We start from the raw sequence: 115,343 nt of genomic DNA, 5'->3' as shown, positions 1-115,343 counted from the left end.
GGCATCCTAACGGCGGTTTTACTCTTACCGTTAACTCTGGCGTTACTGCACAACCTGGTTGCGGCTCTATTATTCGGAAGCCTCATAACTGCCAATTTGCTGGTCGCTCATTCTCAAACAGTGCCATTAGTTGAACGAACTGAATTAACGGGCATCCCAGAAACCCACACTGTAGGTATGACTAAGGAGATTCAAGATGGCAACATCATCACACATAACTCCTGATCCTCAGGTATCGAAACAAAAAACACCACTAACCCAGGTTTTTATTAACTCTGAATTAGCGTCACAATATCTCGAATTATGTAAACCGAAAGTGGTCTTCGTGATGTTGATTACCGCCTGGGTCGGCATGTTACTGGCGTTGACCGGGTTACCGAGTTTGCTTCAGCTAAGCCACATGCTTCTCGCATCCATAGGTATTACCTTGTGTGCATCTTCATCGGCGGTGGTCAATCATGTGGTCGATCAATGGCGTGATCAAAAGATGCAACGAACTCAGCATCGACCTATTGCTAAAGGAAAGATTTCTCGACAACAAGCCATGATCTTTGCCGCATTGTTGCTGATTGTCGGATGTACATGCTTAGCTTACGTTAATTTGGTCTGCCTGATTCTGACACTTTGTGCGACGATAGGTTATGCCATTCTCTACACCTTGGTATTAAAGCCCATCACGCCACAAAACATTACCATTGGTGGCATAGCTGGAGCCCTCCCACCGCTGCTGGGTTGGACCGCAGTGTCCCCTGAGATTACGGCACACGCCTTGCTGTTGGTGTTAATCATCTTTACTTGGACGCCACCCCACTTCTGGGCATTGGCGCTGTATCGAGTGAAGGATTACCAAAAGGCAGAAGTACCTATGCTCCCCGTCACTCATGGACAAGAATTCACTCGTCTGCATATTCTGCTTTATTCGGTATTGTTAGTACTGGTGACGGCGTTACCCTGGCTCAGTCAATTTTCCTCGTGGTTGTATCTGGTGGCGATAAGTTATTTAAATTTGCGCTTTCTATCACTGGCCTGGCGTCTCTATAGCAACAAGTCGATGAGCACGGCACAACAGCTGTTTAGATACTCTATCGTATATTTATTGGGTCTTTTTCTAGCGATTTTGGCTGATCGTATGGTATTTTTTTGGGTTTAATAAGCTGACCCCCGCCAAGGTGTCAGCTAGACTTTAATAACTCATAATGCCCGTAAGTTAACGTCAGGATGACTCCTATGTATAAATCCTTGCTTGGACTGTCTGTACTTTGCTCTGCCTTAATTGGCCTGTCTCTACCAGCCAGTGCGTCTTCGTCCACACCCAATTCCTCCGACATCAGTAACGCTGATAAAGCCTTTATGGAAATGTCTGAGTCAGCTCCGGCACCTGCGACTGAGCTCATCAACAACCCCCAGGAAACGAATCAAGGCACGTCTCAACAAAGCCTGGAAAAAGCCTCATCAGAGACTGCTGCGCCTATGCCGCATTTGGTTGTTGCAGAAAATCTAATGGTCGGTTCCATTCGTGAGTTAACCGGCAAGGCAGTCTTACACAAGCAAGGAGAAGTGCGTGGCGAAAGCGCGTCTTCCGGAGACATCCTGAAAGCTCAGGATATTTTAAGAACCAAACGCAATTCGCAAGCCGTCGTTCAACTTATTGATGGTTCAACCATTGTCCTGCAAGAACAAACGTCGCTTCATCTTAAAGGCCTTCAATCCTTGAGTTTGGAAGAAGGTACGGTGTTATTTGATATTCGCAAACGCGGTAAATCGAAAGGCCTGCAAGTGGCCACCAAGACTGCAGTTATTGGTGTAAAAGGCACGCAATTCCTGGTTAAAGACGAAGACAATCAAGTGGACGTGTACTTGAACGAGGGGAATGTTGAGATTAATCCCATCGAAGGCTCCTTTAAACACTACAAAGCCGTTTCCACCGAAAGCTTTAATGATTACAGCCAACAAATGATGGAAGAATTCCAGAAAGAAAAAGAGAAGATGCACCAAGGCATCGAAGACATGAAACGTGAGTTTGTGGAATACCTTAACTCTTTCGATATGAAAGCAGGTACTGCGGTATCAATTTCAGGTGACGAATTAACCTCCTACCCAATGCCGGATCATTACAATGATTTGTTCAAGGAATTGGAGCAGCAAGCTGAAATTACACGACAAAAATTAAACCAGCAGCAATAAGTTAATTCCCTCCTTTTTAGCGAATCAACAGTGAGGAAGGAAACACATACACTTCCTCACTGAACATATGTTTTAACACCTAGTATTCGTGCCTTAAATCATCATCCTTTCTTAAAGCTGGTCACGCCATCCCAATCATCTCCTGGCGGCTCATCAATACACTGCTGACACCGTTGTGCAAAGTAATTCGAAGCTCCGTCATCGAACTCGTCCACCAGCGCTTTGAATTGATTCACACCGGATTGAAAGGACTGGGCGAAATAATCATTCAGAGCCATTTCAAAACGATCGGACAAACGCTGATTTTGTTCTGTGTCCGTCATAACTTCATAAATGGTGACCGGTTCCGTTTTGCCCGCCACGCGGATACGGTCAATCCGACGCAACAAATACCCCTGATAAGGCTCTTGAAGCGTGTTTTTGGTGTTTTCACTGATCAGAATCCGTGTGCCATAAGGTTTATTCATTCCCTCCAGACGAGAAGCTAAATTCACTGCATCACCAATGGCGGTATAACTAAAGCGTAACTGAGAGCCCATGTTACCAACAACCGCTGGACCAGTATTCACGCCAATACCGATTTCAATGGTTGGTAACCCTTGCTCAATCAAAGACAGATTCTTTTGTTCTTTCACATCCACCATGGCCAAAGCCGCTTGAATCGCTCGTTCACCATGAGCATCCAGAGAAATCGGTGCATTGAAAATGGCCATGATCGCATCACCAATGTACTTATCAAGCATGCCCTTTTCTTTTAGAATCGCTTCCGTCATCGGATCAAAAATTTGATTAAGCAAAGAAACCAGTTCGATTGGTGACAGCTTTTCGGACATAGAAGTGAAGTTTCTGAGATCTGAAAACAACACCGAAATTTCTTTTTCATCACCACCTAATTTAAGGTTCTCCGGATCTTTTAAGATTTCTCCAACCAATTCCGAAGACACATACGAGGAAAACGCGTCTTTAATCTGACGATTTTGTTGATCGGCTTTAATCGCAGAAAACAATTCAATGACTACCGCCAGACCAATCATAGGAGACGCGACATAGAACTCTCGCAGCCAGACATTTGCTTGAAAGTACGAAAACCAAGAAATACCAACCACAGTCACAATACTCAGAACATACAAAGGAATGCGTACATTAGGATTCCCTATGTAACTGAGCAGGAGTATGGTCAGCAGGCCAATAATAATTCCCGACCAATCGAGCGTCGGCGATTCTTTCATTAGATTTCCATTCAATAAATTGCTGGTGGCCATGGCATGCAGAAAGACCCCTGGTGTCACTGCATCAATCGGCGTCGGACGCATATCAAACACGCCTACTTCCGTCACACCAATAATCACAATCTTGTCTTTGATGTTCTCTTCAGGAATGACGCCGGAGATGACATCTTTTGCTGACCATTGATTCACATCTTCATTAAAGTTGATTCTAATGAAGTTCTGCCCTTTCAATTGAGCGTGATCCAGCTCGAAATAATCCACACCGTCATCATCCAAAACCAGTTTGGCTTCCCGATTGAGGTGTTGACGAACCGCCTGAATACCAATCGGCGGCAACAGAAAACCTTCATGAATGTAAGCAATGGGATAATGGCGATATAAACCATCGGCATCTGGCTCGGTGGTGAACACACCACACGTCATCGCGGCATCCGCCACCGGAGAGATATTCAGTTCGGAAAAAGGAAATTCGCGGACTCTGACCGTATCCGCTTTTAATTCATAATCAAAATAAGCACATTCTTCGAGGTAATCCAAGGCTTCATCATCGCTGTGCTCTGTGGCTTCGTTACGTAGAAAATACCCCAGAATGACATTATTATTATCCGAGATTTGATCGATCATAATCTGATCTGATTCGGCATTCGAAGGCTCCGAAAACACAATATCAAGCACCACGACTGAAGCGGGGGATAATTTCTCGAACAAATCTGCCATGAGGCGTCGATCCCATGGCCAACGTCCATATTCATTAATACTCGGCTCATCAATGGTGACCACAACCACGTCTTCATGAGGCAGAGGTGCCATCCCCATACGATGGCGAACTACCGTTTTTATGTCATCAAATCCCGCAGCAACACGTTCCAGCAAAGGAGGCTGGAACTGATAAAGCATCATTGACAATGAAGCTATTATGAGAAAACACACCAAGCGATAGGGAAAAAGCGACGTAAACTGGTTAAGCTTCACAAAAAATCCTATTAAAACATGTACATCCGTGTTTTTAGACTACCCTGAGCAAGAGTAATGCGTTACCCTCAGTCTAGCACTGCTAGTGAAATAAATAGCGAATAATTTTATAACAACAAATTAGATCTCATGCGTTCATCTCATCCTTTCAGTGACGTTCTACTTTCTCAACAGGACGCCACCAATTTACCTGAGCACCTAACAAGCCGTTACACTCGTTTGGCTTGGTTTGCTTTCGCTGTCATGCTGTGCTGTGCATCTTTATTTGTTAGCCAGCAAGTTCATGCTGATACCGCCGATAGTTATTCAATTAAGATTTCGTCCGACAATGAAAGCTTGGGCTCGTACATCAGTTATTATGTGTCACCGGCAGAACACACCGCATCAGAGATTCTTAACCTTCCGACCAGCGAATGGCAGAAAAGTCAGAAAGATGTTCCTAGCTTTTCGATTGTATCGGGAGATATCTGGTTACGTCTAAGTCTAAAAAACGACGAATTTCAGAGCGTCAAAAAAATCCTTCATCTGGATTACGCCCTGCTCGATTACGTTGAAGCCTTTTACCAATTTGAAGGTTCAGACAGTTTTTCAAGACACTTCCGAACAGGTAGCATATATCCATTCGAAACCCGACCAATTCGTGATTCCGCGTTTGCCTTCCCCATTCAATTGGAGCCACAAGAATCCTTAACTCTATATTTAAGATTACAGAATGACGGCTTCATCCAAGCCCCAATCACGCTATGGAATGAGACCTCATTCTATGAAAACCGGCTAATCAGCCAATCACTGCTTTTTGCTGTTATCGGCATTCTTGCGGCGCTGGGTATCTACAATATTTTTCTCTATATCTCAGTCAGTGAAAAAACCTATCTACTGTTTGCAATCTTTGCGATCAGCATTTCGGCTCTAGTCAGTATTTCTTCAGGCTTGTCGGTTCAATACCTTGGACTCGACCTACAAGTGTGGAACGAAAAATGGATGACCATATTCATCGGTATCATGACGATATCTGGAGCCCTATTACCTGTCGTAACGATGCAGCTCAAGATTCTTTCGAAAACCTATTACTACATTTGTACCACGATGGCGGCATTGGGCGGCTGGATCATACTCTCGACGTTTCTACTGGATCACTCAACCCGTATTAGCATCGCCTTTTGTATCGTCTTATTCACCATTCTGGTGATTACCGTTTTAAGCTTTCACTTTTGGATTACTAAAGTACCGGGTGTCCGCCTATTTGCTATGTCATGGAGCTTTTTTCTGTTCGGTGGCAGCATGATTATTTTCAACCGACTCAACATCCTTCCGCGCAATGATTCCACTGAGTACTTATTGCTCTATACCTCATTAATCGGCCTCTTTTTACTCTCGTTTTCTCTGGCTAATCGAATCAATCGAGCTAAAAGAAGCCAAGAAGAAGCGCAATCAACGTCTTTAAAGTTAATGGAGAAGTTTTACGACCTCTTCCAAAACTCTTTGGAAGGTATTTTTACTATTACCGCCAAAGGTGAGCTGGTGGAAGCCAATCCGGCCTTTTGCCAAATGTTGGGCTACGACAACATCGACCTGCTGAAAAAATCCATCGATACAAAACAGGTTTTTGCCGCATCAGATTTAGTTAATATTCTGAAAAAGGTACGGGAAACCGGCTCAGTGCAAGGCTATGAACTCAAAGGACGGCGAGCCGATGGCGACAACTTCTGGGCAGCCATCTATGTAAGAAAAGAGAAAAGTAAGAACGTCAACATGGAAGTCCTAACCGGTGCCATGCTTGATATTACTGAGTCTAAAGAGAGCCAATTAAAGCTGGAATACCTCGCACAACATGATCCTCTTACCGGGCTGTTCAACCGCCGTAAATTTATGACTGCGCTGGAAGATGCTATTCAAGGATTCCGCAAAAAACAATTAACCTCCTCAGTGGTTTATATCGATCTGGATCAATTCAAAGTAGTGAATGATACCTGCGGCCATACCGCCGGTGATGTGCTACTAAAAGACCTCACCACCGCGATGAGTGAGATGATTCCGTTAGGCTCTTGTTTGGCTCGTCTAGGTGGTGATGAGTTCGCGATTGTGCTATCCGGTTACGACGAAGAACACAGTTATCAGTTTGCTGAAAACATGCGTCAAATGATCAGCGACTATCAGTTTGCCTGGGATGAGCAAGTCTTTACCTTAGGCGCCAGTATCGGCATTGTTTCTATTAACGATGATTGTGGCTCTGTCGAATACGTGTTGAGTTTGGCGGATACGGCCTGCTTTGCCGCAAAAGACCAAGGCCGAAACAGCATACACATTTACGACCATGAAAAAGGCGAAGCTCAAGCACTAAAATCTGAGATGCATCGCGTTTCAGAAATTAATCACGCGCTTGAACACGGCAACTTCGTCATTTATCAACAAGCGATTGTTCCAACTAACAAACCGAAATTTTGTCAGTACTATGAAATTCTGGTTCGCATGACCAATCAAGCCCATGAGATCCTCCCCCCCGGTCTGTTTCTACCGGCAGCGGAGCGCTATAACCTCATGCCTGCTATTGATCTTTGGGTTGTGACTAATTACTGCGATTGGCTGGTCAAAAACCCAGAACAGCTAGACATTCTCAAATGCGTGTCCATAAACCTCAGCCCAGCCACCATTAACGACGTCGCTACAGTTAATGCCATTACCCGCTGTTTTACCGATAAGAACATTCCGACGCACAAAATTTGTTTCGAAGTCACAGAAAGCAGCGCCATTGTGAATATGGATAAAACTCTGCCGTTACTTCGTTCATTAAGAGATCAAGGTTTCAATTTGGCGCTCGATGATTTTGGCGCCGGCTTCGCTTCTTACAGCTACTTAAAAACCTTGCCCTTCAATGTCCTCAAGATCGATGGCAGCTTTATTCGTGACATAGCAAATAACCACATCGACAAGACCATTGTGAAGTCGATTAATGAAGTGGCGAGAGCCTTAGGTATGACCACCATTGCCGAATTCGTTGAAAACGATACGGTACTTGAAATTATTCACGACATCGGTGTGGAATACAGCCAAGGTTACGGCATCGCAAAACCTGGCCCATTAAGTGACCTTATTAGTGAAACCATTGATCTGTAACAAATAACCTTTGTGCATTGATTGATACGCTCCTGATTGTGATTTGGGTATTGGATACTTTCTTTGATCAGGAGAAGATAATGAAAAAACTAATTAGCGTGTTAGCACTGGCAGCTTTAGCCGGATCAGTTCAAGCAGCAGATGTTGCCGCGGGTAAAGCAAAGTCAGCAACCTGCGCAGGTTGTCACGGCTCTAACGGCATCGGCATCATGGATACTTATCCTAATTTGGCAGGACAAAAAGCCGGATACCTTGCGAAGCAGCTAAAAGCCTTTAAAGACGGAACGCGTGCCGATCCTATTATGGGATCAATGGCAAAACCACTGAGTGATGCAGATATTGCGAACATCGCTGCTTACTACGCCTCGCTAAAGTAATGGCTTAATAGCCACCGTTATTTATGTTCATAAAAAACCGGGTCTGAATACAACCCGGTTTTAGCATTTCAGGAACGCCTGAAAAGTGGAATTACACCCCGATAGAATTTAACGCGTTAACGATGCTTCTTAAGGCACCAGAGATCATTGGGTGTTGATCTTCAAAAGCGATGACCTGCTGCTCCAGCTCTGAAACCAAGTCTTCATCCCAATCTGACACATCTTTGTATTCCAATTGATGCTCAATACGATCCGCTAAACTCTCAACTTTTTCAGTATCCTCTACTGAGCTGTTATCCAGGCTTTCTTTGAGTTCGGATAACGCCTGTTTTAACGTCTGTTTAGGCATGCCTACTTACTCCTCTATTCACCATCCTTTAACTCTTAATCCTTTATCCATTAATCCCTTAATACATAGAGCATAGCTCTTTCTGATAACTCTGCCCCTGATCAATATCAGGTTAAAAGCGCTTGATGATCCATCATGAATTTCCTCAGCTTAGGCTGTATTACCAACTGACAGTAGCGCTCAGTAGGATTTTGAGCATAGTAGTCCTGGTGGTATGCCTCAGCCTCAAAAAACTCATCGAACTGGCTTAGTTCAGTCACGATTGGATCAGGCCAAATCGCTTCATCACTTAATGTTTGAATCACCTGTTCGGCAATGTGTTTTTGCGTCTCATCACGATAAAAAATGACCGAACGATATTGAGTGCCAATGTCTGCACCCTGTCGGTTTAACGTGGTTGGATCATGTAGAGCAAAAAACGCTTTCAGAACCGTTTCAAGGTCAACAATTCTATTATCGAACTCCACCTGTACTACCTCGGCGTGGCCGGTACTGCCCGAACAGACATCACGATAAGTCGGTGTCTTTGTTTCACCGCCTGAATAACCGGACTTAGCAGAAAGTACACCTTTTATCATGCGCAATGCACTTTCAATACACCAAAAGCAGCCACCACCTAATGTGATTACCTCAATCGCCATACACTCACCCTCTTGTTTTTCACTCGAACGTCTACCAAATTAGAAAACACGGCTGATGCTAAGGGAACCCCTTGCATACAATCCTCAACCGTTAGTATTAACTGTCAACCATCTACCTTTTCTCGCTCAAACCATGCTTTAACAGACGGAAAACAGCAACAAATCAACAAATGAAAGGCTTACCCATAAGTTTAGAAGCCCATCCGAAACCATCAATGTCGCACCTTGCATTTGTGCAATCACCACTTGCATCGCTTAGACCTCTCATTGATTTTTTCTGCCATCCTAGACTGCTAGTGTTGCAATCACTACTAACTAACGGAATAGGTATAATAATGAAACGTTTAAAAAAAGTGATTAGTGTCTCTTGTGTGCTGAGTTTGGCTATGACCAGTGTTGCAATGGCAGATAAGAAAGATACCCTGCAACAGTCTATTTCAGGGTATAACACCAATGCAGCCCTCAACTTTTCGGATCAATACGCTTGGCAGTTATTCACAGACTTGAACCACCCTGCCGATTTATCAAATTGTGGCCCAGCCCGTCACAAAGCGCTTGGGGACGACGGGTTAACTGTTTGGGAAGTCTGGCAATCGCGGGAAGAAACCTTTCTAGATGGTGCAGTTCGCCCACCTCGCTGGCGTGAAGGTTGCAACGACGGCGGCTTTTATTCTTATCCAGAAGGCAATTACAGTAACTTTGACGATGAAGCCGTACGCATCAATAAAAAAGCGTACCGCTTCATTCGCTCAAAACAACTCTACAGCTTGGACGAACAAGAACGCTTAGCACAAGACGGCGTGACCGACATTGATTTCCCTCTGGGATCAAAAACCGTCAAAGCAGGCTGGGTAAAAATTGAAGAAGCGGATAAGCCGTTTTATCACTGGGTTGAGGTGGAACGTGATGACGAAGTTATCATTTTCGGATTATCTGCCATTCATATTGCCTCAAAGGATTTTCCAACCTGGTTTTGGGCGACCTTTGAACATGTGGATAACAACACACGTTGGAACCTCACTTATCCTGAAGCATTTCCTGGTTGGGTAGTTCCATCCAAGGACAGCGCCGCTTGTCCTCCTTCCAACTTAGCATGTAACCAAATACCCGAAGGTTATGGCCTGGAAGGAACCAAATGGGAAAACTACCGACTTCGTGGAACTCAGACAGAAATTGTGGATAACCGAGGAAATCCTACGATCTTAGTAAACTCTCATCTTGAAGGCGTTTTGGATCAGGAATCCATGTCGTGCATCAGCTGTCACGCACTGGCCGTCAAAGGCGAATCGGGCGATTCTATGCCAATTCCAATTACCGAAGGCACCAATGAAAACGGTTTACCTATGGGACACATTGGCGCTTTAAACCCAACTCTTTTCCTGGATAACAATGGCAGCCCGATTCCCTACGTTGGCTTGGATTATGTTTGGACGCTTCGCAATGCCAAACGCGAAAACTTTTAATTTGAACTAACAAGCGTTAAACCATAAATTTAGGGCGTACCTATTAAGACTGAGGTATGCCTTAAGTTTTCCACTCAAATAGGTTGTTCAATACCGTACCGTCAAGATTCTTCCCGAGAATTAAACGCTTGCAACCTTGGTTCATTGCGTAACTTTTCCACCAAAAACTCTTTGAAGACTTTTAATCGTTGGCAACTTCTCATATCTGGGTGATAGAGCAGCCAAATATTACTCGGATGAATGAAGTCGATGGTGAAGAGTCTCACGAGCGTCGATTTGGCCTGATCATCAGGTAAAATGGCAACGCCCACCCCCGCTTCAGCTAACGCAGACATAGACACCAAATCATTACTTCGAGCGGTAATGTTTCCAGCCGGGACATTCTCACGTATCCATTTGAATGCCGGTAAAGTCAGTAAATCGATATGACTACTGATTAGTTTATGGCTTATTAATTCTGACACATCCTTCGGTGTTCCATGGTATTGCAAATATTCCTCAGACGCATAGGCCGACCAGCGAAGAGTAAGCAAATGCTTGCCCACCAGATAGTCTGGCGGAGCCGGACACGCTCGAATGGCCAGATCGGCCTCCCGTTTGGATAAATTACAATCGTCATTTGTAACATGAAGATTAACGATGATCTCGGGATGCAGCCCCTGAAATTCCCGAATATACCCCGGCAAAAAGCAGTAACCGAAGTTATGAGGAACAGTCAGATTAATCTGACCGTATAAGCCATTATTTTGGTTGTCCAACACCAACTGAATGTCCGCCACACGATCAACAATATTCTCTGCGTGGCTCAAGATATCCATACCTAATTCGGACAAACGATAACCATCTGAACCACGGATAAAGACCTTTGCACCGAGCGCTTCCTCAAGATTATTAATCCGTCGAAAGACCGTTGAGTGATTTACCTTTAATACTTCAGCCGCTTTGGCTAATGATTCATTACGAGAAACCGCCACCAGATACTTCAAATCATCCCAGTTTAAGTGATCGAGTTTTATCATTCCTTGTTCCAACCTTTTTGCCCTTGATGTCACCATCAATGCGTTTTTTATTAATAATCTATTCAAATACGCTTGCACCATTGAGTGAAATGCGACTTATTTCTGTCAACACACAAAACTGCAAATGCCATCCTCATTATTGCAATCATGACCTATATAAGTTTCCGATAAAATTGTTAATAAATAGAAAGGCTTATAAAAGCAAACTGGGTCTCTTATTGGATGCCAAGAACATCACTGACGACCAATTTCCCCTCGCCGTTTTAAGTCCGTCTATTGATCCCATGAATCAATAACACGCCAAGCGCTGTTATTGAGCAAAGCCAGTTAATCGGAGTTACCGGCCATGACACACCAGCACATTGAACTCGTAAGCCATCATCTATGCCCTTATGTTCAACGTTCCGTTATCGTACTGACAGAAAAGAACATTCCCCATAAACGAACCTACATCGACCTAGGGAACAAGCCAAACTGGTTCAAAGCCATCTCGCCAACCGGAAAAGTGCCACTACTCAAAGTAAATGGCCAGATTCTGTTTGAGTCTATGGTGATCTGTGAATATTTAAATGAGACTACACCAGGTTCATTGCATCCTGAGGACAGCTTGCAAAAAGCAAAACATAGATCCTGGAATGAGTTTGCCTCACAAATACTCAACAACATCGGACAACTCTATAATGCCAAAGATCACCAAGCCTTCTTGAGCGCCATAGAACAACTGAGGCTCAAGTTCGAACGCTTAGAACACGAAATTGTTTTACCTTATTTTTCCGGTTCTGAGTTTTGCATGACAGATGCCGCATTCGGCCCAGTTTTTCGTTACTTTGATGTCATGGACTCTTACCTTGAACAAGATCTCTTTAACAATCTTGATCAGGTCAAACAGTGGCGATCAAACTTGTCTCAACGACGTTCGATTCAAGAAGCCGTTTCGTCCGATTATCCTCAACGTCTAACAACCTTCTTACTGAATCGTCACAGTTACATCTCCGAACGGATTGAAGCTCAACAGCCAGAACTCAGCCACGCCTAGATGTACAGTTTCTTACCCCTTCGGGGGGTAAGAACATTCGCCCTGAGTTTGGCATTTCTGCAATTCCCGTTTGCACAAAAAACGTCCGTAGAATCAATTAATTAAAAAGGTTTATTGCTAGTATCAGGAACACATTGAAGAGCAGGTTTTCTTACTAAAAAAAGAAAAATACGCAGTTGTCTCAATTTGCTTATCACCTTTTACCAGATGGCTAAGTCATCGTGACAAAGTCATCTCCTTTAATTGATTAACGTGGCAGGAGGCCATTATGGATAATGCAGTATTAGAGAAACAACCAACGCAACAAGACGTTGCTGATTCAGGTATCAAAAAGCCTTCAACCCACACACTGCTGGACATCACTCAGCATGAAATTGAAGCATTGAAAACGGAATACAATCTTGCCGATGCTCATACCCACCAAAGCCAAAGTGCGTCTCAAAAGCAGATAGTTAGCGACCTGCCTAACTTGTGGTATTCCGCAGAAGAGAAGACCCAGTATGAGTGTGAACAAGAATTTATTGAAAAGTTCTATACCATGCACGGTCAGACCACGGCGTTGAAGCGTAAAGACGAAATCTATCTGGTCTACGCCGCTTCCATCTCAATGCACATTACCGCAACCTATCTAATGCAACGAGAGCTAAGTGTGGGTCTTATCGAGCCTTGTTTCGATAACCTGCACGACTTAATGAAACATATGCGAGTGCCACTGTCTCCGTTAGATGAATCTCTGTTTTCGGACCCAGCCACTATTTACGACAACATGGTCAAACATGCGCTGTGCCTGGATGCGATCTTTATTGTTGATCCAAATAATCCAACAGGTTTCAGCATTTTTTCTGAAAGCAGCGAAGCCTTCTCAGAACTGGTCCGGTTCTGCTGTGATTACAACAAACTGTTAATCATGGACTTTTGTTTCAGCGCCTTTATTAAAGTATCCGGTGGCACGCGTTATGACGTTTATGAAATTTTAGAAGGCAGCGGCGTGAGCTTTATTGCCATGGAAGACACGGGTAAAACCTGGCCCATTCAAGACGCTAAGTGCTCTACGTTACAAACCAGCAAAGACATTAATGATGATGTCTACAACATTCTAACCAGTGTTCTACTGAATGTTTCCCCGTTTATTTTACGAATGGTCACCCAGTACGTGGAAGACAGCATGAAGGATGACTTCGCATCTGTTCGCGAGGTATTGGACGAAAACCGTGAGCTTGCCATTCAATATCTGGACAGCGGCCTGCTTAAGTACTGCCCGCCACAAATTAAATCCAGCGTCGCTTGGTTCGAAATCACCGATCCTGAAATTAATGCCGATCAACTGCAAGAAACCCTGCGAGCTCACAATGTGTATGTCCTTCCGGGCAAATATTTCTACTGGGCGCATCCAGAACGAGGACAACGTTATATCCGCATCGCGTTAGCCAGAAATTCAGACATGTTCTTAGGTGCTATGAAAGTTGCTGCCGAGGTAATCAATGACTTCAACAAATAAAAAAATATTCATTGATGCATCTCTGTTCATGGGCATGCACTCAGAAGATGAACTAACACGACAATCATCGTTGCGTTTCTTCACTGAGTACTTTAGCCACCGAATCTTTATGAACCTTGAACAAGTGGGCATGTGCGATGAATTGGTATGGCAATACGAACGTCACATTCAGGACGACTATTACCCCTTCATGGACGTGCTACACAGTGAAATGGATATTCAGAGAATTGGCTATACCACGACCGATTTAGAAGAGCTATTGCGTAATCCATTACTGAACAGTCCTTCACTGGGCGTTCAACAGAAGCTGCTATTAGCTCAAGTGATTAATCGTAATGGCATTTTATACACCCACGATACAGTCATTCATGCAATAGACGCATTCCAACCGTATTTAGGGGAATTTCACACCGACAGTGAAGACCTTCATCAGCAAAGCGAATTTTGCTCTCCCCTCAATGCGCTGTACGAAACGTCGAAAGTCTTAGTTTTCCCTTACAACGCCATCTCTCAAGGAAGCGAGAACTATGTTAAGTAAGAACGTGCTTATCCCACTTATTACCCCAATCAATGAAGATAACCAAGTATGCGAATACAGTGTTAAAGCCTTGATTGATCGCTCTAAAGAATTTGTCGAAGGCTATATTCCGTGTCTGACTTCCGGCGAAGGTTGGAAGCTGAGTGAGGAACAATGGTGCGATATGGTTCGATACACCATTAAACATGCACCTCACCATAACGTTATTACCGGCATTGAAAAGCCAACGACTCTGGAAGTCATGCATTTCGCTAAACTGGCCAACACACTGGGTGCTGACGGCATTATCATCACCAGTCCATTCGGAGAATCGGTAAGCCAAGAAGAGATCTTTCTTCACTACCAATCTCTGCATGACCTCTTTCCCCGAGACCTCTATATCTATAACGAGTCCGAGCTATCCAACAACAAGACAACGCCAGAAACCCTGATCAAAATATCTGAGTTGTCGAATGTCGTTGGAATCAAAGAATCCAGTAACTCCGATGAGTTCAATGCCATCCGAGCATTGCTTCAAGCCAATGGCTTGAAAGTCTATCAAGGTTGGGAAAACCGAATCGTCGATGACGAACTGGCCGATGGCAATATCTGTTCGCTCAGTAACCTGTATCCAAAACTGTGCCTGCAAGCGACACAGAATGAGTCGCCCAAAGTTAAGTCCGAGTTAAAGTCTGAAATCAACACGTTGTGTGAAAGGCACCAGTTGTTCGCAGAAGACTGGTATGCATACATCAAACAATTCCTTAACAAGGCTGGTGTGATCTCCAGCAGTTCTTGTATCGAACCAGCTTAAGGGGAATTGTAATGATGCTAACCCAACAGCACCTCTATCATTACAACCGAGAGCAGGTTGTTCATGCCAAGGCACATCAGTCGAGCTATCTAGAGTTTGAAGCTCAATGGATTAATTCCGCACTTGCTAGCCTTGCGCCAACGCCCGAGATTGAAAACTACTCCGACTTGGTGGATGAAGTTAATCAATTTATTGCGCAAGAATCCTCTGAAGAACCCGAAAGCGCCCTGTTTGTTTCAGAACACATGTCGCTTGAACAGTTCCGCATTTTAGTTCAGGAATTTGCACTCGATGGTCTCACCGAAGCACAGATATTCTATGCCATCATGCCTCGCTTAACCCTGGCAGCACAGATGCCAATGCTTCGAATCTTAATCGATGAGTTCGGCTCGGCTAACCCCGCCAAGACACATACCATGCTCTATCAAAAGTTGTTGCAAGAATTAGGCATGCCCGACGATGCCGCATTCTATTTCGATAAAATTGAAAGCAGCAGCTATGCCTTTGTAAACATGTTCTATTGGTTAACCTTAAGAGCCGATGATGCATCTTACTTCGTGGGAGCACTCACTTACCTGGAAAGTATTATTCCATCGGTCTTTCCCTGCTACACCCAAGCGTGTACGCGCTTAGGTATCGAGAATCATCATTACTACAGCGAACACTGTCACATCGATGATTTTCACGCCAAAGAATGTTTTCGCCTACTTAAAGCAATGAACCAAAGTAACAGTCTGAACTTCAGCAAAGCCTGGGATGGCGTACGACTGGCCAGTTTGGTAACCAATCAGGCATTCGAACAAGCAGTTTTAAAAGCCCAAGGCTTGCACTCCAACGGTCATGAATCCGCGTCCTCTGCTGTCCAGTCAAAGGTGGCGCTATGACAGACATTCTTGATTACAAAGAAGAAGGCACCTTCATCATCGAACATGAGGGGGTACGCTACCAGCTTCCCCGTCATTGTCCACATCGCTCGGGAAGGCTTGATCATGGAAAAATCAACCTTCACGCCAAAACCGTTTCCTGTCCGTTGCACCAGTCTGTGTTCAGATTTGACAGCGGAGAGCAAGTGGCAGGTCCAAGCTGTGGAAAACTAAAGGTAGCAATCACAACATCAACCAAGTGTGACTAATCACTTACATGGAAACCTCATAAATACGGAGATACAACAATGAACTCAAATCTTAGTCCTTACGGTGCATTACTAATGCGCGTGTCACTGGGATGTGTACTGGTAGCACACAGCCTTTACCTGAAACTCATGGTATTTACCCTAGCCGGCACGGCCGGATATTTTGAATCAATCGGCTTACCAAGCTGGTTTGCTTATGCCGTCTTCTTTATTGAAGCCCTTACGGGCATTACATTAATTGTGGGCTACAAGACACGATTGTCAGCCGCATTAGTGACACCTATTTTACTCGGCGCAACGTGGGCCCACGCGGGGAACGGTTGGCTATTTACTGCAGAGAACGGTGGCTGGGAATATCCTCTGTTTCTCGCTCTCATCGCAGCCGCCGTAGCACTCATTGGGCCGGGAGCATACGCTTTAGAATCCAACAAAGATAATTTGATGGACGAGTTGAACGGCCTGAAATTGCAATCCACTAACTGAGGGGGATCCTTGTGTCTAATCACTCTCCCTACTCAGACTACCAAGTGAATCAGCCATGGCTTCCCTTTTCTGAAGTGCTATTGGATTGGGATGAATCTTTTCATCAGCTGATGCTCAATGACCGCCTGCGAATGCAGGCGTATGAACAGGCCATCAAAGAGACGGTAAAACCAGGGGATGTCGTTGTCGACTTAGGAGCCGGTACCGGCATCCTAAGTCAGTGGGCTCTTGAAGCTGGGGCCAGTAAGGTCTACGCCATTGAATTAGATGCAAGCATTCTGAATATTGCAGAACAATCACTGGCTAAAACCCAATTTGCCGACCGCTTTATCGCCATCAACAAACTCTCTTACGATGTAACGCTGCCGGAGCGGGTTGATGTCTTGATTTCAGAAATCTTAGGCAATATCGCAGATAATGAAGACTTCCAGCCGATCATTAGCGATGCAATAGCCCGTTTCCTGAAACCAGAGGGCAAGTGCCTGCCCAAAGACGCCTGTTCTTATATTGCACCTGTTACGTCTGAAAGTGCCCACGAAGCCATTCGACAAGGAGCAATTAAAACCCTTAATCCAAGCTACAAACTCGAAAAACTGATGGCACAAAAAGCCATCAATAATCGCTTCAATCTCTACTATGATACAGTACTTTTGGCCTCTTCCCGCCTCAGTAAACCGCAGGCTTTGCAGCGGTATGACGGTGATTGGAGCCAATCATCCAGTTATCACAAGTCACGATCTTTTGTGGTTGAAAAAGACGCCGTTCTGACAGGCTTTCAATGCTACTTTGTAGCGACGTTGAGTGACAATGTCAGCCTTGATATTTCTGGTGACTGTTTAACGGAAAGAAGCTGTTCAGACAGCTGGAAACACGCTTACCTTCCGATTGAACACCGCATAGAAGTACAAAAAGGCGACATTATTTCTCTGAGTTTTAGTCGTTACTATCCAAAAGATAAGTGCACCTTAGCCTTCCGCCAGTTTTATCGTTGGAAAGGAACGGTCATGCGTGAGGGTAACGCGGTTGCCAGCTTTGACCAATGCATGGACGAAGGGGTGTTTAATCCTGCCAGATAAAACCTTAACTACAAAAACACTCACCCTAATCACTTTGGCGCTGTGTCCTGCAGCGCCAAAGCTTATCTACGGCGATCACCTCAAGAATTTCTAACACCTTGTTATTCATCGGATATACTTAACATTAGAACAAGCAAATTCCCAGCTGATTTCTGACATACATCAATACCTAAGAACCCGACACTTGCGATGATCAAAACATGACACTAGCTGTCTGTTACCACATCAATCTTTAGGAGGTGGCTTATGGATTTGGATCATGTAAAAACGAAGTTACTCGAACAAAAAGAGCAAATAGAACGGCGAGTAAATGCCATCAGTAGTGACTTGAACCGCTCTGAGCCTATGAGCCAGGACTTTAGCGAGCAGGCCACAGAGCAGGAAAATCTAGACGTCCTGCACGCCTTAGAACATGAAGGCAAAGAAGAGCTCATTCTTATTAACCAAGCCCTAGCCCGTCTCCAAAGTGGAGAATATGGATTATGTCGTGAATGCGGCGAAGAAATTAATCCCGCTCGACTGGATGCCCTTCCTTTTGTTACCACCTGTATTAGCTGTGCAGAATAATACAAACTTTGTGTGAACCCTAAGGCTGTTCTAGAGTTAGATAATTAACTCCGACAGTGCAGAATCAAACTCGGTCCTATGCCCTTCAGGTGAGCAGCCTTATGACTTCGGTTCCCTACAAACCAGATCATGTTCCACAACTCACGCCCTGTCTAACGGTTGAAGCGCCGGAAGAAGCCATCAGCTTTTACGAGTTGGCGTTTGGCTTTGAGAGAATCGGCGAACCCATCGTACGAAATGGCTTAGCAGTATTTGCTGAAATGTACTGTCTTGAAGCTCGCATCATGCTTCAACGCCAAGGCAGTTTCAGTAGCCCATCGCAAACGCCTAATTCCTCTGAGATTCAACAAGGCATTGGTTTGTATATTTATGTACCCAACATTGAAATGCACTATTCCCGTGCAACCTCCTGTGGCGCAACCATACTCTCCGAAGTTTTGGATACTTTCTGGGGGGATCGAATTTACACAGTTAAGGATCTGGACGGTTATCTCTGGACATTTGCTCAACATGTGACAGAACCTCAAATTACCGAAGAAGAGATTTCCAATTCTGGACTGATTCTTGAGGAAGATGAGCTGGATAGTCTGGATGAATAACGCTGAAAAGCCTCTTAACAGATATGAAACGACCGAAATCGATCAAACAATTGAATATTCAACAATTGTTTTACAGACATAAAAAAGCCCACCTATAGTGGGCCAAAAGCGTGATAACGCAAAAGCGGAATATCTGCCCCAATAATCGAGGTTAAAGCAGATTCGAGAGCAACAACACGCCTAAAATATCGCGTGTTGGCAAAGAACGACGGTGACAGTAATAAATCTTAAACTCATCACCGCGGAAACGACTCTTGGTAAAATGAAGCCCTTTAAAGTTGTATAAGAAATTACACTTCTCATAAACAAACTTCATGATGCCTTTCAATACATTAGACTCATGAGATGCAGGCTCTTCCAACCCAGCTAAAGGAATCAAACCTAAATCAATACGCTCGATTCCTTCTTCCTTAAACACGTCCATGGCATGAAGCATCAAGGTATACCAAATGCCTTGTTTAAACGAAGCACAAGCGCGTGAAATGTTCGGAACGTAACTTACAATCTTGTTATTTTCATAAATCGGATCAAAGAAAATAAAGCCTACAGGTTCACCATCCTGATACGCATAGAAACTACGAGAACCTTCTTTGTAATCCATCGTCATAGGACGAATCAGGAAATTAATTTCTTTCTTGCTTACCTTACGCGTCTGCAACCAAGCCTTGGAGATTTCTTTGGTTCTCAGTTCCGCGTAACTTTCTTTGACTTCAATACCGCGCTTTTCCGCTTGGTTAAGTGCAGTTCGAAGTACTTGTTTTTTCTTACCCTTAAGAGACCACTTGGTAAGATCAATGTACGACTCAATACCAAACTGAGTAGAGTGATAGCCAAAACGGTTATGCATCATCACAGCAACGTCTTCAGACGCCTGAACAAATGACGTATTAGGGTGTTTACTAAGGAACTGAGAAACTAAATGTTCTCTGTGTTCAGGTGCACAAATAGGGTCACCCAAAACGAACGAAACACCGAACTTTTGCTTGTAGCCAATGAAACCAACACCAGGCAAATCAAAGTATTTCATTCCTGGCTGCATCGCAGAGTAGGACTGGCTATGAGTGCCATAATGCTTTAAATATTCAACTCGCTCAGAAAGGGAAAAACCGTTAAAACCTGTGAGCGCTTTACCCGAGACAAGAACTGATTGATCTTCCATTATTCCGCCCTCAATTATTATTCTTATTATTTTTAAATTAGAGCGAGATCTTGCTCGCTCTGTGGAATTCCATTCACACCGTCAAAGTGTGTTCGTTATGCCGCTTTTCTACCCAGTACTGACCAGTAAGCATCAAATTTAAGCAAGCTGAAGCGTTTCTTGTCTTCAATATCAAGACCTGCTTTCTTCATATATTCTGGGTAGTTATAGACTTCGTGCAAAGCATTCTTAGTGAACGCAACGAATATAAGAACAGCTCCGTACCAATAAGCTTTCTTAAGCATACGAGAAAAGATATTGCCGGTAGGATAGATAAAGTCACCTACAACAACATGACCACCCGGCTTACATAAGCTAATCAAATGCTTTAAGACATCCTGCATCATTGGCTTGTGGAAAACATTCAGGAAGAAGTTTGCAACCACCATGTCGTACTGTTCAAGTTCATCAACTTTAAAGATATCACTATGAACTTTGCGTACCGTTACCTGGATATTTTCTTTATCCAGCAACTTCTGAAAGTTATCGAGCATGGTTTTGGAGAGATCAACAACCGTTACATCAGCACCTAGCTTTGCCGCGTGAATTGCATCACGACCGTGGCCTACGCCAGCGAAAAGTACTTTTTGTCCAGATTGAAGACGATCTAGATTGGCAATTTTACAGTTTTCAATTTGTTGACCGCTGTAGACTTTACCAAGAAAGTCATAGACAGGTCCGATCCACTTATAATTATCACGCATTGTTATGCTTCCATATTGTTATTATTTTTGGAACATATTGTTGTTGTATTCTGTTCAACAGTAAGACTAATGCTTGTACTTGAGTCCTTCAAGTTAAAAAATCGGATAATTGTGAATTAATGCTCATTTTGATGAAAGGAGCCATTTCTTGAGGATAAACGGCACAAACAGCATTTTCTTAAAATAGAATTTTATATATCGAAAGGCTATAAATCGAAAAAAATCGATGTAGATTTCAAAGCATTAATGCCACTTATGACTTCTTGAACAAAACCACATCCGATCCAATAAAATCCACGATCAGGCCATACTGCTGTGCTATCCAATCAAACGTAGGTTCACAGTAGAAACAAATGTGGGTCTGGTCATTCTTATAATGCCAGCTTGCAAATGCTTCCCGATCTCTTACCCGTTTAGTCATTATTAACAGTACGCCATTAACAGAAAGCCGATTGATTAATAGTGGAAACACCTGATCAGGTTGACTGACATGCTCAATCACTTCGGTACAGGTAATAAAGTCATAGCTTTGTTCAAGCACGCTAATATCAGGAGCGTAATAGGGATCATACGTCTGCATCTCATAACCAAACTCAGAAAACATGCTGGCTAATACCGGCCCCGGCCCACACCCAAAGTCCAAACCAGTTGCAGGCACAGGGATTCGTTGCGCGATGGGATCAAAGGCTCGACTAAGAAAGCGTCTATACCCCTCATCCTCAAAAGAATTCTGGTGAAGATCGTATTCCGCTTTTTCCAACTCAGCAGAGATATGAAAGGAGTCAGGAACAAACACCAAACCACACTCATTACATTGAAAATAAGGACGACGCCGATCCTGATAGTATTCCTGAGTTTGTTGATGTTTGCACAAAGGGCAACACGGAGACGAGGTTTGCATGGTAGAAAAATGATTAACTACCGATTTCTTTCTTGCCATTAATGCGCCTTTACTTTTACTTCACCACAACGACTGCAACGATAGACAGTCACAAGTTTTCCTGACTTCACGTCGAACTGCGTTTTCTTATCCACTTCCCACTTATGAAAGCCACTTTTACATAGTGTTTTACCTTTAGCTTTTTCTTTCGCCGCTTTCTTAGGGTCAGGCCGTTTAAATTCAATGACATTACTCATACGCTGCACTGCTTACTGCTGGTTTTGTTTAAAACAAAAATCTCGATAAAACCACACCAGAAGAATTTTCAGCCTTCATCTCTGGTTAATCCGAATATCAAACGTTATCATGCGCGCATCTATCGACAAGTGTGTGCTATCTAACACCATAATAATGGCATAGAGAGAACACCGAACATCAATTGCGACCAATAACGCGTACTCCGCTTTTCGCAATTATACAAACAAATCACCAAGACACTCAGCATCATGATCAATTCAGACGCATTAGCCCAGTTAAAACAACTGAAGCAAGAAATTAAAGCAAGCAAACCTATTTTTCAGGGAACCATTAAAGCCACCTCAACCAAATTTGGGTTTGTCATTCTGGATGATGATCGCGAAATTTTCTTACCACCTGACGAGTATCAAAAAGTTCTGCCAGGAGATCGCGTCGAAGTTGCGTTACTAAACGCAGACGAAGACAAGCCCAGTGCCGAAGTTGAGAGGTTGATCAAGTCGGATGTATCAACCTTAATTGGTCGATATATAGTGAAAGGCAAAGGGCACTTTGTCGATGCTGAAATGGGCCGAGCCAATCGTTGGATTTTCATTCCACCGAACAAACGTAACGGCGCCAAAGAAGGCGATTTTCTGGAATGTAAGCTACTTCGCCACCCATTTAAAAACGATGGGAAGGCACAAGCTGAAGTCATTTCAGTTCTAGGAAACGATCAAACACCAGGCATTGAAGAAGCCTTAACCATTCGTCGCTATAAATTAGCCAATGAATGGCCAGAGGATGTCTTGACGCAAGTTGCAGACATTCAATCACAAGGCATTGAACACCTAGTAACAGCTGCCGCAGACGCTACAGCGATTCCTTTTGTCACCATCGACTCAGCTAATACCTTGGATATGGACGATGCGTTATACGCTGAAGCCGATGGCAAGGGTTATACCTTAAAAGTGGCTATTGCTGATCCGGCAAGTGTTATTGCTGAAGGCTCTGCCATTGATTTAGAAGCGAAGCGTCGAGCGACTTCCACCTATCTGGTGGATCAGTCCATTCCTATGATGCCGAAAGAACTGTCAGGGGATTTGTGTTCTTTAGTACCAAACGCGCCGCGACTGGCTTTAATTGCCACCATAACGCTGGACGCTGAAGGCAAAGTGACAGACTGCAATATCGAAAAAGCAGCAATTCAATCGCATGCTAAATTAAGTTACAACGACGTTGCTGAGTTCTTGGAGCAAGGTTCAAATGACACCTGTGATGCACTAAGTGATGACATCAAAGCGTCACTTAAAACACTGGAGCACGTAACGAAGCTCTTGAAACAACAGCGTCCAGAATCGGTGCTTCCTGATCGCCCTGATTACCGTATTCGCCTGAATGAACAAAAGAAGGTAGATCATATTGAGCGAATCAACAAGACGGCTGCTCATAAACTAGTAGAAGAATGCATGGTGGTAACCAACCATCAAATCGCAAAATACCTGCAAGCCAAGCAATTAACCGGGTTGTACATCAACCACGCAGGTGTCCGTGAAGACCGCATTGAACTGATCCAGAAAGTCACAAAAGAATATGGTTTAGAAGTTACAGCTGAACAACTTAGAGCACCGGGCAAATATCAACAGGTACTTAAACAAGCGGATGAGCTCGAGCTAGATATTCCACTTCCTGTGCTGATTAATCGCAATATGGAGCGCAGCGAAATGACTTTGGAAGCCAAGGCTCATGTGGGTATGGCGTTGGACTGCTACACCACGGGGACGTCTCCGATTCGTAAATATAACGATTTGGTGATCCACCGCATTCTGACGGCTCATTTGGAAAACAAAGTACAGCCGAACGTATCTCTGGAACTGGCACAAGCCATCTTTGATCAGCAACTGCAATCACGCTCAGCGGCTAACGATTTAGAGCAATGGATGAAGTGTCAATTTGCCGAAACGCTATCAACCGAGAACAAAGGTCAAACCTTTGATGCTCATATTTGTGGTATTAATAGCGCAGGCTTCCATGCGCGTATTGAAGACAGTGGTATAGAAGGCTTTATTAACACCAAAGAACTCAAAACCACCTTCAACCAAGACATCATGGAACACGCCTCTAAAGACAAGCGTTTCCAACTCCAGATGCCAGTTCAAGTAAAAATCAAAGGCGTCAACTGGGATCGCAAGCAAGTTAATTTCGAATTGGCATAATTCGCATTAACTCTGGAAGTCAGTGTGCTCAATCACACTGACTTCTTACGCTTAAAGCTAGACTCGTATATATCACCTAACAACATCGTTCTTGATGAATCCAATATTGGAAGTATGAAGCCCTTTCCCGATACGTCTTGGCAAACGCGTTCAGGCCTTGAAGAAACCTTTGCTCGCCTGGATAATCTTCTGCATTCGTTCCAACCCGTTTGGAAACCCGAGCCTTTTCAATACCTTCAACTGCCTTGGCAAGACGATTATCCCAAAGTGGTTGAATCATTATTGGCACTCTCAGACGAAGAACTTCAGCACCTTCAAAACACTCCAGAGCATTTAATTCAGTTCATTGATGACGCATTTCAGCTGACGGGACAGCTTGTTGAACTCAGCCATTCAGAGAGGTTATCACCGAATAGTATCCAAGAAAGCAACTGTACTCATGCCCCCAAAAAGCCTATCCCAGACGCCCTAACCGCTGGTATTCCCGGTAGGAAATGGCAGCAAATAGAGGCCTTCTGTAACCACTTACCTTCAGCCTCACACTACACCGACTGGTGCTGTGGTAAAGGTCACTTGGCACGCTTGATTCACTTTCATAAGAAAGCTCCAGTCACAGGTTTAGAGTACAACCCGACTCTTTGCGATAAAGGCAACCAACTTTCAGAAAAACTAAAGGTTCCCGTCGATATACGGGAACAAGACGTATTAGCGCCGATTAAAGACCTTTCTGTTCTGAACAGACATGTGACCGCCTTACATGCTTGTGGTGATCTCCACACTCGACTTCTAACACAAGCAGTAGCACATGGCTCAACAGCACTGAGCCTCTCCCCGTGCTGCTACCACCTGACCGCTAATGAGAGCTACCAACGTCTTTCCAACACCTTGAGTTCTGGTGCACCAATGAAGTTGATCTTATCTAAAGAGGATCTGAAGTTGGCAGTACAGGAAACGGTAACCGCCCCCAAGCGAGATCAACACCATCGCAGAACCTTGAAGCAATGGCGTTTAGCGTTCGATTTAATCCAAAGGAAGGTGTCAGGCGTGGATCAATATCGACATTGTCCATCACTGCCCTACTCCAGCATACATCAGGGCTTCGAAAGCCTGGTCGAACGGTTTTCGGAGCATCTTGGCCTTACCATTTCTGAAACGTTAGATTACCAATACTTTCTAACCAAGGCGGAATCCAGACTAGCAGACGTTGAGCGATTGGAATTGGCAAGACAAGGGTTTCGACGCGCATTAGAACTGTGGTTAATTCATGACAGAGCTTTATTTCTGGCTCAGTCCGGTTATCGCGTCAGATTTGGTACCTTTTGTGACCGATCATTGACACCACGCAATCTCCTGATCCACGCAGAACGTATATAATCCCGAGTAACAGGTTTGAGGAACAACCGGTTCCCCAAGCACTGAAAGCCTTTCTACGCCGATACCTGAGTTATTCCTATGCTGAAAACCAATCCGATATTCCAAGCCATCGACAAACAACATCAACAATTGGGTGAGTTATTCTTGATGCATCAGGAAGCCTTGCTGATTCAAGAAATTGAGCTCGCCATGGAAGTCTTCTACAGCTACAAAGCCTTGCAGATTGCCCACTTAACCTTTGAGAACGAACATCTTTTGCCGGAACTGGCCAAACTAAAAGACACCCGATGGCCCCATACTCTGTATCTTCATGAACACAACAAAGTTCGTGATTTACTGAATAAAAATGATCTGAACCTGAACCGCTCGCAGGAAATTCTTAATACCGGCTCGGCTCAACAATATCGTCGCTGGCTGATCGAATTGTTCGAACAACAAAAATCCTTGAAGAACGTACTCGAACACCATGAACAGCGTGAAGAACAAGGCATGTTATTGGAATTGTTCAATCAGCTAGACAGTGATCACGTCACCCGCCTAGCCAATGAACTTGAGGCGTTCACACAGCCAGAACTGGAAATTGTTTACAGCAAAAGTAAAGACTGGATCAACCAACTCGAACGTTAGGAAGTCGTTTTATTCAGGTCTAGGGATACTGATAATGTCGCCCAGAGTCGCATATTCACTGGCTCCGAGTCTAGCAATGGGATCAAGTGACTTCGCATCCACTTGCAATCTGGGTTCCTGAGTCGCGACCTTTTCAGACAAATATACACTCTGGATTTCACCAAAGACCAAGCCTTGCTTGTTGTTCCCCATTTCCTGAATTTCATACAACGAACAATGCATGGCAACGTCGCATTGAGTGACTCTAGGGAGAGGTTGCCCCCAATCCTTATCCAGAGACAAGGCCAACCGATCCATTTCTGAATCACCATAATCCAGCGTACGAGACGTTTCCGTCATCGGCCCAGCCAAGTCGGAACCAGCAATATGAAGAACGAAAGACTGGGTGCGTTCGATATTCCTACGCGTATCTTTCACCTCTCCAGACGGTTTTTTCCCAACTGAAAACATAATGATCGGTGGATTACTGCACACGGCAGTGAAAAAAGAAAACGGCGCTAAGTTGTAATTACCGCCTTCATTTTCCGTCAGAATCCAGGCCACCGGACGAGGAATAATCGTCTGAGTCATCAGATGATAAGTTTGAGTGCCGTTTAACGAATCCATGTTGATCAGCATAAAAATCCCCTTTGCTGGTGTTGTGTTATTCGGTGTGAGAACGCTGATTTTTCTTCTTAATGTGTTTACTCATCAGCTCCAATGCTTTCGAAGCCGCAATAAATCCAAAAGAAGCCGTCACCATAGTAACGGCTCCGAAACCACTATTGCAGTCTAACTTGGTTGAACCATCTTCCAAGGATTTTTGCTGGCAAACACTACCATCGGCTTGAGGGTATACCAACTGTTCAGTGGAATACACCACAGGAATGCTATACACCCGTTTTGGATTGCGCGAGTACCCGTAGTTGCGTCTTAACCAGGAACGAACTCGACGAATCAACGGGTCATTAAAGGTCTTATTAAGATCTGCAATTTCGATTTTTGTGGGATCAGTCTGTCCACCCGCTGCGCCCGTACAAATCACAGGGATCTTGCTACGTTTGCAGTGATTAACCAAGGCGGCTTTTGATTTGAGGCTATCAATGGCATCAACAACACAATCCATGTCTTTGGTAATCAGCTCCGCAACATTTTTCTGATCAACAAAATTCATGACCGTCACTACGTCGCATTCAGAATTGATACCACGGATACGCTCGGCCATTACATCGACTTTTAACTGGCCTACCGTACTGCTTAAGGTGTGCACCTGACGATTCACGTTGGTAACGCAAATATCGTCCATATCAATCAGAGTAATCTTGCCGACACCCGATCTGGCTAAGGCCTCTGCCGCCCAACTGCCAACACCACCGATGCCAACCACGCAGGCATGAGCAGATTGAAAAATATTTGCCTCATCAACCCCATATAAACGGGCAACACCACCAAATCGATCTTGGTAACTCACTACCTTTTAACACCTCAAATACTGTCTACACTTAAACAAACTGATCTATTGATAGAGACAGCTTGTTCACGAAAAACGCTAAAGATCGCGATTATACTCAGGTTAAGGTGATTTCTTAAGATAAAAACGCTGTTAGCTACACCCTAGGGAACCTCTGAACAAGTCCGCTCTAGCTCAGCGGGCGCTAGAAAAACGTTAGAACAAGGCGAGCTTCGTAGAGAATGTCTAGACCTTCAGTCCGAGACCTTTTCAAGAAGTTCAACGATGTTATGGCGTTTTCGGGCTGAAGGACTTAAAGCCCCGCCCTTCGGGGCCTTAAGAGAAATGTCTCTTTTTTGTTGCGGCTTTTTGACGTAACCCGTTATGCCTGCAAAGCCGCGCCTCAAATAGACATTTCTCTTATAGGCCTGAGCAGAGAGAGACTTATTCAGAGGTTCCCTAGGCATTCACCTAATAAATAGACATAACCGCGAGAATATTAATGAAGACAGTGCAAAAGGTGGGGTCCAATGACTCTGGTCGCTAAAATCGCAACGGTCATCTCAACAGCATTTATCACCTTTTTAGCAATCCAGCTTTTCAACCATAAATTTTTGGTTGCGCAGCGCATGGACGATTTAGAAAAGTCCTTAATTCAACGAGAGCTCACTCACAGCCAGTTTTTTATCGAAAGCCAAATTCAAGATGTGGAAACCTTAGCCATTGACTGGGGAATCTGGGATGAAAACTACCACTTTGTGAAGAAATTCAATCAAGGCTTCATTGAACGCAACCTCGATTATGATTCTCTCAAAATCATCAACATTAACGCCATGATTTGGATAACGCAGGATCGGCGGGTTCACCATGGTTTTTTCAGAACCAAAGACTTCATATTATCTGAAAGCCTACTGCATGATTTCTTAACACAGCACGGCACTCTGATTGACTTAATTAAGCCGGAGCTTCCGTTAAAAGAGGGTACGTCAGTCCGTAGCCTCAGCGGTTTGCTTATTTTCAATGGCACGGTTTATATTCTTGCGGTTTCTGAAGTCAAACAAAGTACAGCAAAAGGCCCATCTGCGGGCTGGTTTATGACCCTAAGGGAAGCCCCTGGATCCTTGTTCCAACGACATAAAGAGGGCTTAGACACCTTCTCCGAATTAAAGCCACTCAATTTTTACAGCAGCGATTCAAGTGCTGCCTCAGGCGGTATCTATAACACCACCTATCAGTTAGACATGGAACGTGTAACGGTCAGGAAAACCCTGAAAGATATTTATGGGAAACCAAACATCATGCTATCCAGCAATATGCCGAGAACAATAATGGAGCAAAGCCAAAAGGACTTTGCTTCACTGTTCTCGATAGAAGTGGTGGTCAGTTTGAGTGTTGCTCTGTTGGCCTTTTATTACCTGCGACAGCACATATCTGCGCCCATTTCCAAGCTCATAAAAGAAATTGATCAGGCGCCGTCGTTAGAACAAGCGCGCATTTCTGAAATCTCCAATCAAAGTGGCGAACTATCAAAACTGATTTATATTTTAAAATCCGCCGTTGAGAAGCTAAATGCCAACCTACTGAATGACAAAGTAAACCGCATCCGAACTGAACAACAGAATCGATTATTGTTTGAATTAGCCAATGATCGGGATCTCACCGAAGGCCACCTTCATCAATCCTTTTACAAAATCCTGACAACGTTAATTCAACAAACCGGATTCGTTCGTGCCAGCATTTGGTTGTTAGATCAAGACATGCGCACCTCAGAGTGCTATGCCAGCTACAGTTTACACGGGGACAACATCGACACCGGCATCAGCATTCACACTAACCAACTCACGAAAAGCCTGTTCAAAAAGCTTAATCGTCAACGAAGTTTTGTGACTAACTTGAATCAACAAGTCACCGAATCCTTACTCGGTACAAAAGTTTATGAGCAGGCCATTATTTCCCCCATCATGATCAGCCAACGGGTTGCAGGAGCACTGATTACCGAATTTACGGAAGAACAGGAGCATAAGGTCGCTACCTATCAGCTGTTCATAGGTTCGTTATCAGAGCTCTGTAGCAACAGTTTGTATGCCCACGAAAGAAAACAACTACATGAACAACTGAATCACATGGCTCACCATGACCCTCTCACTAAACTACCGAATCGCAGCCTGTTTGAGGAAATCGCCAACAAAACCATTGCCCGAGCCAAGCGAGAGCATGGCGGTTTCAGCCTATTGTTTGTGGATTTAGACAAATTCAAACCAGTTAATGATCAATACAGTCACTCCACAGGCGATGAAGTCTTGATTCAATGCGCCGAGCGACTGCAGCAACGACTCCGTCAAACAGACACAGTCGCACGTATCGGTGGCGATGAGTTCCTTATTTTGCTCGAAAACACCAGAAACATCAGTGATGCCCGGGTCATCGCTACCCAAATCATCGAGTCGATTTCCCAAGTCTTTGAAGTTCAAGAACTACAAATTCGCATTGGATGTAGCATAGGAGTGGCAGTCTACCCACTCCATGGAGCGACCATTAAAGAATTAGTGCTGGCCAGTGATCAGGCCATGTATGCAGTCAAGGCCAGTGGCCGAGGGGCAATTTCAGTAGCGTCACCGGCCAGCAAGGCGTCATAGCCCCGTTAGTCGACTTATTCTGCTTACTGACGTGCCAATAGAATTAAAATAACTCTCTGCGATTTTTTCTATGAGAGAGCCCAACACTTTCTGGTAAGATACGCGCTCTGATTTAGAAGACCCAGAGACTATGAGACTCGATAAATACCTTTGCCACAACGCGGGCTTAACTCGCAATGAAGCCAAGCGCGCAATTAAAAGAAGACAAGTTAGAGTAGACGGTGAAATTCAAACCAACGCCGCACAGCATGTCAGCCTTGATCAAGACATTAGCTTGAGTAAAACCACCATCGAACATCTCGGTACGCAATACTTCATGTTAAACAAACCGAGTGGGTTTGTATCTGCAACTGAAGATGGTTTTTATCCAACAGTTCTAGAATTGATTGATCAACCAGGCAAAGGGCTTCATCCCGTAGGTCGTTTAGATTTAGACACCACAGGCCTGATGTTACTTACCAACGATGGTAAATGGGCGCATAACATCACCAGCCCAAATCACGATTGCAAAAAGACGTATCGGGTTGAGCTTGATCAGGAAATTACCGACAAAGCCATCGAAATCTTGGAAGCCGGTATTTACTTCAAAAGTGAGGATCGCCGAACACGTCCAGCACAAGTCAAGGTTATCTCCCCGACTGAAATCGAGCTGACCATTTCCGAAGGCATGTACCACCAAGTAAAACGTATGATATTAGCCGTTGATAACGAAGTGCTTGAATTGCATCGTTGCCAAGTCGGAGACATTGTTCTCGATGAATCATTAGAGCCAGGGGAATATCGCCCCTTAACTCAAGAAGAAATCGACAGCGTTAAATAAACCAAGATAGAGATCAATTCGTGAACTTGATATACCAAGCCTTCCTTCAAGCCATTAAAGAGTGCAGCGGTTCTGTTTTATGGGTCGTTGATGAACACGCACTGACCATTAACCCGACGCAATTAGGTGACTCAAGCAAGGTTACCTTCATCACCAATCGGGTAGATCAAAAAGACGCGCTCGCCGAAAGTGGTTTGAATTGCCTTTACAGCGATTTTGATTTCACTGAATTGCATCAACACACCTTTGATCTGGTGCTTTATCGAGTCTCCAAAGAAAAAGCCATTGTTCACCATGTTATTAACCAAACCGCTAACCTATTAAAACCACAAGGTCAGTTTGTGTTGGCCGGTGGTAAAAACGAAGGCATCAAAACCTACGCCGATAAAGCAACCAAATACCTTGGTTGTAACAAGCACATCGAAAAGCTATCCAAAGACGATTGGATTTCCACACTGGAAAATAATCACAGTGACGAATCCCCATTAGACGATAAAGATTACTCTCAATCGATTGAACTGAGTGAACCAGAAGGCCTTACCTTTATCAGCAAACCCGGTGTCTTTGGTTGGAATAAGATTGATCAAGGCAGTGCGTTCTTATTGGAACAAATGCCGGAGTTTATGAAACGTTTGAATTTGTCCAAAGATCAAGCAACTAACAGTGTACTCGATTTAGGTTGCGGCTACGGCTACCTTCTTGCCAACATGCCAGCGTTTGGTTTCACCACTTTAGTTGGCACCGATAACAACGCCGCGGCCATTGCATCGGCAAAAGCGACTCTTGAAACAAACGGTTTAGAAGGCAATGTCATTGCAGCTAACTGCGCGGAAGGGATTGATCAGAAGTTTGATGTGGTGGTGTGTAATCCGCCGTTTCATCAAGGCTTTTCAGTCGAAAGCGAAATGACCGAGCGCTTCCTTGCCGCGGCAAGACGGTTACTGACCTCAGGCGGTGCGGCGATCTTCGTAGTAAATGCCTTTATCCCAGTGGAAAGCAAAGCCAAACACTTCTTTAAGAAGGTGGATGAGCTGGCCAACAACAAAAAATTCAAAGTCATTCGTTTGGCGGGAAAAAAACCGTTTCACAGAGAAGGCTAAACGAATCTAGGGAAGAGGTTCCCTTAATCATTCAGAAGAGAACAACTCCATCTGAGTTAACTCTTCTGAATCCTTCATATCTTTTAAACCCACACCTAACCCTAACAGTCTCACCGGTTTATCACGGCGATGGTAAGCCACATTCAGTAACTCCAAATAGTCTTGTTCAGAACCTGCAGAGCGTGCCAATTGATCAAGCCGAGTCTCATAAGTCGTCTGAACAAAATCATTAAACTTTACTTTCACCACGTACTTATTTACCAAGTAATCATCGTCAAAGCGCTTTTCCAGCCGTTGCTTCAGAGAAGATAGTAACTCAGGCACCGCTGCCCGAACCTGCTCAAAACTGTGTAAATCCTGATCGTAGGTATGCTCAACACTTAAACTCTTACGGCGTCGTTCATTCTTAACCGAGCGATCATCAATGCCTCGCGCCAAGTGATAGAGACGTTGCCCAAAACTGCCAAACTTATCCACCAGCTCCAATAACGAGTAATCTCGAAGTTGTCCACAGGTGTCAATGCCCAGTTGTTTCATCTTTTGCTGAGTCACTTTTCCGACCCCATGCACTCGTGCCACAGGCAACTGAGCCACAAACTCATCGACTTGCGATGGCGTCACCACGCACAAACCGTTGGGTTTATTCCAATCACTGGCTACTTTCGCTAAGAATTTATTGGGTGCAACCCCTGCTGAAACCGTAATCCCCACCTGCTGAACCACGCGCCTACGAATCTCTTCTGCAATTAAAGTGGCACTGCCTTTGTTTTGCTGACAATCGGAAACATCAAGATAGGCTTCGTCTAAAGAAAGCGGCTCAATAAGATCAGTATAATCCGCAAAGATTCGATGGATTTGCTCCGATGCTTCACGATACGCATCCATTCTTGGCTTCATAAAAATTAAATTCGGACACAGCTTTAAAGCCTGCGCCGACGACATCGCAGATCGAACACCAAATTTTCGGGCTTCATAGCTGGCGGTTGCCACTACACCACGACCATTCGGGTTGCCTCCCACCACAATCGGCAAATTAGCCAAGCTTGGATCGTCTCTCACCTCTACCGCCGCATAAAAGCAATCGCAATCGACGTGGATAATTTTTCTTAATGAAGTCTCACTCATGCCCGGAACTCATTTGCTCATACGGCGTCTACTTGGGGGCTCTTAGTAATGTGATATCGAGCGCTACTCTGTAAGCCCCAAACAAACACTGATTATTAATACAGTATTTTAGTCGTAGAAAACACCCTCCGTCTACTCCAGGAACCCCATGAACAAGACTGTCTTTATTATCAATACACCAGCGGCTAAAGCACTAAATCTAAGTTATCCAGAGGTTCCCTGGATATTCCCTTCCATTAAACCGTTTGTCGGATACAATGAATAAATTATTCAATGGCTCGCAAACAAGGATGATAGGTCCCCATGAAAATGATTCAACGCTCTAGCTTAGTGCTTTTTAGTATATTTCTAGTTGCTTGCTCTGGAGGCAACGACAGCCAAGCACCGGCCAATGCGCCTCTTCCTAAAGTCAGTACTCTCGCTGCATCCTACCAAGAAGTTCGCCCAAGCAAAGAATTTGTGGGAAAAACGGAAGCTAAAGAAGACGTTAACATTCAAGCTCGCGTAGGCGGTTACCTAGTGAAGCAACACATGCCCGATGGCGCGAAAGTGAAGGAAGGCGATCTGTTATTTGAAATCGATCAAGACACCTACGCCGCCGAAGTTGCCAAAGCCGAGGCTAAAGTAGCGCAAGACAAAGCGGCATTGAATGAAGCGACACGTAACTATAATCGCGGGAAAGAATTAATCTCCAAAGGCGCAATCAGTGAATCACAAATGGATCAGCTGACCAGTAAAAAGCTTCAAGCCGAAGCGGCAATTAAAGTATCTGAAGCCGCACTCAAAACCGCCAAACTGAATCTGAGTTACACCAAAGTAAAAGCGCCTACAGACGGTACGTTGAGCCAAGCGCAGGTGAGTATTGGTGACTTGATCACCTCATCCACAACCTTAGCAACACTCGTTCAAGCCGATCCTATGTACGTCAGCTTCCAAGTCAGTGAGCGTGAGTTGATTGAATATCGTGAAGAGCGTCAGCAGGAAAAAGCGGAAGGTAAGCCTTCGGTAGAACCGGTTGCCAAATTAAAACTGACCACAGGTTCCATGTATCAGCACACTGGCAGCTTCAACTTCCTCGATAACCGTATAGATCAAAACACAGGCACGATTAAAGTACGCTCGGTCTTCCCTAACCCTGATGGATTCTTGCTGCCAGGTCAGCATGTCACCTTGGTAATTGAAGAAGGCTCTGCAGTAAAACGCTTGGTAATCCCTCAAAAAGCCGTTCAAGAAGACCAAGTGGGTAAATTTGTTCTGGTCCTGGGCAGCGATAAAGTGATTGAGAAACGCCCTATTGGTGTTGGTCAAAACCAAGGTACTTTAATCACGGTGACATCTGGTCTAAACGAAGGTGATCAAATCATTGTCGACGGACTTCAAAAAGTCCGTGTTGGCGGCAAGGCAGAAGGCACACCCGCTCAGCTACCTGAAGCGAATTAAGACGAGGGATTTTAATGTTCAGCCAATTTTTTATCAGTCGGCCTAAGTTTGCCTTTGTCATTTCGATCGTAATTTCACTGGCGGGTTTAATCGCCATGAACGTATTACCGATTGCCGAGTTTCCTAAAATCTCGCCTCCGGTAATTCAAGTCAGTGCCTCTTATCCGGGTGCTGACGCCAAAGTGGTTCGGGAAACCATCGCCGCGCCTATTGAAGAAGAGGTCAATGGGGTGGAAGACATGCTCTATATGTCATCCAAAAGTGCCAACGACGGCTCCTATACCCTGACAGTGACCTTTGAAGTCGGCACCGATCCGGATCTTGCCCAAATCAATGTTCAAAACCGGGTCAATCGTGCTAACTCCACCTTACCCGCCGACGTTGTGAAACAAGGCGTCGCAGTCGATAAGAAGTCTACCGACATGGTGTTGGTCGTTAACCTGTTCTCACCTAATTCAACCTACGACGGTCTTTTTCTTTCGAACTTCACCAGCATCAATATCCTCAATGATCTTTCTCGGGTGAACGGCGTCAGTGATGCATCTATCCTTGGTGAAAACGAATACGGCATGCGAATTTGGCTCGACCCCATCAAAATGGCCTCACTGGGTGTCACGGTTACCGACCTGCAAGGCGTAATCTCTGAGCAGAATGTCCAGGTTCCGGCCGGTCAATTAGGTGGTGCCCCCTCTCCTGCTGACCAGCAATTCCAATATACACTCAGCGCCAAAGGCCGTTTGAGCTCTGTGGAAGAATTTGAAAGCCTGGTCGTAAAATCAAGAAGTGATGGCTCCAGTGTGTTGATGAAAGACATTGCACGCATCGAACTGGGCTCCGCCAGTTACAGCTGGTATGGCGAACTCAACAACAAACCGGGCGTTATTCTGGCGGTCTATCAGTCACCTGATGCCAACGCTCTTGAAGTAGCTGAAGACGTCTATGAACTCATGGAACAATTGTCCTCTCGTTTCCCGGATGACATTGAGTACGACATTCTTTATGACACCACACGTTTTATTGATACTTCGATCGACGAAGTAGTCACCGCCCTTTTCCAAGCCGTATTACTGGTAATCCTAGTAGTGTTTATCTTCCTTCAAGATTGGCGTTCAACGCTGGTACCCGCCATTGCAATTCCGGTTTCTTTGGTCGGAACCTTCGCCGTTATGTTAGCGCTGGGCTTCTCCATTAATACCGTCAGTCTCTTCGGCTTGATCTTAGCGGTGGGGATTGTGGTCGATGATGCCATTGTGGTGGTTGAAAACGTCCGCCGACATATTGAGGAAGGATTGGATCCGGTCGAAGCGACTCGTATATCCATGAAAGAAGTCAGCGGCCCCGTCGTCGCAACGACCTTAGTTCTTTTGGCGGTATTCGTTCCCGTTTCTATGATGCCAGGCATCACAGGCCAAATGTACAACCAATTCGCAGTCACCATTTCTGTGGCAGTCATCATCTCCTCCATCAATGCCTTAACGCTCAGTCCGGCACTGTGTGCGACCTTATTGAAACCTCATACAGACAAAGTGAATGCGTTCTTTGCGGCCTTCAATAGAAGCTTTGATCGCATCACCAACTCGTACAATCGACTGGTAAAAATCAGCATCCGTAAGCTGTTTTTGGTAGGTATTACCTTGGTTGTGGTATTTGTTTCTATCGGCGGCGTCATGAAAGTCTTACCGATGGGCTTCATTCCGAACGAGGACAAAGGCAACTTCATGGTCGATATTCAATTACCAGCGGGGGCAGCGTTAAATCGTACCGGCGAAGTGATGCACCAAGTAACGGATGCCATCAAAGATGAGCCGGGCGTCAGCAACGTCATGACAGTCAGTGGTTTCAGTATCTTAACTGGTGCTGTTGCCTCAAATGCTGGCTTAGCCATCGTCACGTTAGACCACTGGGATGAGCGAACCAGCCCGGATTTACACCAAGAAGCCATCGTTCGAAAGGTTCAGGCGAAGTTAAGTGCTATCTCCAGTGCAAATATCCGAGCCTTCTCTACGCCAGCCATTCCAGGGCTCGGCAGCACCAGCGGTCTTGAGTTGGTCCTTTCTGACCTACAAGGTCGAGACCCACAGTCGCTCGCATCAGCCATGCGCAGTTTCATATTAGAAGCCAACCAAGCACCGGAGATTCGCTTTGCTTTCAGCAGCTACACCGCCGATATTCCGCAATTATTTGTGGATGTGGATCGTGTTAAAGCTAAAAATATGGAAATTCCTTTATCAGAAGTGTTCATGACACTGCAAGCTCAACTGGGGTCGCTGTACGTCAATGACTTCAACAAGTTCGGCCAAGTCTACCGAGTCATGATGCAGGCCGAGGCTGAATTCCGAAATGACAAGGATGACCTGGATAAGCTGCACGTAAGATCCTCTTCTGGCGATATGGTGCCGTTGAGCACATTACTCACTACGAGTACTTTGCTCGGCCCGGATGTAATCAACCGCTATAACATGTTCGACTCTGCCACCATTAACATCATCCCTGCACCTGGATACAGTACAGGCGATGCCATGGCAGCAGCGGAACGAATAGCAAAGAACAGCTTGCCTGATGGTTATGATGCACAGTGGACAGGCATGGCCTATCAACAAATTCAGGCCGGTAACCTTGCCCCAATCTTATTCGGTCTGGCGTTGTTGTTTGTCTATCTATTCTTAGTCGCTCAGTATGAAAGCTGGAGCGTACCGGTTTCCGTGGTGTTGGCCGTACCTATCGCGGTTCTCGGTGCGATCTTAATGTTGTTGATACTTAAAACGCCATTTGATTTGTACGCTCAGGTGGGGATGGTGCTCTTGATTGGCTTGGCGACGAAAAATGCGATTTTGATTGTCGAGTTCGCCAAATCAAAACGTGAAGATGACAAAGTATCCATTGAAGATGCTGCGACTGAAGCCGCAACACTTCGTTTCCGAGCGGTATTAATGACGGCCTTGTCCTTTGTACTCGGTATCTTACCTCTGGTCTTCGCGGTCGGCGCCGGCGCAGCCAGCCGTCACTCCATCGGTTATACCGTATTTGGAGGCATGGCGATGGCAACCGTCATAGGAACGCTATTGATTCCGGCGTTCTATGTGATGCTGCAATCATTCCGAGAGAAAGTTAAAGGCCAACCGAAAGAAGGTTAAGAGAAAAACTTTTAACTGTTTGACCCATAAAAAAACCGGAGAGTATCTCCGGTTTTTTTATGCATACACCAACATACAACAAACAAAGCTAGCCGAATCGTTGCTCTGGCAGATAACGAACGATCATTCCAAAGTCATTCAACTCCTTCAGATCACTAGCACCTTCCGGCAATGGAATGTCGACCACGTGACCAGAACCAGGTGCACCATCAACCGACTCACCTTTCTTATTAATCATTTCAGTCAGATCGAACGCAAGATTACCGGATGGCTTAACCAATTCTACCTTATCGCCCACATTGAACTTGTTCTTCACATCAATTTTTATCATGCCTTTATCCACAGACATGACTTCACCAACCAACTGTTGAGAACCACTCATGGAGTTGCCTGATTCATAACGCTGATACTGATCGTGAACGTGGCGACGATAGAAACCTTCGGTATAACCACGACTGGCCAAGCTTTCCAACTCATCCATCAAGCCCATATCGAACGGTTGACCAGACTGAGCATCATCAATGGCTTTACGATAAGCCTGAGCTGTACGTGCAGCATAGTAAGGTGATTTGGTACGCCCTTCGATTTTCAACGAATGAATACCCATTTTCACCAGACGTTCTACGTGTTGAACCGCACGAAGGTCACGGGAATTCATGATGTAAGTGCCATGCTCGTCTTCATAAATCGGCATGTACTCACCTGGACGAGAACCTTCTTGTAACAAGAAGGTTTGTTCTTCTAATCCATCCACATGAGGTTCAAAAGTGTCCGGTTGGGAATCTTGATGCGCCGCAGGATCTACAACATTCACATCGCTTTGAGGCTCGTCAGTAGCAATGATGTCGCCCGTCTCAGTTTCTTTGGCATCATGCAATTGATACTTCCAGCGACATGCATTAGTGCATGTACCTTGGTTTGGATCACGCTTATTGAAATAGCCAGATAACAAGCAACGCCCGGAATAAGCAATACACAACGCACCATGAACGAAAACTTCCAGTTCCATCTCTGGACACTGCATCCGGATTTCTTCAATCTCATCCAGCGATAACTCACGAGATAAAATGACTCGTTCAATACCTTGTCTGTGCCAGAACTTCACACCTGCGTAGTTCACCACATTGGCTTGAACGGACAAATGCACAGGCATATCAGGGAAGTGTTCACGAACCATCATGATCAACCCTGGATCAGACATAATCAAAGCATCCGGGTTAAGTTCAATAACAGGTTTAATGTCGTTCAGAAAGGTTTTTACTTTTGCATTGTGCGGTGCAATATTTGCCGCCAAGTAAAATTTCTTACCCAAATCATGGGCTTCATCAATCCCCTCTTTAAGCGCATCCAATGTCGAGAATTCATTGTTACGCACTCGAAGACTGTATCTTGGCTGCCCCGCATAAACGGCATCGGCACCATAAGCGTAAGCATAACGCATCGCTTTCAGCGAACCCGCAGGCGAAAGTAATTCGGTTTTCATAAAAATTAACTTAATTCAAAGAGTGGAGGATCTATTATCTAACACCTGAGTTTTCTAATAATAGATCCATATCATTAGTGGACGACTTTAGGGGCTTCTTCCATTTCTGCAGCTTCTTCCTGCATACGCCCAACGATTTGCAAACCCGCTTGGAACATTCCTTTGGCCACATGAACGTGTTCACCCTGAAGCATTTCTTTTGCTTCTTCGGAAAAATGGATCGTCACCAACTGCTTCTCATCCCCTTCGGTTTTCTGAAGCGCGACGTCACCATTCTCTAATTCAATAATTTCTAAAAAGGCCGTAGGCATAATTGGCTCCTATATTTTAATGTGCCAATACTAGCAGATATCGACATTCATCTCAGCAGATCACAAGCAATATTCTTGTTAAACCCTATCCTGATTATTCATCTAATCTTCCAATCGGTAGCTACGAACCTGTTCGACCAATTGCTTCATCGCCTGATGAGCGTCTAATAAATTAAGCCCTTCGGGTTCTTGCTCTGTGACATCAATTGCAATCAAGCTTACCAACTCAGGTTCTTCACCTATGTATTCGGATTTTTTCTGTTTTGCCACGAAACGATTGCGATAGCTCTGATGCAAGCGAGATAACCAGGAATTAGGTTCTGCTAGCAGATTAAGCAACTCAGCGATTTCACGACGGCCATCATCACGTTTCATCAAGGCATCATTGAGTTGATTCAGAGTTAGCGTTTCAGACTGGAAAGGAACGTTATGTTCTGCCGCCAGTTCACAGAGCAAACCAACATACGCATTATAGAGATGAGCAACCGCACTTTCTTCCAAAGCAACCAGACGGTTTTGACTAAACACAGAAGATTTAGCTTGTTCTTCCTCAAAGAAAGACAAGGCAATCTGAGCAAAGTAGAGTTTTTCGTTGGTTAGAGGAACCCAGTTTGAAGCTTTATCCGCCATATTATTTACCCATAAACGACCGAATGAAGGTGACCTACAGCTGTGGACAACTATGATCAGAGGGCGCGTAGTATAAAACGAAAGACTGCAGGTTACGACACATAGGAGAAGAGATATACGATCTAGAGAATGCTCTCCACCAGATGATCATCAAAATGACCTGCGATCTCAATAAGTTCTGAAAGTTGCGGTTTCGGGCATTGTTCACCCTGATAAAACTGAATTAACCCGTGAAGCAGTTGGCAAGCGGTATCACATCCTACATAGAAAGTCGTTTCACTGCGCCCATCTCGATACATAGCCAAACAACGATTCGCTTCAAGTTCAGCCAATACAGCATTGAATTCACGCTCTAAACACAAGTCGGCCCGCTTAGATAACGCCTGTTCATTCAGAGTCAATTTGTACCAAGGCATAAAACACTCAACCACTGTTATTATCTTTTAAGTAGACACTCTTATATAGGTAAGTGTAGTCAGTGAAACTTTTACGCCATAAAAATTCACAAAAAAACGACAAACAGACATCAGTAGACATCATATCCCTGCGCCTTGAGCCAATATTTTGAGTTCTGAAACTTTTTTCACATTTAGAAGCCAAAAAAGTAGGTTCAGTTAAAAACTGCAACAACTTCTTTTTGAAGAACTCAAACTTCTATGAGAATATTGGTTGATTGGGTCATTCCATGCTGAATGGGCTTGTTGTCTAACACTACTAGAATAATCAAATGACTATGACGTTTCGAAACCGTTTTATCCAAGTACTCCTCATTGCTGCTTTTTCAGCAATCTCTCTCGCAAGCTTAAGCGCCTTAAATAAAGACGACTCAGATTCTAAAGCTCCAAATCAACTAACCGATGACCAGATACCGGAATCGACGACTCTGGCCTCGGTTGAAAGTACTTCGTCTTCGAATACAGTTGCACGCACGACATCTAAAGAACTGACGAATGATCTCAACACCGATACTCAAGACATTGCATCTGATGAGCTATCATTGCTAACACCAGATATTGTTCACCCTGGCACCAACCGTGAAATAGTCTTGAGTCTTCTAAAAGGCCATTACAGCAGCCCGACAATCGACGATAATCTTTCAAAGAAAATGTTTGATAGTTATCTTCAAAGCCTGGATCCAAACAAACTCTACTTTACTGCAGCCGATATCCAATCTTTCAGTCAAAACAGTCTATCGCTAGACAATGCCCTATTAACCAACAACCTAAAACCCGCTTTCGAGATTTTTAACAGTTATCAACAAAAACTTGTTGAGAGAATGGAGTGGGTTCTGGCTCAACTAAACGATGAATCCTATCAGTGGAATTTCGAACAGAACGATCAACTACTGATCGACCGTTCAGAAGCACCATGGGAAACATCCCAAGAAGCACTCAATACCTTATGGGATAAACGTATTAAGAACGCAATGCTTGGGTTAGTCCTTGCTGGCAAAGAACAGGATGAGGCAAAAGAAACCCTCATCAAGCGATATAAAAATCAACTTAACCGAGCTAAACAAACCAAGTCAGAAGATGTATTCGAGCTGTATATGAATGCCTTCACTATGACCTTTGATCCGCATACAAATTATCTATCACCTCGCGATGCTGAAAACTTTGATATCAACATGCGCCTTTCTCTGCAAGGTATTGGGGCGGTTCTTCAAAGCGATAACGAATACACCAAGGTAGTTCGTCTTATCGCTGCCGGTCCTGCTGATAAAGCAGGAGAACTGAAACCAGGCGACCGTATTGTCGGGGTTGGCCAGGATGAAGACGGAGAAATGGTTGATGTTATTGGTGAACGACTCGATGACGTGGTGAAGAAAATCCGTGGTAAACGTGACACCTTAGTTCGCTTGGAAATCATTCCTGCAAGTTCAACTGACATCACTCAAACCAAGATTATTAAAATTGTCCGCGACAAAGTTAAGCTTGAAGAACAATCTGCACAGAAAGACATCATAGAAATTACTCGTAATGGTCAGACCCACAAAATTGGAGTAATCAATATTCCAACGTTCTATATGGATTTTGAAGCTTTCCGCAAGCGTGATCCTAATTACAAAAGTACATCTCGTGACGTGAAAAACCTGATTGCAGAACTTCAAGCAGAAGACATTGATGGTTTGGTTGTTGACCTCCGAAACAATGGCGGAGGCTCCCTGTTCGAAGCCCGAGAACTTACCGGCCTATTCATTCGACAGGGACCAACTGTACAAGTACGAGATATTGATCAGAACGTTCAAGTTCACACTAACTCAGACTCGAATGTCTATTATGATGGTCCTATGGCAGTACTTGTGAATCGCCTAAGCGCATCAGCTTCAGAGATTTTTGCTGGGGCAATGCAAGACTATCAAAGGGCCATCGTTCTGGGCGGTCAAACCTTTGGGAAAGGAACCGTCCAATCTCTACAACGTCTGAATCATGGTGAGATTAAACTAACTCAAGCCAAGTTCTATCGTATTTCAGGTAAGAGCACTCAAAACATGGGCGTCATTCCCGATATTGAGTTCCCAAGCCTGTACAATAAAGATGTGGTAGGTGAAAGCTCTCTGGATAATGCACTTCCATGGGATACCATTAGTTCGGTACACCATAGTCGATACGGTAACTTTTCTCCTTTAATGCCATCATTGGAATCAAACCATCAAGCTCGAATAGAGCACAACCCGGATTTCCAATACCTTAACAAGCAAATTCAACGATTGAATGAGCAAAGAAATAAAGAGTACATTTCACTAAATATGACTACTCGTAAGTCAGAACGTGAATCTATGGAAGAAGCGTCACTGGTTCTGGAAAACGAACGCCGTAAGGCAAAAGGTGAAGAACCGTTTGAATCCGTCGAAGCAATGAACGAATTCAACAGCGAACAAGACGCAGAGAAAAAGCCGGCTCAAGAAGACGCTATCCTTGTAGAGTCTGGCGAGATTTTGCTTGATATGGTGTCTCTTGCAAGTAAAGACAACTTACAGGTAACACTTCAGTAGATAGATATTATCTCCTTCTAAGAATGCTGTTCGTTTTTGAACTTCAATAACGAACAGCACTCTTTCCACAAATAATCCACTATTCTCTGTTTCCTCTTCCCATCCACACTTCAAATCTAAGGTCATCCATTAAAGGATTCCCTTTAAGAGGGTCACTCGCTCAAACATGACATAAGCATAGAAATCTCCATTACTAGCTGACTAGATCAAAGATAAGAGCATTAATCCAAAGGCCATATATAGAATTGATCGCAGAAATAAAGCGACGGGAGATCCACTCTTTGAGAAGTTAAGTAAAGGACTTACTGGAAGACTTTTAGGTAAATGGTAAGAAAATAAAAATAAGACCTTACTTCTGAATGGTTCAATCGAAGAGTTTCAGAAGTAAGGAATACAATGCAATACTAAGAACTAGTATATGACTTTTACCTCAACACTCCCCGTCTTGGAATGCTCATGCTCGGCAAGTAAGGCCAGTTGTTCTTTCTGTTGAGTCACACGCTTAAGATCTTCTTCCGTAGTAAAGATCAAAACAAAGCGCTCACCGTAGCTGGGCTTAATCATAATGCGCCCTTCAAGATGAGCGTAACGGTCCCAAGTTTCCTCATGATATTCAACAACTGAATCGGTTACATAGCGGGTTGGCTGCCGATTCTCATCAAGAAATAGTAATACAGGATAAAAAAGCCCTTTTTGAGCAAAACTTTTTACCTTAATGCCATATGTTTGTTGGGAAACCGGTAAACGAATCGGAATGTAATAACTATGCCCTGTAGGAAAATCATAGCTAGGCGATAATTTACCTAATTTTTCATAGACAGAATCATCGGGCGTAAGAGGATAAAAGTTTGCTTCAGAGATCTGAGCACAACAAGTATCTTGAATGCGGGCAGCAAGCTTTTTATCCAAAGAAATCACTGAAGTTGGCGCAGCATCGAGAGAGGGAACAAAATCACCTAAGCTCTTTTCGGTAGCGCTTCCTTGAGAGTCATTGAACACATACTGATTGCCCTCTGTATAATCGATGACGTTTTGAGAAACACCGGTATACGCAGGACCAGGCTGATACTCAGACGTCACCAAACGACCGGTAGGGTCGACCCAAGTATAGTAAGGCTTCTCGTCGCCATCCCGAAGATACCCCTGACGAGCAAGTTGATCAGCATCGATATACTCAGACGCCAACTCACCACCCTGCAATACAAACTCTTTCTTTTCTACTTGCTGTGGAGCCGATGCATACTCTGTGTTGTGAGTACGCCCATCCGCTTCAACCCAAGTATAATACTTCTGTTTTTTTTCTTTCGCTGACTTTGGATTAATTTGATAGCCCACTGAAGCAATGCGGTTATCCTCAGCAACAAAATCAGATAAGGAGAGTGCTCGATAGTTATCCACATCGGCTTTAGAAACAACTTCTTGATTCAAGAAGCTGTTTCTGAGGTTGCCGTTACTGTCGATCCAGGAAAAGTAGACTTGATTTGCAGATAAAGGAAATGAAAGAGCGAAAAAAAATAGAGTGAAAAACTTCATAAGCTTTTATTTACTCATCTTTATTCGATAGGCCAGCAGAGTTAACAAAGCAAATAAAGTCAAAATGTTAAATGAACCAGGCTCCATTTTAGGTTTTACGTCATCATCGTCATCATTATCAAAAATCCCCTCTGCAACACCTAGCATCCCTACAAACGATATATGACCATTAACTAATAAGTCAGTATCATTATTCCCACCATCGGTAATACTGATAAATAAACAATCATCACCTTCAGCAACTCCTACACGATAACTCAATCGACTCATATCTGGGCACTCAGAGTCAACACTCCTAGCAGTCAAAAACCGGTCATTTGGAACGCCCAACGAGGCATAAGTTAAAAAGCTTCTATTAATATCATGGATATAAGTGAACAGGGTTCCGCCTTTCTGCATAGGTTCATCTAACTTGATAACAACATTAGCTTGACTTCCCATTATATTAAGACCCGATAATTCAAACGAGATTACGCTATCAATCTCATCATCTGTCGCAATAACATTTCCAGTTAAACTTTCATACTCTTGAAGATCAATCTGCAAGTAATTACTTTGCAAAGAAAAAGGTTCAAACCCGACCCCTAGATCAACACCCTTTTGCGATTCGCCAACTGTTTGGCCCGAGATAACAACTCGATTAGTCAATGTAGCGGCATTTCCTTCCGTCTCGTTTGAAGCGCCATCCAAATCAGTGTCTTCGACTAAGTCATCAGAAACTCTTATGTGAGTCTTACTCACATTCATATATAAACCATTCTCTTGGATGGTTCCTACTTGAACTTCATAAACCCCATCATCTAAGCTGGAAGGGTCGAATACAAAAGTATCATTGAGTTCATCACCATCTGAATCTATCAATCTATTATCAGTTGCATCCCAAGCAAAAATGATTGAGTTATTTTCTACATCAGCAACTGTTGCCCGAATTGAAACGAGTCCACCAGACTTACTTACATTACGTGACGGTATACCATCTTGTGAAATATCGAATAACACTTGAGGGGAATAATCCTCTCTACGAATATCAATATGAACACCAACCTCACCAAAGTAATCAGCATTTTCGATATTCGAAACATGTACTACCAGTGCTTCATTGGAATTAATAGCATCTCGATCAACAGAGATACACTCTTGAGATAGATCCTGAAAAACTATTTGATAATTAACCCGAACAGCATCGTAATCAGAAACAGGAGTATCCTCTTCACGGTTGTACCAAAAAACAAATTCATCCCTTTCAACTGCAAATAAATCAACTGTAATGGGGAAGGTCGGAGAATCACCTTGAAGCTCCATACAAACATCAACAACCTGTTGGTTACCTACAATAAAGGTATCAGTAAATTCAACAGTCGAAGAATTAACGATACTTGAAAATAATGCTGAAGTAGCCCACAGAGTCACACGAGATAAATAACTGTACATCACATCGCACCTAAAATTTTGTTCTAAAAGTCATACCCGCAAAAACCAACGTCATTTTTGTTTCCACATCGAGCCCTGCATAAGGGTTATAAACCAAGTTAGTTACACTTAACTCATTTAAACCATCACTTGAGTTTGCTGGAATATATTCTTTTGACTGCATAAAAGTAAGGTCAAAGCTAAGTTCAGTATCTTTATCCCAGGAATACCCAAGACCAGAGCTAAACATATGTACATCACCAAGAGGGGCTAAAATATTTCGTCTGTCATCGGGAATAGAACTTCGTCTTGGCTCATAACCTAAACGGGTTCTTAAGCGGGAAGTAATCCTATGTTCAAACCCAACCCCCCATGACCAAACGCTACGATACTCTAATGGAATTCTAATACTTCTAGGGCCAACATTTTCACCTGACAGAATTTGACCCGCGCCCGTGATATCTAAGCTTCGATCAAACTGAACAACAAAGGCATCCCACTTTTCATAGTCTGTATATCCAACATCAAAAGTCACTGTATGATGGGGTGTTAAATCCAACTTGATCCCAGTTTGAAAGTGCATTGGATAGGTTAAATCCATACGAGCATTTCCTTGATCTTTATCAACGCCACGAGGGAGGTTGAAAATTGCACCTGAAATAGCCCCAAAAATAGACGAGTTAAAGACCTGCCAAAACCCTGCAAAGTCATCCGTATAATCAAGCACATAATCACCACTCAAGGTCATCTTGCTCTCACTTTGATATGTAGCTCCCCAGGCAAACCAATCAGTAGGCTCCCATAAAAAACCTACATTAAATGAAGGTGAGAGTCTTTCTTCTAACTGCAAAGTCAACTCACCTGCAGGCCTAAAAGGCCCTACTCGTCCACCACAAAGAGTAATAAGTGGAGCTAGAGGATCCGAACCTCCGCCCCCCTCTTCACACCCGAAAGCATCTTGCAACATATCAGCCATTGCCACCAAAATATTGGGAGTTCTCATATCTTGCTGCAAGTAAACAGACTGATAAGACATATTAAATGAAGCACCGAATGAAAGTTCGTCGCTATATTTATATCCTATTGATGGAGAAAAATAAGTAGCTCGAGTCAAGGCAACTTCTTCACCTTGAAAAGCACCAGGGTCATTACCACCACGCTTATAACCAAATGCAAATGGGACATAAACACCATTAGCAAAAGTAAACTTTGACCCTGGTGGTTGGATAGAAATACCAGCTGATGGCAATGCAGCCGCTGGTAACTTTGGAGATTGATATCCAATTACTGGAGCATAAAAAGCAAGCTGACGAGTCAAGGACTTTGTATTGGCCACTGGATCATCATCTTTATCAAGACCTAAGATTTCATAATCTTCAGGAGCATTAAACTTTGCGCTTAAGCGTAAAAAAGCATTTGTGATACTTAATTCAAGCTGACGATCATCAAGCTTAGTTAAACCTGCCGGATTGAAATGAATTGATTCAACCACTCCTTGAGGATTTGCAGTTACAGCGTTCCCTTGAGAACGAGCATGAGAACTAATTGTTAAATTTGTGCCCAATTGAGCAACAACAAATTGCGGACAACAGAGAAGAGCTATCAACAAAAATGCTGATAAACGATTACTAGCTTTCATTAGGCTACCCAATCAGAAACTATTGGTTTTAATTATTATTCTTCGTCAAAACGCTTAAGGCCCGATATATCCAGCGGCATACTAAAACCAACTAACATATCTGGTGAGTCTTCTGTTAAACCAAAGCCAGCATTAACATTAACAATAGTTGTAGGGCTAACCCTTACTCCTAATGCGAAATTCATAACTCCACTAAAAGATTCTTGTGTAGTTGCTTTGTTGTCTAAAATAACAATCCGTTCTTGAGGGTCTTCATCTGTCCCAATATTTATCGTCTGAACAGTGTCTGTAAAATCAAAGACCGACTCTTCACTAAATGAACCTTGAATAGAGGTTGTAAGAGACACATCGTAGGATAAAGAGTAAGCAAAACCACCAGACAACGAATAGCTATCACCTGGTTCAACAGCTTCTAACTGCCGGCCACCTCGCACTTGATGAAGCTGATCGACATTAAAGTTATGCGTATAACTTAAAGAACCAAATAAAACGACGGGATCAAGAACCTTACTTACGCTTCCGCCAAAGCCTAGAGAATAATAGCCACTACCTGTAGACAACTCTTCATCAATAATGATTTCATATGGACTATCGCCAGTGGCAGTACTGAAATTAGCAAACAACGTTTTATTAAGCCCACCGGGTACCACAGGCCATGGCTGCCAACGCAAGCTTAAAGACACGTCTCCCATTCCATAACCGGTGACATCTTCTTGGGTCTCAAACTTAGCAACTAAGGGCAAAGATACACTGGCAGTTAAGTTATTTAGAAGGCCATAATCAAAAGAAAATGTATTAGTAAACGAGTGGTTTAACGAAGGACTTACAGAAGCAGAGCTGATTACAGACCCCGAAACATTTAGATCAATTGCTTGATCACCAAAATAACTATAACTAAAGCTATAAGTTAACGATTTTTCACCCTTTTTCAATAAAGAATAGTTATTCTCTGCAGCTTCAAACACTTCTTCTAATGCTTGTTGTGCATCAGTATCACCGTCTTGCTTTGCCAAAGCATCACGAGCCTGATCCTTCGAAGTATCAGCCCAAACAAAGGCAGTACCGCCCATTAAGACACATGCGATCATTATCCCTGTAAAGCGCTTCATATAATTAGCCTTGTTATTTTTATTGTTTTATTTTCGTCTGTAGTACAGCTTAGAGTCACCAATTGGATTAAGGTTAACTTCCAATGTCGTTGGATCATCCTCACCATTATCGATAATAACAGTGAATTTTTGTCTATTACCCACTTCTGTAGATAGGTTATGTTCCTGGGCCGTAATAAATGAAATTGGTTCAGCAAAAGCGATGGAGTGAATTGTTGACTCATCTACATATCTCAAGTCTTCATCTCGTATTGCTAGAGCATCAATCGGCTTTTTATCCCCAGGAAATACAATAAAGATCACGTTACGATCCCATACTTCTTGGAAACGCTCTAACGTAAAGGATAAATTTCCAAGAGCTGGATCAGCTACAAATACCCTACCATCTTTCACTTGTCTTAACACGACAAAGTGCTTAAAACCTGCGTACTCGATTGGAACAATTCCAGGATGCTCCAATTCCAACAAATCTTGCACCGTCGCTTTAAAACCACCAGAAGGATGTCCCAGAGCAGTAACCAAACGCTTCATATCTAATAAAGAAAAGCCTTTTCTCTCAACAATTTTTTCGGCCTCTCCGTATTCCAAAAGGCCTTCCATAACATGGCGTTCTTGAAAGTTCCGACCAAGATAGTAATCAAGAAGAGTTGTTAATGCAGCAGACCCACAACTGTAATCATAGGCCTGTCTGACAACATTCTTGTACTTAAGAGTGGATATAGGGGCAACAGAAGTACGCTCAGTATGAGAGGGAACGTACTGATTTCCAGCCTGTTCGAAAAACACGGTATCTTTAGGGTGTTCATCTAATTCGGCAACATGATAGACACCGAATAACGCGACTAAACTCCCCAGCAGCACGATAATCATAATTATTATTCTTTTTGCAAACTGAAAATTAAATGTAACTAATTACCCCCAAAAATTGTATTAAGTGTTTCACATTTCTAAACAAAAATACAACACAAAGCGAACTCTAGTTATCCGCATATATCACCGGATTGTACTTTATTTGAATTGGCTTACTAATCTTTAGCCCTTCGCTTGTTTCTTCCAACGGCCATACTTTTTGATACCCAAACCCTGCCTGATGCTCCATCATTGCAGTCAAAGCAAATATAGGCTTACCTTCAAGCTGAATTTGAGTTACAGCAAAAACCGATATCACCAAATACTCTTCACGTTTTGGTAAAATTTTTCCATACAAAACAGAAATATACTTACCAATTTGCTCAATATCAAAGGTTGGTTGCGCACCCTCTAAATCAAAATGCCCCAGTGTTCCATCTGTTTTCACATACGCCACATAAGGAACAATAGTCCCTAACTTTTGTAAAGTTTTTAATGTTGGCGAATAATAACTTTTTAATAAAACACCCATTTGTTTAGCCGCTAATTCTTCTGTCATCTCTTCAGCAACAGACACTGCTGAGAACATAAGACCAATAAATACAACAAACGCTTTAAACATACGCATTACTCACATCTCCCTAGGCTACAAGGCTTTCATCCATCGTAAGCGAGATAAATTTAGGTTAACAACGAAAAAAGCAGCCCTAGGGCTGCTTTTTCATTAAGCTTGATTACCAAGCTTAATCTTAGTGACCGTATACAGTCAACTTAGTACCAGATACGTCGAAGTCAGTCATAGTAATTTGACCGATAGAAGCGCCACCCATTTCAACGTCCATTTGAATATCAGCATTGAAATTAGCAACATCCATTACTAGCTGATCAGCTGCGTTCGCGCCAATGTTCACTTCATAGTAAGCAAAGCCAACTTGAGTGTAATCATTCAAATCACTAGTTGCGAAGCTGTTGGTAAAGTCAACTGCACCAGCCTGACCAGTAAGAGCGTTATCACCTAGGAAGTTACCCACCTTCAAGTTCTTAACGCTTACACCTGCAACATCAAGATCCAAAGAAGAAGAGTCAGCAAGCTGGAAGTAACCTTGAGCAGTAATCAAACCAGACTCATAAGTTGAAGTGTCGTTATGAACAACAAACTTCTGTGGCCCAAGCAAGATATCAAGATTGATGTTCGACGCGATTACCGCACCACCGTTTGCGCCTTGAGCTTCAAGCTCAACAGAACCTACATCTACACCCAAGTCTACAGGAACCGCAACACCAGTAGGGTTGATTGAACCGTCAGCATTGAAACCAGACTGAGTTACAACCAAGATTTCCAAATCACCTGAAGTATTAGAGTCGATTACCAAACGGATGTTATCCAATTTAGTGTTCGTATCAACAACACCAGTAGCACCGATCATAGCATTAAGTGTAGCTTTTGCTGCCGCTTCATCTGCAGCCCCACCTAGCTGAGCCCAAACCGCTGCCTCAGCGCCAGTAACATCAGCCGCTGCCGCTGCTGCACGAGCATCCTCTTCAGATTGGCCAGCTGCGATAGCACCCTGATAAGTCAAGTTACGAATTGTTTGCTCAGCCTTATTTACTGACAAAGCATATGCATTATCAGCGGTCAACTGAGTTTCAAAGCCACCTACAGAAATAGAGTTAAGGTTTACGCTACCTTCGTCAGTCCATTTAACTTGACCGATAGTTACTTGAGTTTCTAGATCGATTGTCACACCAGACTGACCAGTCATGTCAGATAGCATTGAATCATCAATTGCTTCTAGAGCGTGTACAGAAGTTAATGGGGCAGCGATTGCAGCTACTAGAGCCAGCTTTTTGAAACCTTTCATGGAATTTCTCCTAATTATTATTTTTAAATTTTAGAGAGAGCTTTGGAGTTCTTTAATGTTTTCCTCAACTCTTGAATCCAGTTTATGAGAACAATCCGTTCCGTGAAACCCAACAATAAGCAAATAACTCCAATAAACTCAAAAAAAACCACCCCAACCAAAAGTTATGCAATTTGCAGTTTAAGTAAAAAAAAGCAGGCCCAAAGTAAAATACCACCAAGCACACCCCAAAAAGGTAACAAACATGTTACCCAAAAACACAAAACAAGCAAAAAGCAGAAGAACAAAGTAAACAATCTATAAATATCATGTGCGGTTTGCGGTTTGCGGTTTGCGGTTTGCGGTTTGCGGTTTGCGGTTTGCGGTTTGCGGTTTGCGGTTTGCGGTTTGCGGTTTGCGGTTTGCGGTTTGCGGTTTGCGGTTTGCGGTTTGCGGTTTGCGGTTTGCGAAAACAAAGTATGCCGCCTTTGATCCGGCGGCAACTACTTTTAATTCAATTAATTAATGCCCCATAATGGTTAATTGTGTTCCCGTAGTATTCAAGTCCTGAATTGATATCTTACCTATATTATCGTAGGAGCCATTACCAATCCCCATCGTCATAGAGATATCAACTACGGAATGATCCACTTTCATCCAAAGTGCATCATCTGTTCCACCATTAATTGCTTTTGTACCAATAGTAGCAGCACTAAAAGCCCACTGATTATTACCATTATCTGTTGCATAATCAGCCCAAGAAGTCTCGTAGCTACCATTATTATCAGTATCTACACCATACTGACTTGCATCTGTGTAGTCACTCCACTTAGAAACCTGGTTACCATGCTCATCTTTATAAGTTGCAGAGGCAAACGGATTTGAATCCTGATATATCTTAAGATCTTTAATACCTATACCAGCAACATCCAACTTAGCTGAACCATCTACAACTTCAGCATAACCCTGAGTTTGAATCACTCCGGTATCACCATCATTAAAAATTACAGTATGACCAGGCCCCACCATTGCGGATATATTCACATCACTTATGATTTGAGTATTTCCGGCCGCTCCTGATAAATCGATGTACCCCACTTTCAAGCCCACATCAATTCCGTTAGAACCATCCAGCATCCCTGCCTCATCCAATGCAGTATGACCAATAATTAGATTACCGTAGGTATCTGAATCAATAGTCAACTTCAAATTATCCAGCTTTGTACCACCTGCACCGCCAACTAGACCGCTACCACCAAGCTGAACGCCACCGATACGTAGCGAGCCGCCTGAATCGGTATCCGTCCATGCCAACTCACCAATAGAAACCTGTGTTTCTAATTCAATGGTTACGCCCGAGGTATTTGATGAAGGGGACGGCTGAGCGCCACCCACTTGCGAATTAACAGGCTGATATGAACCAGTAGTGTCATCCCACTGAACCCGACCAATATCAACCCGAGTTTCGAGATCGATCGTGACCCCAGACTGTCCAGTCATGGCTGAAAGTTCTTCTTCAGATAGAATTTCAAGGGCTTGAGAGTTAATCGCTATAATAGATAAAGGCAAGACTGCCATCCTGGCTAATATTCTCATTTTTATACCTTTTGCAGAATTTATTTTTAGAGTTATAGCGAGGAACCCTATCACACACAAAACATACCGTAAAGTTATGTAACAAACTCTTCCCTATTTTAGTAACAAACACAAAAAAACCGCCCTAAGGCGGTTTTGTCAGTTATATTAAATAAAGTACTTAAGAAACCTTCTGAAACTCCTGCACCGCTTTTAGTGCTTGAGTTCGATTTTTCACACCTAATTTGTCGTAGACATTATGCAGATGCCACTTTACCGTTCCTAAAGAAACGAAAATCTTGTCACTTATTTCTTGATTTGAAAGACCATCTGCTGCAAGTTCAAGAATTTGTTTTTCTCGACCCGTCAAAGACACTTGCTGATCATCCAACTCAATTTGACCGTTCATTTGTTTTGCATGAATGGCCTTCTCAAGTTTTTCTACATAAGAAACCAAGTCATTATCATGGAACAATCCTGAATTCTTAGACGCATCAATGAATACAATCAAGGCCTCAGGTAGTTCCGCTAAGGCTCGAATATAACCCTGCTCACTTGCTGCAATAATGGCATTTCTAAAAAAGGTAAGTGCGGCCTCTTTATTCCCATTCAACCAGTGGTACATAGCCGAAAGAAGATTTTCTGTACCCGAACGACTTACACCATCATCCCGTTCAACATCATGACCAAGCAAATCAAAAATGGATCGTAACTCATCAACCGATTGCTTATGCCAAGCTACACGAGAGCGCGCGGTAATAACCCACCCATAACCCGAAAGGTAAGGTGAAATGCCTATCTGCGGTAAAACACCTTCTTGCGCCAAGCACCATTCAGCACGATCAAAACGACCATGATCCATCAGTAACTGCGCTTGAGCTGCTCGACTGATTCGCCATGCTCGTTGCTGTCCGCGCTGTTTGTAATTGTTCAATAGACGCTCAAGTTCATCGAGACCAGACTCTTCATCTCGGAACCAAGAAACCAGTCGACTGCGAACTGCATAGAGCCTTGCCTGTAAAAAGCTGGACTGAATCATCCCTTCAGCAACTGGTCGGCGATCTTGTAACATATCCCAAGCGTTTTGAAGCTTATTCCCTTCAAAATTAAGCAGCGCATTCACCAAACGATACCACTCAGCAATACCCACCACATCCTTGGAAGATTCCAACTTAGCTAATTCAGCTTTCGCAGCTTTTAGCATGCCAGTTTCGTAGTAGTGATAAGCTCGAATCGCTTCAATTAAACGATCCATAAAGTTACCTTTCAGCTCAGCTGAAAAACGCTCTGCCGAACTAATGTTATCACCACACTCCCCTGGTCTCCCCTGAAGCATCAAGATAACTGCAGCCAAAATATTGAACTGCGCAGACAACCACGGATCTAATTCATCAAAATACGGTTGAACTTTATTAATACTGACGTTCGCACTGTCGAGGTCATCATTTCGTAAGTTAATAAGGATCGACAGTAAATAACAAATCGCTTCACGTTCAGAAATTCCAATTGGCTGATGTTTTTCATCTTGCTGCATCAAGCGCAATAAAGCTCGTTCCGCCTCCTGATCATAGCCATCACGAATCAACACCCAAATTCGAACCAACTGTAAACGCGGATATTGAAGTGTAATATCCCGAGGGATTTGTTTAATCCAATCAAACAATTCAACAGCATAAGATTGATTCAATAAATCGAAGACACATGCACTGATTAAGCTGGCTGCCATTTCAAAGTCTCGGGCAGCAAAAGCATGCTCAATAGCAGCCACGCTATGGTTATGAGTGCTGAACCACATACTTGCAGAAAAATGCAGTTGGATCAGGCTTTCTGGTTCATCCACCATTAGGCGCTGATGAAGAAAACGACGATATAAAGGATGGAATCTATACTGCCCTAACCCGGTGCTCTCAATAAACAACTGTTGTTCATTAAGGCGCTCCATCATGGCATCACTTTCGTTATTACCACTTAACGACGTGTATAGCTGACTGGAAAACGTCTCCACCACCGACAGTTGTTTAACTGCGCGCTTTGTTGATTCTTCCAAATGCTTATAAGCATCATCAGAGAAATAACTTAAGAAATCCTGGTGATTACCAAAGAATTCTTCAAAGCTTTCAATCGACATTTGATCGTCTGCTGAAATATGCCCCAGTGCATTTGCCGCTAAAACTAAACCCGATGTCCAACCATCAAGCGCATTAATTAAAGATTCTCTTTTCTGAGGTTTAACAGGAGCTTCAATCGCCTCTAGAAGCTGACGACTTTCTTCAGGTGACAGTTTTAAATCTGCATACTTAAATTCAGAAAGCTTACCTTTTGAACGGTAACGCCCCACACTCAGTTGAGGTTGATGACGACTGGCTAAACACAGATGCACATTTGATGGCATGTGTGCCAGAAACAAAGAAATTGCTGCTGTAAGAATTGGACTTTCAACCAAATGAAAATCATCTATGAAACAATAAATAGGATCTTCAAAGTCTTCTAAGTCAGCAATTAATTGCTCGGCCAGTCGCAAAAAACTGACTGATGGCTCATCCTCAAAACGACGATAAGATGCATCCAGGTCGGGCCATACATAAGGTTCATTCTTTTGAAGCGACTCAATAACGTAAGAGAAAAAACGAACCGGATCATTATCATCACGAGATAAGCTTAACCAACAAACTTTCTCATCTTTAGCAACCAACTCATGGTACCACTGGCTTAGCAAGATGGATTTTCCAGTGCCAGCCGGCGCTGTCACTAATGCCAATGTTGTGTGAGGCTTATTAAACGGGTTTTCAACCTGAGATCGTTGAAGATGATAAGACTCTAGCGGTACCGGTTTAATTTTGGATTCAATCAGAGGTAATTGGGAAATCGTCTTACGCAGTTCATGTAAACTGAATACAGTTTCTGGGCTACCAACCATTCGCCACCCTTACTTGAGCAATGTACAGAGAAGTCATGCAGCCGTTCATAGCTTCTCAAACATACGGATAAATTTTTATTATTTTTGTTGTCTGTGTTCCCTAAACACCAGCTTAGGGAACAATAGCCTGGACACTATGTTAGCACAAGCGGAACATTAGCTTTGAAATACAAATATTACCGAATGTAATTTGGTGGCACAGTTCACACTTTCAATTTTGATACTTTTTAAGTAGCAGGAGCCATTAAGCCCGCACTTACAAATTTTGCCAAGTATGAAATCATGTCTTTGAACTGACTGTCCACTGAAAGATCATTTGCTGCCATGGCTTGCAAAGAATCCACGCTCGACATCGTAAACGCCAAAGTACCCAATACAAAGTGAATACGCCAGAACCATTCGATAGGCGTCATTTCCGGGCATGCCATTTTCATGGTTCTCATGAATGGCTTAAACACATCAGAATAATGTTCTTTGAGATAGTTACGTAAGTGTCCTTGTGCTTGAGCATAAGCCAAGCCCATTAGACGCATAAACACAGCAACGCTTTGGTCATTTCTCTCTGCAACCACTTGAGCTGAAGAAGCCAGTACCGCAATCATATGTGCAATATCGACTTTATCTTCTCCAACTTGTTGGATATAAGCATTGAGTTGATCTTTAAACTCTCGACTGAAAGGGGTTAAGAAGCGGGCAAAGGTTGCCTGAATCAATGCTTCTTTAGATCCAAAGTGATAATTAACAGCGGCCAGGTTCACCCCTGCTTTACTGGTAATCATCCGCAAAGAAGTTTCGGCAAAACCTCGTTCTGCAAAAAGCTCCTGCGCTGCATCAAGAATTTTATCGACCGTATTTCCGTTGGCCATTACTGCGTCTCCGTTAAAAACAACTGTTTAAAACATACGTTTGAACACAATACATGTCAAGGAAAGGGAATAAGAAATCACATCAAGATTAGAATATACAACCTAGAGTATAAACATAGTCGACAAACGGCATCTCTACCAGACTGCGTTTACTCTCTACGCACCGATCTAAAGCGAATAAAATGCCCCAGATCGATGGTCTATTAAGTAGAAAACAGTAAGCAGAGAAAATAGATTCAGAATTAGAAATAATACGTAAGGTTTACTTCAACGTAATCATCGTTCATGAAAGAGGCCATTTTGTCGCGTGAATCACCTGTCTGAAGCTCCATTAACGCTTCTTGCAAAGAATCCGGGGCTTTATCCCCACCAAACCAGGTGCGTCCTTCCACAGCCAAAGCTAATGAATCACTCAGACGTTGACTATACTCCAAGCCCAACGTGTTTTCAGAACTGCTGGGATCAAGGATAAGACCCGCCAACAACTCGGTATCATCCACATCATTGAACGCTAATCGCCATCCCACAAACCAATCGTCCTCAAAGGTTGCAACTGGATCATCTTCACCACGGCTATCGTAGAGATACTCACCAATCCAGCCAAGATCCATAGCCGAATCAAAAATGCCGACTTGCGTATACTCAAATCCAGCCACAACAGCTTTATAATGGTGGTCGGATTCAACACCGCTGTCAGCTGAATAGTCAAAACCACTTCTGTAAATAGCCTCTAACTTAAAAAGCCAGGATTCATAGACATGCTGAACATCAAGCCCTAATTGAGTAATCACCGGATAATAGGGCTCTAGCTTAGGGTCTAACAAATTATTGTTAAACACCAATACAGGCTCCCTGCTTGTTCCCGAAAACAAGTAAACACCAACATCGGTATCATCTAAGGTCTGAACCCAACGCGCGGCCCAATCAATGCGTTTCTCTTCTTTCGATGACTCATATTGCGCAGCATCATTATCAATAGGAATAAAGGTTCTGAAGCGTCCGTCTTCTCCTGGAAAGTTCCTCTCTCTATGCCCTGCCAATAAGAACAAGTCCAAAATACCTGACTCGAATTCGATGGAAGTATTGATCATCGGCTGACCAAGCTTATCTTCCTGATCCAAGGAACTGGCTGCATCAGTCTGATTAATCACATCCACCAAATGTCTTGACTCGGTAACACCCCAAAAGACTTTGTGGATACCTGCACGCAACTCCCAACCTTCGCCGAGGTGATTCCAATAAGCCTTATTAAGATCAATTAAGTTTCTTTCAGGGTCATGTTGATCAACGCGTAATTTAGGCTCAACAATCAAAAAGTCGCTACCGGAATCTGCTTCATAAAAGAATTCTGCTTGATACTCTAACGCGAAATCCGATCGTTGCTGATCAGCATCACCTTCATGAGCAAAACCCCGCCACTGAGTAGTCACCTCATTAGTTAATTCATAAGAGCTAGCAACCTGAGGAAGCAACAAAGAAAGCGAGCCTAATAAAGGGACAAACGAGAAGGATCGGGTGGATAGAGTTCGGATCGAAGAAAACAAATTCTTGTACAAGAGAAACCCCAATAGTTATTAATTGTTCTTAGGTTGGGCTATCTTGAGAATTAATGATTGATATGTCAACTATATAGGCATCTGCTCTCTCCTATCAAAAACATTATCAAATCCATTTACGATACGCAAAAAATACTGTATACCTATACAAAACTGTATAAAAGGTCAGTTCATGATTAAGCTCACTAAACGCCAACAAGAAGTGCTAGAAGTGATTAAGAATCACATCGACGACACAGGCTATCCACCAACGCGTGCTGAAATTGCCAAGACACTGGGCTTCCGCTCAGCGAATGCAGCTGAAGAGCATCTAAAAGCCCTGGCCAAAAAGGGCGCCATTGAAATGATGCCGGGCACTTCACGTGGATTAAGAATCCCCGGTTATGAAGCCTCTGCATCCAATGATGAACCAGAACAACCTCAAGGCTTACCGGTTATCGGACGTGTGGCGGCAGGTTCACCAGTATTAGCAGAAGAACATGTGGATCATATTTGCCCGGTTCAACCTGAATTCTTTAATCCACCAGCGGATTACCTCTTAAGAGTTCAAGGTCTAAGTATGAAAAACGTAGGCATTCTGGACGGAGATTTATTGGCCGTTCACAAAACTCAGAATGTTCGGAACGGGCAAATTGTCGTGGCACGCATCGGAGATGATGTCACCGTGAAGCGCTTAGACAAAAAAGGCAATATTGTACGCCTGATTCCAGAAAATGAAGATCTGGAAGACATTATCATCGATACCACAGAAGAAGCGGTTTACATCGAAGGATTAGGTGTTGGCGTAATTCGTAATGGCGATTTGTAAGTTATTTGATCGACCACTGTAGGTTCTGAAGAAATCTCATCGGCCGACAATAAAAAGAGGATATTTGAATTCACTCAATATCCTCTTTTTTATTTCTAATTGAACCCGTGGAAGCTATCCACTAATAAGCACGATAATGCATCGGATCGCCAGAAATCGGACACTCAAAATCTAGCTCGACTAAATCCACCTGCATACGATCACGATCCGTATTTCCTGAAATATACTCATCACCAAGCACCGGATGGCCAATCTCTAGGAAATAACAGCAGATATCTTTCGCATCACCTTGCGATAAATAGACATCAAGGATTGTGCTATCAGTGTGTTCCACATACTTCACAAGTTCACAACGACCTTTCAGCGCGTAGTCTTCATCATTGATATCCAGTTCATTACTCCCTTCAATACAACCAGACACCTCCACTCGATACTTAAAACTGAATCCTTGATTCTCCTGAAGCTCCGTGAAGGCTGCCGCCGCACGACGGTGATGTACCAACAATAGAATGCCCTTTGAGTCATCTGCCAACTCATACATTAAGTACGCATCGCGCTCAGATTCAAAGGTTTGATCCGCGATTCTTAATAAAGAGAGATGATCACCAAACAACTCACCTTCGATTGGCATACCCGCCGGTTTCATCCACACACTGTACTGCAGTTGATCAGTTAATAATTCTGCTGGTAACGGTTTACGGTTTAGGTATTCCTGATCGTAATACACCTCAACCTTATCACCGATTTTGAGATCAGTTTGCGCTTTACGCAAACAACTTTTTTCTCCTTTACGCTCAAGGAATACAGCACCCTTGTTCATTGCATCTTTAATTTTTGATTTGGAAAGTTGATCAAAATGGCCCCATAAAAATTCCAGCGCATTCAAAGAATCTAGTTCAGAAACTTCCAACTCAACTTCAAAGTGCATAACCCTTTCCTTCCCGTATGTATTGCCCTCCGTTGTCGGAAAGGCCTTTAAGCTTAAATTGCCCGCATTCTACAACAAATACTAATCCAAAGAATGAAAATAACGAATCAACCGCTAATCAAATCATCTCTTAATCTAATAAACCAATACTCTCATCGAGCATGAATCGTAAGCGCTCACATTTTCACTTGCTATACTCTACTCAATTACGCAATAGTAGGTTCTGTCTGTTTAAAGAATAAAGAGAATTAGAGTGCCCATGGAAGATATTAACGCAATCATTTCCTATTGGTTTGGTGATTTAGATACTTCAGGTTTTGCACAGGATGAGCAAAAGCAAAAATGGTGGACAGGATCGAGTGAAGTCGACCTTGAGATAAGCCATCAATTTGGTCATCTGGTAGAAGAGGCACTTAAAAGAGGTCTGAAATCGTGGAAAAATACGGCGCAAGGCCGATTAGCCTTAATTCTCTTATTGGATCAATTTACTCGGAATATTTACCGCGGCACCGAAAGAGCCTTTTCCGGAGATCATCGTGCATTAAAGTTGTGCAAGCTCGGTTTATCAGAGAAAACTGATCTCGCCCTACCCATTGAGCATCGAGTTTTCTTCTACATGCCTCTGGAACACTCAGAGAACCTGGACGATCAAGAACTTTGCATTCGCATGTTCAGCTCTTTAAAGCGCGAAGTGCCCAAAGAAAAACAACAGGTCATTGATAATTATGTGGGTTTTGCAGAAGAACACAGAGACATCATTAAACGTTTTGGCCGATTTCCTCACAGAAACTCTGCATTAAATCGTACTAACACTAAGGAAGAGACAAATTATCTTGAGGGCCAGTTTTCCAGCTTTGGCCAATGACAAAGAATCAATGGCCAGCCACCCCAACAGCATCGAGTTTAACTCGGTAAACCTGATAAGGCGCATTTTGAGCAATATCTGACGGTAGTTTTCCCAACACTTGATGCAAAGCACTGCAGGTAATGTATAGGTAGCCGTCAGGCCCAAAACTCAAGCCATCAGGCCAACGTAACAGATCAGTTTTTAGTAGCGTCTGACGGTGTCCTTCCGCATCCATACGAATGATGGCCGAATGCTCAATGTCGGTCAGATATATACCACCTGCGGCATCCGTCGACATCCCGTCCGTCATAGTTTTTCGCCCTACGGCTTCGATAAAGCTTGCCAAAATTTTATCATTCGCCTTCCCATATTTAAGATGGCGAGTCGGAATCGAATACAAGAAATCACCGCTAACAGAGGCATAATACAGAGTCTCACCGTCACGACTTAAAGCAATGCCATCGACACCTGGGTTGATAGTAAACAATCCTGCAATGGTCATTTCACGACCTTGAACGATTGGTTCATAAGCCCCCGCTCGCACTGAAATATCATTTTCAAGAACTCGTCGAGCTTCTTTTCTATCAACATTATAAAAAACCAGTGCAGGAGTTTTAGCAAAGATACTGGCATCCGTAATATAGATGTAGTAACCGTCAGCACTGACTTGAAAGTCATTCGCATGAGATCCCACACCAAACACATCAGAATCAAAATCATATTGGTGAACCAAGGCTTTGGTATTGATATCAAAGGCTAACAATCTCGGTTGACCTACCCCGTGAACACCATTATCCAACACCCATAATCGATCTTGCTGATCGACACGAATAGACAAAACTTGCTGAAAGGCAAATTCCTGAGCACCTCCCGGTTGCCAACTAGGGTCAGGAAACGCTTTAGCTTCGCCATTCACCCACTCAACTACATTCATATCAGGATGCGCGTCCGGATGAAGACTCAAGAAGATTCGACCTTGTGACGTTACAGAAATATTTCCCGGCGGAGTATCCAGTGACGCAACCAGTTCAAGACTGGATTCGTCCAATAGCGGTTCGGAACTTAAGTCTGGGTAATGTTCGGATTCTGTGTATCTCAACCAGATACTCAGCAGCCCCACGAAAATCAGGGTTAACAATACAGCTAGCTTTTTCATACATCCTCTTACTTATTATAATTTCCATAACCCTTTATCGGACGGCTCAGATATTTCTCAAAGCTTATTTCTTCACACTACTTACTATTGCTATTTAGAGCGTTGGCCAAGCCAAATACTTTGGATGGCCTAACGAATTTAAATAAGCATCAAAATGTTCATGACAGAAATACTTGCCACTGCTCGGGTTTGCTATCAAATCATAGCTTTGTTTCTGATAGGTGAAGCTCAATCGCCAAGCATGTAAATAACCACGATCAATTTCAGGTCGTGCTTCGCTAGAAGCTGAAGAATTATGCTCAGCAGGCTTAGGGTAATAACGCGCGTCGCCCAAAATCGGAGCACCCAAGCTCTTCATCGCAACCCTAAGTTGGTGGGTTTTTCCCGTATGAGGTTTTAGCACAAAGAGACGTAATCCGGCAGGCTTTGACTGTTCATTTTCTTGGAAACAATCGGCGACACTGAAGCTAAAGAATTGAGTAATCGCAGGATTATCCGCCTTCTTAACCAGCATCCAACTACCGCCCCGGCCTTTCACCATATCTCCTTTAATTAGCCCCTGTTTCTTTTTGGGCTTTTTATCGGAGAGAGCAAGATAGTACTTAGACACTGCACGTTGTTGAAATAGACCACTTAACATCCGATTGGCGTCTTCAGTCTTTGCAAGAATCAACAAACCAGAAGTCATCTTATCCAAACGATGAACCAGGTAGAGTTTAGGGAGCTTTAGAAACTCCGCTAACCCTCCAACCAATCCTTGCTTTTGATCGTCCTTATGAACGCTCACACCTGCGGGTTTATTGATCACCAAAAAGTCCGCATGATCATAAACGATCTCAATCCTCGAAAAATCCATCACAGCGGATTCGGTCAAATTATTGATATCAGGCATATTACGCAGACTGCTTTCCTGCCAAGTGCTTCAATACCGCCAACAAATAATCCCAAAAGCGTGCAACAGAGGGGATGTTAACTCGCTCATCCGGTGAATGGGCGCCGGTAATGGTGGGACCAAAAGAAATCATGTCCCATTCAGGATATTTGGCCCCTAAGATACCGCACTCCAAACCTGCGTGAATGATTTGTGTACCCGGCACCTGATCAAACAAAGTTTGATAGACAGACTTCATTGACTTCAATAGCGAAGGATCTGAGCTTGGTGCCCAACCAGGATAAGCACCAGACGCTTCCACATCCGCACCAATGAGTTCGAAACAGCTTCGGATACGCTGAACCGCATTATCACGAGCATGATCTTTAAGACTGCGCGTCATAAATTTCAACGACACTAATTCATCTTCCAAAGTGACGATGCCCAAGTTACTGGACGTTTCCACCACTCCTTCGAAACGATCGCTGTTTCTAAGCACACCGTTTGGACAAGTCACAATGGCGTTTAGCAACCCGGTAACCGCTTGCATATCCATTGCCGATTGAGGCGTTTCGGTTGATTTGGTTCGGATCATTAAATCCGATTCCACATAATCGTATTCATCCGTAATGTATTCTGTGACTCGTTCAATAACCGATTGAAAAGCGCTTTCTTGGCCTTTAGGCAGCACAACGGTAGCAAAGGCTTCACGAGGAATGGCATTACGTAAAGTCCCTCCTTGCAATTCAGCAATGGAGATTTCACACGCTTTAGTGAGCGCCAATAAAACACGACTCAATAATTTATTAGCATTACCACGGCCTTTATGGATATCGATCCCTGAATGGCCACCTTTCAAACCAGTAACACTGAGTTCGTAGGCAACACAAGCCTCTGCATCCACCGGCACTTTAGCCACAGGCCAATTCACGGTCACATCAACACCGCCAGCACAGCCGACATACAGCTCGCCTTCCTCTTCAGTATCGAGGTTTAATAATACCTTGCTGTTGAACCACGACTCCTTTAACTCAAAAGCACCGGTCATACCGGCTTCTTCATCAACGGTCAGAAGCGCTTCTAATGGACCATGAACAATCCCCGAGTCCTCATCTGCAAACATCACAGCCAAGATAGCCGCCATGCCAATGCCATTATCTGCCCCTAAGGTCGTGCCTTTTGCAGTGACCCAATCGCCTTCAACATACGCCTGAATCGGGTCTTTGGTAAAATCGTGTGACGTAGTTGCATTCTTCTGAGGCACCATATCAATGTGGCTTTGCATCACCACAGACACTGCATTCTCATATCCGGCAGTCGCAGGTTTAGACAGCTTTACATTACCAACCTCATCACGTTCGGTGACTACATTGTGTTTCTTCGCTTCTTCGAGAATGTATTGAATTAAATCTTCTTCGTGCTTAGAAGGGTGCGGAATCGAACAAATTCGATCAAACTGCTGCCATACAGCGACGGGATTGAGATGAGAGATTGACATAAACACACTCCAAACACGGAAATACAAATACTTAAGGAAAATCAAACAGCGCAGAAAAGAATTTCAAGCGTCAAGCCGCCAGTATATCCAGCGTTTGAGAGGAGACCTAGTATAATTAGCATCAGCTTTGTTTAATTGGGTATCCCGAATAAGGCTTCACCGATTTCAACACCAAGTTGGACTTCAACCGCGCAACCCCCGGTAAACTGGCCAGCACTTTTCGATGAAGACACTCATAGGCTTCCGGGTCTTCAGCCGCCACCCGTAACATATAATCTGCATCTCCCGCCATTAGATGACATTCAATAATGTCATGACACGCAGCCGCAGCTTTTTCAAACTGATCTAACAAGGCTTCACTTTGCCCAGACAGGGTAACTTCCACAAATACTTCAATGCTGTATCCAAGTACCACTCTCGACAGGTTCGCAGAATAGCTCTCAATGATGCCCTCTTCTTCCAACTGGCGAATTCTTCGATGACAGGCTGACGTGGATAGCCCAACTCGTTCACCGATTTCTGCCACGGACAAAGTCGAGTCCTTCTGAAGAAGAGATAATATCCGACTATTCATCTTTTCCATGAAATAATTTCCCGAAAAATAACACTCATAAGAAAAATATTACCAACGCATTCAAAAATCAAAAATAAATTTCGAAAAAAATTCCACCACTTTTCATCCATAATTAATAGCAAGTGAGAGAAAAGAGCTTTATCAAGTGGCTAAGAAATCACAACAGTCTATTGATTTCAGACGCCCTCCTTAAAGCGCCTTTATAAGTACATAAATAAAAAAGGTTAGAGGTGAGTTATGTTAATCGGTGTACCTAAAGAAATTAAAAACCACGAATATCGTGTAGGGATGACACCTGAAAGTGTGGCAGAAGCCATTAATCATGGGCATACAGTGATTGTGGAGAAAAGCGCCGGCCTCGGCATAGGGGCATCCGATCAAGCTTATGAAGCAGCGGGTGCCACGATCATAGAGACAGCAGAGCAAGTATTTGCCAAAGCCGAAATGATCGTAAAAGTAAAAGAACCCCAAGCCATCGAACGCGCAAGACTCCAACCACATCAACTCCTCTTCACCTATCTTCACCTCGCTCCCGACCCCGATCAAACCAAAGACCTTGTCAATTCCGGTGCCACTTGCATCGCTTACGAAACCATTACCAGTCATACTGGCGCCCTTCCCTTACTGAAACCTATGAGCCAAGTCGCTGGCCGGATGTCCATCCAAGCAGGAGCCACAGCGCTAGAAAAATCCAAAGGCGGCAAAGGCCTGTTACTTGGCGGCGTTCCTGGAGTAAAACCCGCCAAGGTGGTTGTATTAGGTGGTGGCGTGGTTGGTTTTAATGCGGCTCAGATGGCGGTGGGCCTTCAGGCTGACGTCACCATTTTTGATAAGAACCCAAACACGTTAGAATCCCTTTCCAATTACTTTGGCAGCACAGCCAAAACCTTATACAGCACTCAAGCGTCATTGGAAGAAGCATTACTCACGGCGGATCTCGTGATCGGCGCAGTACTGATCCCTGGCGCCGCAGCACCTAAGTTAGTCACACGTGAAATGATCAGCAAAATGGAACCAGGAACTGTCGTGGTGGATGTTGCCATTGATCAAGGCGGCTGCTTCGAAACGTCAAAAGCGACCACCCACGCAGAACCAACCTATGTCGTAGATGACGTGGTTCACTATTGCGTTGCCAACATGCCAGGTGGTGTAGCAAGAACCTCGACGTACGCACTTAACAACGCCACTCTGCCATTCATTTTGGCTTTAGCAGATAAGGGCTGGAAAGCTGCTCTGAAAGATGATGACCATCTTCTTAATGGATTAAATGTCTGGGATGGCAAAGTCACCAATCAACCAGTGGCAGAAGCCTTGGGTTATGACTTTGTTCCACCGGAACAAGCGCTTTCTTAATTCAAATATAACCGAATCACGGGGACGTAATGTTCCCGTTTTTTATTCTCCTTCACAAATTGTTTACTTTGTTCTTATCTCTAAATTTTCCACTAAGCTACTCGACTGCCTTCCCTCTAAAAGAACTGAACTGAGTAACAGCTTTTCTAAAGAAAAAGTTATACTCTGTTGCCTATTGGAATTAGGGAAGTATGAGGACATCATCATGGAGTGGATGGAATTTATCGTCGGTATATTGAATGCAATTGCATGGCCTGCGGCAGTTCTTGTCGTGATCTTTGCGTTCAAACGCCAACTGGTGTTAATCGCACCTTTTACAAAGAAGCTCAAGTTCAAAGACTTTGAGGTTGAATTCAGCAACGATATCGATCAGTTGGTAGAGAAAGCACAGACCGCGTTCCCTGAGCTCAAGTCCGACCCTAAAATCCGATTGATCAGTTCTGCCCGGCATTTACCCAACAGTTGCATTCTTGAAGCCTGGGATCAACTTCATCAAGAAACACGTAATTTAACGCAAGCCCACTTTCCTGAAGCCAATTTCAGTGAAGATACACCCTACAAAGACACTGAAATTTTCCTCACCCAAGAGGAAGTTCTCGATCAGAGAAAAAGTAAACTGTTTAACGAACTTAGACGACTCAGAAATAAAATCGCTCATGCCGAAGGCTATGAAGTGGGGGGTCAGGAAGCCATTCAATACATAGAACTTTGCTATCGCCTGATCGACTTTTTAAAAGACCTCAACAAAACGTTAAGCGAATCTTCTGCGGCTCTTGAAGCGTCAGTTGAAAACTAAGCTTTTGATTCATTCGTAATCGTCTAAAAGATAGGAGTGCTGTTATGTATGCTGTCATTTTCAGAGCCACCGTCAATCAACTCGACCCTCAATACTCAGAAATGGCGGCTAAACTCCGTGACATCGCAATGAAGGAATATGGCTGTACAGAATTTGTAAGCCTTACCGAAAACGACCAAGAGATTGCCATTTCGTATTGGCCTGACGAAGTTGCTATTCGCAACTGGAAACAACAATCCGACCACCTCATTGCGCAAACCTTTGGACAAAAGAAATGGTACAGCCACTACCAAGTAGAAGTAGTGGAAATTAAACGTTCGTATTCTATGGCCTAAGAAGAGAGACATTTCTACAGAGGATCTTTAACACCTAAGCTATTTACTAGCTATTCTTATTGAACCGTGACCACTCAATCACAAAGGGATTTGAACATGCGTCTAATCATTGGTAACAAGAACTATTCTTCCTGGTCACTCAGACCCTGGCTGTTAATGAAACACGCCGGCTTAAAGTTTGAAGAAATTCGAATTCCTTTATTCACTGAATCAACCAAGTATCAATTGGCTGAGTATTCCCCGTCAATGAAAGTACCAGTCCTGATAGATCAAGGGGAAACCATATGGGATTCACTGGCTATTATGGAATACATCTCTGAACGCTACATGAAGAATCAGGGGTGGCCAGAAGATCTAATGATTCGTGCTGTAGGCCGCTCCGCCGCTGCCGAGATGCACTCAGGTTTCTTTGCTTTACGTAATGAGTTACCGATGAATTGTCGTGCGGACTTGAAACTGCCGTTATCTTCGGAAGTTCGTAACGAAGTGGATCGAATTGAAGCCATTTGGACAGAGCTACGGGAAGAGTTCCGATCTTACGGCCCATGGCTATTAGGTCAATTCAGTATTGCCGATGCGATGTTTGCGCCTGTCGTTATTCGGTTCAGCACCTACCAAGTGGATCTCAATGAACTGTGTGAAGATTACATGGATCATGTATTGTCTGATCCTTATCTCGAACAGTGGTTAAGAGAAGGCCGAGAAGAACCAGAAATTATCGAAGCCGCAGAAATCAATTTCAGATCCACAGAATAATTTCATTTCCATGACATTCGTGTTAATTTTTAATTAACTGCTCGCGGATCACGATATTTGATCTAGTATAAAGACTCGATGAGTTATTTCTTGTTATTCATCGGACATAGTGTTTTCAACAGGCCTCACCGAAAGGTGGGGCCTTTCCTTTTTCAAGAGAGAGTAAAATTTATTTACTCTTGTTCAGTTTTGTAGATTTCAAAACCTCTCGCTTGGTAGTTCTTCAAGGCATTTGGGTGATCCAAGGTACAGGTATGAACCCAAACCCGCTTGGTTCCATCCCAATTCCACGCAGTATCAATGGCATGACTCAATAAGAAGCCCCCCATCCCTTTACCAATAAACTGAGGTGACAAGCCAAAGTACAAAATTTCTACGCTGTTTTCCTCTCGTAACAGCTCAAAATAACCCGCAATCGCCCCTTGATAATACGCTACCCAGGTTTGGTGCAGATCGGATTCAACCAGCTGCTGCCATTGTTGATCACTCCAGCTAAGCTTGTCCGTCCATTCCCAAGTGTCTCCTATCAATTGATAAAGAAAACGATTGTATTGAAACTGCGGTATCTCAACTTTTTTAATATCCAATCCCGCAACCGGAGCTTTAGCTATTAGGCTCTCGGGAGAAGTCATTTCCAAATAATAGGTGATCACTTGTTCGGTTGGTTCTGCACTCATACAGCTACACTCATACAACTATTCTCATTTCAATGTTTGGGCTTGATGTCGAAGTGATGTGTGATAGCTCTTAACAGCTTTCCAATCAACAGTTCTTATCACTAAAGAATCAGAACCTCTCCGTACGCCAATTAATGGTGAGATTATATTCTCTGCCCCCGACACGTCAAAAACCTTAATAATGAAATCCAAAGCTATACTTACACAATGACTATTAGCGTATTCGATCTGTTTAAAATTGGTGTCGGGCCTTCCAGCTCTCATACGGTGGGGCCGATGATGGCTGCCCGACGATTTTTACTCCACCTTGACGGGCTAGGACTGCTGGATAAGACAACCCGTGTTCTCACGCATCTTCACGGTTCTCTGGCGCATACAGGAAAAGGACACGCAACCAGCTCCGCCATCCTAATGGGGCTGCAAGGCGAAATACCATCAGACATTGATGCGCCCAAAATTCCAGATATGATCAAAGACATCATTCGCTCAAGACGCATGATGTTACTTCACAAAAAGAGCATTGAGTTTATTCGAAAGCGCGATGTGATTTTTGATTATCAACACACTCTCCCTCAGCACCCCAACGGCATGACCTTCCGAGCCTTTGATGAAAATGGTCTGGTAATTAAACAGCGTCAATACTTCTCGATTGGCGGTGGTTTTGTGTTATCCGAAGATGAAATAAAAGACTTTTCAAATAGCCAAAACACACATATTTCATCACAAAACTTAACCTTCAATTCCGCCGATGAATTACTAGCACTCTGCATGCAACATCACATGACAATCGCCGAATTGGTTCAGCATAATGAAAATATCTTGCGTCCAGAAGAAGACACTCGACAAGGCATCCTGGACATCTGGCAAGTGATGGAAGACTGCATACACTCAGGATGTACCGAAACCGGCGAATTACCTGGCGGCTTACACGTCAAACGCAGAGCTAACAAACTATACTCTGCACTCATCAAACGAACTAACGCTTCGGAATCACCACTGATAGAGCGTCCTGAGCACTCTATGCCACAAGATCTTGCCGTTATGGACTGGGTAAATCTCTATGCCCTCGCCGTTAATGAACAAAACGCGGCAGGTGGACGCGTCGTCACAGCACCGACCAACGGTGCAGCAGGTGTAATTCCCGCTGTACTGGCGTATTACGTGCACTTTGTAAATCCTCAACAATCACTGTCGAAAGAGCAAGGCATCGTCAACTTCTTACTGACCGCAACAGCCATCGGTACGCTATTTAAACAAAACGCCTCAATATCGGCGGCTGAAGTCGGCTGCCAGGGAGAAGTCGGTGTCGCCTGCTCGATGGCTGCCGCCGGACTAACCGCCGTACTGGGTGGAAGCAATGATCATATTGAAAACGCCGCTGAAATAGGCATGGAACATAACTTAGGACTCACCTGTGACCCCATTAAAGGGTTGGTCCAAATTCCCTGTATTGAACGAAATACCATGGGCGCTATCCAAGCCATTAATGCCTCTCGCCTCGCTCTGATAGGCGATGGCAGTCATAAAGTCTCCTTGGATCAAGTCATTGAGACCATGCGACAAACCGGTAAAGACATGCAAGAGAAATACAAGGAAACCTCTCAAGGAGGGCTGGCTGTAAGCTTTATTGAATGCTGATCAGTAGTGAAAGAACCCTGACCTTGTAATCAAATCAACTCTACCGCCATAATGAAACATCACCTTCCATAAAAAGGATTCTCATGAGACTGCCCAAGCTAACGGATCGTATGTCGCAATTGATCGGCACACCAAGCGTCAGTTGTACTCACCCTGATATCGACATGAGCAATTTACCCGTCATCGAGTTGCTCGCAGACTGGTTTCAACAGCTTGGTTTTAATGTAGAGATTCAACATCTGGAAGGAATGCCAGGCAAAGCCAATCTCATCGCCACTTTAGGGCAAGGCCCTGGCGGTTTGGTGTTGTCCGGTCATACCGATACCGTGCCCTTCAATGAATCCCGCTGGCAGTCAGATCCTCTAAGACTCACAGAAAAAGACAATAAGCTCTACGGTTTGGGCACTTGCGATATGAAAGGCTTCTTTTCAGTCGTCATTGAATCATTGATCCCCTACCTCGACCAACCACTCAAACAGCCTCTGATTATTCTCGCCACCGCCGATGAAGAAAGTTCCATGAGTGGTGCCAGAGCCTTGGCGCAACAAGGTTTCCCAAAAGCACGTTATGCCATCATTGGAGAGCCAACGGGTTTGAAGCCTATTCATATGCACAAAGGCATTATGATGGAGGTCATTCGGATTCAAGGGAAAGCCGGACACAGCTCAAACCCAGCATTAGGCAATAATGCTCTGGATGCCATGCACGATGTTATGGGAGAACTTAAAACATTTAGAAAAGAGTTGGCTCAGAAATATCAAAATGCCGACTTCGAAGTGTCCGTTCCGACCTTAAACTTAGGGTGCATACATGGTGGTGATAATCCCAATCGAATCTGCGGCAGCTGTGAACTGCAATACGATTTAAGAGCTCTGCCAGGCATGAACAACGATGACCTCAGGACCGAGATTCAACAACGATTAAAACCTCTCGCTGAAACCCATCAAGTCGAATTGTCTGCTGAAGCCATCTTTGAAGGTGTACCTTCGTTTGCTACGGAGAAGAACAGCCCCATCGTCACCTTAGCAGAACAACTGACAGGTCATACCTCAGAGGCCGTCGCTTTTGCCACCGAAGCTCCGTTTTTGCAACAAATGGGCATGGAGACCATCGTCCTCGGCCCGGGTTCAATTGACCAAGCACATCAACCCGACGAATTTATGGCATTAGATCAAATTGATCCTATGGTTTCTATTCTGAGAAAGATGATTGAACACTGTTGCTTATAAACTGTCAGGTATCCATCTATGTCAGACAAGTCAAAAAAGAAGAAAGTAAGAAAAGACAGTCAACTACTGATTCGAATAAGCAGTGAAGAAAGAGAAGCCTTTATTCAACGATGTGAAGAATTGGAAACAAGCGCCGCGAAAGAAATCAGGCGCTTTATTAAGGAATTTATGGACTCACATCCAAAGTCTTAATTCTCTGTACGGTATTAGTTAACCACTACAGACCTTACTAAAAAACTGCGATCTCAGTTCAGGATGCTTGGTTTAATGATCCAGGGAAACCTTGTTTTTGAATATTACGAACTCTGGCTTTCACCGAGGCCGCTTCATCTTCAGAGGCCGCTTCAAATAACACGTCCGCTTCAGACTGTAACTCAGGATACTGACACGCCAACTCGTAAAATCCGTTGTACGCCCAAGCTCGGACAAACTTATTGATTTCAGACAAGCAGCCTCGAATGAAGTCTTCCACCGAATCTTTATAATATTCAGGTATCACGACATAAGGCAAAATCTGCAACACATGCAGTTTGGCTTCCCAATTTTGCAAATGATTGAGTTGATCAAATACATGTGCAACTTGTTCAGAGGTAAATACGTTTTTCCGTTCCAAATGATGCTTAATCAACCAAGTTGTAATGCGATGAATTTCTTCATCACCGTTGAGAGATTCAATCAACCGATTTTCAAAATCAGGTTGGTCCGACAGAGCAGAATATAGTTCCGACAAATCAGCCGATGTTTTATCCGTCCAACGTCGCAGAGTCAGTGGAAAGTCCATAAATTACCTCATTATTTTTTAAGCATCAGGCACAGCTCGTTCATTTGTAATCCATGGACAGAGTCCGCACATCCCGCGCTCAAAAAATAATTTGGACGAAGGGTGTTCGTAACGTCTATCAATGCCTAGAAACACTTAATGCTGCTATCAATCCTTGAAAATTCAATAAATTACGATTGTGGTGTTATTTAAATAATATAGCTGACAGCCGAACTAGCCTGGGAACCTTCGAACATGAGTAATTTATCGAGCCAAACATCCTATCGAAAAGCCTTATGTAAATATGTAAGAGAATCGCTTAAAACGACAGTAGAAAATCCCTATCAAAATAAAATTTCTTCACAAGAAACTCTATTTGTATTTTCCTAAAAGTTACACCTTCTGATCAATCTGTGCTGTTCAGCAACTGAGAATAAGACGGTAACAATTAATGAATTCTCGAATTAAATCGAGGATAATCAGACAATTCCCGCTTTAAACAAAGCACACTGCCTTTATTTTATTCGCCACCAACAGAGCATACTTATGAGCCAATATTGGAGCCCCCTAGTCAAATCGTTAACCCCGTATGTTCCGGGTGAACAGCCAAAAATTACAAACCTTATCAAGCTGAACACTAACGAAAATCCATACGGTCCTTCACCAAAAGTACTAGAAGCTATCCGTTCAGTTGCTGATGACAATCTACGACTCTACCCAGATCCAAACGCAGACCAACTTAAGCAAACCATCGCTGATTATCATAAGGTGAATAAATCAGAAGTGTTCGTTGGCAACGGTTCAGATGAAGTTATTGCGATTGCGTTTCAGGCTCTGCTCAAACAAGCTCATCCTATTCTCTTTCCAGACATCACTTACAGCTTCTACCCGGTGTGGAGTGACATGTATGAAGTGACGTATAACACAGTGCCTGTGACTGACTCATTCGAGATCGATATTCAATCCTTCAACCAGAAAAACGGTGGGATTATCTTCCCGAACCCCAACGCACCGACAGGACGTTTATTGGCACTTGAAAACATCAAAGCGCTTTTGGAAATGAACACAGAATCCGTGGTAGTTGTGGACGAAGCCTACATTGATTTTGGCGGCACCAGCGCCATTGAGCTCGTGAAGGACTATCCAAACCTGTTAGTGATTCAAACCTTGTCGAAATCACGTTCCCTAGCGGGGATGCGAGTGGGCTTTGCCATCGGACATGCAGACTTAATCGAAGGCATGGAGCGTGTCAAAAATAGTTTCAACTCATACCCTTTAGACAAGCCAGCACAAGCTGCAGCTACCGCCTCCTTCTTGGATGAAGCCTATTTTCAGGGCTGCTGCACTAAGGTGATTGCTTCACGCGACCAGTTAACCCAGGAATTAACGCAACTGAATTTTGAGGTATTACCTTCGGCTGCTAACTTTGTGTTTGCCAAGCACTCAACAGAAGATGCAGAAGCCTTGGCTCAACAACTGCGTGATCGTTCAATCATTGTTCGTTACTTTAACAAGCCTAAGATTGATCAATACCTTCGTATCAGTATTGGTACTCAAGAGGAATGCGACAGTCTAGTCACCGCATTGAAAGAGATATTGAAGTAAATCGTCTAAGAACACGACAATTAAGAAGCTCATTTCTTTAGTCTAAAAACAATCCTGAAGCCAACAGATGGCTTCAGGATTTTCACTCATAAAAAGACTCAAAACGGCCATTGCTGAAATACTTTGATCCATAAGGTATATGCAATCGCCCACATCATTACACACACCAGCGTATCAAGAATCATCCAGGATTTTGGTTTTTCAAAAAATGGCGCCAAGACACTCGCACCGTAACTCAAACTGAAAAACCACAGAACAGAAGATAACGTAGCCCCAGCCGCAAACCACCAACGGTCAGGAATGGCATATTGGCCACCAACACTGCCAATAAGAACCACGGTATCAAGATACACATGAGGGTTCAGCAAACTGATCGAAGCCGTAACTACAACCGCCTGCCCCAACGATTTTAATCCTCGCGCTTCCGCTTTGAGCTGACCACCTGAAAAAGCCGACAACAAAGCTCTCGCCCCATAGCCCGTTAGAAAGATGGCGCCTAATAATGCAATCAACCACATTGCCATTGGGTTACTGGAAATCAACACCCCCATGCCTGCAACTCCAGCAAAAATAAGCAAGGCATCCAAAGAACAACAGACTGTCGCGATTTCAAAGTTGTATTGCTTGCGCATTCCCTGAGCCAGCACGAACGCATTTTGCGCGCCAATCGCCATAATCAAAGCAATACTGGTCGCCATACCCGTAGTAAAAGCGACATAGTTTTCAACGGAAAACAGTGTCATTAAGATTAAGCTCCATTCATAAATATAAGAAGAGATAGAAAGTAGTGGCGTACTGTGGAAACAGTACCTATGAACAGAACTATAAGAGACGCCCCGTAATTAGTTAAATTAATCATTTTAAACTATCATTAATTTTTCTTATCAGTTAATTAACAGTCACATACAACGCATGAAAATCAATCTCAGCCTGTTTGAAACCCTGTCTGCAATTATTGAAGAACAAAGCTTTGAAGGCGCCGCAGAAAAGCTCTGTCTAACTCAATCCGCCATTTCACAACGACTGAGACAACTGGAAAGCACACTGGGGCAAACACTTATCATACGCTCGACGCCATTGGTTCTGACCGACGCCGGTCACTCGGCATTACGTTATTTTCAACAAGCAAAACTACTTCAGGACGAATATTTAGAATCGGTTAATCAAACGACCAGTGAACACTGCACCCTACATTTGGGCGTTAACGCAGACAGTTTAGCCACTTGGTTGTTTGATGCCTTAGATGAGTTGCTACAAAAAGATAATGTCCTGTTACACGTTAAAGTGGATGATCAGGACAAAACCCGGGAGTTAATGACCACGGGAGAAGTGATGGGGTGCATCAGTTCCGACTCTGTTCCGATTAAAGGCTGTAATTGTTTTTATCTCGGCACCATGACCTATCGTTGCTTAGTTTCCCCAGCGTTTAAGTCTCAATATTTCAGCAGTTCTCCTAAAAAAGAGGAATTAATCCAAGCCCCGGCCATTCAGTTTAACCATAAGGACGATCTGCAAAAAAACTTTATGGAACGTTACTTCAACACCTCTGACATTGGCGTAAAACATCGAATTCCTTCAACGGAGTCTTATATGGATTTAATTCGACGAGGTTATGGCTGGGGCATGATACCTGACGTTCAAAGCCAACCGTTGCTGGACTCTAACGAGCTGACCGAACTTATCCCAGGACATACCCTAGAGATTCCACTCTACTGGCACATCTGGAATTTAAAGACCCAACTAAATCAAAAACTAACGGATCACATTCGTAACTTTGCAGAACAAGTATTAGATTAATCGTGCGACTCTCATCTGATCTGAAACAGTCCATCTGATCTGCATACTCCTCAAAACAAAAAGCCCTGAGTATGGATGCACTCAGGGCTTTTTGATGTAAACAGAAGCTACTCGATAGCAAGTAGCCTGTTTATAAGAACATTAAATGATATAACCACGCTCATCATGCTCACGTAGATCAAGACCTTCTGTTTCAGTGTCTTTATCTACACGCAATCCAATCACTAGGTCGATCACTTTCAGTAGGATGTATGAGATCACTGCGGTATAAACAAAGGTTGCAATAATACCAACCAGTTGCACACCAACTTGCTCACCCATGCTAGTAATACCATCTGCGAAACCTTGGCCACTGAACACACCTAGTTCAGTAGACGCAAAGATACCCGCCATAAACGTACCTAAAATACCGCCCACACCGTGCACTGGGAAAACATCCAACGAGTCATCAATCTTCAAGCCATTTTTGATCCAAGCAGTCATGAAGTAACATACGATACCTGCAGTGAAACCAATAATCACAGCACCACCAGGCCCTACGAAACCAGACGCAGGAGTAATCGTACCTAGACCCGCAACCATACCCGTCACAATACCAAGCACTGATGGCTTACCGTGGCGAATCCATTCAATAATCATCCACGCCAAAGAACCACAGGCTGCAGAAATGTGTGTTACCAGCATAGCCATACCTGCATCGCCGTTTGCTGCCAATGCACTACCGGCGTTGAAGCCAAACCAGCCAACCCAAAGCATGCCAGCACCAGTCACCGTCATCGTTAAGTTATGCGGAGGCATCGGAGTTTTACCGTAACCGTTACGATTACCCAAAACCATCGCGGCAACTAGCGCACCAACACCCGCTGTAATGTGAACAACCGTACCGCCAGCGAAATCCAGAAGGCCCATTTCAGCCAACCAGCCGCCGCCCCATACCCAGTGGGTAACAGGCACATACACAACCAATAACCAAACGGCACTGAAAATTAACATTGCAGAGAACTTCATACGTTCAGCAAACGCACCCACCATAAGCGCAGGCGTAATAATGGCGAAGGTCATCTGGAACATCACAAACACGGACTCAGGGATATCACCAGACAGAGTATTTTCCTGTACACCCGCTAGAAATACATTGCTAAGACCACCAATCCAGCTATTCAAGCTTCCACCATCGGTAAAGGCCATGGTGTAACCCACCAACATCCACAGTAACGAAGCAACACAGGCAATCGCAAAACATTGCATCAATACCGACAACACGTTTTTAACGCGAACCAAACCAGCATAGAAAAGTGATAGGCCAGGTAAGGTCATCATCAACACCAAAGCCGTAGACGTTAAAATCCAAGCTGTGTTTGCACCGTTCAATTCATCTGCCAAGGCAATAGAAGGTAATAATCCTGCACCAATAATGAGCAGAAGTTGTTTAACAAGTTTCAATGGTCTTCCCCTAAATAACTTCAGTTCTTAAGTTAGGTATTAAAAATACTCAGAGTTAAAGTGCAGCGTCATCCAACTCACCAGTACGAATGCGAACAACTCGCTCAAGATCTGCAACAAAGATCTTTCCGTCACCAATTTTGTTGGTATTTGCTGAATTAACGATGGCATCAATTACGGTGTCTACCTGATCATCAGATACAGCGACTTGTAATTTGACCTTAGGAACAAAGTCAATGATGTACTCCGCACCACGGTAAAGTTCGGTATGACCTTTCTGACGGCCAAATCCCTTTACTTCTTCAACGGTTAAACCTTGAACACCAACCTCTGCCAAGGCTTCACGCACATCATCCAACTTGAAGGGTTTGATAATTGCAGTTACTAGCTTCATGCCTCCCCCATAGAGTGCACTTATTGTTTATTTATAATAAAAAGCTTCTTTATGGGGCATTCAAGAATAAGGCCAACTTCTTAGAAGTCAGTGAGAATGGGAAATATACGTTTTTATCGACCCAATTAAGCGCACAAATAAGCCTCATTAAGAGGCATAAATACAAATTACGCACCAAATATAAGCACAAATGAAACATAAACAGAACCAAAGAGGTGCGCTAATCGATATCAGAGTCAGCCTTGTTAGACATCAATTCAGACCCCATCATCAGCATACGGAGCTGCATGATCATTTCTTCACCAATCAGTTTTTTCTGTGCTTTTGACTGATCCAAGGCATCCGCCCCTAAGTTAAACACGATCGTCACCATAGCATGCGCAACTAGATCATGACGGAACAATGTCTGACTACGCATCTTAGCCTGAGCATCCAAATACTCTGTTAATTCGGAAACAAAATGTTCAATTTCACGTTGAATAGCCTGTCTTAATTCAGAAGAGATACCGGCTTTTTCTCGAAGCAATAAACGAAACAGGTTGGGATTGGAATGCAGAAATTCCAGAAAGGTTTCGACGGACGTTCTAATTGCGGTTCCACCGTTCTGAGCAATACGTTTACGAGCCTTACGCATCAGCTGACGAAGTGACACACCGGCTTCATCCACCAACGCCAGCCCTAACTCATCGAGATCTTGGAAATGCCTATAAAAAGAAGTGGGAGCAATTCCCGCTTCACGAGCAACTTCACGCAAACTTAAATTAGAAAACGCCTTATCTTGGCCAATCTGCTTTAACGCAGCTTCCATGATGGCTCTACGAGTTTTTTCCTTTTGCTCAGCTCGAATTGACATAGTACTTCCAACATTGAGGGATCAGAGAATCGATTAGCCTTCCAAAGAGTTTGAAAAAGGCAAGCGTGAAATTGTATGCTGGTTTGCAAAGAACAACAAACAAGACCTTTTAAATGATGCGATTATTACTGACCTTTCTATTGCTAACCAAACTTAACTTTTGTCTCGCAGAAGATGAAGCAGAGCAAAACAAAATAGATACGAATCAAGATACATCTGAAATTTCAGAACAACAAAAGAACGAAATATCTGAAAAAAGTATTGAGCAACTCAATCTTCTTTTTAATAAGACTTACAACAAATCAGAGCCTGAACTAATAGAAACGGGCACAATCACTCCATTTGGCGCCATTGTAAGCACAACAGGTAAAGTGAACCTAATTCGAATAAACAAAGAAGCGGGGGCTACACCTGAAAAAATGGTAAGAGCAATTCAGTCAACTATGATTGGTCTAGCTAAAAAGAAAGAAATATTTGCTTCCGCAGTTTATTACATGACAGAAAATCTCGAAACAACAGATGGAAACTACAAAAGAGCCATTATTGGCCGATTAGAACACGCTTCTGGAGTATCACTTGCTATTGCAACAAGCATAATAATTAACGCCAACTCTGTAAATTACTCACCACCTGTTACAACTACAATTTCTTCAGAAGTTTTTTACTGGGCTCACCAAACTAAAGTTAGAAATAAACAATAACTCAACTATAGATCTCAATTACCTCAAAATAGGCGCCTCCGGCGTACATGAATATTGATATTTATTAGTATTCATATACCCTTTTAATTACCTTAACAAAAAATAACAAAAAACGAAGGAACGCTCTATGACTAGCTACTTTAAAAGAGCTGGGCTCTCCCTCACGCTCTTAAGCTTGCCTATTACCTCTTATGCCGACCTTACTCCTCTAAATGATGAGTTCTTAGGTGATACAGTAGGTCAATCAGGCATCTCAATAGAATTAGAAACCAAAGTAAATATCGGTGAATTCAGGTATACCGACGAAGGCAGCATTGCGCTAGACAATGTACAATTTGGCGGTGCTAATAAAAACACTTTCTTTGGTCGAACTATTAGTTCAATTAATCCGACTGATAAACTCGATGATATGCGAATCGATATTGATTCCAACAGCAATGGTGACCTGTTAATTAATATGGGAGCAACGTCAACCTGTATAGGTTGTGTTGGAACATCCCCGGTAGACTTTGGATTGTCATTTGACTCAGTTCGATTAGTTAGCCAGGACAACCAGGTATCAACGACTATAATCCAAGATTTCAGCATGACAGGTTACTTTACTGCGGCCTATATGCAGATTAAGAATACTGGTAATACAGGCCAGATCAATGCAAAAATATCTTTTGCTATTGATGATATAGATATGTCTATCCCAACTCTCGGTATGTCCATTGAAGACATGTACATAGCCGGAAGTGGTTTCCATGAAGATCAAGAATTAGGTTTCTTTGATATTGCTAACAGTGGTGCTGTTGCTCGATTAACTATTGAAGCAGTGGATGGATACTCTACAGGAGCTACCACATCTGATGATGTATTGAGCATATCGCTTTATGGTAATGGAGGAGAAAATACTCCTTTTGAAGCTGATATGGGCTTTGGAAATATTAATATAGGCAACGCCTCTATTGGCAGTGTTACCATTGATGATCTAAAGCTACATGGAACCAAGCTTCACGTATTCGGCCATTAAACATATAAATAATAAGTTGTTAAGGTAAAACCCGCTTCGGCGGGTTTTTTATTGGATAGAACTCTTCAAATTAACAAGACACTAATCCAACTCAACAACATTAATATACTGCACTTCCTCGAAGCTGGTTGAAGAAACCACTTCTTCTTCGAAGGCGTACTCTTGCTTCTCACCACTACGATCAATTTTCAGATCAGAGAAGTTATAAAGCGCCGAATCGGCCAGCTGAGTCGGGCTGACATTCTGAATGGATTTGAAAATATTATAGATTCGTCCAGGTTGCTCTTTTTCCCAACCAGATAACATTCCTTTAATCGCTTGGCGTTGAAGATTTTCCTGAGAGCCACACAAGTTACATGGAATGATTGGGTATTCTTTGTATTCAGCGAAACGAATCAAATCCTTTTCACGGCAATATGAAAGCGGACGAATCACAATATTACGCTGATCATCTGAACGCAGTTTCGGCGGCATTGCGCTCAAGTTCGCACCATGGAACATGTTCAGGAACAAGGTCTCAACGATGTCATCCATGTGATGGCCAAGTGCAATTTTTGTCGCGCCAATCTTTTCGGCAAACGAGTATAAAGTTCCGCGACGTAAACGAGAACACAGACCACAAGTCGTTTTCCCTTCAGGAATCTTTGATTTCACTACCGAGTAAGTATCTTTATCAATGATGTAATAAGGCACATTGATCGATTCAAAATAATTCGGCAGTACATCTTCAGGAAAGCCCGGTTGTTTCTGATCGAGATTAACCGCAATCACTTCAAAATCAATCGGTGCAGACGCCTTCAGACTCAGAAGAATATCAAGCATGGCGAAGGAGTCTTTACCACCACTGATACAAGCCATTACAACATCATTTTCTTCAATCATGTTGTAGTCGTTAATCGCTCTTCCAACGTTCGCTCGAAGATTTTTTTGTAGCTTGTTGTATTCAAGCTTGGCTTTCTTTGGATCAGTCTGAGTCATATCTGGGCTTCAATAAGAATAAGAGTTAAGGGTCTAAGTACTAGCCCCTAGAAAAGTGGCCATATTTTATACGTCTTCCTAACAAACTCAAGGAATCAACTCATTTCTCAAACATCCAGATAATCAAAGGCAGCAATGAACCAACACTTTCTTTACGAGGCTATAACAGATACCGTACCCAATTCTCATCATAAAACGGATGGAGCTGTTTTGTCTGTCGACCAATCTTTTTGGAATCAAAAACGCATACAAGAGTTAATGCAAACCATTGATGCAATTCTGGATCACCATCCAGAAGGGTTGAGCCTTTACGAGTTAATTAAAACGCTCAGCAGCCCAGACATTGCTTTTTTTGATGAACGTCCACTGGCCGAGCCCCAAGGCCTTTTCCAAACGAACTTTGTCGTGATGAATGCACTGTATCAGCTCAACAAAGACAAGCCTAATCATCACTATGAAATCCACTCACTCAAGGTTTGCAAGCATCCAAACCAAAGCAATTCACATTCAACAGACATTACAGAAGTAGATCCGTTAGAAATCTATTATTTAGATTGGGCCAATTTCAATCAGTCTGAGCAAGAGATCAACGAGCTAATCAACCATTTCTGGGAACGAATGTTAGTCATTGACTTTGAGGATGGGGATTTACAAACGCTGGATTTGATCAAGCCGGTGACCTTGGCTGAAATCAAACAGCAATATCGGAAATTAAGCCAGCAGCATCACCCCGATAAAGGCGGTGATGCTGAGTACTTTGTGGAAATTCAGCAAGCCTATACACGGCTTACTAACAGGTGAGAAATTATTGATGAGCTCGATTCTCTATCAACTTATCAACCACCGACGGATCGGCCAGAGTCGAGGTATCCCCCATATTCTCCAACTCGTTGCAGGCGATCTTACGCAGAATACGACGCATGATTTTTCCTGAGCGAGTCTTTGGTACGGCTGGTGCCCACTGAATGATATCAGGCACCGCAATGCCGCCAATTTCAGAGCGAACAAAGTCTTTCAATTCCTGAATCAGCTCATCTGTTTCTTCGTGCCCTTTTTTCAGCGTCACATAAGCATAAATGCCCTGCCCTTTGATGTCGTGAGGGTATCCAACTACTGCGGCCTCAGAAGTCGCCGGATGAGCCACTAGAGCACTTTCGACTTCCGCCGTGCCCATACGATGGCCTGACACATTTAAGACATCATCCACTCGCCCGGTGATCCAGTAATAATTATCTTCATCACGACGAGCACCGTCTCCAGAGAAGTAATAGCCTTTATAGGTGGAGAAATAGGTTTCGATAAAACGCTGATGATCGCCATAGACCGTTCGCATTTGACCCGGCCAACTGTCTTTCATCACCAGATTCCCTTCGCAGACACCGTCCAAAAGATTGCCTTCATTATCAACAATGGCCGGTTGAACACCAAAGAAAGGACGGGTGGCAGAACCCGGTTTGACCGGAGTAGCGCCAGGCAACGGCGTAATTAGCACTCCGCCGGTTTCTGTCTGCCACCAAGTATCGACAATTGTACAATGCTCCTCACCTACCACATGGTAATACCATTCCCACGCCTCGGGGTTGATGGGTTCTCCCACCGTCCCCAACAATCGTAAACTCTTACGAGAGGTGGACTTCACTGGTTCATCACCAGCCTGCATCAACGCACGAATAGCCGTTGGCGCGGTATAGAAGACATTCACCTGATGTTTATCGACCACTTGCCAGCAGCGTGAGACATCCGGGTAATTTGGAACCCCTTCAAACATTAGAGTCACGGCACCGTTTGCCAACGGGCCATAGACGATGTAGCTGTGACCGGTAATCCAACCCACATCCGCCGTACACCAATAAATATCACCCTCTTGATAATCGAAGATGTATTCATGGGTCATCGAAGCATAAACCAAGTAACCACCACAAGTGTGCATTACGCCTTTGGGTTTACCCGTCGAACCAGAGGTATACAAAATGAATAATGGATCTTCAGCGCTCATTTCTTCTGCTGGGCAGTCATCCGATGCTGCTTCGGTAATCTCGTGATACCAAACGTCTCGACCTTCCGTCCACTCAATGTCGCCCTTTGTTCTTTCATAGACAACAACGGTTTTCACCGTTGCTGCACCCGGCTTGGACAGTGCTTCGTCCACATTGTTTTTAAGTGGAATCGTCTTACCACCACGAACGCCTTCATCCGCAGTAATAATGCAATTGGACTGACAGTCTTCAACCCGACCCGCGATCGACTCGGGGGAGAAACCACCAAAGATGACCGAGTGAATAGCGCCGATACGCGCACACGCCAACATTGCCACCGCAGCTTCAACCACCATTGGCATGTAAATAGTAACGACATCGCCTTTCTTAATGCCTCGAGCTTTCAGCGCATTCGCTAAACGACATACCTTATGGTAGAGCTCACGATAGGTGACTTTGGCATCCTGAGTTGGATCATCACCTTCCCAAATAATTGCCGTTTGATCGCCTTTGATTTCAAGGTGACGATCCAGACAGCTAACGGTTGGGTTCAGTGTTCCGTCATAAAACCATTTGATATGAACATCGTCATGAGCATAAGACACATCTTTAATTTTGCTGTAAGGCTTCATCCAATCAATGCGTTTCCCATGTTCTGCCCAAAAAGCTTCAGGGTCATCAATGGAGGCTTGATACATGGCCTTATATTGATCTTCATTTAATAACGCACGTTCAGAAAAGTAATCATTCACTGGGTAAGTTTTGATTTCACTCATCAGAGTCCCTTCCTAATGTTGTTTGAAACAAACGCTCCATACAGAAGATTCTTTGTGAAAGAAGTAGAGCGTCTTTGTTGTTTTTATTTTTAGTAAAGTATTTTGGAACAGCCAAACCATACACTATTCGACTAGGAAAAACCTGCTAATGTCTTTAGGTTTTCCCGACAGATTGTATTCAAAGATTCCCTACGCAACCGCCTTGGATAACCACACTTGTACTTGGCGATTTAACTCTTCTTTACGCACGGGTTTAGCAATAAAGTCATTCATACCCGAGCTGATGCACCGCTCTTGATCATACTTCAAGGCATTGGCGGTGATAGCAATGATAGGGGTTTCAGGCAAATCCTGTTCACGTTCAAACTGCCGGAAAGCTTGTGTCACTTCATAGCCATTCATTTTTGGCATTTGCACATCCATCAACACCAAGTCGTACCTGTTGTCTTGTAGCAATGACAAGGCCATTTCACCATCGATAGCCACGGTTACCTCATGTCCCCATTTGGACAGCATGGTTTTAGCAACTTTGAGGTTAACGGCATTATCTTCCACCAACAGAATTTTACCCAATCGTGGCGTATGCTCAGAGGCATCCAAAAGCAAAGCACTATTATCTTCAGGCGAATATGCCACCGTCCAAATGAAGACCATTTCAAAACAGGAACCATGGCCAGGTTGACTCTCCGCATGAATCGAACCGCGCATCATATCGACCAAACGTTTAGTGATCGACAGCCCCAAGCCGGTACCACCAAATCGACGCGTGGTTGAACCATCGGCCTGACTGAATGCATCAAAGATCCCCATCAACTTGTCAGCCGAGATGCCAATCCCGGTATCGATGACCTTGATCTTAAACTTTACAATATCGAGATCTCGATCCAACTCCAGGCACTCAGAAACGACTTTTACTTCGCCCTCTTCGGTAAATTTGATGGCATTCCCGATGAGGTTCATAAGGACTTGTCTAAGCCGTAATGAATCGGCTTCTACAAAGTTCGGAATCTTAGGATCAAACGAGGCCACCAGATTTAAGTTCTTCTCAAGCGCCGTACCTCTTAATAAATTCACCACAGAAGTGATGACTTGGTTAATGTCAGTAGGCTCTTGATGCAGCACCATCTTACCGGCTTCAATCTTTGAGAGATCGAGAATGTCATTAATTAAGGACAGCAATCCCTGACCGGATTCATTAATTTGTTCGACATAAGAGGTCTGCTCTTCAGTGAGGTTGGTATCCTCCAGAATTTGAGCCATGCCCAACATACCATTCAGAGGCGTACGAATTTCATGACTCATGTTGGCTAAAAAATCGGATTTGGCCCGATTGGCAATTTCGGCTTGTTTCTTGGCATGCTCTAATTGCCACGCCGACTCTTGTAATGAACTGGTTCGCTCATTCACTTTCGATTCTAAGTTTTTCTTGTTTTCTTCCACTTCACGATAAGCAGCATGAATATTCGCAACCATGGAATTAAAATTTTGATACAGAGTTGAAATCTCGTCTTTGCCTTCATAATGCAAGTTAACGTGCCATTTACCTTGTCCGATATGTTCACTTACCTGACTCAATGCCCGAATCGGCCGAACAATAAAGAAATCCATGATCAGATAAATCAACAAATACGAGGCCGCGAGCACGATGGCACCAACAATAAGCAACATCATTCCATGTTTCTGATCAAACATGGTTTTGGTATGATCATCCAGCACCGACACCAACCACAATTGATTGTGGAGACTCTCGGTTTTAACCAAGGCATCGTGCAAATGATCGGGCATTTTGGTCAGATGTGCATTTTGATCCACTTCATTATGAATTGCACTCTGTTGACTGTTCAGACAATCCAGTCCGAATTCATGATTCGAATGAGAGAAGTACTGAATGGTTTCACCATCGTTGCCACATAGCAGCATGTGAACACCATTGGTTTGGGAGTGTTTACGTAGTTGAGGATACAATTCATCTAACAACACACCAAAGAACAAGGTATAGCGTTCAGTTTCATTCAGCCAAATATTCTTTGCTTTCAGGATGAAATACTGCCCGGTTTCTTTATTAAAAAAGTTCAGAGACTGCAGCATCTCATCCTGAGTTACTTTTTGATGCAAAACATCCAGCCGCAGTTGAGATAAAGGACTGTTCTGCGATCTGGCCAGCACCTTTCCGTTATCGTTCATGATCAACAGTAAGCTTAACGAAGGAAAAAGAGACACCGCACGAGAAAAGCGCTCAGACAATTGATCTGACAAATTGGAGAACTGCTGTGAATTTATTTTCCCCAGAAACATGTTCAGGCTAGTATCATCAGCAAAAAACTGGAGCTTCAGCTCTACTTCCCGGTCCAACTTTTCAATAGAAAGCATGGCTTCATGAGATATAGAATCCAGTTGCGCACTTCTGACTTCATCCACTTGCTCATGCAAATGATCCAGCGACACCTTACCTACCAATAACAAAGGCAAGATCACCAGAGGCATTAATATAAGTGCAAGCTTAAATCGCAATGGCATAAATGGATTCTCAGCAAAGACAAAAAACTACAGCTATTGTGTTCCGTCTAGGGAAGCTCTAATTGTATAATTATTCTTTTTAACTCGTATTTAGCTTAAGGCGCAACATGTCCCTCGATCATGCACACCAACAACTCGAACAAATCTTAACCATCCCAGAGCTTGAAGAAGATGCATTGGATTACATGGGCTGTTTAGGTGCGTTAGCCGCATTTGTCATTACGCCAAAAGATATAGATACCAAAAGTATCACCGATCACATTCTGGATGAAGCCGTAAATGCGCTTAATGAAGACCAGAACAGCCAACTTAACCAAGCCATTGAAACTCTGCTGGAAGATTTAAAAGTCCAACTTGAGGGTGAAGAAGGTGTAGAACTTCCTTGGATGTCCGAGGAAGACGACGACGATGCCATCATTTCATGGGCCGCAGGGTTTGTCGAAGTGGTCTTTGAATACGAAGACTTATGGCTAAACAGCAAATTTGAAGAAGACGCGACTCAACTACTGATGCCGATCTTTGCCATCTCAGGCATTCTCGAAGAAGAAACCCAGGATATTACGGCCAATGATCAATTAATCAGTCAGTGGATTGATGAAATTCCCGAGTTACTGATTGATCTATTCTTACTGTTCCGTGTTATTGAAGATAAAAAAGCGCCACCCAAGAACGTTTACGGTGCACGCAAAAACTCTCAGAAAAAGCGTGGAGCACGCGGCAAAAAGCCTAATAAATAATCATTAGATTCAATGCAGATTTCGACTTCTATAAAAGCGCTGAAGAAAGTCGGTGCATTAGAGGTTGAATCTGGCTTTTACTGACGCGCCTCCATTAAAGAACTCCACTGACTGGCATAAGTAACGAATCAATCCCAAGCCACGTCCATGACTGAGAGAATCATTGGCAGGCCGTGTGGTCACTTCGGCTACATTAAACCCATCTCCTGAATCCGACAACACCAGATCCAGAGTCGCTTGTCCCATATCCGAATAAAGATGAGCTTCCAGATGAATCCAGTCCGAAGCACTTAATTCAAACAATCGCTCAGCACGCAGCTGCTCATACTCACCCAAACCTTCGACACTGTCTTTGAGCTCCGAGCGCAGCTTTAAAATCCCGTGTTCCAAGGAGTTACTGTACATCTCGTTTAACACCAACCTCAGTAAGTCCTTTCGCACCGCCTCACTAAAGAAAGGCTCAACCATAGCAACGATGGAATCGACGCACCTTAGATCCGCCAATTGCTCACCCTCAAAGCGCCATTGCATGGTACAAGGCGCAATTTTATGCTCCACCGATTCTTCAGCTACCGGCTCGTCAGCCCACTCCACATGACCGAAATTAAGCTCCACCAGCGACACATCATCGTATTCTTGTTCCACATCGCAGAAGGCTTTCCAATTCTCAATGATGCCACGTAGGCCTCGGTCTGAGTTACCTTTGACTGCCGACACTAAGCTATCAATCCCGTACATATCACCGTCTGAAGACACCGCTTCGGTAATACCATCGGTGTAAGCATAAAGCGTATCGCTCGACTCCACCGCCATTACCTTCACATCGTCTTCAAAATCATTATCGCCCACCATTCCCAAAGGCAAATGCAAGGGTTCAAGGATTTTAATATCCACGTCTTGATCATTTTCCGACTTCGACGAAGCCAACAAAATATCAGGTAATCCCCCTTGCCAAAGGGTCAATTGTTGGCCAGTTTTATTGATTTCCAAAACAGCCGCTGCACAAAACATGTGACTGGGTAAGATTGACCACAATTCCCGATTGATCTCTCTGGCAATGTCACTCACCGCCTCGCCTTTGGCGGACATGTGGAAAAAGATTTGAGAGGTAGGAATCGCACCAATTGCGGCAGGCAAGCCATGCCCGGTGAAATCACCTAACAGCAAATACAAACCACCGGACGGGCTCCGGTTATAAAGGAATAAGTCACCACTGAACACAGACGCCGAAGACAGGTAGTGTGAAAGATTAGTGCAGTGGTTCGGGTTCTTTTCCATCACGTTGGAAAACACCCGTTGGGCCATTAACTGTTCTTGCTGGATACGGCTGTTATGAAAGGTTAACGCATCATTTTTATCGTTGAGCTGCTTATAGAGTACTGCCACACGACGGTGCGCCCGGATTTTCGCCTTAAGAATCACTTCATTAAAGGGTTTGGTGAGAAAGTCTTCACCGTCATCCAAACAACGGGACAAAGATTCAAGGTCGGTTTTAGCGGTCAGAAAGATGATCGGAATATGGCGATTGCCCGCTTGTTCTTTGATTTTACGAGCCGCTTCGTAGCCATCAATACCCGGCATCATGATGTCCATCAGAATCAGATCCGGCTGTTCATCCAGATAGAGCTGAATGGCTTGCTCACCATCGGTAGCCATTCGATATTGATAACCTTCATCTTCGAGAATGAAGCTCAGCAGTGTGCGATTGATTTCCTGATCGTCCACAACCAAAACCTTCATCCGGATCTCCTTATACGCCTTGCCACAAGTTTTGACTTCTTCCGTCGATAATAGGAATCAAGCATTAACGGACTTGTATTCATTGTCAACTTCAATAGACTGGAACACTCTGAAATGGATAGCCACTTGAATACGATGGTGAAACACCTAGAAAACCGAAAACACCCTATCCTGCACTGGAGCCTACTGATTATTGGCTGGCTCTCCGTGATTCTTGGCGTACTTGGTATTTTCCTGCCGATTCTGCCAACCACACCGTTCTTATTATTAGCTGCGGCTTGTTTTGCCCGAACCTCGGAAAAGTTTTATCAGTGGCTGATCACACATCCTAAATTAGGCACCTACATCGCAGCTTACATTGATGGCAAAGGTCTTCCGTTCAAAGCCAAATGCTACACCTCAGCCTTGATGATCGGCATGATGTCGTTAAGTGCCTATTTAGTAAAACCACCGGTGTGGGTCATGATTGCTATGGCCCTGATTGCGCTTGGTGTGACCTGTTATTTATTCCGCCTGCCAACGCTTGAGCTAACAGACGCGGACGATAAAAACTCCTACGATAAAAACGCGTAAAAGCTGTTAAATCAGCTGTCGTTCACCGTAGAGATTGGCGTACAAGCCACCTTTTTCAACTAAGGTTTGGTGATCACCCTCTTCACACACTCGCCCTTCATGGAAGACAAAAATCCGATCTGCTTGTTTCACGGCACTGAGTCGGTGAGCAATAATGATGGTCGTTCTGCCCTTTAGGAATTCGGATAAAGCCTCATGCAAGTTGGCTTCAGTTTCGGTATCCAATGCTGAGGTTGATTCATCCAGAATCACCACTTTAGGGTTCATCAAGACCATTCGAGCAATGGCCAGTCGTTGTCGTTGACCACCAGATAAGCGCACACCGTTCCGACCTACGACGGTATCTAATTGTTCAGGCAACTGACGAACCACGTCATCCAACTGTGCCACCTCCAAGGCTTGCCATAATTGCTCGTCGCTGTAATCCACCCCCATATCAAGATTCATACGAACCGTTGCATTAAACAGCGCAGGACTTTGAATCACAGTGCACACGTTTTCGCGAATCGATGACCATCCAATGTCTTGGGCACTTACGCCATCAAAACGAATATCCCCGGACGCCAACGGATACATGCCGGTTAGCAATTGCACCAAGGTCGACTTACCGCCGCCACTGGCCCCCACAAAGGCAACACGCTCTCCGGCCTCAATAGATAACGTCACCTGATTTAATACCGGCTTATCACGATGATAACCAAAACTGGCGTTTTCCACCTCAACACGCACTCCGTGAGCCTGTTTATTACCCTCGTTAGACGCAGACACAAGCGGGAAGGGATTCGCGCGGGATTCGATTTGCGGCTCGGTTTCAAGATCAAAGCTGGTATTGATGCGTTGCAGCGCCGCCTTGGCACTGTAGTATGCGTACTGCATGTTCAGAATTTCTTGCACAGGCCCCATCATGAACCACAGATAACCGAACACCGCAAACATCTGGCCAATGGATAAGTCCGAGAAAATCACCATCAACATGGAGATCATTCGGAACATATCAAAACCAATCAGAAAGACATTGAAGCTAAAACGAGTGGCTGCATCCGAACGCCACTCAAAGGCAATGGATTTATTCTTCACCGAATCCGCGAGGTCTCGAATTCGATCGTAATAAAACTGTTCACGATTGACGATACGGATCTGATGTACCACATCCAAGGTTTCAGTCAACGCTTGCTGAAAAGCTTCGTACGCAGTGTTTTCCCGCTTCTTCAGTTTCTTAACCTGTTTCCCCAAAATCATGGTGCAGTAGATCACCACAGGGTTAAGAAATAAGATAAACAACGCCAACTGCCAGTGCATCCACAACAAGATCACCGCTGTGCCTATGATGGTCAATACGGCCACCAGCAAACGGCTGACCGAGACACTGACAAAACGATCAATGGTATCCAAGTCCGTCACAAATCGGCTGGCAATCCCACCACTGCCTATGGATTCATACTCACGCATTGACACCAATTTTAACTGTTTCAATAAACGCATCCGCATTCGGAAAATGAGGTCTTTGGAAACGATGGTGAGTTGGCGACTTTGCCACACATTCAACAACATACTGGCAATGCGCAGCACCACGCTTAACAAAGTCATTGCAACGATATAACCTGCGGCTGAATGAAAAGAATCAGGCAACATCCATTGCAACACGGCCACCGCTTGCGCGGGTTGGTTCAACAACACCTCATCCACCAGCACAGGTAAAAGCAATGGTAACGGCACTGCAATTACAGTCGCTAAAATAGCAATGATGTGGGCGTAAATGATCTCTTTACGATGCTTTAATAAAAGGCGTTTAAAAAATTCAGAACCAAACTTTTTAAGGGGACGATCTGCTGACGTACTCAAGAATAACTACTCAAATCTGATGACAAAGATCGCGACATTATCGCTAATTATTCTCATTTAGGCGACCTTAAAATAGATCAAGGGAACCTTAGGACTGGCTATTCATTGTTTACTCTCCAATATCCTCATTCCACAACTCTGGTTTTTCACGAATGAACCTTTGCATCATTTCGATGCACTTTGGATCATCAAGCACCTCAACATTCACTCCACGAGAACGCAGTAACGCTTCTTCACCCATAAAGGTGGTGTTTTCTGCAACAATGACATTGGGAATGCCGTACAACAGAATTGTGCCTGAACACATGCAACACGGTGACAAGGTGGTATACAGCTCGCACTCTTTATACACACTGGCGGGCAAACGCCCGGCGTTTTCCAGTGCATCCATTTCACCATGTAAAATGGCACTGCCTTTTTGAATGCGTCGGTTATGGCCGCGCCCCAAGACCTTCCCTTGATGAACTAACACAGAGCCAATGGGAATCCCCCCTTCCGCTAATCCTTGTTGGGCTTCGTCATACGCCATCTGCATAAATTGATTCATAGCACCGTCTCTTATTAGTTCTATCTATTATAGTAACGTCCCTTTTATCCATAGCATCAAACCTCTTATCCATAACGCTTTACTCCCTGAACCCAGACCGTCATTTTATTGTCAAAATAGCAAGTATCAGGAAAAACAGCACTTTTAATTTCAATAGAAAAAACTCGACTACAATTAAAATCAGAGACTTAACAAAACCACTTTAAGTACTGGCATAGCAAATGCAGTCTCTAATTAAAGTACGGAAAAGTAATAGGGATGTATTTGAACAGATAGAAATCAACACTATAAGCAAGGCATGGAGTTATACGGACATAGAAACGATGTTTTGCACAGCTAGGTGATCACGAGAATCACCTGAGCCTGACAAAGCTATATTGAAAACCTATTCAGGAGGCCATATGAGCATATTCGACAGGTATCAGGATCGTTATATCGCAAAGCAAGAGGATGAGCTTACTCTCGAAGAATACTTACACATGTGTAAGGAAGACCCAACCGTCTACGCCAATGCCGCAGAACGCATGCTCATGGCAATTGGTGAACCGGAAATTCTAGATTCATCAAAAGATTCCCGTCAATCGCGAATCTTTTCCAACAAACTCGTCAAATGTTATCCAGCCTTTAGAGACTTCTATGGCATGGAAGAAGCGATAGAAAACATCGTCGCCTATTTCCGACACGCCGCTCAGGGTTTGGAAGAACGTAAACAAATTTTGTATTTACTTGGCCCAGTAGGTGGCGGTAAATCATCTCTGGCCGAAAAGTTAAAAAGCCTGATTCAACAGGTCCCCTTTTATGCCATCAAAGATTCGCCAATCCAGGAATCACCACTAGGCCTGTTCAACCCGGAGGAAGACGCCGAGATTCTTGAAGAAGACTACGGCATCCCAAGACGCTACATCAAAGGCATTATGTCACCCTGGGCCGTTAAGCGTTTGCATGAATTCGGCGGTGACATTTCCAAATTCAAGGTAGTTAAAGTCTACCCATCCGTACTCGATCAAATTGCCGTGGCGAAAACCGAACCCGGCGATGAAAACAACCAAGACATTTCCAGCCTGGTCGGCAAAGTCGATATTCGTAAGCTGGAAGACTTTTCACAAGACGATACCGATGCGTATAGCTATTCCGGTGGTTTATGCCGGGCGAACCAAGGCTTGCTCGAATTTGTTGAGATGTTTAAAGCACCCATCAAAGTGCTGCATCCACTGTTAACAGCCACTCAAGAAGGAAACTACAACGGCACCGAAGGGCTCAGCGCCATCCCGTTTGATGGCATCATCTTAGCGCACTCGAATGAATCCGAGTGGCAAACCTTCAAGAACAACAAAACCAATGAAGCCTTCATCGACCGAGTCTTCATTGTCAAAGTACCTTATTGCAAACGTGTCACCGAAGAAGTGCACATTTATGAAAAGCTGTTAGAAAACAGTTCACTCAACGAAGCACCATGTGCACCAGACACGCTCGATATGATGGCACAATTCTCAGTGTTATCTCGTTTACGCGAACCGGAGAACTCCAGCGTCTATTCGAAAATGCGCGTCTACGATGGTGAGAACCTTAAAGACACCGACCCGAAAGCGAAGAGTTTACAGGAGTACAAAGATTCCGCTGGCGTCGATGAAGGCATGGACGGTTTATCTACTCGTTTCGCCTTCAAAATTCTCTCGAAAGTATTCAACTTCGACCCGGAAGAAGTGGCTGCCAACCCTGTGCACTTACTCTATGTACTTGAGCAAGAAATCGAACAGCAGCAATTCCCACCGGAAATGCACGAACGTTTACTCAAGTATGTAAAAGAATACCTAGCACCCAAATACATCGACTTCTTAGGCAAAGAAGTACAAACCGCATACCTCGAGTCTTACTCCGAATACGGCCAGAACATCTTCGACCGCTATGTTACCTACGCCGACTTCTGGATTCAGGATCAGGAATACCGCGACCCTGACACCGGTGACATTTTGGATCGAGCTGCCATTAACGAAGAACTGGAGAAAATTGAAAAACCGGCGGGCATCGCCAATCCGAAGGATTTCCGTAACGAGATCGTGAACTTTGTGCTCAGAGCCCGAGCCAACAACGCAGGTAAAAATCCAAACTGGTCCAGCTACGAGAAGATGCGTCTGGTCATTGAGAAGAAAATGTTCTCTAACACAGAAGATCTACTGCCAGTGATCTCGTTTAATGCGAAAGCATCCAGCGAAGATCAGAAAAAACACAACGAGTTTGTGAAACGTATGATCAACCGTGGTTATACCGAGAAACAGGTACGTTTGCTATGTGAATGGTACATCCGAGTACGCAAATCTCAGTAAGTGCGGTCTGAACCGACAGCACTTAACCGAGTAGCCAAAGGGTACATTCACCAGAGCAGTGAACTCGTCTGCTCAACGCAGTTGCTCTACACCTCAGTGCGGCGCTTCTTTAGGTCGCCAACGTAGAGACGCAATCCGTAGTTCTACCGGGTAGAACTACCGCACGCAGTTTGGAGGGCCTATGACGCATATCATAGACCGACGTTTGAATGGCAAGAATAAAAGCACTGTCAACCGACAGCGCTTTCTTGATCGCTATAAAAAACATATTAAAGAAGCGGTCAATCAAACCATCAAACAACGCAGTATCAAGGACATGGAAAAGGGCACGGAAATCAGTCTGCCCAGTCGCGATGTGTCTGAACCCATTTTCCACCACGGTTCGGGCGGGGTAAACACGCGCGTTCATCCAGGTAATAAAGAATTTCACCAAGGCGACATGATTGCCCGACCACCTTCTCGGGGTGGAGGCGGAGGCACAGGTGAAGGGCAAGCCAGCAACCAAGGCGAAGGCATGGACGACTTTGTCTTTCAAATCAGTCAGGAAGAATTCCTGGACTACATGTTTGAAGATTTAGAACTCCCAAATCTGGTTCGTAAACAACTGAAAGACGCCTCGAATTATGAATTTCGGCGTGCCGGTTATACCAGTGTCGGCACCCCCGATAAACTCAATGTGGTACGTTCACTCAGAAACGCGCACGCCCGTCGAATTGCCTTAGGTGGTAAAAAGCGTAAACGCGTTAAAGAGATTTTTGAAACATTAGAAGCGCTGGATGAGCAATGCCGCAATAATGAAATCAATGAACGCGAAGCGAATGTCATTCGTGCCGCGTTACTGCAAGAACTGGAAGAACTCAGGCACAGACTGGGGAAACTCCCGTTTATTGACGACTTTGATCTACGCTACAACAACTTGATCAAAGTGCCCTTACCCAGCACCCGCGCCGTGATGTTCTGTGTGATGGACGTATCCGGCAGTATGACGCAAGCCATTAAAGACATCGCCAAACGATTCTTTATCTTGCTCTATCTGTTCCTCAAACGAAACTACAAGCAGATTGACGTGGTGTTCATTCGCCACCATACCACAGCTCAGGAAGTGGATGAGGAAACCTTTTTCTATTCTCGGGAAACCGGCGGCACCATTGTTTCCAGCGCGTTGGAATTAACGTCTGAAGTGATTCAAAAGCGCTACAACCCAGCCGACTGGAACATCTATATAGCCCAAGCGTCCGATGGCGATAATTGGGACGATGACTCCATTCGCTGCGCCAACCTGTTATTAAAAAACATCATGCCGAAAGTGCAATATTTCGCTTATGTCGAAATTGGCTCGCGCTTTCATCAAAACCTCTGGGAAGAATATCGCCAAGTGGCTGCGGCCTTTCCGGATCAATTTGCCATGCAAGACCTCACGGATGCAGCTGACATCTACCCGGTATTTAGAGAATTGTTTGAACGGAGAGACGCATGACAAGAAAAACCAAGTTTAAGCGACAGTATTTATCCGAAGGCTCGGAATGGAGCTTCGAGCTGCTCACTAAGTACGACAAGAAAATCAGTGAACTGGCTGAAGAGTTCGGGCTGGACACCTACCCCAACCAAATTGAAGTCATTTCTTCCGAACAGATGATGGACGCTTATGCCTCCATTGGTATGCCGTTAATGTATAACCATTGGTCTTTCGGTAAACATTTTCTTTCCACCCATAAGAACTACCAACGCGGAGCCATGGGCCTGGCTTATGAGATTGTGATCAACTCCTCGCCCTGCATTTCGTATTTGATGGAAGAAAACACCATGGCAATGCAAGCACTGGTCATCGCACACGCTTGCTACGGACATAACTCTTTCTTCAAAGGCAATTATTTGTTCCAGGCATGGACCGATGCAACCGCAATCATTGATTACCTGTTATTTGCCAAACAATACATACAAACCTGTGAAGAACGTTATGGCTCAGATCAGGTTGAAAAGCTATTGGATTCCTGCCATGCCCTAATGAATTACGGGGTAAACCGTTATAAACGTCCGGTACCACTGTCGCCACAAGAAGAGGAAGCACTGCAGGCCGAACGCGAGGAATATCGTCAACGACAATTAAACCAACTGTGGAATACCATTCCTAAGAGTGAACGTCCGAAAGATGAGACCACCAAACGCTTCCCGGAAGAGCCCGAAGAAAACATTCTCTATTTCATCGAAAAAAATGCGCCGTTGCTTGAAACCTGGCAGCGGGAAATCATTCGTATCGTGCGTAAATTATCGCAGTATTTTTATCCACAAAAACAAACGCAAGTGATGAACGAAGGCTGGGCTACCTTCTGGCACTACACCCTGATTAATGAACTCTACAATCAAGGGTTTATTACCGAAGGTATGTTAATCGAGTGTATGCAGTCGCACACCAATGTGATCTATCAACCGGACTTTGACAGCCCGTATTACAGTGGTATCAACCCTTACACCTTGGGCTTTAGCATGATGCGTGACATCCAGCGTATCTGCCAGAACCCCACCGAAGAAGATAAAGAGTGGTTCCCGGATATTGCGGGCTCTGATTGGATCAAAACACTTGATCACGCCATGCGCAATTACAAAGATGAGAGCTTCATCCTGCAGTTCTTGTCGCCCAAAGTCATGCGGGATCTTCATCTCTTCGGGATTCGCGATGACAAACAGGAAGAACATCTGGTTATCACCGCCATTCATGATGACATGGGGTATCGGGAATTAAGAAAAGAACTCTCTGACCAATACAATCTGGGCAACAATGAACCCAATATTCAAGTCTATAACGTAAATGTGCGTGGCGACCGTTCGATCACCTTACGGCACTACATGCACAACAGCCGGCCGCTCGACGATCAAACTACCAACGAAATGCTCAAACACTTGTATTCATTATGGGGGTTCTCAGTTCGCCTGGAATCCATGGACAACGACATTCTGGTGCAAAGCTGGGAATGCCCGGATAAAACCACCGAAGAACTGTTGGGGAAAGTAGGTTAACTTTCCCCAACCACCTGATTACTGCCCATATCTTTTGCACGACAAAGGTATTCATCTGCGCGGTGAATCATCCCATCCAGCGACGTCACTAGCTGGGTGGCGACTCCGACACTGATGGTCGTATCTATATATTGATCACCGATGTACACACCTTGATCTTCCACTTTCAATCGAAATTGCTCCATCAAGGTTAATGCTTGTGACGATGACAAGCCCGGTAACAGTACGCAGAAAGTTTCACCATCCAGTCGAGCCGTGAGAAAACGACTGAACGATTCACTGATTAACTCGCCCATATGAATCAACAAGGCATCCCCTGCTTCATGTCCGTATTGATCATTCACGTCCTTAAAGTTATCCACAGACATCATCGCAACAGCCAACGGTTTCTTCTGATTAGCGTTTCGATGAACCTCCTGCCCCGCATTGAACAAATAACGGCGGTTATAGAGTTTGGTCAGATAATCACGATTCGCCGCTTCATTGAGTGCCTGAATTTGTTCTATGGATTCCAAATTGTGGATCACTCGACAATGAAGTTCTTCCGGGAAGAAAGGCTTTTGTAAGAAATCATTGGCGCCGTTTTTAATAAACTTGGCCGATAAAGCCCCCTTTTCCATAGAAGACAAGCCGATGATCGCCAGATCCGATTTATCACTTTGCATTCGAATTTGTCGTACTAACTCGAAGCCATCCATTTCCGGCATATGATAGTCGGTGATGATTAACCGTACTTCCGGATGCTGTTCATAGACTTTGAGTGCATCCACCCCATTCTCTGCTTCCAAAACTTGAAACAAATGTTGTTGCAGTAACGTCTTGACGTATTTTCGAGCAGTAACCGAGTCCTCTACCACCAAGACTTTAATGAATTCGTTCAAAGTTAAGCGTTGAACCAGCTTCACCGCGTAAGCATAAGAAAAGCGACTTTCTTTCACCACATAATCCACGATGCCCATGGTTAATAGCTTTTCACGTCGCTCTTCACTGTATGAGCCAGTCAACACAATACAAGGAATTCCCTTATCGAGAATAAAGTCGACCACCTCACCGTCGGGTGCGTCCGGCAAATTTAGGTCTGCCAAGGCCGCAAAGTAATCTTGCTGTTGTATGCTTTCTTTCGCTCCAGCAAGGGAATCAACGTAATCGACCTGATAGCACTTAGGGTCTAACTCCTGATTCACTATATGACGTAGAATTTTGAGAACGATGGGACTGTCTTCGACAACCAAAATACGCTTTTTCTGAGAGGACATGCAGGATTCACCGACTGTTATTTTCATTATTGTTTGCGCTGCGACTTGAGGACGCAAATACCACATACGTTTTTCAAATGTTAGTATAAATCGAAATTCTAATAATAAATAAAAATCGAGGACACAAACCTTGCACGTGATCTTACTCTGGCTACTCGGGGGCTTGTTCCTATCTTTATATCTGGCTCGCAGGCAAGAAACCGCATCCCTTTTCTTTGGAAGTTTTTGCTTAGTCCTGGGCTTTCATAATGGCATCAGCCATGACACTATCCTTGCTCCGCTATTTCCAATCCTTACGCATGCAAGCCTCAGAATAGAGTATCTTTTGCTCTTTGCCTGTGTCCCACTGTTTATTACTTATACCCATCGACTCTTCCCGCAATATCAATCAAAGAAAACGGAAGTAGTATTCTTAACTATCAGCGGGTTATTTGGGCTTTTTACCTTGGCAACCCCCGCCGATTTATTCACTCGCACCCTTCTGCCTTTCCAGATCATCATTGTTATTAGCCTGATCCACCTGATACGCATTGGCTTGCTAGCAGTAAGGCACAAGCGTCAGTCCGCCAAAACTTATCTTTTGAGCTTTCTGATCATTAGTGTATCGGGCCTTTACGACATAATTCTTCATGATCAACTCACGCACGATGCGGTCATGCAATTGTCTGCAACACACTTACCGCTTACCAGAGAATGGGGGATTACGCTCTTTGTGATGTTGCAAGCCTGGCTGCTCAATCAACGATATGCATTTAGCCTGAATAACCAGGAAGCCTTGAATCAGCGGTTAACACGTCAAAATACAGAGCTAAAAACACTCGATGTCATGAAAGATGATTTTCTGGCTCAAACCTCCCACGAACTAAGAACCCCCATGCACGGCATTGCATCCCTATCCGAGCTGGTGTTAAGCCACGAGACCCAATTGGACAAAGAATCCATCACCAACCTTAAACTCATCCATTCGTCGTCAGTTCGTCTTTCAAATTTAGTGAACGATATTCTTGATCTGTCGAGCATCAAACATCATCACCTAAAGCTGTCATTAAGCACGGTATCTTTAGCGCCGATTTTTGAACAGGTAGCTCTCAGCTTGCGTCCGCTACTCAGAGGGCGCCCGATTTCTCTGGAAATACTCTGCCCTGACTGGCTCCCCAATGTCTTGGCCGATGAAAACCGCCTCCAGCAAATTTTGTTTAACCTGCTTGGCAATGCTGTAAAATTCACCAACGAAGGACAGATTCTGATTCAAGCTGAAATGACGAACAAAGACCGTGTTCTAATCAGCATTAAAGATACGGGATTAGGCATTGACCTGTCGAACGCCGATGCCATCTTCGAGGCGTACAACCAGGGACAACCGCACCAGCCGATCAGCAGCGGTCACGGTTTAGGCCTGTCCATCACCCGAAGTTTAGTTCGACTGCACGACAGCGAGCTTAAGGTTAAAAGCGTTCCCGGACACGGCAGCACTTTCTATTTTGAGTTAGAAACCGCAACTCATCTCCCCATTGCAGTTCAAGAAATTACCTCAAAAGACATAATTCAATCAGCAGATAACGCTGAGAGTACAGTACCACCTCAAACAGAACGGCGCTTTTATGATCGGTCTGTTGTAACTCACTCAAACTCGGTTCATGGCAAGCAAGAACCAACTGCTACTTTGACAGTTTGGGTAATGGACGACGAGCCGGTAAATTTACAGATCATTGAAAACCAGCTCGATAACCTGGGCTATCACTATCGGAGCTTTACGTCAGGACAACAGCTACTCGCAGCTTTAGAACAAGACAACTTGCCCAATCTGTTCTTACTCGATATTAAGATGCCAGGGTTGAGTGGCATTGAGGTTTGCCAAAGAATTCGTTCACACACTTCAAGTCAGCATATACCCATCATTATGCTCACAGCTCGACGACAAACGTCCGACATCATTCAAGCGTTTGAAGCCGGTGCCTCAGATTATCTCACGAAACCCTATGACCAAGCCGAACTCAAAGTACGAATTCAGGCCAGGTTAAGGAACCTCTGAATAAACGATAGGAAATGAATTAGTAACAGGAACGAACCTAAGGATGCCATTAACGCCATCGCTATACGGCTTTAGACCATAGAGCACAGAGTCATAGGACAAAAACTTGCATAGAAATTAGCACTTAACTAAGCAACATGTCCTCAAAAGACCTTTTCATTCACAGAAATATCCGTACTATATGGTTCCGAGCGGACACAATAGTGACCTGTTCCTCATGGAAATGAGGAGCGAGCCTGTGACACTTATACCCTTGTTACTAGCGTGTTCGCTCACCTAGCCCTTCACGCTGAATACTCAAACACATTCACTCTGGTGTTAAGCTACAACCCGCTCTCTCAACATATCTTCAAAGCGCTCACACTCAACTGGTGGGCTGTATAGATACCCTTGATAACGCTGACAGCTGGTGCCTTTAAAGAAGCGATAGTGCTCTTCAGTTTCAATACCTTCCGCAACCACTTCCAGCCCCAGATATTTGGACATTGAAAGAATCGCCTCAACAATGGCCTTGTCGGTACGATCAATATTGATGTCTCGTACGAAAGATTGGTCAATTTTGAGCACATCCAAAGGAATGCGTTTCAAATAAGACAAAGAAGAATAGCCGGTACCAAAATCATCCATCGCAACACGAATGCCATGGGATCTCAGCAGTTCCAGTTTCTTAATGGTGTTCTCGGTATCTCGAATCACTATCCCTTCGGTGATTTCAAGTTCCAGACAAGTCGGTGCTAACTTACTTTCTTTCAGTGCATCCAGCACATCTTCTACAAACAGCGGATTGTAAAACTGGTTAGGACTCACATTCACGGAAAGCCAGGCTTCATCATGCCACAGCCCTAGATCCTGCCATATTCTGATGTAACGACATGCTTCCCGAATCAACCAATGTCCGACCTCCTGAATCAAGCCAGAAGACTCTAGAACAGGGATAAATTCGAACGGTGGGACAATACCTTTTTCAGGATGACGCCAACGGATTAACACTTCAGCACCTTGAATCATGCCATCCTGAACGCCCACTTGCGGCTGGAACACCAAGAAAAACTGTTGTTGAGCCACAGCTGTCCGCAACTCATTCTCCAAAGAGTAAGCCGACTCAACCCGACTGGCCATATCGATTTCGAAGAACACATGTTGATTGCGTCCTTTTTTCTTCGCTTCATACATTGCGGTATCAGCAAAGCGCATCACCTCATTAACGTTGTCGCAATCTTTGGGATACATGGCAATACCGATACTGGCTGAAGTCACCCAATCCCGATTTTTAACAAAGAAGGGCGTCGCGATTTTTTCGGTCAACATGCGAGCAACCGATTGCGCACTCAATTTAGCCTCTTCCACGTCCGCCGACAGTTCCGGCAAAATCACCAGGAACTCATCGCCGCCCAAACGAGACACCGTATCCACCGCTCGTAACGCGCCTTTGAGTTGTTCCGCGACGTGCTGTAACACCTGATCGCCCACCGCATGCCCAAAGGAATCATTTACCGCTTTAAAATTATCTAAGTCGATAAATAACAAGGCACCGGTGGTGTTATGACGCTGCGCCCGGCACATTTCCAGTTCAAGTCGATCAGTCAATAGATTTCGATTCGGCAAGCCGGTCAACGCATCATAAAACGCCAGTTCGATGACTTTTTCTTCGGCCTGTTTCCGAGCCGTAATGTCCACCATAATCGACAAAACCGCCTGTTGACCAAAGTAGGTAAAAGGCACAAGCGATGTTTGGAAATAGTGAAGATTGCCTTCATGAGAGGTTAAACAAAGATCGGAAATAAAGTTGTTTTCTTCGGAGTTGATAACCTCACGATCAGCAACTTCCAGCTCCAAACTTTGATCTTCATTGATGGTACGGTGAACTGCGAACTGATTCAGGCCTTCCATTTGTTCCGCATCCATCCCATAAAAATCTGCAACGGATCGATTCACAAACAAAAAGCTACCATTAATGTCTCTGGCACAAATGGGATGAGGAACGTTATCAATGATTTGACGCGTCTGATGAAGGCTCTCTGACAGCCTCATTTCTGCATCGTCTCGCTTTTTAATGTTTTCTTCCACGCTCTCAAAGAATTCATTGGTGATCTCAGCGATCACGCCCAACTCATCCCCGCGTTGAACAATGTCGTTGGATAAGCGAGCGCCAGAAGGATTAACGGGATTAATCTTACGTAACACCAACGCTACACGATGCATAGGCTCGGCTAACACCGCGTAAAAGAGATAAAACAGAATTAAAGCTAATAACATGTTTCGGATGACACCACCCGAAATTACATAAACCAGACGATTGTAGAAAGGTGCCAGCGCCACATTCCAATCAATAAAAAGCTTTAACTCTCCGAAATTCGTATTTTGACCGTCCCCAACCTTCAGTTGTCGTACATATTCACTCTGGTCAGTGACCAACCACTTAGTGAGCACGTTGGGAGAGATATCAATATCATCCGTTTGATTGGCTTTCGCCAGCCGAGTCCCCAAGTCATCAATAATCTCGGCACTTTGGATGAACTCGTAATGAAGCAAGCCGTTAACAACTTCGGTGGCCAAATTGGCGTCCAACGTTCTGACCGAGCGAGTAGCAGAACCATAAGACACCTCTACCATCTGATCAATGGCATGTGCCAAGCTCTTTTCGTGCTCTTGATAGTCGAGATATACCTGCAGTGAACTCAGCAGCAGTCCAACAAAAAACGCAATAACGACCGTCTGCTTGGCAAGTTTTGTTGAAATTTTATTTTGGAAGGCTACACGCATAACACCCACAAACTTTCATATCCAAGAAATCCCTTTAAACGTGCCATACAAAGCGTCAAAATCCAATAGCACTTTTGCTTCCTAGTGAGTATAGAAGGATCATCGCTAATCGAATTGTGTCATCCGCAGTAGCTGGTGTAAGACATTCGCCACTCCTTAACGGTGATCCTTAAAGAAGTCTACATTAGTTAACCATCAAGTTAAGTTCATTATGGCTTTACATGAGGTATGAAATTGCACGGTCTGTGACGATTGTCCAATTGTTCCTTAAGAATCTTCGTCCAAGCGGTACGACAGGCATTGGTTGAACCCGGCATACAAAAAATCGCTGTGCCATTAGCAAAACCGGCCAACGCTCGGGATTGCACGGTGGAAGTACCAATTTCTTCATAAGAAACATGACGGAAAAGCTCTCCAAAGCCTTCAATTTCACGATCAAACAATGGACGCATCGCTTCTGGGGTCGTGTCTCGACCAGTAAAGCCTGTACCGCCAGTGATCAGCACGATCTGTACGTCCTTCGACGCAATCCACTGAGAGGTTACCGAACGCATCAAATACACATCATCAATGATCAACTGACGATCCACCAGTTGATGACCTTCTTCGGTCAATGAATCCACCAAATACTGACCCGATGTGTCTTCTTCCAGTGTTCTCGTATCCGAAACCGTCAATACCGCAATACGAGCTGGTATAAATTCTTTTGGCGCTTTATGTCCCATAATCTTTAATCCACGTTCATCATAACCACAAAAAACCGCCCCATTAGGGCGGTTTTTCTTTCATTTCCGATTAGGAAAGTGTACCTCTATCACTTACCAGCCTTCAACGCCCTTCATATCAGGCAGGTGGTGAGCAATACCTTTATGGCAGTCAATACAGGTTTTCTCACCACTGGCCAACGCTGTTGAGTGTTGCTCCATGGCGCGCTTGCTTTGGCGAGTGAAGTCCATGTATTCAAAGTTGTGACAGTTACGGCACTCCAAAGAATCATTGGCTTTCAGACGACGCCACTCATTTTCAGCCAAACGTCTTCTGTGCTCCTGGAACTTTTCACGCGTATCAATGGTGCCGAAAATTTTGCCCCACACTTCTTTCGACGCTTGCATCTTACGAGCAATTTTATCGGTCCAGTTGTGTGGTACGTGACAGTCGGAACACTTGGCACGAACGCCAGAACGGTTAGAAAAGTGAATAGTGGTTTTCAACTCTTCATACACGTTGTCACGCATTTCGTGACAGCCAGTACAGAAAGCTTCTGTGTTAGTCGCTTCCAGAGCCGTGTTAAAGGCCCCCCAGAAGATAATACCAGCGATGAAGCCACCGAGTGTCAAGAAACCTAAGCTGTAATGCACACTGGGTTTCTTGAGTACCCTGAGGTATTTTTTAATTTTGCCCATACGACATACTCCTCAGCTACTTCTTCTCGCCAATGATGTGATAAACGTCTTGAAAGTCGTTTTCCACCAATGGCTTGGCATCTAACTGCACCACATGACACTGGTTACAGAAGTAACGACGCGGAGACACTTCAGCCAGGAAGTTACCATCACGGTTCATAAAGTGCGTCACACTTACCATCGGAGCCTGAGACTCTTCTGCACGATCACGGGCATGGCAAGACATACACTTGTTGGCGTTTTTATTCACCGGATAATTGTCAATTTTATGAGGAATGGTTGGTGGTTGCATTGGGTAATCACGCTGACGCTTGATATCCTCATTTTCCACCTTAGCCATGACTGGCGCCTGTTCTTCTTTATTGAAATCCACTTCACCGCGTAGCGTCGAAATATAAGTTTCTCCCGCTACCGCGAAGGCGGTCATCATTGAAATTACCAAAGCAACAGACGCTACCAAGGCGTGGATTGATTTCTTAATAAGAGTCAATTTAGTCATGATCCTTCTCCCCTTACGCCTTCACAATTTTGATAGCACACTTCTTGTAGTCTGTTTGCTTCGAAATCGGATCGGTGGCATCCAGAGTTACTTTGTTAATTAACTGTGACGCATCGAACCAAGGAACAAACACAAGACCAACAGGCGGTTTATTTCGACCACGAGTTTCAACTCGGGTACGAATCTCACCACGGCGAGAGACGACTTTAATTTCATCGCCACGACGAAGACCACGTTTCTTGGCATCTTCCGGATTCATGTAACACACCGCATTCGGTACGGCTTTGTACAACTCAGGAACACGCTGAGTCATAGAACCTGAGTGCCAATGCTCCAATACGCGACCAGTACATAACCACAAGTCGTACTCGTTATCCGGGGCTTCTGCCGCTGGTTCAAATGGCAACGCAAAGATAATGGCTTTATTGTCTGGCTTACCGTAGAACTGATAACCCGTGCCCTCTTTCACGTAAGGGTCTTCACCCTCAATGAAACGCCACCTGGTCTCTTTACCATTCACAACCGGCCAACGCAGACCGCGTTCCTCGTGGTATCGATCGAACGGAGCTAAATCATGACCATGATCGCGACCAAACGCTGCATACTCTTCAAACAAACCTTTCTGGATGTAGAAACCGAAGTCTTTCGCTTCGAAGTTCTCGTAATCCTTGCTGACCTGATCTAATGGGAACTTATCGACATTGCCATTTTTGTAGAGTACTTCGAACAGGGTTTTACCTTTGTAAGAAGGGTTCGCTTCCAAGATTTCAGCAGGCCACACTTCATCGGTTGTGAAACGCTTAGAGAACTCTACTAACTGCCATAAATCAGATCTTGATTCACCCGGAGCATTCACCAATTGATGCCAGAATTGAGTACGACGCTCTGCGTTACCGAAGGCACCTTCTTTCTCAACCCACATAGCCGTTGGTAACACTAAGTCTGCAGCCTGTGCTGTGACAGTTGGGTACGCATCTGAAACCACAATGAAGTTGTCTGGGTTGCGATAGCCAGGCAAGGTTTCTTCATTCATATTGGGTGCAGCTTGCAGGTTGTTATTTACCTGAATCCAGTACGCGTTGATGTCACCATCTTTCAACTTACGGTTTTGTAACACCGCATGAAAACCTGGCTTACCAGGAATAATGCCTTTAGGAAGCTTCCAGATTTTCTCAGCGTATTCACGATGCTTAGGATTCTTAACCACCATGTCTGCTGGCAGACGGTGAGAAAAGGTACCTACTTCACGAGCAGTACCACACGCTGAAGGCTGACCAGTCAAAGAGAACGGGCTGTTTCCTGGTTTGGCAATTTTTCCTGTCAACAAATGCACGTTATAGATCAGGTTGTTCACCCACACACCGCGTGTATGCTGGTTCACCCCCATGGTCCAGAAGGAAGTTACCTTGGTGTTTGGATCAGCGTACATTTTAGCCAAAGACAGCAGTTTGTCTTCAGACACACCAGACAACTCGCTTGCTTTCTCGACGGTGTACTCACTCACAAAGTCTTTGAACTCGTCAAACGTCATCGGAGAAGAGCCGCCTGCTTTGTCAGCGTTCTTCGCTTGTTGCTGCAACGGATGCTCAGGACGCAAGCCGTAACCAATGTCGGTATTACCACGACGGAAATTAGTATGCTTATTGACGAAATCCCAGTTAACCGCATCGTTCTGGATAATGTAGTTTGCGATGAAGTTCAAAATCGCCAGATCCGATTGAGGTGTGAACGTCATTGGCAAGTCAGCCAAGTCGTAGCAGCGATGCTCGTAGGTAGACAACACCGCAACTTTCACATGTGGCGCACTTAAACGACGATCCGTAACTCGCGTCCACAAGATCGGGTGCATCTCGGCCATGTTAGAACCCCAAAGCACGAAGGCATCGGCGTTTTCCATGTCGTCATAACAGCCCATCGGCTCATCGATGCCGAAAGTACGCATGAAACCGGCAACTGCTGAAGCCATACAATGACGTGCGTTTGGTTCAATGTTGTTGGATAGGAAACCGGCTTTCATCAACTTGGACGCTGCATAACCTTCCCAAACTGTCCACTGACCAGAACCGAACATACCGATGGCTTCCGGCCCTTTCTCTTTCAAGGTCTTCTTGAACTTTTCTTCCATGATATCGAAGGCTTCATCCCAAGATATCGGCTCGAAGTCTCCGTTTTTATGGAACTTACCGTTCTTCTTACGCAATAGCGGAGTGGTCAGACGATCCTTTCCGTACATGATCTTGGATAAGAAGTAGCCTTTCACACAACTCAAGCCTTTGTTTACTTCAGACTTGATATCACCGTGTGTTGCAACCACCTTACCTTGTTTAGTTGCAACGTGAATGCTGCAACCGGTTCCACAGAATCGGCACGGTGCCTTCGACCACTTCAGCTCGGTTTCCTTCGAACTGGTGATCACATTACTTGCCTGTGTTGGCAAGCTAATACCAGCAGCCGCGGCTGCAGTTGCTGCAGCTTGTGCCTTGATATAATCACGACGAGTTAATTTCATTTTTCACCCCTCAAGCTATTGCTGAGAATCACATTAATAATTCGTTAGTAATAATTAGAAATCGTTATTCTGTTTCATCATCGACTTGGTGATAGACCAAAGACACATTCACCACGCCGGAAATATCTTTCAGCTGATCGATGATCGTTACCATGCCTCGTTCGGTTTGGTGCTCGACCACAACAACCATTTTTCCTTGATCATCATCAATGCCACGGATTTCTGCTCCTTCGATGTCACTGATGACGGACTTAATCTGGCAATGATGTTCTTGCTTAAACTGCACTATCACACTCGAAATGTGATATTCCCCCTCCAGAGAATCTATGTACTGCTCAGGTGATCGCATACTTTGCTTTCACTCCTTTTTGTTGTTTTATAGCTTCTTGTGCATTCGTCGTTGAAGCGCCGTTTGCACTCAAGCTTTCCTCTGCCTTCTCTACTATTCCAATGGCATTGGTTGGACACACAGATACACAAGCACCACAGCCTGTGCAGGCATCAACATCAATCTTTGGAACGGGAGTAGCAGAGGAGAGATACTTCATTTGAATGGCACGAACATCACATGCGTCTTTGCAGCTTTGGCAAACAACACCTTGATAGGCCATGCAAACGCCATCAAAAGTCACAGACACTTGGTTAGCGGTTTCAGCAATAACCGCCGTCAAATGCCATGGGGGTTCATCAGTCGCTTTAAAAACAGGCTCAGGGCACACATCCACACATTCAGCGCAGAAGGTGCATTCACCCTTCTGAAAATCGACTGTCGGAAAGCCACCATCCCCTTTCTTGATCACACCTTCAGGACACTGATCAACACACTTTGCACAGCGAGAGCAAAGATCAGTGAAGTCCTCCATTGCAATCATCCAAGGCATACGAATCGGCTCAAGAGGCGCTTTAGCACCTGAAGAAATTCGACCTCGGAACAGTGAACGGCGGGAGATATCCATCTTAGGCTCCTGGCGGCCCCATCAAGATCTGACTGATCCACACCACAAACCCATAAGCCCCTACAATAGCGACCGAAAGTACTGGGAATAACACCACAGTTAAGAACAGGAACATGTTCCTTTCTTCGTTTTTTTCAATCTCGTCCATAGTTCCTCACCTTCTCTTTTTGTATGCGTTTCGTTTTACACGCGTTTCTTTTGCATGGAAGTACATACAAATTCATACTAGCTAGGATTTAAATATTCTGTAGAAAGACTCTATGCTTATTGTGGATATACTTAGTTGACTGAGATCAACTACAAAGGAATTACTCTTATGAGCCATACAAAATTCTTCGTTTTTACTGCTTTTTTGGCGACTTCACTAACCGCGTGCAAACACATGGACAATTCAGACTCTACACCAGCACCTTCCTTAACCTGGCAATCCATATACAAGTCACACCAATGCTCAATTCGCCAACCGCAAGTTCGGCTGATGCACATCGACGAAGGCGAGACCTTGTATCTTGACGAAATGGAGCAATTACGCAGACGTGTCATCGGACAACAAGTACAACCCAAAGAAATTGAGGAAGAACAATCGGTGTTGTTAATCGCAATGGGTCAAAAAAGTAGCGGTGGCTATGCCGTGAATGTGGACGCCATTCACCTCACTGAAACCGGCCTCACCGTTCGAGCGAACTGGATTACTCCGCCTCCCGGCAGCATGACGACCTCAGCATTGACCAGCCCTTGCGCAATTCTGACACTGGATAAGAAATTCACGAAAGATGAAATTAAAGATATGACGGTGACAGTGGTGGATCGAAAAGGGAAAGCCGTGCTGTCGAATGCGAAGGCCGCCCACTAACCGAGCCATAACGTCCTTTTACGAACTTTCCAAACGCCCAATGCACTAAATTAATGCAGGTAATTACCAAATCTAACTGTACGCACCATTATTTTTCATTATCATGGCGCCCTTATAAGTGTGATGAGCTTTAAAACAGCAGAATTCACGGCTCCGTTGGCTGTGGCACAGTATTCGCTTAATAAAGGCATCGCACACAGGTTTGGATGAACATGCGTTTCAGAAAGATCCTATCCGGCATGATCAACCTCCTGCATAACTACTATCTGACTCGATAATGACCTACCCGATATTCGTGCATGCAAAGCAACTGTGATGGCTGTCCTGTTAGCTGTGATGGATGATTGTAATAAGGGGATAGGTCGAATATGACTAAGGTTTAACATGACTAGAGTGACCCGCCAAAAAGTAACCTTTACTAATTCTGATAACCTTCGTCTTGATGGCATGCTTGAAAGCCCTGAAAATCCGAAAGCCTATGCCTTGTTTGCCCACTGCTTTACCTGTTCCAAAACCAGTGTTGCTGCCAGCCGTATTGGTCGAGAACTGGCGTTACGTGGTGTTGCAGTACTTCGCTTTGACTTCACTGGTTTAGGCAGCAGTGAAGGTGATTTTGCCAACACCAACTTTTCTTCAAACATTGAAGATTTAGTGGCTGCCGCTCGCTTTCTTGAAACAGAATACAAAGCCCCTTCGATCATGATCGGACACAGCTTAGGTGGAGCAGCAGTCTTGGCTTGTGCTGGCCAGGTTGACTCAGTAAAAGCTGTGGTAACGGTTGGCGCACCAAGCGATCCTGCACACGTAGCACACTTATTTGAAGCCCATAAAGAAGAAATTGAAGACTGCGGATGTGCCTTGGTCACCCTGAGTGGACGTGAGTTCACCATCAAACAACAATTCTTGGAAGACATTCAAGAGCAGAAACTTGATGAGAAGATTCGCAAACTGAAAAAAGCACTACTGATCATGCATTCGCCGATCGATGATACGGTAGAGATTGAAGAAGCGGCCCACATTTATCAGGCAGCCATGCATCCAAAGAGCTTTGTTTCGCTTGATCAAACGGACCATTTGATCACACGTAAAGAAGATGCCGAATATGTGGCTGAAACCATCGGTGCCTGGGTATCACGTTACATCAAAGGCGATGACAACCAAGCGGTGTTAACCTCTGTTGCATAACGTGTTGTATTGCTAACAGCTTCACTCGCTGTTTTATACATAGAAAAGCCCAGTCAGAACTTCATCATACAAGTTCTGACTGGGCTTTTTTCATTTCTAGAATCTCTAAATAACACGCTTCCCTAGGCAAAAATCATAAACTGCATACCACTGATCATAAAACCGATCACCGCACCAATGATAATCAGAGTTGTTTCGTCTTGCTCAAATACGATTCTTAACACGCGCTCAAATTTATCTTTTGGTAATTGGGATAGATTATCTTCGATGATCTCAGCCACACGATAATCCGATTCCAGCAAACGTTTTAACTCAGCCACCAACTGAGGTTCCAGGGTTGGTTGCTTTTGATAATAAAACTCGATGGCCTTATCCGCTATGTCATCCACCGACACGCCTTCCGGTAAATGGTCCACATAATTTCCGAGAATACGATGGATAAACCGGCGGGCGGTCTGCTCAAGATCATCAATAAAATCCTGATCTTCAAGTACTTTCATGATCTCATCCACAAATGCAGAAACCGGTAACACATGTTCTTCACCGACCACAGCGAACTGAGCCGCGATCTTATTCTGGCGCTTGGGAAAAAGCCCTTGAAACTCGATACCCAATATCTTTTTAGGGAAGCGAGGACGGAAAATCATCTCAATAGCCAACCAATTAGTAATCGCGCCGACCAACGTCCCAAAAACAAATACCGTCCAGCTCATTTCCGTCAGAGTAAATAACAGTCCTTCAATGGCACCAATAAAAGCACCAAAATAGAGACCATAGATTTCAATCATTCGTAACTCAGGGCGCGCAATGCTGCCAAACAATTCCGCCAACAAACGAGAATCTTTCGATAAACGATGACTGATAACTTTACGAATATCGAAACGATCAACAAATTTAGCTCGGGCAATCTTCACTAGCTCAAGTAACAAAGATCGACTGTCAAAACGAATCTGCATTTTCACCATTTGTTGCTGTAACGGCGACATTTTCTGCCAATGCTCACCCAGCATGTCCGGCAGAAACTCCCCACCTTCGATTTCTTTCCACAACGTAGGAAATTTACTGATAAAGAAATTAGCGCGCTCATTGGTCACTTCAGGCAATAAATCCTCGGCTTGCAGCATGTTCTCTGAAACCTGTTTGCCAATGGCCTTAGCAAAGCCCGAGGACTTTCGGTGAATGATCCCTTGCCAACCCAGCTTAAAAGAGCCAAGTTTGACACCGCGCCACACACGAGGATAAAAAATCATCTTGATGGCCAGCCAGTTGGTAATCCAACCAATGAAACCTGCCACGATAGGAATGAGCACTAACCACTGATATGAGATGTGTTGATCAACCAAACTATCCATCCTTTGAGGTCTATTCTTTTAATTATCGGCTGACATCATAACCAAAAATCTCGACAGGGGAACACTAAGAATTAATCCTCAAGATGTCCAAAACCCATGTATTAACAAAACTTAATCGCGTTCGCCAAGATATAACCTGAGACACCACTCACCGAAGCACAAAGCAAAGCTATAAGGACGTACTTAATAATCTGCTGAATTGGCAGAGAGGAAGTATTTTCTAATCGTTCTTTCAACATCTCTTCACGTTCTAGCTGGCGGCCAACTGAGACCAGTAATTTAACTTCTGGCGTTGCCCGTTCCAAAATAAACTCAGCGGCTTCTTGCCAACGTGGATGTTTCTTACCAACTTTCAAAACATTAATAGCAGCTTGGGGGTGTGAAAGCTCATAGACGGTCCGTAGAAGGCTGAATAGTTACACCATCTTAGAACATTCGATCAAGGCGGAACCAGATTTTCCTGTGAATATGGATACAGGCGGGTGACACTAACATTTAATAGGTTCTGTTCTTTTTCTTCTTAAAAGAACAGAACCTGACGATATTTAAGACAGTGACTAATTGGCAAACTCAAGCTCTCGAACTTCTTTTCGAGCTCGATTTGCCGAGAAAGAAGCACTGACTGGGACCACTCTACGTTCAATCTCCCGCCCCTCAGAACGGACAGAATAGTGACTCAAGATACGTTTCAACTGATCCGACATTTCAGACATCTTCGCACCGGAGGCGGCTAACGCTTTGGCATTATCCGATGATGATGTTGCATCATCCGCGATGCGCACAATACTTTGGGTAATTTCTTCAGCTACATACGACTGTTCATGCGCTGCAGTAGCAATTTGAGAGCTCATATCCGTGATTTGATAAACAGCTTGGGCAATGGATTTCAGAACGCCTCCGGCTTCATTAGCCAGTAATGACGATTCCCCGGCACTGGCCTCACTGCTTCGCATTACGGTGGCTACTTGGGCAATACCCGATTGAATTTTCTCAATCACATGTTGAATCTCTTGCGTTGAGTTCTGAGTTCGTTGCGCTAAAGTACGAACCTCATCAGCCACCACGGCAAAGCCTCGACCTTGCTCTCCAGCTCTTGCTGCTTCAATAGCCGCATTTAAGGCCAACAAATTGGTTTGCTCGGCAATGGCCTGAATCACCTCAAGAATTTTAGTGATGTTCTTACTGTTTTCCTCAAGATTCTCCACCACAGATACTGCATTGATAAGATCCTGCGACAAACCTTCAATGTTCTTGACCACATTGGACACCACCAAATCGCCCTGTTCGGCCTGGTTTTTTGCTTCATCCGCCGATGCTGATGCTTCTTCGGTTCTACCTGCAACCTCCCCTACTGAGCTATTCATCTCAGTAATGGCGCTGGAAGAGCTATCCAACTCTTTCGACTGGTTATCCATTGATCGTGCGGTATTCGAGCTGGCTTCAGCCACCTCATGAGCAGTCTTAGCGATTTCATCACTGCACTGGAGTACGGATTGAATGGATTGTTTCATACCCTCCGCGACTTGGTTAAAGCTTTGAGCGATAAGCCGCATTTCATCTCGAGTTTCAAGCTCTAAACGCACATCCAAATTACCATCACACAATTCACCTGCCATTTCAGACATCTTGGTAATATTTCGGCGTATGCCTAAATAAATACCAATGAAGAAGAACACCATAAGCAAAGTAATCGCCACCACGATGAATAACATACTTTGAAATGACACCGAAGCTTGATCAGCCCGTTGTGACATACGATCCGTCAACGACTCAAGCATACGATCGTAAAGCACAAAGAGATTACTGATGGCACTAGTACCCGCACTAAAAAAGTCCGGAGCTTCCATCGTCTTAGACGTTGCCTGAATCACCTGTTTTTCTGCCATACCTATAAATTGTTCTAGCTCCTTTACGGCTTTTTTATAGGTAGCATCGAGCTCTGACTTCAGCGATGGAGCCTCGTCAAACAAGTAAGCCATATCTTTTTGCAGCGCGAACAAGTGACGCTTGTCCGCCAAAGAGCTTACAATCAGTTTGTTATCTAAAGTGAACGCCTCAGAGGCAATAACACCAGAGCCTTTTCCTCGTAACTTGCCCAGCGCTTCCACCTGATTCGGTAAGGTATTTAGTAAGCTATTAATGGCATAACTGTTGGCTGCGTCTTCTTCTTGCAGTAATTGCCCTTCACGCCCCACGGTATCCATAAAGTCCAGTACCGAAGCAATCAGCTCGGTGTAATCAGAAAAAATCGTCTTAGCCTGACCATTAAAAGCACCGCGCGTGATCTGTTGCCAACGAGAATACAACTGCTGTGGTTTTTGTTGCATGGATTGATCGAGGATCGGGTACGTTTCACTCACGTCCAGCAAGCGCTGGAAGTTTTCTTCCACCAGCTTCCGCTTCGCCAGTATTTTACTTTCGAAGTCCTTGCCGCCATTCAAATAGGCATTGGTCATGCCCCGAGTTTGAGCAATGTATTCAACCAAAAATCGCAATGGTTGGATGTAATAAGTGGCGGATAAGGCCGACTGTGCAGACGTACGGGTCGCCAATGCATCTTTCATAATCAGACCATAACCGATCGTGAGAGGAATAAGACTAACTGCAATTAATAAAAGAAATTTCTGTTTAAAAGAAAGGAGATTGGATAATTTAACTGCCAAGTCAAATATGGTATTCACTTTATGCTCCCTGTTGAGATCACCTCTTTTCCAGTTAAGACGATCATTACCACAACAGTACATTTTTTGACCAATACCAGATAACTGGTCACAT

General features: G+C 44.1%; 103 protein-coding genes (1 of these 103 running past the window's edge). 47 read left to right on the top strand and 56 right to left on the bottom strand.

Features of this window, described 5'->3' with window-relative positions; genetic code table 11:
- The 3 genes from ACFOEK_RS01435 to ACFOEK_RS01425 form a co-directional block, all read left to right on the top strand.
- Nucleotides 1–225: the 3' portion of a COX15/CtaA family protein gene (locus ACFOEK_RS01435; protein ID WP_386715070.1), read on the top strand. It extends 906 nt beyond the left edge of the window; 225 of the gene's 1,131 nt are visible here — the last part of the coding sequence; its start codon lies beyond the left edge, outside the window; it ends in the stop codon at nucleotides 223–225.
- Nucleotides 197–1,150, top strand: coding sequence for a heme o synthase (gene cyoE / locus ACFOEK_RS01430; RefSeq protein WP_386715067.1), 954 nt, complete (start codon nucleotides 197–199; stop codon nucleotides 1,148–1,150). Before ACFOEK_RS01435 ends, cyoE begins: the two co-directional genes overlap by 29 nt.
- A gap of 77 nt (nucleotides 1,151–1,227) precedes the next feature.
- Entirely contained in the window at nucleotides 1,228–2,184 is a 957-nt protein-coding gene (locus ACFOEK_RS01425; protein ID WP_386715064.1) for a FecR family protein, read from the top strand.
- A 101-nt stretch (nucleotides 2,185–2,285) separates the two neighbouring features.
- On the opposite strand, the gene ACFOEK_RS01420 is transcribed toward ACFOEK_RS01425, so the two are convergent.
- Nucleotides 2,286–4,313 carry a CHASE2 domain-containing protein gene (locus ACFOEK_RS01420; RefSeq protein WP_386715061.1) on the bottom strand — a complete coding sequence of 676 codons (2,028 nt, stop codon included), beginning with the start codon at nucleotides 4,311–4,313 and terminating at the stop codon, nucleotides 2,286–2,288.
- A gap of 201 nt (nucleotides 4,314–4,514) precedes the next feature.
- Here ACFOEK_RS01420 and ACFOEK_RS01415 point away from each other — a divergent pair, with 201 nt between their 5' ends.
- Together ACFOEK_RS01415 and ACFOEK_RS01410 are read left to right on the top strand one after the other, a co-directional pair.
- Nucleotides 4,515–7,499, top strand: a complete 2,985-nt coding sequence (locus ACFOEK_RS01415; RefSeq protein WP_386715058.1) for an EAL domain-containing protein — start codon at nucleotides 4,515–4,517, stop codon at nucleotides 7,497–7,499.
- A gap of 80 nt (nucleotides 7,500–7,579) precedes the next feature.
- The gene (locus ACFOEK_RS01410; protein WP_386715055.1) at nucleotides 7,580–7,876 is read left to right on the top strand and encodes a c-type cytochrome; all 297 of its coding nucleotides are present in this window, start codon (nucleotides 7,580–7,582) and stop codon (nucleotides 7,874–7,876) included.
- A 91-nt stretch (nucleotides 7,877–7,967) separates the two neighbouring features.
- Here the strand turns inward: ACFOEK_RS01410 and ACFOEK_RS01405 are convergent, their stop codons facing one another.
- Together ACFOEK_RS01405 and msrA are read right to left on the bottom strand one after the other, a co-directional pair.
- The gene (locus tag ACFOEK_RS01405) at nucleotides 7,968–8,225 is read right to left on the bottom strand and encodes a DUF4404 family protein (RefSeq protein WP_386715052.1); all 258 of its coding nucleotides are present in this window, start codon (nucleotides 8,223–8,225) and stop codon (nucleotides 7,968–7,970) included.
- Nucleotides 8,226–8,332: 107 nt separating this feature from the next.
- Complete coding sequence (gene msrA, locus ACFOEK_RS01400; protein WP_386715049.1) at nucleotides 8,333–8,866, bottom strand: peptide-methionine (S)-S-oxide reductase MsrA; 534 nt, start codon at nucleotides 8,864–8,866, stop codon at nucleotides 8,333–8,335.
- Between the two features lie 335 nt (nucleotides 8,867–9,201).
- On the opposite strand from msrA, the gene ACFOEK_RS01395 reads away from it, so the two are divergent.
- Complete coding sequence (locus ACFOEK_RS01395; RefSeq protein WP_386715046.1) at nucleotides 9,202–10,329, top strand: hypothetical protein; 1,128 nt, start codon at nucleotides 9,202–9,204, stop codon at nucleotides 10,327–10,329.
- A 101-nt stretch (nucleotides 10,330–10,430) separates the two neighbouring features.
- Here the strand turns inward: ACFOEK_RS01395 and ACFOEK_RS01390 are convergent, their stop codons facing one another.
- Nucleotides 10,431–11,348, bottom strand: a complete 918-nt coding sequence (locus ACFOEK_RS01390) for a LysR family transcriptional regulator (RefSeq protein WP_386715043.1) — start codon at nucleotides 11,346–11,348, stop codon at nucleotides 10,431–10,433.
- Nucleotides 11,349–11,694: 346 nt separating this feature from the next.
- On the opposite strand from ACFOEK_RS01390, the gene ACFOEK_RS01385 reads away from it, so the two are divergent.
- The 10 genes from ACFOEK_RS01385 (at nucleotide 11,695) to ACFOEK_RS01340 (ending at nucleotide 19,070) form a co-directional block, all read left to right on the top strand.
- Complete coding sequence (locus ACFOEK_RS01385; protein ID WP_386715040.1) at nucleotides 11,695–12,384, top strand: glutathione S-transferase family protein; 690 nt, start codon at nucleotides 11,695–11,697, stop codon at nucleotides 12,382–12,384.
- Nucleotides 12,385–12,652: 268 nt separating this feature from the next.
- Nucleotides 12,653–13,882, top strand: coding sequence for a hypothetical protein (locus ACFOEK_RS01380; RefSeq protein ID WP_386715038.1), 1,230 nt, complete (start codon nucleotides 12,653–12,655; stop codon nucleotides 13,880–13,882).
- Nucleotides 13,866–14,420 (top strand): DUF6190 family protein, encoded by a 555-nt coding sequence (locus tag ACFOEK_RS01375; protein WP_386715035.1) that lies wholly within the window; start codon nucleotides 13,866–13,868, stop codon nucleotides 14,418–14,420. Before ACFOEK_RS01380 ends, ACFOEK_RS01375 begins: the two co-directional genes overlap by 17 nt.
- Nucleotides 14,410–15,213 (top strand): dihydrodipicolinate synthase family protein, encoded by an 804-nt coding sequence (locus tag ACFOEK_RS01370; RefSeq protein ID WP_386715032.1) that lies wholly within the window; start codon nucleotides 14,410–14,412, stop codon nucleotides 15,211–15,213. The genes ACFOEK_RS01375 and ACFOEK_RS01370 overlap by 11 nt, the downstream gene beginning before the upstream one ends.
- A gap of 11 nt (nucleotides 15,214–15,224) precedes the next feature.
- Complete coding sequence (locus ACFOEK_RS01365; protein WP_386715029.1) at nucleotides 15,225–16,097, top strand: iron-containing redox enzyme family protein; 873 nt, start codon at nucleotides 15,225–15,227, stop codon at nucleotides 16,095–16,097.
- Nucleotides 16,094–16,345, top strand: coding sequence for a Rieske (2Fe-2S) protein (locus tag ACFOEK_RS01360; protein ID WP_386715026.1), 252 nt, complete (start codon nucleotides 16,094–16,096; stop codon nucleotides 16,343–16,345). Before ACFOEK_RS01365 ends, ACFOEK_RS01360 begins: the two co-directional genes overlap by 4 nt.
- Nucleotides 16,346–16,384: 39 nt before the next feature.
- Nucleotides 16,385–16,828 (top strand): DoxX family protein, encoded by a 444-nt coding sequence (locus ACFOEK_RS01355; protein WP_386715023.1) that lies wholly within the window; start codon nucleotides 16,385–16,387, stop codon nucleotides 16,826–16,828.
- Between the two features lie 11 nt (nucleotides 16,829–16,839).
- Nucleotides 16,840–17,904 (top strand): 50S ribosomal protein L11 methyltransferase, encoded by a 1,065-nt coding sequence (locus tag ACFOEK_RS01350; RefSeq protein ID WP_386715020.1) that lies wholly within the window; start codon nucleotides 16,840–16,842, stop codon nucleotides 17,902–17,904.
- Between the two features lie 246 nt (nucleotides 17,905–18,150).
- On the top strand, nucleotides 18,151–18,471 hold the full coding sequence (locus tag ACFOEK_RS01345; RefSeq protein WP_386715017.1) for a TraR/DksA family transcriptional regulator: 321 nt from the start codon (nucleotides 18,151–18,153) through the stop codon (nucleotides 18,469–18,471).
- A 101-nt stretch (nucleotides 18,472–18,572) separates the two neighbouring features.
- The gene (locus ACFOEK_RS01340) at nucleotides 18,573–19,070 is read left to right on the top strand and encodes a VOC family protein (RefSeq protein ID WP_386715015.1); all 498 of its coding nucleotides are present in this window, start codon (nucleotides 18,573–18,575) and stop codon (nucleotides 19,068–19,070) included.
- A 151-nt stretch (nucleotides 19,071–19,221) separates the two neighbouring features.
- On the opposite strand, the gene ACFOEK_RS01335 is transcribed toward ACFOEK_RS01340, so the two are convergent.
- The 4 genes from ACFOEK_RS01335 to ACFOEK_RS01320 form a co-directional block, all read right to left on the bottom strand.
- Nucleotides 19,222–20,229 carry a DUF2156 domain-containing protein gene (locus ACFOEK_RS01335; RefSeq protein ID WP_386715012.1) on the bottom strand — a complete coding sequence of 336 codons (1,008 nt, stop codon included), beginning with the start codon at nucleotides 20,227–20,229 and terminating at the stop codon, nucleotides 19,222–19,224.
- Nucleotides 20,230–20,324: 95 nt separating this feature from the next.
- Entirely contained in the window at nucleotides 20,325–20,972 is a 648-nt protein-coding gene (locus tag ACFOEK_RS01330) for a class I SAM-dependent methyltransferase (protein WP_386715009.1), read from the bottom strand.
- A 253-nt stretch (nucleotides 20,973–21,225) separates the two neighbouring features.
- Nucleotides 21,226–21,912, bottom strand: a complete 687-nt coding sequence (locus tag ACFOEK_RS01325) for a class I SAM-dependent methyltransferase (protein WP_386715007.1) — start codon at nucleotides 21,910–21,912, stop codon at nucleotides 21,226–21,228.
- Nucleotides 21,912–22,109, bottom strand: coding sequence for a hypothetical protein (locus tag ACFOEK_RS01320; protein ID WP_386715004.1), 198 nt, complete (start codon nucleotides 22,107–22,109; stop codon nucleotides 21,912–21,914). Before ACFOEK_RS01320 ends, ACFOEK_RS01325 begins: the two co-directional genes overlap by 1 nt.
- Nucleotides 22,110–22,358: 249 nt before the next feature.
- Between ACFOEK_RS01320 and ACFOEK_RS01315 the strand changes: the two genes are divergently transcribed.
- The 3 genes from ACFOEK_RS01315 (at nucleotide 22,359) to ACFOEK_RS01305 (ending at nucleotide 26,303) form a co-directional block, all read left to right on the top strand.
- Nucleotides 22,359–24,302 (top strand): ribonuclease R family protein, encoded by a 1,944-nt coding sequence (locus tag ACFOEK_RS01315; protein ID WP_386715002.1) that lies wholly within the window; start codon nucleotides 22,359–22,361, stop codon nucleotides 24,300–24,302.
- 24 nt (nucleotides 24,303–24,326) lie between these two features.
- The gene (locus ACFOEK_RS01310; protein ID WP_386714999.1) at nucleotides 24,327–25,676 is read left to right on the top strand and encodes a methyltransferase; all 1,350 of its coding nucleotides are present in this window, start codon (nucleotides 24,327–24,329) and stop codon (nucleotides 25,674–25,676) included.
- A 78-nt stretch (nucleotides 25,677–25,754) separates the two neighbouring features.
- The gene (locus tag ACFOEK_RS01305) at nucleotides 25,755–26,303 is read left to right on the top strand and encodes a hypothetical protein (RefSeq protein WP_386714996.1); all 549 of its coding nucleotides are present in this window, start codon (nucleotides 25,755–25,757) and stop codon (nucleotides 26,301–26,303) included.
- 9 nt (nucleotides 26,304–26,312) lie between these two features.
- Here the strand turns inward: ACFOEK_RS01305 and ACFOEK_RS01300 are convergent, their stop codons facing one another.
- Nucleotides 26,313–26,921: a flavin reductase family protein gene (locus tag ACFOEK_RS01300; RefSeq protein WP_386714993.1), complete on the bottom strand. Its 609-nt coding sequence runs from the start codon at nucleotides 26,919–26,921 to the stop codon at nucleotides 26,313–26,315.
- Between the two features lie 25 nt (nucleotides 26,922–26,946).
- Complete coding sequence (gene tcdA / locus ACFOEK_RS01295; RefSeq protein WP_386714991.1) at nucleotides 26,947–27,753, bottom strand: tRNA cyclic N6-threonylcarbamoyladenosine(37) synthase TcdA; 807 nt, start codon at nucleotides 27,751–27,753, stop codon at nucleotides 26,947–26,949.
- A gap of 509 nt (nucleotides 27,754–28,262) precedes the next feature.
- Here tcdA and ACFOEK_RS01290 point away from each other — a divergent pair.
- From ACFOEK_RS01290 to ACFOEK_RS01280, 3 genes are all read left to right on the top strand, one after another.
- Entirely contained in the window at nucleotides 28,263–30,368 is a 2,106-nt protein-coding gene (locus ACFOEK_RS01290) for a sensor domain-containing diguanylate cyclase (RefSeq protein WP_386714988.1), read from the top strand.
- A 130-nt stretch (nucleotides 30,369–30,498) separates the two neighbouring features.
- On the top strand, nucleotides 30,499–31,188 hold the full coding sequence (locus ACFOEK_RS01285) for a pseudouridine synthase (protein WP_386714986.1): 690 nt from the start codon (nucleotides 30,499–30,501) through the stop codon (nucleotides 31,186–31,188).
- A gap of 20 nt (nucleotides 31,189–31,208) precedes the next feature.
- Nucleotides 31,209–32,288: a class I SAM-dependent methyltransferase gene (locus ACFOEK_RS01280; RefSeq protein WP_386714983.1), complete on the top strand. Its 1,080-nt coding sequence runs from the start codon at nucleotides 31,209–31,211 to the stop codon at nucleotides 32,286–32,288.
- 27 nt (nucleotides 32,289–32,315) lie between these two features.
- On the opposite strand, the gene dinB is transcribed toward ACFOEK_RS01280, so the two are convergent.
- Complete coding sequence (gene dinB, locus ACFOEK_RS01275; protein WP_386714981.1) at nucleotides 32,316–33,413, bottom strand: DNA polymerase IV; 1,098 nt, start codon at nucleotides 33,411–33,413, stop codon at nucleotides 32,316–32,318.
- A 303-nt stretch (nucleotides 33,414–33,716) separates the two neighbouring features.
- Here dinB and ACFOEK_RS01270 point away from each other — a divergent pair, with 303 nt between their 5' ends.
- Nucleotides 33,717–34,853: an efflux RND transporter periplasmic adaptor subunit gene (locus ACFOEK_RS01270; protein ID WP_386714977.1), complete on the top strand. Its 1,137-nt coding sequence runs from the start codon at nucleotides 33,717–33,719 to the stop codon at nucleotides 34,851–34,853.
- A 14-nt stretch (nucleotides 34,854–34,867) separates the two neighbouring features.
- Nucleotides 34,868–37,987, top strand: coding sequence for an efflux RND transporter permease subunit (locus ACFOEK_RS01265; protein WP_386714974.1), 3,120 nt, complete (start codon nucleotides 34,868–34,870; stop codon nucleotides 37,985–37,987).
- Between the two features lie 88 nt (nucleotides 37,988–38,075).
- Here the strand turns inward: ACFOEK_RS01265 and trhP are convergent, their stop codons facing one another.
- From trhP to ACFOEK_RS01245, 4 genes are all read right to left on the bottom strand, one after another.
- Complete coding sequence (gene trhP, locus ACFOEK_RS01260) at nucleotides 38,076–39,470, bottom strand: prephenate-dependent tRNA uridine(34) hydroxylase TrhP (RefSeq protein ID WP_386714971.1); 1,395 nt, start codon at nucleotides 39,468–39,470, stop codon at nucleotides 38,076–38,078.
- A 74-nt stretch (nucleotides 39,471–39,544) separates the two neighbouring features.
- On the bottom strand, nucleotides 39,545–39,781 hold the full coding sequence (locus ACFOEK_RS01255) for a hypothetical protein (RefSeq protein WP_386714968.1): 237 nt from the start codon (nucleotides 39,779–39,781) through the stop codon (nucleotides 39,545–39,547).
- Nucleotides 39,782–39,883: 102 nt separating this feature from the next.
- A complete protein-coding gene (locus ACFOEK_RS01250) occupies nucleotides 39,884–40,411 on the bottom strand; it encodes a DUF6586 family protein (RefSeq protein WP_386714966.1) in 528 nt (175 codons plus the stop codon).
- Between the two features lie 122 nt (nucleotides 40,412–40,533).
- The gene (locus ACFOEK_RS01245) at nucleotides 40,534–40,827 is read right to left on the bottom strand and encodes a hypothetical protein (RefSeq protein ID WP_386714964.1); all 294 of its coding nucleotides are present in this window, start codon (nucleotides 40,825–40,827) and stop codon (nucleotides 40,534–40,536) included.
- Nucleotides 40,828–41,138: 311 nt separating this feature from the next.
- On the opposite strand from ACFOEK_RS01245, the gene ACFOEK_RS01240 reads away from it, so the two are divergent.
- Nucleotides 41,139–43,406, top strand: a complete 2,268-nt coding sequence (locus ACFOEK_RS01240; RefSeq protein ID WP_386714962.1) for a carboxy terminal-processing peptidase — start codon at nucleotides 41,139–41,141, stop codon at nucleotides 43,404–43,406.
- A 411-nt stretch (nucleotides 43,407–43,817) separates the two neighbouring features.
- Here the strand turns inward: ACFOEK_RS01240 and ACFOEK_RS01235 are convergent, their stop codons facing one another.
- The 12 genes from ACFOEK_RS01235 to ACFOEK_RS01180 all read right to left on the bottom strand — a co-directional run bounded on the left by ACFOEK_RS01235 (nucleotide 43,818) and on the right by ACFOEK_RS01180 (nucleotide 58,701).
- Nucleotides 43,818–44,939, bottom strand: a complete 1,122-nt coding sequence (locus ACFOEK_RS01235; protein ID WP_386714959.1) for a MalM family protein — start codon at nucleotides 44,937–44,939, stop codon at nucleotides 43,818–43,820.
- Between the two features lie 6 nt (nucleotides 44,940–44,945).
- Nucleotides 44,946–46,370 (bottom strand): hypothetical protein, encoded by a 1,425-nt coding sequence (locus tag ACFOEK_RS01230; protein WP_386714956.1) that lies wholly within the window; start codon nucleotides 46,368–46,370, stop codon nucleotides 44,946–44,948.
- A gap of 10 nt (nucleotides 46,371–46,380) precedes the next feature.
- The gene (locus tag ACFOEK_RS01225) at nucleotides 46,381–47,988 is read right to left on the bottom strand and encodes an OmpP1/FadL family transporter (protein ID WP_386714953.1); all 1,608 of its coding nucleotides are present in this window, start codon (nucleotides 47,986–47,988) and stop codon (nucleotides 46,381–46,383) included.
- Between the two features lie 35 nt (nucleotides 47,989–48,023).
- Nucleotides 48,024–49,097 carry a transporter gene (locus tag ACFOEK_RS01220; RefSeq protein ID WP_386714950.1) on the bottom strand — a complete coding sequence of 358 codons (1,074 nt, stop codon included), beginning with the start codon at nucleotides 49,095–49,097 and terminating at the stop codon, nucleotides 48,024–48,026.
- Nucleotides 49,098–49,124: 27 nt separating this feature from the next.
- Entirely contained in the window at nucleotides 49,125–49,967 is an 843-nt protein-coding gene (locus ACFOEK_RS01215) for a C39 family peptidase (RefSeq protein ID WP_386714947.1), read from the bottom strand.
- Nucleotides 49,968–50,073: 106 nt separating this feature from the next.
- Complete coding sequence (locus ACFOEK_RS01210) at nucleotides 50,074–50,574, bottom strand: hypothetical protein (RefSeq protein ID WP_386714943.1); 501 nt, start codon at nucleotides 50,572–50,574, stop codon at nucleotides 50,074–50,076.
- 121 nt (nucleotides 50,575–50,695) lie between these two features.
- Complete coding sequence (locus ACFOEK_RS01205) at nucleotides 50,696–51,808, bottom strand: DUF6160 family protein (RefSeq protein WP_386714941.1); 1,113 nt, start codon at nucleotides 51,806–51,808, stop codon at nucleotides 50,696–50,698.
- Between the two features lie 164 nt (nucleotides 51,809–51,972).
- Nucleotides 51,973–52,263 (bottom strand): hypothetical protein, encoded by a 291-nt coding sequence (locus ACFOEK_RS01200; RefSeq protein ID WP_386714938.1) that lies wholly within the window; start codon nucleotides 52,261–52,263, stop codon nucleotides 51,973–51,975.
- Nucleotides 52,264–52,309: 46 nt separating this feature from the next.
- Entirely contained in the window at nucleotides 52,310–53,383 is a 1,074-nt protein-coding gene (locus ACFOEK_RS01195) for a DUF6160 family protein (RefSeq protein ID WP_386714935.1), read from the bottom strand.
- Nucleotides 53,384–53,543: 160 nt separating this feature from the next.
- The gene (locus tag ACFOEK_RS01190) at nucleotides 53,544–56,279 is read right to left on the bottom strand and encodes a LuxR C-terminal-related transcriptional regulator (protein ID WP_386714932.1); all 2,736 of its coding nucleotides are present in this window, start codon (nucleotides 56,277–56,279) and stop codon (nucleotides 53,544–53,546) included.
- 227 nt (nucleotides 56,280–56,506) lie between these two features.
- Nucleotides 56,507–57,145 (bottom strand): TetR/AcrR family transcriptional regulator, encoded by a 639-nt coding sequence (locus ACFOEK_RS01185; RefSeq protein WP_386714929.1) that lies wholly within the window; start codon nucleotides 57,143–57,145, stop codon nucleotides 56,507–56,509.
- 242 nt (nucleotides 57,146–57,387) lie between these two features.
- A complete protein-coding gene (locus ACFOEK_RS01180; RefSeq protein ID WP_386714926.1) occupies nucleotides 57,388–58,701 on the bottom strand; it encodes a hypothetical protein in 1,314 nt (437 codons plus the stop codon).
- Between the two features lie 172 nt (nucleotides 58,702–58,873).
- Between ACFOEK_RS01180 and lexA the strand changes: the two genes are divergently transcribed.
- On the top strand, nucleotides 58,874–59,509 hold the full coding sequence (gene lexA, locus ACFOEK_RS01175) for a transcriptional repressor LexA (RefSeq protein ID WP_386714923.1): 636 nt from the start codon (nucleotides 58,874–58,876) through the stop codon (nucleotides 59,507–59,509).
- A 121-nt stretch (nucleotides 59,510–59,630) separates the two neighbouring features.
- Here the strand turns inward: lexA and ACFOEK_RS01170 are convergent, their stop codons facing one another.
- Nucleotides 59,631–60,437: a hypothetical protein gene (locus ACFOEK_RS01170; protein WP_386714920.1), complete on the bottom strand. Its 807-nt coding sequence runs from the start codon at nucleotides 60,435–60,437 to the stop codon at nucleotides 59,631–59,633.
- Between the two features lie 259 nt (nucleotides 60,438–60,696).
- Here ACFOEK_RS01170 and ACFOEK_RS01165 point away from each other — a divergent pair, with 259 nt between their 5' ends.
- A complete protein-coding gene (locus ACFOEK_RS01165; protein WP_386714917.1) occupies nucleotides 60,697–61,302 on the top strand; it encodes a DUF924 family protein in 606 nt (201 codons plus the stop codon).
- 7 nt (nucleotides 61,303–61,309) lie between these two features.
- On the opposite strand, the gene ACFOEK_RS01160 is transcribed toward ACFOEK_RS01165, so the two are convergent.
- From ACFOEK_RS01160 to ACFOEK_RS01145, 4 genes are all read right to left on the bottom strand, one after another.
- Complete coding sequence (locus tag ACFOEK_RS01160) at nucleotides 61,310–62,440, bottom strand: SMP-30/gluconolactonase/LRE family protein (protein WP_386714915.1); 1,131 nt, start codon at nucleotides 62,438–62,440, stop codon at nucleotides 61,310–61,312.
- Nucleotides 62,441–62,534: 94 nt separating this feature from the next.
- A complete protein-coding gene (locus ACFOEK_RS01155) occupies nucleotides 62,535–63,332 on the bottom strand; it encodes a TIGR01621 family pseudouridine synthase (RefSeq protein ID WP_386714912.1) in 798 nt (265 codons plus the stop codon).
- A 1-nt stretch (nucleotide 63,333) separates the two neighbouring features.
- The gene (locus ACFOEK_RS01150) at nucleotides 63,334–64,809 is read right to left on the bottom strand and encodes an aminoacyl-histidine dipeptidase (RefSeq protein WP_386714909.1); all 1,476 of its coding nucleotides are present in this window, start codon (nucleotides 64,807–64,809) and stop codon (nucleotides 63,334–63,336) included.
- A gap of 121 nt (nucleotides 64,810–64,930) precedes the next feature.
- A complete protein-coding gene (locus ACFOEK_RS01145) occupies nucleotides 64,931–65,392 on the bottom strand; it encodes an Lrp/AsnC family transcriptional regulator (RefSeq protein WP_386714906.1) in 462 nt (153 codons plus the stop codon).
- Between the two features lie 228 nt (nucleotides 65,393–65,620).
- Between ACFOEK_RS01145 and ald the strand changes: the two genes are divergently transcribed.
- From ald to ACFOEK_RS01125, 4 genes are all read left to right on the top strand, one after another.
- The gene (ald, locus tag ACFOEK_RS01140; RefSeq protein ID WP_386714903.1) at nucleotides 65,621–66,736 is read left to right on the top strand and encodes an alanine dehydrogenase; all 1,116 of its coding nucleotides are present in this window, start codon (nucleotides 65,621–65,623) and stop codon (nucleotides 66,734–66,736) included.
- 205 nt (nucleotides 66,737–66,941) lie between these two features.
- Nucleotides 66,942–67,532: a hypothetical protein gene (locus tag ACFOEK_RS01135; RefSeq protein WP_386714900.1), complete on the top strand. Its 591-nt coding sequence runs from the start codon at nucleotides 66,942–66,944 to the stop codon at nucleotides 67,530–67,532.
- Nucleotides 67,533–67,576: 44 nt separating this feature from the next.
- Nucleotides 67,577–67,867, top strand: a complete 291-nt coding sequence (locus tag ACFOEK_RS01130; RefSeq protein ID WP_386714897.1) for an antibiotic biosynthesis monooxygenase family protein — start codon at nucleotides 67,577–67,579, stop codon at nucleotides 67,865–67,867.
- Nucleotides 67,868–67,963: 96 nt separating this feature from the next.
- Nucleotides 67,964–68,623, top strand: a complete 660-nt coding sequence (locus tag ACFOEK_RS01125) for a glutathione S-transferase family protein (RefSeq protein WP_386714895.1) — start codon at nucleotides 67,964–67,966, stop codon at nucleotides 68,621–68,623.
- Nucleotides 68,624–68,796: 173 nt separating this feature from the next.
- Here ACFOEK_RS01125 and ACFOEK_RS01120 read toward each other — a convergent pair whose 3' ends face one another.
- A complete protein-coding gene (locus ACFOEK_RS01120; protein ID WP_386714892.1) occupies nucleotides 68,797–69,300 on the bottom strand; it encodes a GNAT family N-acetyltransferase in 504 nt (167 codons plus the stop codon).
- A 207-nt stretch (nucleotides 69,301–69,507) separates the two neighbouring features.
- On the opposite strand from ACFOEK_RS01120, the gene ACFOEK_RS01115 reads away from it, so the two are divergent.
- The 3 genes from ACFOEK_RS01115 to ACFOEK_RS01105 all read left to right on the top strand — a co-directional run bounded on the left by ACFOEK_RS01115 (nucleotide 69,508) and on the right by ACFOEK_RS01105 (nucleotide 72,359).
- Complete coding sequence (locus ACFOEK_RS01115) at nucleotides 69,508–70,938, top strand: L-serine ammonia-lyase (protein WP_386714889.1); 1,431 nt, start codon at nucleotides 69,508–69,510, stop codon at nucleotides 70,936–70,938.
- Nucleotides 70,939–71,021: 83 nt separating this feature from the next.
- On the top strand, nucleotides 71,022–72,167 hold the full coding sequence (argE, locus tag ACFOEK_RS01110) for an acetylornithine deacetylase (RefSeq protein WP_386714886.1): 1,146 nt from the start codon (nucleotides 71,022–71,024) through the stop codon (nucleotides 72,165–72,167).
- Between the two features lie 18 nt (nucleotides 72,168–72,185).
- Nucleotides 72,186–72,359, top strand: a complete 174-nt coding sequence (locus ACFOEK_RS01105; RefSeq protein WP_386714883.1) for a hypothetical protein — start codon at nucleotides 72,186–72,188, stop codon at nucleotides 72,357–72,359.
- 58 nt (nucleotides 72,360–72,417) lie between these two features.
- Here ACFOEK_RS01105 and ACFOEK_RS01100 read toward each other — a convergent pair whose 3' ends face one another.
- Nucleotides 72,418–72,948: a hypothetical protein gene (locus ACFOEK_RS01100; RefSeq protein ID WP_386714880.1), complete on the bottom strand. Its 531-nt coding sequence runs from the start codon at nucleotides 72,946–72,948 to the stop codon at nucleotides 72,418–72,420.
- Nucleotides 72,949–73,473: 525 nt separating this feature from the next.
- Between ACFOEK_RS01100 and hisC the strand changes: the two genes are divergently transcribed.
- A complete protein-coding gene (hisC, locus tag ACFOEK_RS01095; protein WP_386714878.1) occupies nucleotides 73,474–74,532 on the top strand; it encodes a histidinol-phosphate transaminase in 1,059 nt (352 codons plus the stop codon).
- Nucleotides 74,533–74,630: 98 nt separating this feature from the next.
- On the opposite strand, the gene ACFOEK_RS01090 is transcribed toward hisC, so the two are convergent.
- Nucleotides 74,631–75,275, bottom strand: coding sequence for a LysE/ArgO family amino acid transporter (locus tag ACFOEK_RS01090; RefSeq protein ID WP_386714875.1), 645 nt, complete (start codon nucleotides 75,273–75,275; stop codon nucleotides 74,631–74,633).
- Nucleotides 75,276–75,444: 169 nt separating this feature from the next.
- Here ACFOEK_RS01090 and ACFOEK_RS01085 point away from each other — a divergent pair, with 169 nt between their 5' ends.
- Entirely contained in the window at nucleotides 75,445–76,329 is an 885-nt protein-coding gene (locus ACFOEK_RS01085) for a LysR family transcriptional regulator ArgP (RefSeq protein ID WP_386714872.1), read from the top strand.
- Nucleotides 76,330–76,470: 141 nt separating this feature from the next.
- On the opposite strand, the gene ACFOEK_RS01080 is transcribed toward ACFOEK_RS01085, so the two are convergent.
- The 3 genes from ACFOEK_RS01080 to fabR form a co-directional block, all read right to left on the bottom strand.
- A complete protein-coding gene (locus ACFOEK_RS01080) occupies nucleotides 76,471–77,772 on the bottom strand; it encodes an ammonium transporter (RefSeq protein ID WP_386714870.1) in 1,302 nt (433 codons plus the stop codon).
- A gap of 55 nt (nucleotides 77,773–77,827) precedes the next feature.
- Complete coding sequence (gene glnK, locus ACFOEK_RS01075) at nucleotides 77,828–78,166, bottom strand: P-II family nitrogen regulator (RefSeq protein ID WP_386714867.1); 339 nt, start codon at nucleotides 78,164–78,166, stop codon at nucleotides 77,828–77,830.
- Between the two features lie 220 nt (nucleotides 78,167–78,386).
- Entirely contained in the window at nucleotides 78,387–79,019 is a 633-nt protein-coding gene (fabR, locus tag ACFOEK_RS01070; RefSeq protein WP_386714864.1) for an HTH-type transcriptional repressor FabR, read from the bottom strand.
- Nucleotides 79,020–79,132: 113 nt separating this feature from the next.
- On the opposite strand from fabR, the gene ACFOEK_RS01065 reads away from it, so the two are divergent.
- On the top strand, nucleotides 79,133–79,720 hold the full coding sequence (locus ACFOEK_RS01065; protein WP_386714861.1) for a hypothetical protein: 588 nt from the start codon (nucleotides 79,133–79,135) through the stop codon (nucleotides 79,718–79,720).
- Nucleotides 79,721–79,847: 127 nt separating this feature from the next.
- Nucleotides 79,848–80,735, top strand: a complete 888-nt coding sequence (locus ACFOEK_RS01060; RefSeq protein ID WP_386714858.1) for a DUF6160 family protein — start codon at nucleotides 79,848–79,850, stop codon at nucleotides 80,733–80,735.
- 81 nt (nucleotides 80,736–80,816) lie between these two features.
- Here the strand turns inward: ACFOEK_RS01060 and ttcA are convergent, their stop codons facing one another.
- The gene (ttcA, locus tag ACFOEK_RS01055) at nucleotides 80,817–81,713 is read right to left on the bottom strand and encodes a tRNA 2-thiocytidine(32) synthetase TtcA (RefSeq protein WP_386714855.1); all 897 of its coding nucleotides are present in this window, start codon (nucleotides 81,711–81,713) and stop codon (nucleotides 80,817–80,819) included.
- Nucleotides 81,714–81,923: 210 nt separating this feature from the next.
- On the opposite strand from ttcA, the gene ACFOEK_RS01050 reads away from it, so the two are divergent.
- Nucleotides 81,924–82,514, top strand: a complete 591-nt coding sequence (locus tag ACFOEK_RS01050) for a DNA-J related domain-containing protein (RefSeq protein WP_386714852.1) — start codon at nucleotides 81,924–81,926, stop codon at nucleotides 82,512–82,514.
- A 4-nt stretch (nucleotides 82,515–82,518) separates the two neighbouring features.
- Here the strand turns inward: ACFOEK_RS01050 and acs are convergent, their stop codons facing one another.
- Both acs and ACFOEK_RS01040 read right to left on the bottom strand, forming a co-directional pair.
- Nucleotides 82,519–84,465 carry an acetate--CoA ligase gene (acs, locus tag ACFOEK_RS01045; protein WP_386714850.1) on the bottom strand — a complete coding sequence of 649 codons (1,947 nt, stop codon included), beginning with the start codon at nucleotides 84,463–84,465 and terminating at the stop codon, nucleotides 82,519–82,521.
- 189 nt (nucleotides 84,466–84,654) lie between these two features.
- Nucleotides 84,655–86,982: a response regulator gene (locus tag ACFOEK_RS01040; RefSeq protein ID WP_386714847.1), complete on the bottom strand. Its 2,328-nt coding sequence runs from the start codon at nucleotides 86,980–86,982 to the stop codon at nucleotides 84,655–84,657.
- A gap of 107 nt (nucleotides 86,983–87,089) precedes the next feature.
- On the opposite strand from ACFOEK_RS01040, the gene ACFOEK_RS01035 reads away from it, so the two are divergent.
- The gene (locus ACFOEK_RS01035) at nucleotides 87,090–87,719 is read left to right on the top strand and encodes a YecA/YgfB family protein (protein ID WP_386714844.1); all 630 of its coding nucleotides are present in this window, start codon (nucleotides 87,090–87,092) and stop codon (nucleotides 87,717–87,719) included.
- Between the two features lie 57 nt (nucleotides 87,720–87,776).
- Here ACFOEK_RS01035 and ACFOEK_RS01030 read toward each other — a convergent pair whose 3' ends face one another.
- A complete protein-coding gene (locus ACFOEK_RS01030) occupies nucleotides 87,777–89,459 on the bottom strand; it encodes a SpoIIE family protein phosphatase (protein ID WP_386714841.1) in 1,683 nt (560 codons plus the stop codon).
- Between the two features lie 114 nt (nucleotides 89,460–89,573).
- Here ACFOEK_RS01030 and ACFOEK_RS01025 point away from each other — a divergent pair, with 114 nt between their 5' ends.
- Entirely contained in the window at nucleotides 89,574–90,032 is a 459-nt protein-coding gene (locus tag ACFOEK_RS01025) for a YbaN family protein (RefSeq protein ID WP_386714838.1), read from the top strand.
- A gap of 6 nt (nucleotides 90,033–90,038) precedes the next feature.
- Here the strand turns inward: ACFOEK_RS01025 and ACFOEK_RS01020 are convergent, their stop codons facing one another.
- Both ACFOEK_RS01020 and ACFOEK_RS01015 read right to left on the bottom strand, forming a co-directional pair.
- A complete protein-coding gene (locus tag ACFOEK_RS01020; RefSeq protein ID WP_386714835.1) occupies nucleotides 90,039–91,874 on the bottom strand; it encodes an ABC transporter ATP-binding protein in 1,836 nt (611 codons plus the stop codon).
- A gap of 109 nt (nucleotides 91,875–91,983) precedes the next feature.
- Nucleotides 91,984–92,421: a nucleoside deaminase gene (locus ACFOEK_RS01015; RefSeq protein WP_386714832.1), complete on the bottom strand. Its 438-nt coding sequence runs from the start codon at nucleotides 92,419–92,421 to the stop codon at nucleotides 91,984–91,986.
- A 401-nt stretch (nucleotides 92,422–92,822) separates the two neighbouring features.
- Between ACFOEK_RS01015 and ACFOEK_RS01010 the strand changes: the two genes are divergently transcribed.
- The 3 genes from ACFOEK_RS01010 (at nucleotide 92,823) to ACFOEK_RS01000 (ending at nucleotide 97,760) form a co-directional block, all read left to right on the top strand.
- On the top strand, nucleotides 92,823–94,745 hold the full coding sequence (locus tag ACFOEK_RS01010; RefSeq protein ID WP_386714829.1) for a PrkA family serine protein kinase: 1,923 nt from the start codon (nucleotides 92,823–92,825) through the stop codon (nucleotides 94,743–94,745).
- Between the two features lie 181 nt (nucleotides 94,746–94,926).
- Nucleotides 94,927–96,222, top strand: a complete 1,296-nt coding sequence (locus ACFOEK_RS01005; RefSeq protein ID WP_386714827.1) for a YeaH/YhbH family protein — start codon at nucleotides 94,927–94,929, stop codon at nucleotides 96,220–96,222.
- Entirely contained in the window at nucleotides 96,219–97,760 is a 1,542-nt protein-coding gene (locus tag ACFOEK_RS01000; protein ID WP_386714825.1) for a SpoVR family protein, read from the top strand. Before ACFOEK_RS01005 ends, ACFOEK_RS01000 begins: the two co-directional genes overlap by 4 nt.
- On the opposite strand, the gene ACFOEK_RS00995 is transcribed toward ACFOEK_RS01000, so the two are convergent.
- Nucleotides 97,757–99,043 carry a response regulator gene (locus ACFOEK_RS00995; protein ID WP_386714822.1) on the bottom strand — a complete coding sequence of 429 codons (1,287 nt, stop codon included), beginning with the start codon at nucleotides 99,041–99,043 and terminating at the stop codon, nucleotides 97,757–97,759. The genes ACFOEK_RS01000 and ACFOEK_RS00995 overlap by 4 nt on opposite strands.
- A 109-nt stretch (nucleotides 99,044–99,152) precedes the next feature.
- On the opposite strand from ACFOEK_RS00995, the gene ACFOEK_RS00990 reads away from it, so the two are divergent.
- A complete protein-coding gene (locus ACFOEK_RS00990; protein WP_386715260.1) occupies nucleotides 99,153–101,048 on the top strand; it encodes a response regulator in 1,896 nt (631 codons plus the stop codon).
- A 318-nt stretch (nucleotides 101,049–101,366) separates the two neighbouring features.
- Here ACFOEK_RS00990 and ACFOEK_RS00985 read toward each other — a convergent pair whose 3' ends face one another.
- The 8 genes from ACFOEK_RS00985 to napE all read right to left on the bottom strand — a co-directional run bounded on the left by ACFOEK_RS00985 (nucleotide 101,367) and on the right by napE (nucleotide 109,326).
- Nucleotides 101,367–103,811, bottom strand: a complete 2,445-nt coding sequence (locus ACFOEK_RS00985; RefSeq protein ID WP_386714819.1) for an EAL domain-containing protein — start codon at nucleotides 103,809–103,811, stop codon at nucleotides 101,367–101,369.
- A 209-nt stretch (nucleotides 103,812–104,020) separates the two neighbouring features.
- On the bottom strand, nucleotides 104,021–104,536 hold the full coding sequence (gene moaB / locus ACFOEK_RS00980) for a molybdenum cofactor biosynthesis protein B (RefSeq protein WP_386714816.1): 516 nt from the start codon (nucleotides 104,534–104,536) through the stop codon (nucleotides 104,021–104,023).
- Between the two features lie 93 nt (nucleotides 104,537–104,629).
- A complete protein-coding gene (locus ACFOEK_RS00975; RefSeq protein ID WP_386714813.1) occupies nucleotides 104,630–105,214 on the bottom strand; it encodes a cytochrome c3 family protein in 585 nt (194 codons plus the stop codon).
- Nucleotides 105,215–105,230: 16 nt separating this feature from the next.
- A complete protein-coding gene (locus ACFOEK_RS00970) occupies nucleotides 105,231–105,713 on the bottom strand; it encodes a nitrate reductase cytochrome c-type subunit (RefSeq protein WP_386714810.1) in 483 nt (160 codons plus the stop codon).
- 13 nt (nucleotides 105,714–105,726) lie between these two features.
- The gene (napA, locus tag ACFOEK_RS00965; RefSeq protein ID WP_386714807.1) at nucleotides 105,727–108,222 is read right to left on the bottom strand and encodes a nitrate reductase catalytic subunit NapA; all 2,496 of its coding nucleotides are present in this window, start codon (nucleotides 108,220–108,222) and stop codon (nucleotides 105,727–105,729) included.
- Nucleotides 108,223–108,286: 64 nt separating this feature from the next.
- A complete protein-coding gene (locus ACFOEK_RS00960; RefSeq protein ID WP_386714804.1) occupies nucleotides 108,287–108,571 on the bottom strand; it encodes a chaperone NapD in 285 nt (94 codons plus the stop codon).
- On the bottom strand, nucleotides 108,558–109,178 hold the full coding sequence (gene napF, locus ACFOEK_RS00955) for a ferredoxin-type protein NapF (protein WP_386714801.1): 621 nt from the start codon (nucleotides 109,176–109,178) through the stop codon (nucleotides 108,558–108,560). The genes ACFOEK_RS00960 and napF overlap by 14 nt, the downstream gene beginning before the upstream one ends.
- Before the next feature lies 1 nt (nucleotide 109,179).
- Nucleotides 109,180–109,326 carry a periplasmic nitrate reductase, NapE protein gene (gene napE / locus ACFOEK_RS00950; protein ID WP_386714798.1) on the bottom strand — a complete coding sequence of 49 codons (147 nt, stop codon included), beginning with the start codon at nucleotides 109,324–109,326 and terminating at the stop codon, nucleotides 109,180–109,182.
- Nucleotides 109,327–109,494: 168 nt separating this feature from the next.
- On the opposite strand from napE, the gene ACFOEK_RS00945 reads away from it, so the two are divergent.
- Together ACFOEK_RS00945 and ACFOEK_RS00940 are read left to right on the top strand one after the other, a co-directional pair.
- Nucleotides 109,495–110,031 (top strand): protease complex subunit PrcB family protein, encoded by a 537-nt coding sequence (locus tag ACFOEK_RS00945; RefSeq protein ID WP_386714796.1) that lies wholly within the window; start codon nucleotides 109,495–109,497, stop codon nucleotides 110,029–110,031.
- 384 nt (nucleotides 110,032–110,415) lie between these two features.
- A complete protein-coding gene (locus tag ACFOEK_RS00940; protein ID WP_386714793.1) occupies nucleotides 110,416–111,216 on the top strand; it encodes an alpha/beta hydrolase family protein in 801 nt (266 codons plus the stop codon).
- Between the two features lie 122 nt (nucleotides 111,217–111,338).
- Here ACFOEK_RS00940 and ACFOEK_RS00935 read toward each other — a convergent pair whose 3' ends face one another.
- The 3 genes from ACFOEK_RS00935 to ACFOEK_RS00925 form a co-directional block, all read right to left on the bottom strand.
- Nucleotides 111,339–112,568 (bottom strand): DUF445 domain-containing protein, encoded by a 1,230-nt coding sequence (locus ACFOEK_RS00935; RefSeq protein ID WP_386714790.1) that lies wholly within the window; start codon nucleotides 112,566–112,568, stop codon nucleotides 111,339–111,341.
- Nucleotides 112,569–112,669: 101 nt separating this feature from the next.
- On the bottom strand, nucleotides 112,670–112,924 hold the full coding sequence (locus tag ACFOEK_RS00930) for a hypothetical protein (RefSeq protein ID WP_386714787.1): 255 nt from the start codon (nucleotides 112,922–112,924) through the stop codon (nucleotides 112,670–112,672).
- A gap of 201 nt (nucleotides 112,925–113,125) precedes the next feature.
- Nucleotides 113,126–115,132: a methyl-accepting chemotaxis protein gene (locus ACFOEK_RS00925; protein ID WP_386714784.1), complete on the bottom strand. Its 2,007-nt coding sequence runs from the start codon at nucleotides 115,130–115,132 to the stop codon at nucleotides 113,126–113,128.
- Nucleotides 115,133–115,343 lie beyond the last annotated feature (211 nt).

The organism is Litoribrevibacter euphylliae (genome assembly GCF_042646085.1).
GTDB lineage: Bacteria > Pseudomonadota > Gammaproteobacteria > Pseudomonadales > Litoribrevibacteraceae > Litoribrevibacter > Litoribrevibacter euphylliae.
Note: the sequence above shows the minus strand (reverse complement) of the source record. Positions and strands in the feature narration are given on the sequence as shown.

Bases quoted from the DNA above. Each gene is read 5' to 3' on its own strand.
- cyoE (WP_386715067.1), top strand. From the start codon at position 197: ATGGCAACATCATCACACATAACTCCTGATCCTCAGGTATCGAAACAA.
- ACFOEK_RS01425 (WP_386715064.1), top strand. From the start codon at position 1,228: ATGTATAAATCCTTGCTTGGACTGTCTGTACTTTGCTCTGCCTTAATT.
- ACFOEK_RS01420 (WP_386715061.1), bottom strand. From the start codon at position 4,313: ATGATGCTTTATCAGTTCCAGCCTCCTTTGCTGGAACGTGTTGCTGCG.
- ACFOEK_RS01415 (WP_386715058.1), top strand. From the start codon at position 4,515: ATGCGTTCATCTCATCCTTTCAGTGACGTTCTACTTTCTCAACAGGAC.
- ACFOEK_RS01410 (WP_386715055.1), top strand. From the start codon at position 7,580: ATGAAAAAACTAATTAGCGTGTTAGCACTGGCAGCTTTAGCCGGATCA.
- ACFOEK_RS01405 (WP_386715052.1), bottom strand. From the start codon at position 8,225: ATGCCTAAACAGACGTTAAAACAGGCGTTATCCGAACTCAAAGAAAGC.
- msrA (WP_386715049.1), bottom strand. From the start codon at position 8,866: ATGGCGATTGAGGTAATCACATTAGGTGGTGGCTGCTTTTGGTGTATT.
- ACFOEK_RS01395 (WP_386715046.1), top strand. From the start codon at position 9,202: ATGAAACGTTTAAAAAAAGTGATTAGTGTCTCTTGTGTGCTGAGTTTG.
- ACFOEK_RS01390 (WP_386715043.1), bottom strand. From the start codon at position 11,348: ATGATAAAACTCGATCACTTAAACTGGGATGATTTGAAGTATCTGGTG.
- ACFOEK_RS01385 (WP_386715040.1), top strand. From the start codon at position 11,695: ATGACACACCAGCACATTGAACTCGTAAGCCATCATCTATGCCCTTAT.
- ACFOEK_RS01380 (WP_386715038.1), top strand. From the start codon at position 12,653: ATGGATAATGCAGTATTAGAGAAACAACCAACGCAACAAGACGTTGCT.
- ACFOEK_RS01375 (WP_386715035.1), top strand. From the start codon at position 13,866: ATGACTTCAACAAATAAAAAAATATTCATTGATGCATCTCTGTTCATG.
- ACFOEK_RS01370 (WP_386715032.1), top strand. From the start codon at position 14,410: ATGTTAAGTAAGAACGTGCTTATCCCACTTATTACCCCAATCAATGAA.
- ACFOEK_RS01365 (WP_386715029.1), top strand. From the start codon at position 15,225: ATGATGCTAACCCAACAGCACCTCTATCATTACAACCGAGAGCAGGTT.
- ACFOEK_RS01360 (WP_386715026.1), top strand. From the start codon at position 16,094: ATGACAGACATTCTTGATTACAAAGAAGAAGGCACCTTCATCATCGAA.
- ACFOEK_RS01355 (WP_386715023.1), top strand. From the start codon at position 16,385: ATGAACTCAAATCTTAGTCCTTACGGTGCATTACTAATGCGCGTGTCA.
- ACFOEK_RS01345 (WP_386715017.1), top strand. From the start codon at position 18,151: ATGGATTTGGATCATGTAAAAACGAAGTTACTCGAACAAAAAGAGCAA.
- ACFOEK_RS01340 (WP_386715015.1), top strand. From the start codon at position 18,573: ATGACTTCGGTTCCCTACAAACCAGATCATGTTCCACAACTCACGCCC.
- ACFOEK_RS01335 (WP_386715012.1), bottom strand. From the start codon at position 20,229: ATGGAAGATCAATCAGTTCTTGTCTCGGGTAAAGCGCTCACAGGTTTT.
- ACFOEK_RS01330 (WP_386715009.1), bottom strand. From the start codon at position 20,972: ATGCGTGATAATTATAAGTGGATCGGACCTGTCTATGACTTTCTTGGT.
- ACFOEK_RS01325 (WP_386715007.1), bottom strand. From the start codon at position 21,912: ATGGCAAGAAAGAAATCGGTAGTTAATCATTTTTCTACCATGCAAACC.
- ACFOEK_RS01320 (WP_386715004.1), bottom strand. From the start codon at position 22,109: ATGAGTAATGTCATTGAATTTAAACGGCCTGACCCTAAGAAAGCGGCG.
- ACFOEK_RS01315 (WP_386715002.1), top strand. From the start codon at position 22,359: ATGATCAATTCAGACGCATTAGCCCAGTTAAAACAACTGAAGCAAGAA.
- ACFOEK_RS01305 (WP_386714996.1), top strand. From the start codon at position 25,755: ATGCTGAAAACCAATCCGATATTCCAAGCCATCGACAAACAACATCAA.
- ACFOEK_RS01300 (WP_386714993.1), bottom strand. From the start codon at position 26,921: ATGCTGATCAACATGGATTCGTTAAACGGCACTCAAACTTATCATCTG.
- ACFOEK_RS01290 (WP_386714988.1), top strand. From the start codon at position 28,263: ATGACTCTGGTCGCTAAAATCGCAACGGTCATCTCAACAGCATTTATC.
- ACFOEK_RS01285 (WP_386714986.1), top strand. From the start codon at position 30,499: ATGAGACTCGATAAATACCTTTGCCACAACGCGGGCTTAACTCGCAAT.
- dinB (WP_386714981.1), bottom strand. From the start codon at position 33,413: ATGAGTGAGACTTCATTAAGAAAAATTATCCACGTCGATTGCGATTGC.
- ACFOEK_RS01270 (WP_386714977.1), top strand. From the start codon at position 33,717: ATGAAAATGATTCAACGCTCTAGCTTAGTGCTTTTTAGTATATTTCTA.
- ACFOEK_RS01265 (WP_386714974.1), top strand. From the start codon at position 34,868: ATGTTCAGCCAATTTTTTATCAGTCGGCCTAAGTTTGCCTTTGTCATT.
- trhP (WP_386714971.1), bottom strand. From the start codon at position 39,470: ATGAAAACCGAATTACTTTCGCCTGCGGGTTCGCTGAAAGCGATGCGT.
- ACFOEK_RS01255 (WP_386714968.1), bottom strand. From the start codon at position 39,781: ATGCCTACGGCCTTTTTAGAAATTATTGAATTAGAGAATGGTGACGTC.
- ACFOEK_RS01250 (WP_386714966.1), bottom strand. From the start codon at position 40,411: ATGGCGGATAAAGCTTCAAACTGGGTTCCTCTAACCAACGAAAAACTC.
- ACFOEK_RS01245 (WP_386714964.1), bottom strand. From the start codon at position 40,827: ATGCCTTGGTACAAATTGACTCTGAATGAACAGGCGTTATCTAAGCGG.
- ACFOEK_RS01240 (WP_386714962.1), top strand. From the start codon at position 41,139: ATGACTATGACGTTTCGAAACCGTTTTATCCAAGTACTCCTCATTGCT.
- ACFOEK_RS01235 (WP_386714959.1), bottom strand. From the start codon at position 44,939: ATGAAGTTTTTCACTCTATTTTTTTTCGCTCTTTCATTTCCTTTATCT.
- ACFOEK_RS01230 (WP_386714956.1), bottom strand. From the start codon at position 46,370: ATGTACAGTTATTTATCTCGTGTGACTCTGTGGGCTACTTCAGCATTA.
- ACFOEK_RS01225 (WP_386714953.1), bottom strand. From the start codon at position 47,988: ATGAAAGCTAGTAATCGTTTATCAGCATTTTTGTTGATAGCTCTTCTC.
- ACFOEK_RS01220 (WP_386714950.1), bottom strand. From the start codon at position 49,097: ATGAAGCGCTTTACAGGGATAATGATCGCATGTGTCTTAATGGGCGGT.
- ACFOEK_RS01215 (WP_386714947.1), bottom strand. From the start codon at position 49,967: ATGATTATCGTGCTGCTGGGGAGTTTAGTCGCGTTATTCGGTGTCTAT.
- ACFOEK_RS01210 (WP_386714943.1), bottom strand. From the start codon at position 50,574: ATGCGTATGTTTAAAGCGTTTGTTGTATTTATTGGTCTTATGTTCTCA.
- ACFOEK_RS01205 (WP_386714941.1), bottom strand. From the start codon at position 51,808: ATGAAAGGTTTCAAAAAGCTGGCTCTAGTAGCTGCAATCGCTGCCCCA.
- ACFOEK_RS01195 (WP_386714935.1), bottom strand. From the start codon at position 53,383: ATGAGAATATTAGCCAGGATGGCAGTCTTGCCTTTATCTATTATAGCG.
- ACFOEK_RS01190 (WP_386714932.1), bottom strand. From the start codon at position 56,279: ATGGTTGGTAGCCCAGAAACTGTATTCAGTTTACATGAACTGCGTAAG.
- ACFOEK_RS01185 (WP_386714929.1), bottom strand. From the start codon at position 57,145: ATGGCCAACGGAAATACGGTCGATAAAATTCTTGATGCAGCGCAGGAG.
- lexA (WP_386714923.1), top strand. From the start codon at position 58,874: ATGATTAAGCTCACTAAACGCCAACAAGAAGTGCTAGAAGTGATTAAG.
- ACFOEK_RS01170 (WP_386714920.1), bottom strand. From the start codon at position 60,437: ATGCACTTTGAAGTTGAGTTGGAAGTTTCTGAACTAGATTCTTTGAAT.
- ACFOEK_RS01165 (WP_386714917.1), top strand. From the start codon at position 60,697: ATGGAAGATATTAACGCAATCATTTCCTATTGGTTTGGTGATTTAGAT.
- ACFOEK_RS01160 (WP_386714915.1), bottom strand. From the start codon at position 62,440: ATGAAAAAGCTAGCTGTATTGTTAACCCTGATTTTCGTGGGGCTGCTG.
- ACFOEK_RS01155 (WP_386714912.1), bottom strand. From the start codon at position 63,332: ATGCCTGATATCAATAATTTGACCGAATCCGCTGTGATGGATTTTTCG.
- ACFOEK_RS01150 (WP_386714909.1), bottom strand. From the start codon at position 64,809: ATGTCAATCTCTCATCTCAATCCCGTCGCTGTATGGCAGCAGTTTGAT.
- ACFOEK_RS01145 (WP_386714906.1), bottom strand. From the start codon at position 65,392: ATGGAAAAGATGAATAGTCGGATATTATCTCTTCTTCAGAAGGACTCG.
- ald (WP_386714903.1), top strand. From the start codon at position 65,621: ATGTTAATCGGTGTACCTAAAGAAATTAAAAACCACGAATATCGTGTA.
- ACFOEK_RS01135 (WP_386714900.1), top strand. From the start codon at position 66,942: ATGGAGTGGATGGAATTTATCGTCGGTATATTGAATGCAATTGCATGG.
- ACFOEK_RS01130 (WP_386714897.1), top strand. From the start codon at position 67,577: ATGTATGCTGTCATTTTCAGAGCCACCGTCAATCAACTCGACCCTCAA.
- ACFOEK_RS01125 (WP_386714895.1), top strand. From the start codon at position 67,964: ATGCGTCTAATCATTGGTAACAAGAACTATTCTTCCTGGTCACTCAGA.
- ACFOEK_RS01120 (WP_386714892.1), bottom strand. From the start codon at position 69,300: ATGAGTGCAGAACCAACCGAACAAGTGATCACCTATTATTTGGAAATG.
- ACFOEK_RS01115 (WP_386714889.1), top strand. From the start codon at position 69,508: ATGACTATTAGCGTATTCGATCTGTTTAAAATTGGTGTCGGGCCTTCC.
- argE (WP_386714886.1), top strand. From the start codon at position 71,022: ATGAGACTGCCCAAGCTAACGGATCGTATGTCGCAATTGATCGGCACA.
- ACFOEK_RS01105 (WP_386714883.1), top strand. From the start codon at position 72,186: ATGTCAGACAAGTCAAAAAAGAAGAAAGTAAGAAAAGACAGTCAACTA.
- ACFOEK_RS01100 (WP_386714880.1), bottom strand. From the start codon at position 72,948: ATGGACTTTCCACTGACTCTGCGACGTTGGACGGATAAAACATCGGCT.
- hisC (WP_386714878.1), top strand. From the start codon at position 73,474: ATGAGCCAATATTGGAGCCCCCTAGTCAAATCGTTAACCCCGTATGTT.
- ACFOEK_RS01090 (WP_386714875.1), bottom strand. From the start codon at position 75,275: ATGACACTGTTTTCCGTTGAAAACTATGTCGCTTTTACTACGGGTATG.
- ACFOEK_RS01085 (WP_386714872.1), top strand. From the start codon at position 75,445: ATGAAAATCAATCTCAGCCTGTTTGAAACCCTGTCTGCAATTATTGAA.
- glnK (WP_386714867.1), bottom strand. From the start codon at position 78,166: ATGAAGCTAGTAACTGCAATTATCAAACCCTTCAAGTTGGATGATGTG.
- fabR (WP_386714864.1), bottom strand. From the start codon at position 79,019: ATGTCAATTCGAGCTGAGCAAAAGGAAAAAACTCGTAGAGCCATCATG.
- ACFOEK_RS01065 (WP_386714861.1), top strand. From the start codon at position 79,133: ATGATGCGATTATTACTGACCTTTCTATTGCTAACCAAACTTAACTTT.
- ACFOEK_RS01060 (WP_386714858.1), top strand. From the start codon at position 79,848: ATGACTAGCTACTTTAAAAGAGCTGGGCTCTCCCTCACGCTCTTAAGC.
- ttcA (WP_386714855.1), bottom strand. From the start codon at position 81,713: ATGACTCAGACTGATCCAAAGAAAGCCAAGCTTGAATACAACAAGCTA.
- acs (WP_386714850.1), bottom strand. From the start codon at position 84,465: ATGAGTGAAATCAAAACTTACCCAGTGAATGATTACTTTTCTGAACGT.
- ACFOEK_RS01040 (WP_386714847.1), bottom strand. From the start codon at position 86,982: ATGCCATTGCGATTTAAGCTTGCACTTATATTAATGCCTCTGGTGATC.
- ACFOEK_RS01035 (WP_386714844.1), top strand. From the start codon at position 87,090: ATGTCCCTCGATCATGCACACCAACAACTCGAACAAATCTTAACCATC.
- ACFOEK_RS01030 (WP_386714841.1), bottom strand. From the start codon at position 89,459: ATGAAGGTTTTGGTTGTGGACGATCAGGAAATCAATCGCACACTGCTG.
- ACFOEK_RS01025 (WP_386714838.1), top strand. From the start codon at position 89,574: ATGGATAGCCACTTGAATACGATGGTGAAACACCTAGAAAACCGAAAA.
- ACFOEK_RS01015 (WP_386714832.1), bottom strand. From the start codon at position 92,421: ATGAATCAATTTATGCAGATGGCGTATGACGAAGCCCAACAAGGATTA.
- ACFOEK_RS01010 (WP_386714829.1), top strand. From the start codon at position 92,823: ATGAGCATATTCGACAGGTATCAGGATCGTTATATCGCAAAGCAAGAG.
- ACFOEK_RS01005 (WP_386714827.1), top strand. From the start codon at position 94,927: ATGACGCATATCATAGACCGACGTTTGAATGGCAAGAATAAAAGCACT.
- ACFOEK_RS01000 (WP_386714825.1), top strand. From the start codon at position 96,219: ATGACAAGAAAAACCAAGTTTAAGCGACAGTATTTATCCGAAGGCTCG.
- ACFOEK_RS00995 (WP_386714822.1), bottom strand. From the start codon at position 99,043: ATGAAAATAACAGTCGGTGAATCCTGCATGTCCTCTCAGAAAAAGCGT.
- ACFOEK_RS00985 (WP_386714819.1), bottom strand. From the start codon at position 103,811: ATGCGTGTAGCCTTCCAAAATAAAATTTCAACAAAACTTGCCAAGCAG.
- moaB (WP_386714816.1), bottom strand. From the start codon at position 104,536: ATGGGACATAAAGCGCCAAAAGAATTTATACCAGCTCGTATTGCGGTA.
- ACFOEK_RS00975 (WP_386714813.1), bottom strand. From the start codon at position 105,214: ATGGGCAAAATTAAAAAATACCTCAGGGTACTCAAGAAACCCAGTGTG.
- ACFOEK_RS00970 (WP_386714810.1), bottom strand. From the start codon at position 105,713: ATGACTAAATTGACTCTTATTAAGAAATCAATCCACGCCTTGGTAGCG.
- napA (WP_386714807.1), bottom strand. From the start codon at position 108,222: ATGAAATTAACTCGTCGTGATTATATCAAGGCACAAGCTGCAGCAACT.
- ACFOEK_RS00960 (WP_386714804.1), bottom strand. From the start codon at position 108,571: ATGCGATCACCTGAGCAGTACATAGATTCTCTGGAGGGGGAATATCAC.
- napF (WP_386714801.1), bottom strand. From the start codon at position 109,178: ATGGATATCTCCCGCCGTTCACTGTTCCGAGGTCGAATTTCTTCAGGT.
- napE (WP_386714798.1), bottom strand. From the start codon at position 109,326: ATGGACGAGATTGAAAAAAACGAAGAAAGGAACATGTTCCTGTTCTTA.
- ACFOEK_RS00945 (WP_386714796.1), top strand. From the start codon at position 109,495: ATGAGCCATACAAAATTCTTCGTTTTTACTGCTTTTTTGGCGACTTCA.
- ACFOEK_RS00940 (WP_386714793.1), top strand. From the start codon at position 110,416: ATGACTAGAGTGACCCGCCAAAAAGTAACCTTTACTAATTCTGATAAC.
- ACFOEK_RS00935 (WP_386714790.1), bottom strand. From the start codon at position 112,568: ATGGATAGTTTGGTTGATCAACACATCTCATATCAGTGGTTAGTGCTC.
- ACFOEK_RS00925 (WP_386714784.1), bottom strand. From the start codon at position 115,132: ATGAAAGATGCATTGGCGACCCGTACGTCTGCACAGTCGGCCTTATCC.